This is a genomic window from Erythrobacter sp. SN021 (genome assembly GCF_021864455.1).
On the sequence record NZ_JAKKUW010000002.1, the window covers coordinates 393852 to 509194 of the forward strand.

Consider the following 115343-nt stretch of genomic DNA (forward strand, 5'->3'; position numbering starts at 1 on the left):
ACACCAGATCGCCCAGCGCGGCGAGCGGTCCCTGTGCATACTCCTCCAGACTGCAACATTCGAGGAGGCGGAATCCGGCCGCCAATGCATCTTCACGCATTTCGGCGCGAACATGATCGCGATCCGCCAGCACGGTCACCGAAAGCCGACTGCCGGAAGAATCGCTTACCGGTTCGTAGCTGAAATTGGCCTGCATCGAGTCGCACTCCTTGTTCGAACGAGAAACATAATGAGAACAAATACAGATCACGTCAAGAAGCGAGGCGAAAATCACTCGCCCGATTGAACCATTAGCCGTCTTGCTGCGACTATCGGATCATGAAGGGCCGGAACGCCAAAGCGCCGTCGGCGGAACGGCTCTACGACGAATTGCTCGTCACGCTGGTGCAATCGGGCGACCGGCGCGCCGGGGAGAGGCTGGCCATACGCTGGCAGCCACGATTGGCGCGCACCGCCCGTCGGCTTCTGGCCGATGACGAAGCGGCGCTGGGAGTGGTTCAGGAGACTTGGCTGTCGATCCTGCGCGGGGTCGAGGGCTTGCGCGATCCGACCCGCTTTGCGCCCTGGGCCTTCGGCATCCTGCGCCGACGATGCACGGATCATATCCGGAGGGCGCAGTCGAGCAGATTGCACAGGGCCGAGAGCGGGGAAGAGCCCGATCTGCCCGCCACGGCGGACGATGCATTGGCCATCCGTCAGGCCTTCGCTGCGCTACCCCGCGATCAGCGATTCGCCGCGCAACTGTTCTTCGTCGAAGGGCTCACCCTCGCCGAGATCGCCGAGGTGCAGCAAGTGCCGCTGGGCACCGCCAAGACGCGCCTCTTCCACGCTCGCCGCAAGCTGAAAGTGGCCCTGAGCGAAGACAAACCAGGAGAAGACCTATGACCGATATCGACGACCAGATTCGCACCGCGCTCGACGCGGACGACAGAGCATTTCTCGACCGGCTGGAGGAGGATCGCGGCATGTTCCGACAAATCGGCGATGCCATGGGCGGCGCGCTGGGCGGCTGGGCCAAGCTCATGGCGGTGGTATCCTTCGCCCTCGGTGCGGCAATGATCTACACGCTCTATCAGGCGCTCGTCGCACCTGACGTGCGCGAGACGGTGCTGTGGAGCCTCGCAACGATCGCGGCGCTGATTGCGCAGGGTTTCCTCAAGGAATGGTTTTTCAACCGCATGAACATGCTCACGGTCCTGCGCGAAGTGAAACGGCTGCAGGTGCAGTTGGCGATGCTGGAGGATCGGCGCGGTTAGGGCCTGATCTCTATCGGGGTTCCGTCGGGCACCAGGCTCCACAGCTCGGCGATCTCGGCATTCGAGAGCGCGATGCAGCCATCGGTCCAGTCGCCCGGCACCCGCTCGTCGAAGGGCAGGCCATTGGGCTGGCCGTGGATGAAGATCAGCCCGCCGGGAGAGCGGCCCCGGGCACGCGCATAGGCCCTGTCCCGCGCGTTGGGATAGTCGATATGCAGGCTGAGATAGAAGCTCGACTGCTCGTTGCCATAGGTGATCGTATACCGCCCTTCCGGGGTACGCTCATCCCCCTGAAAGCGTTTGTGGCCCATCGGCCGGTCACCATATTGCAGGCCAGAATAGCTTCGGATCACCCGGCCGCCCTGATACACCCACAATTTACGGTCCGACTTGTCGACGAGAACGAAATCCGCCCGCTCTCCCGCCCGCGCTTGCTGGGCATGGGCCTGCGATGCTGGCAACGCTGCTGCGGCAACTGCGATCGCTGAAGAGAGGGCGAGGCTGCGCATGATGGTTCCACCATAACGCGCAATTCCCATCAATCCATGAACGGATCGCGCATCAGGATCGTGTCGTCGCGCTCGGGGCTGGTGGAAACCAGCGCCACCGGCGTTTCGATCAGTTCCTGCACGCGCTGGATATACTTCACCGCATTGGCCGGAAGATCGGCGAAACTGCGCGCCCCGGCGGTGCTTTCGCTCCACCCCGGCATTGTCTCGTAGATCGGTTCGACTGCGGCTTGGTCGGCGGCATGGCTAGGGAAATAGTCCATGATCTTGCCGTTCAGGCGATAGCCGGTGCAGATCTTCACCTCGTCCATCCCGTCAAGGACGTCGATCTTGGTCAGCGCGATACCGGTTACACCGCTGATCGCGCAGGTCTGGCGCACCAGCACGGCATCGAACCAGCCCACCCTGCGCTGGCGTCCGGTAACGGTGCCGAATTCGTGGCCGCGCTCGCCAATGCCCTCGCCGACCTCGTCGTCGAGCTCGGTCGGGAAAGGCCCGCTGCCGACCCGTGTGGTGTAGGCCTTGACGATGCCGAGCACGAAGCCGGTGGAGTTGGGTCCAAGACCGCTGCCGGCTGCGGCGGTGCCGCTGACCGTGTTCGAGCTGGTGACGAAGGGATAGGTGCCGTGATCGATATCGAGCAGCACGCCCTGCGCGCCTTCGAACAGGATCTTGGCGCCCGCCTTGCGGACCTTTTTCAGGCGTTTCCAAACCGGCTGGGCGAATTGCAGTACGAAGGGCGCGATCTCGCGTAGCTGGGCGAGCAGTTCCTCGCGGTCGATCGGCGGCTGGTCGAAGCCTGCCCGCAGCGCGTCGTGATGCGCGCACAGGCGATCGAGCTGCGGTTCGAGATGGTCGAGATGCGCCAGGTCGCACACCCGGATCGCGCGGCGCCCCACCTTGTCCTCGTAAGCCGGGCCGATACCGCGGCCCGTGGTGCCGATCTTGCCGCTTCCGGCTGCCGTTTCGCGCAGACCGTCGAGGTCACGATGGATCGGCAGGATCAGCGGGCAATTGTCGGCGATGGCGAAGTTGTCAGGATTGATCTCGACGCCCTGGCCCTCGAGCTTCTCGACCTCGGCCTTGAGGTGCCAGGGATCGAGCACGACGCCGTTGCCGACAATACTCAGCGTGCCGGTGACGATCCCGCTGGGCAGCAGGGACAGCTTGTAGGTCTTGTCGCCTACGACGAGCGTGTGACCGGCGTTGTGCCCGCCCTGGAAGCGCACGACCGCGTCTGCCCGGCTGGCGAGCCAGTCGACGATCTTGCCCTTGCCCTCATCGCCCCACTGGGCACCGATTACGGTCACATTTGCCATGAATACGCCTTTTCCCCTGCCCGGGGATCCACAAGGTCCTTCGACAGGACTCGACCAAGGGATGGAATGGAGAAGCGGATAGCCGCTTCAAATGCGGTGCGCGGGTTAGGGGCCTGAAGGTGCCGCGTCAAGCCGCTCGCACAGGTACACCCATACAGGAAAGCGGGGGATCAGCCCGCGCGGGGAATGGTGCAGGCCGAGGCAAGGCCGAGCCCGCGCTTGATCGCGGGAAACAGCCGCCCGCTGGCCGCACCCAGCGCCAGCTCGGTGCGAACCTTGCGGCCGTAAAGCGCCTCGATCCGGTCCCCCAGCTCGGCCGCAGCGGCGACTTCGCCGGAGGATACGGCCATGCCGAAATCATAGGCCAGCGCATCCTCGTCGCAATCCGGCCTGCCCATCAGCGCGTTCTGGATGCGATCGGGATCGAGACCGTCGGCCAGAGCGAACTGACGGACGATCTCGACACAGGGGCCGCAATCCTCCACGCGGGTCGAGCCCAGCCGGGCCATGTGCAGCAGCGGCGCAGGCGCGTGATAGCGATGACCGGACAGCAGCATGGCGTGCTGGAATTTCTCGGTCGCGAAGCCCGCTGCCCGGTCGAGATCGTCCAGATAGGGTTCGGCCTTTCCGGCGACCTTGCGCATGATGGAGAGAAACAGGTGCTTGGGCAGGGGAACGGGCGAGATCCGCTGCCGGGCCACCTGCACTCCCACAGCGAGCAAGACCAGAAGCGGGGGACCGAGCACGCCGGGGGCATCCTGCCAGAAGACGTCCGGGCCGCAAATGCCGGTGGTCACTTCGTAAACATGGAAAGCCCCATGCGCGGCAAGCCAGCTCACGCCGATCAAGGCGGCTCCCCAACGAAGCGCAAGATTGGCCGACGCGAACAGCAACACCGCGCCCGAAACAATATAGGCAAGGCCGATATCGCCGATGAAGTGGCGATTGGCCGGCCCGGTTGTCTGGACGGTCTCCAGCGTGCCGTACCAGACCAGCGGGTCGGCCAGCATGAAGACGCCATTGGCCACCGCGAAAAGCGCGACCAGTGCGATCACCGCTTGCATCAGCCGGTCGAGGCCATCAGGTTTGCCCAGCATCGTACTTCTCCTTATATTTGGACATTGAATATCCATTTATAGGATTGCGCGCAAGAGGGATTGGACAAATGCGGATCAACAAGGGTGTCGAATGGGCTGCGCATGCCTGCGCGCTGCTGGCGCCCCTGTGGCCAGATCGCGGCCTGTCGCTGGCCGCGCTGGCCGAGTTTCACGGCGTTCCGGAACCCTATATGGCCAAACAGATGCAGGCCCTCGCCCGCGCGGGGATAGTCAATGGTGGGCGCGGTCGCAGCGGCTTCTACAGCCTGGCCCAGCCGCCCGCAGACATCTCTTTGCTCGATATTTTGCTGGCGGTCGATGGTGACGAACCGATGTTTCGCTGCACCGAAATCCGCCAGAACGGCCCCTGCGCCAGCAAGCCGGAGGACTGCAAGCTGCCCTGCAACATCGCCGCCGGTTTCGCGCAGGCGGAGGTCGCCTATCGCGAAAGCCTCGCGCGGATCGACCTCGTCACGCTGAACCGCAGCATCGCGGCGCAATTGGGACCTGCCAAGGTCGAACAGGCGGCCGGCTGGATCGCGGACAATCTGCGCTCGCGCGGCTGACCTGCCGGAAACAAGTCTCCGCTGCATGATTGATAAGGCAAAGGAGACACAATGACCGATTATCCCACACTCGCTCTCAACGACGGCCGCCAGATTCCGCAACTCGGCTTCGGCACCTGGCAAATCGAGGACGACCAGGCCGCTCAAGCGGTCGAAACCGCGCTCGACGTCGGGTACTGGCTGGTCGATACGGCCGCCATCTACCGGAACGAACGCGGCGTGGGCGACGGGATAGGCGGCTGGTCCGATATCTTCCTCCAGACCAAGATCTGGAACGAGAGCCAGGGCTACGACCGGACATTGAAGGCGGCCGACAAATGCCTCGAAAGGCTCGGCCGCGATCATGTCGACATGCTGTTGATCCACTGGCCCTGCCCGGACAAGAACCTGTTCGTGGACACATGGAAAGCGCTGATCGAACTGCGCGACCAGGGCAAGGCGAAATCGATCGGCGTATCGAACTTCCGCGAAGAGGATTTGAAACGCATCGTCGATGAAACAGGCGTCACGCCCGCACTCAACCAGATCGAACTGCACCCGAGCTTCCAGCAGCGCGAACTGCGCAAGGTGCACGATGACATGGGCATCGTCACGCAAAGCTGGTCGCCGCTCGGACAGGGCGGCGGCATGGACGCAGGCGCGATCCAGGAAATCGCGAGCGAAACCGGCCAGCCGCCAAGTGCAACGGTGCTGCGCTGGCACATTCAGCACGGGTTGTGCCCAATCCCCAAATCGACCAGCCGCGACCATATCGAGCAGAACTTCGCCGCACTGTCGTTCACATTGTCGGACAATCAGATGGCGCGGATCGACGCCCTCGACGATCCCGAAGGGCGGCTGGGACCTGATCCGGCGTCATTCGAGGGGTGAAGCGAGGGGGATGCAGCGCGCGCAAGGCGGTGCTAGGGGGCGCCGCGTGACCGACGACAAGAACAACCTCCCCATCCGCATTGCCGCGCTCTACCAGTTCGCGCGGTTCGACGATCCTGCCGCGATCAAGCCCGACTTGCTTGGCGCGATGGAAAAAGCAGGGGTGCGCGGCACTCTGTTGCTCGCACGCGAGGGGATCAACGGGACTATTGCAGGGAGGGACGGAGGGATCGAGGCGGTCCTCGACCATGTGCGGACCCTGCCCGGCTGCGCGGAAATCGAGGTCAAGGAATCGCGCGCGGCGGCCATGCCCTTCCACCGCACCAAGGTACGGCTGAAAAAAGAGATCGTGACCATGGGTCAGCCCGATCTCGATCCGCTGGCGGGTGTGGGCACCTATGTCGCGCCCGACGATTGGAACACGCTGATTTCCAATCCTGAAACGATACTGATCGATACGCGGAACGATTACGAAGTGCAGATCGGTACTTTCGAAGGTGCGATCGATCCCGAGACCAAGAGCTTCCGCGAATTTCCCGAGTGGTTCCGTGCCAAGCGCGCCGAGATCGAGGCGCAGGGTGGCTCGCCCAAGATCGCCATGTTCTGCACCGGCGGCATCCGCTGCGAGAAATCGACCGCTTTCGCTCGCGCCGAGGGTGTGAAGGAGGTGTACCACCTCAAGGGCGGCATTCTGAATTACCTCGAACATGTGCCCGAAGACGAAAGCCTGTGGCATGGCGAGTGCTTCGTCTTCGACGAGCGCGTGAGCGTGGGCCACGGCCTCAGGCTCGGCGACCATACACTCTGCCGCGCCTGCCGTCGCCCGCTGAATGCAGAGGACATGGGGCACGAACACTATGAGGAAGGCATAAGCTGCCATCGCTGCTGGGATGAGCGGACGGACGAACAGCGCGCGCGCTATGCCGAACGGCAGCGGCAGGAAATGCTCGCCGAGGCGCGCGGGCTGGAGCATGTCGGGCGGCGCGAGGAAGCGGACACCGATGGCTGACGCGGTGCTCTACAGCTTCCGCCGCTGTCCTTACGCCATGCGCGCCCGGATGGCGCTGAGCGTGAGCGGCGCGCGCTATGAGCACCGCGAAGTGGTGCTCCGCGACAAGCCGCCGCAGATGCTCGAAGTGTCGCCCAAAGGCACCGTTCCGGTGCTGGTGACGGCGGAGGGCGAGGTGCTGGAGGAAAGCCTGGACATCATGCGGTGGGCGCTTGGCCAGGGCGATCCCGAAGGCTGGCTGGACCGCGACGACCCCGCACTGGTCGAGACCAATGACGGCCCTTTCAAGCACCATCTCGACCGCTACAAATATGCCACGCGGTACGAGGATGTGGAGCCGGAGGAGCACCGCGCGGCCGCAATGGAAATTCTTGGACGGCTGGACCGGCGGCTGGATGAAAGCGCTTATCTCTGCGGCGCAAAACGCGGTTTCGCGGATATCGCCATTTTCCCGTTCATCCGCCAGTTCGCGAATGCCGACCGCGCCTGGTTCGACGCACAGGACTGGCCCCGGCTGCAAGCATGGCTGGCAAGGCTGGTCGATTCGGAGCTGTTTGCCGGGGTGATGCACAAGCATCCCCAGTGGAAGACCGCCTAGAGCGCCTTCGGCTCCTTGCCGTCGAGCACGTGCGAACAGCCGAGCGCGCCAGCATCGTCGCCATTGGACACCGCGGCAACCGTGCGCCAGCCGATCGCCCGCAGCCGCGCCGCCGCATCGCGATCGTGGCCCAGCGGCAGGAAGAGCTTTTGCGCTTCCTCCGTCTTCATCGGGGCCAGCGCATCGAGCAACGGGTCCATATAGAGCGAGAAGCCGGTCGCGGCCTCGTCGCTGCCCTTGATCGTATAGGTCCCGCCCCGACCCAGCGCGCCCCGCGCGCCTTCGCCATAGAGCGTAAAACCGAACCAGCTCTGATATTCGAAGCCGTGACGCTCGGTCGGGTCGAGCGTTACGCGGGCGCGGGCGCCGATGGCCTCTGCTACCGCGCGCAGCCCCTCGATGCGGCTGGCCAATACCCCGCCGGCATCCAGCGCGGCGAGCTTGGCAATCGCTTCGTCGAACGCACCGGTCGCGTAAAGCAGCGGCAGATACGCCTCGCCTCCCGCTTCGCGCAGGCCGCCCGCATCCTTGGTGTCGAGCTCTCGCCGAACCGCCTCGCGCTGCTCGGTATTCAGCGGCATCGCATCTTCCGCCAGCGTGTCGACGAGATCGGGTAGCGTGAAATCGACCGAGATAGTGGCAACGCCCGCCGCCTTGAGTGCATCGATAGCGACCGAAACGATCTCGGTTGCCGCCACGACGCTGTCGGCGCCGATCAGCTCCGCCCCCAATTGCAGCCGCTGGCGGGCCGGATCGAGCTGATCCGCGCTCAGGAAAGCGACATCGCCGGCATAGCACAGGCGCAGCGGGCGCGGGGCTGCGGCCATGCCGGTCGCGGCGATGCGACCGACCTGCACGGTCATGTCGCTGCGCAGGGCCAGTGTGCGCAGACTGTCGGGATCGGTGAAGCGCACCATCCGGCGCGTCGCCACACCATCCATCCGCCCGGCCAGAGAGCGTTCGAATTCCACCAATGGCGGCCGCACGCGATCGTAACCATGCCCGTCCATTGCATCGAGCACGGCACGCATGGCCGTGGTGATGGTGCGGGCACGATCGGGAAGAGCGTCTTCGAGGCCGACGGGCAGTAGGTCGTCAGGTGTGGTCATTGTTCCTCATTCGTCATCCCGGCCCATGAGCCGGGATCGCTTTCCTCCATGCGCCTAGCCAAGAGCGATCCCGGGTCAAGCCCGGGATGACGATCTGGGGGCGTCAGAATGCCAGAGGCATCACGACCTTCACGCCTTCGAGCGCGCAGGCCTGCTTGACAACTTCCTGCGGGATCGGCGCGTCGACGCTCAAGAGCAGCACCGCTTCTCCGCCCGCCTGGCGACGCCCGAGGTGGAACGTGCCGATGTTGATGCCGTTTTCGCCGAGCAACGTCCCGATCCGGCCGATGAAGCCCGGCGCGTCCTCGTTGACGATGTAAAGCATGTCGCCCGCCAGTTCCGCCTCGATGCCGACGCCGAACATTTCGACAAGGCGCGGCGCGTCGGTGCCGAACAGTGTGCCCGCGACCGAGCGGTCGCCCTGCTCGGTGCCCACGGTCACACGGATCAGCGTGTTGTAAGCGCCTTCCTTCTCATGCCGGACCGAACGGATATCGAGGCCGCGTTCCTTGGCAAGATAGGGCGCGTTGACCATGTTCACCGTGTCCGAATACTGGCGCATCAGGCCTGCCAGCACTGCGCCCTCGATCGGCTTGCCGGACAGGGCGGCTGCCGCGCCTTCGCGTTCGATCGAGATCTTGGTGAGATTGCCATGCGCCAATTGCCCGACGAGACTGCCGAGGTTTTCGGCCAGCTTCATATAGGGCCGCAGCTTGGGGGCCTCCTCGGCGCTCAGGCTGGGCATGTTGAGCGCATTGGTTACGCCGCCATTGACCAGGTAATCGGCCATCTGCTCGGCCACCTGCAGCGCGACATTGACCTGCGCCTCGGTGGTGCTGGCACCCAGATGCGGGGTCGAGATGAAGCCGGGCGTACCGAATAGCGGGCTTTCCTTGGCCGGTTCGTTCGCGAACACGTCGAGCGCGGCGCCGGCTACGTGGCCGTTTTCGAGCATGTCCTTGAGCGCCTCTTCGTCGATCAACCCGCCTCGCGCGCAATTGACGATACGCACGCCCTGCTTCGTCTTGGCGAGGTTCTCGCGGCTGAGGATATTGCGCGTCTCATCGGTCAGCGGCGTGTGCAACGTGATGAAATCGGCGCGGGCAAGCAGCGTATCGAGATCGACTTTCTCTATGCCCAGTTCGATCGCGCGATCTTCGGTCAGGAAGGGATCGTACGCGATGACCTTCATCCTGAGACCCTGCGCGCGGCTGGCGACGATGCTGCCGATATTGCCCGCACCGATCAGACCGAGCGTCTTGCCGGTGACTTCGACGCCCATGAAGTCGCTTTTGGGCCATTCGCCCTTCTGCGTGCGGGCATCGGCCGCCGGAATCTGGCGAGCCACGGCCATGATGAGCGCGATCGCATGTTCGGCGGTGGTAATCGAATTGCCGAACGGCGTGTTCATTACCACCACGCCCTTGCCGCTGGCATAGGGGATATCGACATTGTCGACACCGATGCCGGCACGGCCGATCACTTTGAGATTTTCGGCGGCATCGAGAATTTCGGGCGTGACCTTGGTCGCGCTGCGAATGGCGAGGCCATCATACTCGCCGATCACCGCCTTGAGTTCGTCCGGCGTCATGCCGGGCTTCACATCTACATCGCAGCCACGCTCTTCGAAAATGCGCGCGGCGTTCGGGTCCATCTTGTCCGAAATAAGGACTTTGGGTTTGGTCATGATTTTTCTCTCGTCATCCCAGCGAAAGCTGGGATCGCCATCAGTAATGTCGGGAAAAAGCGGATAGCGGTCCCAGCTTTCGCCGGGACGACGCCAATTATCCAGCCTTGACCTGCTCGTAGGCCCATTCGATCCAGGGCAGGAGGCGCTTCAAATCCTCCTGCTCGACCGTGCCGCCGCACCAGATGCGCAAGGACGGCGGAGCGTCGCGATAGCCGTTGAAGTCGTAACCGACGTCGCGATCTTCGAGCAGCTTGACGATTTTCTTGGGCACGGCAGCCTTCTCGTCATCGGGAAGGTTGTCGTACCACTCGCCCTGGAAGACCATGCAAATGCCGGTATTGGTCCGCTTTGCCGGGTCGGAAACCATGTTGCGCAACCACGGGGTTGCCTCGATCCAGTCGAGCACGATCTTGGCATTGGCATCCGCGCGTTCGAACATCGCCTTGCGGCCACCCATCGCCTGCGCCCATTCGAGCGCGTCGATGTAATCTTCGGTCGCCAGCATGGACGGCGTGTTGATCGTCGCGCCTTCGAAGATGCCCCTATTGATCTTGCCGCCCTTCTTGAGGCGGAAGAGCTTTGGCAGCGGCCATTCGGGATCGTATTCCTCGATCCGTTCAACCGCCTTGGGGCTGAGGATCAGCATGCCGTGCTGGGCTTCGCTGCCCATCACCTTTTGCCAGCTATAGGTCGTGGCATCGAGCTTGGCCCAGTCCATCTCCATCGCGAACACCGCGCTGGTGGCATCGTTGATCGTCACGCCTTCGCGGCCCTGGGCGAGCCAGTCCGTATTCGGGATCTTCGCGCCCGAAGTGGTCCCGTTCCAGGTAAAGACAACATCGTTGTCCTGCGGGATACTCGCCAGGTCGGGGATCTCGCCATATTCAGCGTCGAGCGTGGTGAGCTTGGGCAGCTTGAGCTGCTTTACCGCATCCTGAATCCACACATTGCCGAAGCTTTCCCATGCGGCGACCGTCGCCGGGCGATCCGGGCCGAGCATGTTCCACATCGCGCATTCGAGCGCGCCCGTATCCGAAGCCGGCATGATGCCGACCAGGTAATCTTGCGGAACGCCGAGCATCTCCTTCGACAGGTCGATGGCATATTTCAGCCGCGACTTGCCAAGGGCGCTGCGATGCGAGCGTCCGAGCGATTCGGTTTTGAGATTGGTGGCGGACCAGCCCTTGTGCTTGGCGGTCGGTCCGGACGAAAAGAAAGGGCGCTCAGGCTTGAGCGTCGGTTCGGCAGTCATGTATTCTCTCCTTACAGAGAGCTCGCGCGGCGTTGGGACCGCGTGGCCCGCCGACCGCACTAATGTTGCGCCGCAACAAGTCAATGCGAAATAGTCATGCAGCGACGAAACGCGGCACGCACGCGACCGGCTCCCCCTCGCCAAACGCCCGCCAGTTCCGTAAAGGGCCGCGATGAACGTTACCGACCTTCGTATCGCGCTGTTCAGCGGAAACTACAATTATACACGGGACGGCGCGAATCAGGCTTTGAACCGGCTGGCCGACTATTTGCTCAGGCAGGGTGCCGCGCTGCGCGTGTATTCGCCGGTGGTCGCCGAACCCGATTTTCCCGCAACCGGCGATCTCGTCGATGTTCCCAACGTCCGCATGCCGGTCAAGGGACGGGGCGAATATCGCCTGCCGCTGTGGATCGACGATCGGGTACGCGACGATCTGGCGAAGTACGCGCCGAACATGCTGCATCTCGCATCGCCGGACCCGGTGGCGCACGGGGCGCTGAAATGGGCGCGCCAGCACGATATTCCCGTTCTCGCCTCTGTTCATACGCGCTTCGAGACCTATCCGCGCTATTACGGCCTCGGTTTTCTCGAACCCGCAGTCGAGGCGATCCTGCGTCGTTTCTATGGCCGCTGCGATGCGCTGGTCGCACCGTCGCAAAGCCAGATCGCCGAATTGAAGGCGCAGCGGATGCATGATGATATCAGCATCTGGTCGCGCGGCGTCGATCGAACCGTGTTCGACCCGTCGAAGCGCGATCTCGAATGGCGGCGCGCGCAGGGCCTGGCCGATGACGATGTCGCGATCGTTTTTCTCGGGCGACTGGTCATGGAAAAGGGCCTCGACGTCTTTGCCGAGACCATCGTTCAACTGCGCAAACGTCAGGTGCCGCACAAGGTTCTGGTGATCGGCGACGGCCCGGCGCGCGGATGGTTCGAAAAGGCACTGCCCGGCGGTATCTTCGCCGGGTTCAAAACCGGCAAGGATCTCGGCATGGCGCTCGCCAGCGGCGACATCTTCTTCAACCCGTCGATCACCGAAACCTTCGGCAACGTCACGCTCGAGGCGATGGCCTGCGGACTGCCCGTAGTGGCCGCGGGCGCGACGGGTGCGGCGAGCCTGGTTGCCGATGGCGAAACCGGGCGACTGGTTCCACCGGGCAAGCCCGATGTCTTCGCACCCGCCTGCGCCGAGGCGCTTGCCCCCTATTGCACCGACGATGCGTTGCGGCTGCAGCACGGCGCGAATGGCGAGAAGGCCGCCCGCGCCTATTCGTGGGATGCGATCAACCAGGCGGTGGTCGAAACCTACCTGCGACTGCACGAAGAGCGCGCCGCCGCCGGATAAGCGATCAGCGCAAGACGCCCGCTGCGGCCATCCTGCGCGCGTACCACACTAGAAAGATGGTGATTGCGAAGATCACGAAGGTGAAGATGATCGGCGTCGTCGGGTCGGTCATCCCCGGCATCGGATTGGTCCATTGATGGATCATGCCGAACACCAGCCCCACCAGCGACAAGAGGAAAGCATGTACGGCGAAACGGTTGCGTAGGAGCAGGAGAAGCGAACCGGCGACAGCACCCCATACGCCCAGGCCCCAGGCAATATTCGCCCACAGGGGCATGGCGTCCATATAGGCGATGGCGGCGTCGACCGTCACGCCCGTCGGCTCCATCATGCCTTCGAGATATTCGCGGTTCTCGGCCTTCGACATCAGATAGTCGTAGGCGCCGAACCCGTTCCACAGCAGCGTGACGAATCCTACTGCCCATAAGTGCCACGGCGTCTTTGCGACAGTATTCATGTTGGATACCTCCCCATCGGCCAACCGGCAGGTAGAAATAGCACTTCTGCCCGCCGATGGCCAATAGGACCCGCTCAGAGCCGCTCGATCTTCTTCGCCAGTTCGTCGACCAGATCGACGATTTCGCGCATCGTCTCCTCGTCGAGTTTGCCCGAGCGCGCGCGGTTCTTGAGTACGCCCGCAAGATTGCCGAGCGCGCGGAACATCTCCGGTGTGGCAAAGGCGCGGCGATGTTCGCCATGGCCCGACAGCCGCTCGAACAGCGCGTCGACCTCGTCCGCGCGTTCTTCGAGTTCGGTGCGTCCCGCATCGGTCGCTTCATAGGCCTTGCGCGTTTCATCGCCCGCAGCCTGCGCGATCGCGCCCTCATCCTCCAGAAGCGAAAGCGTGGGATAGATCGTGCCCGGACTGGGGGCATAGGCGCCTTCGGTCAGCTCCTCGATCGCCTTGATAAGTTCGTAGCCATGACGCGGTTCGTCGGCGACGAGCTTGAGCAGCACCAAACGCAATTCGCCCGACCCGAACATCCGGCGGCGTCTGCGTCCGCCGCCACGCGGCCCAAAGTCGAAGGTCCAGCCGGGGCCGCCGAATCTCGCGGATGCGCCGAGACCTTCCTTGCATTCCGCCTCCGCCATCATGGCTGCCACAAAAGGCCAGCCACCCATCCTGCGCATTTTGCGCCACTTGTGTGCCTTGTGCATGTCACGAGTCCTTGCATTATCTTAGATAGCTCTAAGATATATCTTACTGCTCGAGACGCAATAGTCCGCTGCAATTCCTCTGCGAAGGCCCTATGTGAGCCGACCAATGGCCGACCTGTTTCCCGATGACCTGCCCCAGACGCCAACCGGTGACGCCCCGCGCGAGGATGGCCCGCTGGCCGACCGGCTGCGCCCCGCAAATCTCGGTGAAGTAATCGGGCAGGACCATTTGACCGGGCCGGAAGGCGCGATCGGGCGAATGGTGGCGGCAGGCCGGCTCTCCAGCATGATCCTGTGGGGGCCGCCGGGCACTGGGAAGACCACAATCGCGCGCCTGCTGGCCGACAGCGTGGGCATGCGCTTCGAAAGCGTCAGCGCGGTATTCAGCGGCGTCGCCGACCTCAAGAAGGCCTTCGCCGCCGCCGACAAGGCGGCCGAGGCGGGCCAGCGTACGCTGTTGTTCGTGGACGAGATCCACCGCTTCAATCGGGCGCAGCAGGACGGCTTCCTGCCTTTCGTGGAGCGTGGAACGGTGACGCTGGTCGGCGCGACGACGGAGAACCCCAGCTTCGCATTGAACGCCGCGCTGCTCAGCCGCGCGCAGGTGCTGATCCTCCAGCGGCTCGACCATGACGCGCTCGGCCAGCTACTAGATCGGGCAGAGAAGCTCTACAATGCACAGATCGAGGAGCCGCTCGACCCGGCGGGCCTGGGCAAATTCCTGCAACGGCGTGTGGCGGTTTACGACAAGGACCGTGAGGGCCATTACAATCTCATCTCCGCGCTCCACAAAGCGGTGCGCGGCAGCGACGTTCAGGCCAGCCTCTACTACCTCGCCCGAATGCTCACTGCCGGCGAGGAGCCACGCTTCCTGGCCCGCCGCCTCGTACGCATGGCGGTGGAAGATATCGGCATGGCCGACCCACAGGCGCTGGTCCAATGCATGGCAGCCAAGGACGCCTATGAATTCCTCGGCAGCCCAGAAGGCGAACTCGCGCTGGTGCAGGCCTGTACCTATCTCGCCACTGCACCCAAATCGAATGCGGTTTACAAAGCGCAGAAGGCCTCCTTCAAATCCGCGCGCGAAACCGGCAGCCTGATGCCGCCGCAGAACATCCTCAACGCGCCGACCAAGCTGATGAAGGATATCGGATACGGTTCGGGCTACAGCTACGACCACGATGCCGAAAGCGGCTTTTCGGGCGACAATTACTGGCCCGAGGAGATGGAGCCACAGCGCTATTACGAGCCCGTCGAACGCGGGTTCGAACGCGAGGTGAAAAAGCGGCTCGACTATTGGGACAAGCTGCGGCGCGAGCGCGAGTGAGGTTCAGCCAATTCCTCGCCATCGACTGGTCGGGCGCGAAGGGGCCGGTGCAGAAGGGCATCGCCCTGGCGGTGGCCGATGCCGGTGGCGGGCCGCCAGTGCTGGTCGATCCGGGCCGCGGATGGTCGCGCGAGGATGTGCTGGCGCTGCTGCGCGAGGACCTGCCCAACGATACGCTGGTCGGGCTCGATCTCGGCATTGCGCTGCCCTTCGCAGATTGCGGCGCTTATTTTCCCCGCTGCGGCGGGCTTCTGCCCGATGCACCCGCGCTGTGGGCGCTGATCGACGATATCTGCGCGAGCGACCCCAATCTTGGCGCGCAAGCCTTCGTCGATCATCCCGATTTCGCCCCTTACTTCCGCAATGGCGGCATCACCGGGTCCCACTTCGGCTGTGACGGTGCGGACCATGGGCGCGGCCGCTTCCGCGTGACCGAGACCGCGCAAGCGGCAATGGGTTGCAAGCCCTACTCCAACTTTAACCTCGTCGGCGCGGCGCAGGTCGGAAAATCCAGCCTCACGGGCATGCGCATGCTTCATCGGCTACGCAGCCGTCTGCCCGTCTGGCCGGTCGACCGATTGCCCGGAAAGGGTTCTGCCGTGGTCGAAATCTACACCAGCCTCGCGGCGCTGGAAGCGGGGCGCAGCGCATCGAGGGCAAAGATGCGCACGCATGAGGCGCTGAACGGAGCGCTGAGCGCCCTCGGCTGCCCATCTGTTCGTGGTAACGGGCCGATCGACGATCATTCTTCCGATGCCCTGCTGACAGCCGCCTGGCTGCGCAAGACTGCTCCCGATCCGCGCCGGTGGCAGCCCGCTGGGCTGACGTCCGCTATTGCCCGCACCGAAGGCTGGACCTTCGGAGCCCTCTAGAGGGTGACGATCGCGACGCCGACCTCGACCTGCCCGGCGGCGGATGCGCTGCGGCGCATTCAGCACGGAAGCGCTGGTCGAGCGCGCAAACCTCAAATGTCGGCGGTCGAGGCCGGGAACCGTCCGATCCGGGCGACTGACGCGAAAGGCATGACGGGAAAAAGAACTTTTCCTGGTGGAGCCGAGCGGGATCGAACCGCTGACCTCGTCATTGCGAACGACGCGCTCTCCCAACTGAGCTACGGCCCCGTTCCAGGTTTTCCGCATCGCAGGCTTCCGCAATGCGCGGCGCGCCGTCTAGCGAAAGGCGGCGCGCCTGAAAAGCCTCAATCGGGTTACGCCTGCGGTGTATCGTCGGCTCCCGCATCGTTGGGGATCGGTTGCACGACGGGGATCGAGGCACGGGTCTCGTCGACCGGAACGACCGGGATCGACGCCCCGCTTTCGGGATCGCGGACGGTGCTTTCCTGCAACGGCTGGGCGGTCAGCAGTGTCGGATCCTGACCGGGCTGCGGCAACCGGTCCCGGCGGGCGTTGCGCACGGCGACATAACCCGGCTGCGAAGCGCCGTAACGCTCACCATAACGGGCATCCCAGGCGGCGGATTCCCGCTCATACTCCTCATATGCCTTGAAAAACCGTTCGAACGGGCCTTCGAAAGCCGTGAAATTGGCAAGCGCGAACGCTTCCGGATCGACCTGTTCGGAAGCCAGATATTGCTGGGAAATACCCAAGGCCGTGCGGCAGAAATCGGATCGCGCCGGAGGCAGCGCGAAATAGTTGTAAACCATCGTCATCTGGCTTTCGCGCGCCTGAATGGCCGCCCGCCGGGCACGATATTCACGGCGATAGTCGGCGTCGATGCGATCGTTGACGCGCTTCAGCGGCCGCGCGTAATCCTTGATGTAGCTGCTATAGGCATCGAGGATCGGCTGATACCGCGCGTCGAGGCAGTTGAGCGCCGCGACATTCCAGGCGGACCGAAAATGCCAGATCTTCTCGTCGTCGGAAATCCCGAGGTTGACGGTTTCGCGCATCCCCATGGAATTCACGCGTGGAATGGCCATGGCGTAGGACGCCTGGCCCGGCGGCAACGGACGAACCGGAACGGCTTGCACGGGCGGGGGAGGAGGCGGTGGCGGCGGCGGTGGCGGCGGCGTGGCACACGCCCCAAGCGCTGCCAGACCAGCGGCGACTGCCGCTATGCGAATGGTATGGTTTGAAACACGGCTCATGGCCCGCTGACCCTCCTCGATAAAGCTGGCGTTCATCCTGCGCCGTTCTCCCTTGACGGGGGATGAAGCCGACTGTCTAGCCTGACCTTCGCACAAAGAAAATGCCCGGGACGCTGGTGGCGCCCCGGGCACGGTCAAACGATTCCTGTTTGCGACGAGTGGTTTAGCCCTATTCGCGGTTCCCCATGAACTGCAGCAGGAACATGAACATGTTGATGAAATCGAGATACAGGCTCAACGCGCCCATGATGATCGCCTTCCCGGCGAATTCGGTGCCGCGCAGATACTGATATTCGCGCTTCAGACGCTGCGTATCGTAAGCGGTGAGGCCCGCGAAGATCAGCACCCCGATGAAGCTGATTGCCAACTGCATCGTGCTCGACTGGAGGAAGATATTGATCACCATGGCGATCAAAAGGCCGATGACGCCCATCACGAGGAAGGTGCCGAAGCCCTGGAGATTTTTCTTGGTCGTGTAGCCGAACAGGCTGAGGCCGGCGAAAGCGCCCGCCGTGGCGAAGAAGGTGGCGGCAATCGATTCCCCGGTGAAACGCAGGAAAATCGTCGACATCGACAGGCCCATCACGATCGCGAAAGACCAGAAAAGCACCTGAAGGGTGCCTCTGCTCATCTTGTTGAGGCCGAAGCTCATCGCCAGGACGAAGCCGAGCGGAGCCAAGGCGACAATCCACATCAGCGGACCGCTGGCGAAGGCAAGCGCGAGGCCGCTCCGCGCGGCCAGCAAAGCGACGATGCCGGTCAGCAATACGCCGGAAGTCATGTAATTATAGATCGACAGCATGTGCTTGCGCAGCCCAGCGTCGAAAGTCTCTTGCCTGGCAACGGCGTCGCCAGCGCGCGGCACGGTGCCGAAGCCCTGCCTCTGGTCGGTGTCGTTCCAATTGGCCATCTTGATGCAACTCCTCTTGGCAGCGCGGAAATACGCTCTGCTCCTGAATGAGAATATCGGTGTTTTGCCCCCCGATTTCAAGAGAAACCGGATCGGCTAACCCCAATGGCAATCAACCGCTTGCAAAACGTCGGTCAGGCCTCGCCCGCGGCGTCGACCATGGCCGCTTCCAGCGCTTCGGCAGGCGTGCGTCCTCCCCATAAAACGAACTGGAACGCGGGATAGAACCGGTCGCATTCGTCGACGGCGATCTCCACCAGCGCCTGCGCCTGGCCCAGGCTTAGCAACCCATCGTCGCCCAGCATGGTGGCGTTGCGGTAAAGCAGCACGCCGCCATTCGACCAGATGTCGAAGTGGCCGAGCCACATCTGCTCGTTCACCAGGCTGACCAGTTCATGCGCGGGCGCCAGCTTGTCCTTCGAGATGCGGATGTCGGGCAAACAAAGGATCTGCAGCACCATATCGTCCGAACGCCAGATGCCGCGCACCTGGTATTTGATCCAGCTCCCCTGGATTTCCCCGCTCATTTCGGTCGCAGTCGAATCGCAGGGCCAACCGCGCGCTTCGAACAATGCGACCAGCATGTCGAGCGGCGCTGCGTCCTCCTCGACTTCATAGCGGTCTTCTGATGGTCTCATCGAAGCTGTCCCCTGCGCGTCATATGGTGCGGGATGCAGAAACGCACCGTCGCTTGGCAATGGACGAGGCGGTCGGCGCTGGGGAGAACCGCTAAGGCTTGTGCAAAGCTTGTGAACAAAACTGAGCCGCGCATTAACCCTCGCGGCGGTCAGAGCGTGTCGATCGCCTCGCCCTCGGCACTGGTGAAGGGGAAGGAATCGATATCCAGCTTCCTGAGTTCATTGACCATTTCACGCGCCTTCTCGGCACTGTCATAAGGTCCGGACAGAAGCCGGTTGGCCTCGCCCCACGGGGTCACGAACGGCCCCTTGTCGTCCAGCTTGCCGGCTGCCTTCCGGGAAATCCGGCGCCAATCGAATTTCAGGGCATTCCTGTCCTTTCCGGTCGCCACTTGCACCCAGTGACGCGAGGGATGGACGGGAGGCGGCGGGGGCTTCGGCCGAGCTCGCTCACGCGGAATGTCGATCCTCGTGATGTCCACCGCGCCATTCGACCCAGGCGAGGTCGAGCCCGGTTCGAGAGTAAACCCGCTGAAGGCATCGGCGACAGAACGAGGGCCGGGTTCGAAAGCAGGTTCGGGCTCTGGCGTCGGCTCTGGCACGGATTGTGGCCGCTGCGGTGGGCCGGGCAAGGGCATCGATGCCGAAGACGCTTCAGTCGCCGACCGGGTTGCACCTGCCGGACCGGCCTGCGCGACGACCACCGGTTCTTCGCGAAGGCCGGAAGCGGGCGGGGTTTCCCGATCCGGAACGGGCTGCGCCGCGGCATTTCGCGTGGGAGCGGCAGCGACCGGCTGCGATACCGGCTCCGGCGGCGTTGCGGGCAAGGATGAGCGCTCTTCACCCGCCGGGCCGCCTGCATTGTCCGAAACCCGCCGGTCCCCACGGTCGCCCGGTTCGGACATCGTCTGAGTCGGAGCGGGATTCGGAACGGCCGCCGGCGCCGGCGCGCGGGCAATCCGCGGCGGCGCCGGGGAATATTCGGCGATACCCGCATCGTCGGTGCCGATACTGGCGATACGCGGAAAGACACCCAGATTGCCTGCGGCGGCCTGCTGCGCCTTGGTCAGCCGGGGCATGTAGTCCAAATAGGCAGCCATGCGCGTGCCGAGCCCGGTGGGCAGCATCGTATTCGCGATATCCTTCGCCTCGCGCGCATCGCCAAGAATCGCCAGGCCGAAAGCTCGCGTCCGGAATGCCGCGACATCGCCGCGCTCGAGCAAAGGCAGCAGAGCCGCCTCGAACCCTTCACGATCGCCCGAGATCGCCTGGCTGAGCGCCAGCCGCCGCGTCACCTCGTCGCCGGATCCATTGGCCAGGGCCAGCCTGTACAGCGTTTGCGCGCTCGCCGTATCGCCCACGAGATCGAAGGCTAGCCCGCGTTCTTCCGCCATGCGCGCATCGGCGACCCCGGCCGCTTCCGCTTCCGCGAAAAGCCGCAGGGCTTCCACCGGCCTGCGGGACCGCGTGTAGGCACGCGCCAGGCCGACTTTCGTCCGCGAATTGCCGGGAGAAAGCTCGTTGGCGCGCCCGAAAAAGCCGATCGCCGCATCGATATCGTTCAGTTCGAGCGCCGCCTCGCCCGCATCGAGCAGAGCGCCGACATCGGTCGCATTGCGCGCGAGCCGCGAAAGCGCGTCGCTTAACTGGCGCTCGCCCGGTGCAGGCAGCGGCTGGACGATCTCGCGCTGCGCGGAAACATGCCCGGGCAGAGCCACGAGAGCGAGCAACGCCACCGCCGACCCAATTCGTCGCCCCGAGATCACGGTGCCATTCTCGCAAGGCGGCCGTAAACCCGCACCGACACGCCCCGGTTACTGGTTGTTCTGGCGCCCGAGAAAGCGCGGAATATTAAGTCCGCCGCCGCTTCCACCATTGTCATCGTCGTCATCATCGTCCTCGGCATCGGCGCTGCCGGCCCCGCGAGAGAGATTGGCCATGCGTTCAAACAAGGTATTGCCCGGCAACGCACCGCTGCCGCCACCGCTCTGACCAGCCGACGAACCACCGGCGCCGGTCGAACCGTCACCCGCCGGACCATCTCCTGGAAGCACGGGCTGCTTGCGACCAGGTTTGGTTGCAAGCGGGCTTTCCGTAGCAAGGTGCTCGTCGCCAAGCTCGAACTCATCCTGAGGGCTGTCGCCCCCGGGTTCGTTTCCGCCCGAGCGGCCAGGCGCGGAACGATCCTCGTTCCATCCCTCTGTGGTCGGGGCTCCACCGAATTCCCTGTCGTCGGCAGGTTCCGGAACACCCTCCTCGTCGGTGGCGTCGAAACGCTCGGTATGCTCGTTGCGCAGGCCAGCAAGCGGATCGACGATTTCGTCGACGTCGTCATAATGGTCCTCGCCCTCACCAGCCGAGGAACTCGAGGTCGCCGGGGTCAGGCCGAAGCGCTGCGCGCCGCCCGCAGTGTCCATTTCCTCCGTGAGATCGAGAGCATCCGCCTCCGTCGCGACCCGTTCGGGTTCGGACGGGACTTCAGCCGCATGGCCGGGCTGCTGCGATTCGGGATCGGCGGAAAGCCCCTCGTTCAGCTCGAACGGCTCTTCTTCGGCGAGATCGTCGCTCGGCACATCGAGCACCGGGCGCTTGGGAGCCCTGCTTTCGCGCATGGAAAAGGCGCGCGAGGGCGCAGCCGCGACCGAACCGTCCGGTTCGATCCCCGTGGCGACGACCGAGACGCGAATCTTGCCCTCGAGATCGGGGTTGAACGCGCTGCCCCAGATGATGTTCGCATCCTCGTCGACAAGTTCGCGAATGTGGTTCGCCGCCTCGTCGACCTCGAGCAGTTTCATATCCTCGCCGCCGATGATCGAGATGATTACGCCCTTGGCACCGGCCATGGACACACCGTCGAGCAGGGGGTTGGCGATCGCATGTTCGGCAGCTTCGAGCGCACGATTGTCGCCCTCGCCCTCACCCGTACCCATCATCGCCTTGCCCATTTCGCTCATCACCGAGCGCACGTCGGCGAAATCGAGATTGATCAGGCCCGGCATGACCATCAGGTCGGTGATCGACCGAACGCCCTGCTGCAACACCTCGTCGGCGAGCATGAAGGCTTCCTTGAAGGTCGTTTCCGCCTTGGCCACCAGAAACAGGTTCTGGTTGGGAATGACGATCAGCGTATCGACGTGCTTTTGCAGCTCGTCGATACCGGCTTCCGCCGCGCGCATGCGGCGCGTGCCTTCGAACAGGAACGGCTTGGTCACCACGCCGACGGTCAGCACGCCTTTCTTGCGCGCCGCCTCGGCAATGACCGGCGCGGCGCCGGTCCCGGTGCCGCCGCCCATGCCGGCCGCGATGAACACCATGTTCACGCCGTCGAGCGCATCTTCGATCTCATCGACCGTTTCCTCGGCGGCGGCCTTGCCCACTTCCGGGCGAGCACCCGCGCCGAGACCACCGGTGATATCCGGCCCGAGCTGGATGCGCTTTTCGGATGCGGAGGTGCTCAATGCCTGGGCATCGGTATTGGCAACGATGAAATCGACGCCTTCGATTTCAGCCTGCATCATATTGGCGATGGCATTGCCGCCCGCACCGCCGACGCCAACAACCATGATCTTGGGACGAAGATCGTCGTCAGATGCCGGTCCGATATTGATACTCATCGAGAGTCCCCTGGGTATTCAAAAGTCGCGTTGCCGACTTTATGTCACAACTCTGGCACAAAGCGAATCGCAGGCCGCAGCCTTATGTGCCTTATCCACAAGGGCTAAAGGCGGGATTGCGCCGCGTATCAACCCTCAGAAATACTCGCGCACCGCTTGAAAGACACGGTTGACCAGACCCATGCCTCGATAGCGTTTGGTCGGCTGGAACCGCGGCCCCACCGATCGGATGTCGACAGGGTCGTCTGCCGCATAAAGACACAAGCCCGCCAGCGTCGCGAAACCGGGTGTCGCATGCGCTTCGGGCAACCCCTGCAACGAAGGGGGCTTGCCGATCCGCACCGGCTGTCCCAGCGCGCCCTGCATAAACTCCGCGATGCCGTGCAGTTCGGCGCCGCCGCCGGTGAGCACGACCTGGCCACCCTGCGCGCCCGCAAAGCCCATCGTCTTGAGCGCCTTGCCGATTTCGGCGGTGGCGATGCCGAGCCTGTCGGTAACAATTGAAACGAGTTCGGCCCGGGCTATGCGGTTGTGTTCGTCCGCGCCGCGTGCGAGCGGTCCGCCCGCTTCCTCGCCAGGCCCGTTGACCGGGATCATCTCGCGGTGGTCCGTCGGTGTGGCGATCGCAGACCCGGCTACACATTTGAGCCGTTCAGCCTGGCTGCGCCGGATACCCAGCGACGAAGCAATCGCATCGGTGATGTCGTTCGATCCGATCGGAATCGATTTCAGACCCAGCAGCATACCCGCGGCATGGACCGACACATTGGTCACCTGGGCACCGATTTCGACCAGCGCGACGCCCAGTTCGCGTTCCTCCCGGGTAAGACAGGCGTGCGCCGCCGCCAGGGGGCTTGCGACCACACCTTCCACGTCGAGATGCGCCGTCTGGACGGCCTCGATCAGGTTCCGTACCGGCGCGCCTTCGGCCAGTGTCACGTGCACATCGACGCCCAGCGCTTCCGCATGAAGCCCTTTGGGGTTGGCGACGCCATGCGCACCATCGAGCGTGTAATGCGCAGGCTGCGCGTGCAACACCATGCGCCCGTCGGGATGTAGATGGTCGCGCGCGGCATAGAGGAGATGTTCGATATCGTCCTCTTCGATGCGGCGCCCGCCAATGGCTATCTCCACGCTCGAAATCTTGCTCGACAGGCCCGCGCCCGCGCAGCCTATCCATACGCTCTGGATCGACGTGTTGGCATTTCCTTCGGCTTTTTCGACCGCGGTGCGGATCGCATGGCTGGCGGCGCGCATATCGGTGACGTAGCCGCGCTTGATACCGTCGCTGGCGCGGTGGCTGGAACCGAGCACGATCATCTCCCCCCCTTCCGCCTCCCCCATAATCATGGCGGACACGCGGAACGATCCGATGTTCACGGCACCGAATACGCGGGTGATGCGGGGCTGCGCCGTCGCCATTACTGCCCCCGTCCGTTGAGCGACATCTGCTTCGGGCAGGGTCCGTCTTCGCAGCGCAGATAGGCACGGTCGGGAACACGCATGTCGATCGCCACGGGCTTGCCGCCGATCAGCCGGTGCATGCCGTCGAGCTGGGCGAATTTCACCAGCGCGGGCGGGCCGAGCTCGCCTTCGGGAAGTGCGAGCAGTTGGCCGGTCTTGAAGGTCAGATTCCAACGCCGGTTGCCGACCCATTCGGCCGACGCGATCTGGGGCTTGAGCGCCGGCGCGGCATCGAGCAGCTTGCCCAGTTGCTCGACCTGACGCGCTGCTCCCGGACCCTCGATCAGGAGCTTGTCCTCTGCATTCTTCGCGCTGATCGGCTCCAGTTCGTTACCCTTCGGGTCGATAAGAACCAGGCGATCGGGCTTGCGGAGAACCGCATGCGGAATGCGTTCGACGATATCGACCTTGAGCGTATCGGGAAGCTGGCGCGACACGCGTGCATCCGACACCCATGGCAATTCCAGCAGGCGTTCGCGGACCTCTTCGAGCTCCACGAGCGGCATCGGGCGATCCCGTTCGGCCAATACGCGTTCATATACCAGCCGTTCGTTCATCTGCTCCACACCGGACACGCTGACCCGGCTGACCTCGAAACCGGAGCGCGAGGCCGACTTGGCCAGTTCCGCCCTGACCAGATCCGGAACGCCAGCATAGCTCGCAATGGTCCATGCAATACCGATGCCTGTCGCGACGATCGCGAACAGGAAAAACTTGTGCCACTGCTCTTCGGTGAAGGGCAATGCCCCCATCATCCGATCGAGCAGACCGCTGGTGTGGCGCTTCGCGGCGCGGGCCTTCTGGCTGCGGCTGCGCGCTGCTGCCGAACGGCGCACACCGGCGGGCTTGCGTTTGACCCTAGCCATCGCCGTCACCCGATTTCGCAGCATGATGACGCAGCGCCGCAGCCACCACCAGCTCGCACAGCTCGCCATATTCGATGCTGGCATGTCTGCCCTGTTCCGGCACCAGGCTGAGCGGTGTCATGCCCGGCTGCGTGTTGGTCTCGAGGATAAACAAGCCCTCTTCGCCCTGTTCCTCGTCCCAGCGAAAGTCGGTCCGGCTCGTGCCACGGCACCCGAGCAGCCTATGGGCCTTGAGCGCGTAGTCCAGACACAGCTTCTCGATATTCGCGGGGATTTCGGCGGGGCAGACATGATCGGTCATGCCATCGGTATATTTCGCGTCGAAATCGTAAAAACCGCTTTTGGGTTTCAATTCGGTCACCGCGAGCGCGCGTGGACCGTCCTCGAAATCCACCACCGCGGTGGTCATTTCGCGGCCCTTGATGAAGGGTTCGGCCAGCAATTCCGCGAAGTCCTGCCACGGACCCTTGGCATCGCGCGCGATGGGATTGCCGTAATTGCCTTCGTCGGTGACGATGGCCACCCCGACCGAACTGCCCTCGTTGACGGGCTTGAGCACATAGGGGCGCGGCATCGGATCGCGCTCGAACAGGTCCGCGCTTTTGACGATACGCCCGCCAGGCATCGGGATTCCATGCGGCACCAACGCCTGCTTGGTCAGTTGCTTGTCGATGGCGATGACCGAGGTCGCCAGGCCGGAATGGGTATAGGCAATGCCCATCAGGTCGAGCATGCCCTGCACGCTGCCATCCTCGCCCGGCACGCCATGCAGCGCATTGAACACCACGTCGGGCGCAGCCTCCGCGATGCGCGCGGCTACCTGACGGTCCATGTCGATCCGCGACACCGTGTGGCCGCGCTCTTCCAGCGCTTTGGCAACGCCCTCGCCCGACATGAGGCTTACCGGTCGCTCGTTCGCCCAGCCGCCCATGAGTACGGCGATATGGAGTTTGGGGAGATCGGTCATTCCTGGTCCTTACGGCCGCCCCACGCGCTGGATTTCCCATTCGAGCTCGACGCCCGAATTCGCATAGACCCGGCGTTTCACCTCCTCGCCCAGCCCCTCGATGTCGGCGCTGGTCGCATTGTCGATATTGATAAGGAAATTGGTGTGCTTTTCGCTCACCTGTGCTCCGCCCATCTTCAGGCCGCGGCACCCGGCCGCATCGACCAGTTCCCAGGCCTTCCTGCCCGGCGGGTTCTTGAATGTCGAACCGCCCGTCTTGGTCCGCAGCGGCTGCGAATTTTCGCGCGCTTCGGCGATTTCGTCCATCTTCGCGCCGATAATCTCGGGATCGCCGGGCTCGCCCCGGAAACGGGCGCGAACCACCACCGCACCATCGGGCAGCACGGAGTGGCGATAGCTATAGCGCAGATCCGCTGCCGGAAGCGTAACGAATTGCCCGCCCGGAAGGATCACGTCGCAGTCGATCAGCACATCGCTGACCTCGCGGCCATAGGCCCCGCCATTCATCCGGACAAAACCGCCCACCGTGCCGGGGATGCCGCGCATGAATTCGACCCCGGCAATCCCCGCATCGCGCGCTGTCGACGCCACCAAAATGCCATGCGCCCCCGCACCGCAGGTCAGCGTGTGATCGTCGCCCACCTCGATATCGGCAAAGGGTTTGCCGAGCTTGACGACGACGCCGGGAACACCGCCATCGCGCACGATCAGGTTCGAGCCCAAGCCCAGCGCCATCACCGGAAGGTTGCCGCCTAGCCGTTCGAGAAACAGTCTGAGATCGTCGAGATCGGCCGGCTCGAACAGCCAGTCCGCCCTGCCGCCCGACTTGAACCAGACCAGCTTGGCCAAGGGCGCATCGGGCGTGAGCTTGCCGCGCAGGCCGTGCATGTCGATGGGCGCCGCTATGCTGCCCTCGACCTCGCAATCGGGCGCCATCCCGCTATCCCAGTTCCACGCATCGCCGGGCTGGTCGCGATCGCTCATGCCGTGGTCGCCTTCGCGATGCCATTCTGCAGGCCTGCCGCCCACTGAGTGATGTCCCCCGCCCCGAGACAGACCACGAAATCACCCGCGCGCAAATCACTCGCGAGCTTTTCGGCAAGCTCCGCCTCGTCCTCGACCGTGGCAGCGGCGCGGTGGCCGCGCGCCTTGAGACCGGCAACGAGCGCATCGGCATCGACGCCTTCGATCGGGTCCTCGCCCGCGGCATATACGGGCGTGACATAGACCTCGTCCGCCGCGTTGAAGCAGCTCTGAAAGTCGTCCATCAAATCGCGCAGACGTGTGTAGCGATGCGGCTGGACCACAGCGATCACGCGGCCTTCGCCGGCGCTTTCGCGCGCAGCATCAAGCACGGCCCTGATCTCGACCGGGTGATGGCCATAGTCGTCGATGATCGTCGCCACGCCATCGCCGCTTGGCACCTCACCCACTTTGGTGAAACGCCGCCGGACGCCGCCAAAGGCGGAAAAGCCATTACAAATCACATCGTCGGGGCACCCCATCTCGATCGAAACCGCGATCGCGGCGAGCGCGTTCTGGACGTTGTGCCGCCCCGGCATCGGCAGGCGCACGCCTTCGATCCGCCGGTCTTCCTGGCCCCGGCGGCGCACGATGACATCGAAACAATTGCCACCCGCATCGGGGCGCACGTTCACGCCGCAAATATCGGCCTGCAGGTTGAAGCCATAGGTTACGACATTGCGGTCGCGCACCTTGCCGATCACCGCCTGAACATCCTCGTGATCGATGCACAATATCGCTGCACCGTAAAACGGAACATTGTGGATGAATTCCACGAAGGCGTCCTTCACCCCATCGAAATCCCCATAGTGGTCGAGGTGTTCGGGATCGATATTGGTGACCACGGCGATGGTGCCATCGAGACGCAGGAAGCTGCCATCGCTCTCATCGGCTTCGACCACCATCCATTCGCTGTCGCCGAGGCGTGCGTTCGAACCATATTGTTCGATGATGCCGCCATTGATGACTGTGGGGTCGATTCCGCCCGCATCGAGCAGCGCGGCGATCATGCTGGTGGTGGTCGTCTTGCCATGGGTTCCAGCCACGGCAACGGTCGACTTCAGCCGCATAAGCTCGGCCAGCATTTCGGCCCGACGCACGACCGGGATGCGATTCTCCAGCGCAAAGGCGACTTCCGGATTGGTGCGTTTGACCGCCGTGGACGTAACGACCACAGCCGCGCCTTCGACATTCTCCGGCGCATGACCGATGGCGATCTTCATTCCGCGTTTGCGCAGGCGCTCGACCGTCGGCCCTTCCTTCATGTCGGAACCCTGAACCTGGTAGCCAAGGTTATCCATCACCTCGGCAATGCCCGACATGCCGATGCCGCCAATGCCGACGAAGTGAATGGTGCCGATATCCGTCGGGACCCCCCTCATTTCGTGATCTCCCGGCTTGCGCCCTGGCCCGCGGCCATGCCCTGCGAAGCGCCGCGCGCATTGTTGCCGCCCACGCGGATCACATCCATCATGTCCGCTCCGCCGAAACTTTCGACGAGATCGGCGAGATCCTGGGCCGCCCGGGGCCTGCCGCAATTCCACGCCGCATGCGCCGCTTTGGCGAGCCCCTGCGGATTTTCCGCCAGCGCCTTGATCTGCTTGGCCAGTTCCTTGCCGGAAAAGCGTTCCTGCCGGATCATGCGCGCACCGCCAGACCGGGCCAGCTCGCGCGTATTGGCGGCCTGATGGTCATCGGTCGCGATCGGCAGCGGAATAAGGATTGCAGGGCGGCCGACAGCGGTCAGTTCCGCAATCGTCGAAGCGCCCGCGCGCCCGATGAACAGATGCGCATCGGCAAGCCGTGCGGCCATATCCTCGAAATAGGTCGCCAGTTCCGCCGGAATGCCGTGGTTGCGATAGCGCTCGCGCACTGCGTCCAGATCTTCGGGGCGGCATTGCTGAGTGACCTGCAGCCGCTGGCGCAAGGCGGGCGGCAGCATCGAGAGGCCGTCGGGCACGATTTCGGACAAAACCCGGGCACCCTGACTGCCGCCTGTCACCAACACGCGCAGCAGACCGTCTTCGGTAAAGGCGGGAAACGGCTCTTCGCGCAGCGACAGCACGCCCGCGCGCACCGGATTGCCGACAAGGTGAACCTTCTCCGCATGTTTCGTATCGAGCCGCTCGACCTCCGGATAGGCGGTTGCGATCGCCTGCACCCGGCCTGCGAACAAACGGTTAACGCGGCCCAGAACAGCGTTCTGCTCATGCACAACGGTCGGCACATCCGCGCTGGTGGCGGCAAGGATCGTCGGCAGCGAGGGGTAGCCGCCGAACCCGACGACCGCACTCGGTTCGAAGCTGTCGAACAAACGCAGAGCCATGCGGCGCCCCTCGAGAACCGCCATCAGTCCCTTGAACCAAGTGAGCGGATTGCGGCCGAACCGCCCCGCCGGAATGACATGCGCGGGCAGGAAGTCGGGCTTGCCGGGAATCTCGGCGCCGCGCGCATCGGTAATCAGCGCGACATGGTGTCCGCGCCGTTCCAGCTCGGTAGCCAGCGCAAAGGCGGGCAAAAGGTGCCCGCCCGTGCCGCCAGCGGCGAGGACATAGTGGCGATTTGCACCGGTCATGGATGTATCTCCCGCCGTGCGGAACCCGTCTGGTCTTTCATCGGGGCCGTCTGCCCTAAGCCGAGCCTGTCGCCAAGTCCCCTGGTCTTGCTTTTCAGGAACGGATTGCGCCGCGTGACCGCCAGCATCAGCCCGACATTGAGACAGATCGCGATTGTGGAAGATCCGCCATAGCTCACCAGCGGCAGCGTCATGCCCTTGGAAGGGAAAAGCTGCAGATTGACGAGGATATTGATGAAAGCCTGCCCGCCGAGCAGGGCGATGAGCCCCGCCCCGGCCAGCAGCGCGAAAATATCCTCCTCATCGATCAACCGCATCAGGACCCGCACCACGATCGCAAGGTAAAGCAGGACGATCAGCCCGCAGGCGATCAGGCCGAATTCCTCGCCGATGACGCTGAATATATAGTCGGTATGCGCCTCAGGCAGGCTCATCTTGCGGATGCCGAGGCCATAGCCCGCCCCCGTCCAGCCCCCGGCCAGCAGGGTGCGACTGGCGAGATCGACCTGATCGAAAGCCGTGCCTCCGCCGAGAAAAGCATCGATCCGGTGGCGTGCATTGTCATACAGGAAATAGGTCGCGGTAAGAACGACAATCCCGCCGCCGATCACCGCGCCAAGCCGCTTCACGTCGACGCCAGACAGCACCACCATCACGAACCACACGCCGCCGAACAGGATCGTGCCGCCGAAATTGGGCTGCATCATCATCAGCGCGGCAATCAGCGCCAGATAGGCAGTGGCGATGCCCAGCACCGGCAGGTTGGGATCGCGCATGCGCCAGCTCAGGATCCAGGCCATGGCGATGGCGAAGCCGGGCTTGAGAAACTCGGAAGGCTGGAACTGCATGCCCAGACTGATCCAGCGGCGTGCCCCGTTGATTTCTACCCCGATTATGGGGACGAGGAACAGCAGCACCGTCATCACCGCTGCGAGCAATATGCCGAGACGCCGCGCATTCTCACGCGCCAGCATGGATATTCCGAGCATGGTTCCCAGCGCCAGGACCTGCCAGGCGAGATGCCGGTAGAAGAAATAGAGCGGGTCGAGCGTCTGGCTCGAGGTCGAAAGCCGATCCGCACTCGCCGGGCTGGCGGCGGCCACGGCGATGGTGCCGAAGCTCATCAGCAGCAGGACCAGCAACAGCAGCACCCGGTCGATCTCGCGCCACCAGATCTTGAGTTCGGTCCAGCGAGAGATCTTGCCCTTGGGGATGTGCGCGGGCTGGCGCTTGCCGGGGACGTAGGGCTGCATGGTGTTCATGTCAGCCCCTCCACCAGCGCGCGGAAGTGCTCGCCGCGCTTTTCGAAATCGGCGTATTGGTCGAAGCTGGCACAGGCGGGGGACAGCAGCACGGTGTCGCCCGCCTCGGCCCTGGCGGCAGCAGCAGCTACCGCGCGGTCGAGCGTTTCGCACTGCTCCACCGGTACACGCCCTTCAAGCAATGCGGCGAAGTCCGGCCCGGCCTTGCCGATGGTGTAGGCGGCTTTCACATGGCCCAGCTCGGCCTCGCACTCGCCCAGCCCCGGCTCCTTGGCGAGCCCGCCGACGATCCAGTGGACATTGTCGAATGCCGCCAGCGCGGGCGCGGAGGCGGCGGTGTTGGTGCCCTTGCTGTCGTTGACATAGGCGACGCCGGAGATTTCGGCGACACGCTCCATGCGGTGCGGAAGGCCTCTGTAACTCTCTAGTCCCGCGCGGATTTGCGTTCCGGCGAGGCCCAGTATGTCGCAGACCTCGATGGCCGCGGCAGCGTTCTCCAAATTGTGAGGGCCTTGCAGCGATGGCCAATCGGCCTGCTCGCTGGGCTCCACCCCCCTGTTCTTCAAGACATCCTCGAGGATGCTCGCAATCGTACCTTCGGCAAATTGGCCCAATACCCGCGCATCGGTAAACCGGGCGATGGAATTTTGGCCGCGCCTCTGCATCGCGAGCAGACGCGACTTGCTGGCCGCATATTTTGCGAAATCCCCATCGTACCGGTCGAGATGATCCGGTGTGATATTGAGCAGCACCGCCACATCGCAATCGAGCGAATAGGTAAGATCGATCTGGTAGCTCGACAGCTCCAGCACATAGACCCCACCTTCGGGCAAAGGCTCCTGCTCGAGAATCGGCAGGCCGATATTGCCGCCCATGGTGGTCGGCACGCCTGCCTCTTGCAGAATGTGGTGAACCAGCGCGGTGGTGGTCGATTTGCCGTTGGTGCCGGTGATGCCGACGATCTTGTGCGGCGGCAGTTCCGCCCTCGCCTGCGCAAAAAGCTCCACATCGCCGATCACCGGCGCGCCGAAGCTGTCGGCATGGGGCTTGATCGGGTGGGTGTTGAGCGGGACGCCGGGGCTGACCACCACGCCCGCATAGCCGGTCAGGTCCGCCTCCAGCGGATCGCCGATGGCGCAGCGCCCGCTAAAAGGCGCGCGCGCCTCGGCGCGGTCGTCCCACACGAGCACGTCCGCGCCTGCCGTCAGCAGCGCCTCGACCGTGGCCCGGCCGGACCGCGCGAGGCCGAGCACCGCGTATTTCTTGTCCTTCCAGGCGGTCGAGGTGATCATCGTAGCTTGAGCGTCGCGAGCCCCATGAGTGCGAGCACGATCGACACGATCCAGAAACGGATCACGACCTTGCTCTCCGACCAGCCGAGCTGTTCGAAATGGTGGTGGATCGGGGCCATGCGGAACACCCGCTTGCCGGTGCGCTTGAACCAGAACACCTGGATGATGACGCTGAGCGCCTCGAACACGAACAACCCGCCGACGATGGCCAGGACGATCTCGTGATGCGTCGCCACGGCAATCGCGCCGAGCGCACCGCCCAATGCGAGACTGCCCGTGTCGCCCATGAAGACGGCGGCGGGCGGCGCGTTGAACCACAGGAAGGCGAGCCCCGCGCCCATGATCGCGGCACAGAAGATCGCCAGTTCGCCCGCGCCCGCAACATGCGGGATGCCGAGATATTCGGAATAGTCCACGCGGCCGACGAGATAGGCGATCAGCGCGAAAGTACCGGCCGCGATGATTACCGGCATGGTTGCCAGCCCGTCGAGCCCGTCGGTCAGATTCACTGCATTGCCCGCCCCGACGATCACGACGGCAGCGAAGACATAGTAGAACGCGCCCAGCTCGACGCCGAAATCATTAACGAAGGGGACATAGACGAAAGTGTTGATCTGGCTGACCGTGATATAGGCGGCCACCCCCGCCACCGCGAATTCCAGCAGCAACCGCACACGCGCGGAAACGCCCTTGTGGCTGGCCTTTGAAACCTTGTCGTAATCGTCGAGGAAACCGATCAGGCCGAACCCCAGCGTCACCGCGAGACACGCCCAGATGAACGGGTTGCGCAAATCCATCCATACCAGGACCGACAGCGACAGGCTGATGAGGATCATCAGCCCGCCCATGGTCGGCGTGCCGCGCTTGGCAAGATGGCTCTGCGGGCCGTCTTCGCGGATCGGCTGCCCCTTGCCCTGCCGGACACGCAACATGTCGATGAAACGTGGGCCGATCACCAGGCCGATCACCAGCGCGGTCATCAGCGTCGCCCCGGCGCGGAAGGTCTGATAGCGCACGAGGTTGAAGATGCCTTCGAAATTCAACCATTCGGCGAGGAGATAAAGCAAGCAAGCCTCTCGTCGCGTCAGCCGACGCGGGTGAAATGATCCACGAGCCGACCAAGGCCGACCGAGTTGGAGCCCTTGACCAGAATGGCATCGCCCGCGACGACACCGAAGTCCTCGAGCAGCTCGATCGCCTCGTCGGCACTATCGCAATGCGCGTAGGCAAGCGGCTTGCCAAGCGCGGTGTTCTGCGGTTTCCCCAATTCCCGCGCGAGCACACGCATCTCGTCGCCAACCAGCAACGCGTAATCGACATCGGCTTCGATGATCGGCTCGGCCAGGGCGGCGTGGAATTTAGGAGCGAAATCGCCCAGTTCCTTCATCGCTCCGAGAACGGTAATGCGCCGGGTCGAAGGCGTTTGGGCCAGTTGCGCAAGCGTGGCGCGCATGCTGGCGGGATTGGCATTGTAACTTTCGTCGATCAACAGCGCCTTTCCGCCGGGAGCGTCGATGCCATGGCGCGCGCCGCGCCCCTTGAGGCCGCCCATTTCGGCAAGTGCGAGACCGGCCGCCGCCAGATCGCCGCCCGCCGCGCGCACCGCCGCCATGACCGCCAGCGAGTTCACCACCCAGTGATCGCCGGGTTCGGCAACGGTGTAGCACAGCCGTCCTTCGGGGAATTCGCAGGTCACGAGGCTGCCGCCATTGGCGCTGGGAATCGCGTCGAGCAGGCGCATGTCGGCAAAGCGCGCCCTGCCGAAGCTGACGACCCGCGCCCCCACCCGCAGAGCCGCGAGCTTGAGCTGTTCGTAGTGAGGGGTATCGGCGGGGATCACGGCAACGCCACCCGGCTCCAGCCCGGCGAAGATTTCCGCCTTGGCGTCGGCGATCGCCTCCATGCTGCCGAGGTTCTCGATATGCGCCGGGGCGATGGTGGTGATGACCGCGACATGCGGGCGCACTTGCGTCGTGAGGCCCTCGATCTCGCCCGCATGGTTCATACCCATCTCGAAGACGCCGAAGCGGCTGCGCGCGGGCATGCGGGCCAGGCTCAGCGGCACACCGACATGGTTGTTGTAGCTGCGGGTCGAACGGTGCGCCGCACCGCGGCTGGCGCGTTCGAGGCTGGCGAAAATCGCTTCCTTGACGCCGGTTTTGCCCACCGATCCGGTCACGCCGATGATTGTCGCTTCGGCGCGATTGCGGGCCGCGCGCGCCAGCGCCTCGAGTGCCTCGCTGGTGTCTTCCACGAGAATGTGCGGCCATTCGACCGGGCGGTCGACGATCGCCCCGGCAGCGCCATTGGCGAAAGCCTTATCGAGAAAGCGATGGCCATCCATCGCCTCGCCCTTGAGAGCGACGAACAGATCGCCATTGACCACGTCGCGGCTATCCATTTCGACACCGGCAACCTGGAAATCATGGCTGGCGGCGCCCCCCACGGCTTCGGCGATGCTCTTCGCATCCCACAGCGTCAGCGGCAGGCGGTCGCGCGGATCGGCGGGCCATTCGACATAGGCCGGATGGCGCAGGATCGCCGCGCTCATGCGGCACCTCTGGCTATTTCAGCAGCGCATTCGCGCGCGACATCGACGTCGTCGAAGGGCAACACCCGCATGTTTTCTCCCGATCCGATGATCTGACCCGTTTCATGTCCTTTGCCGGCGACGAGGACGATATCGTCCGCGCCCGCTTCGGCGATGGCTGCGAGGATGGCTTCGCGACGTCCGCCAACTTCGCGCGCCCGCGGCGCTCCGGCAAGCACCTGGCGGCGGATTTCCGCAGGATCTTCGCCGCGCGGATTGTCGTCGGTGACGATGACCACATCGCTGGCCTTGGCGGCTGCCTCGCCCATGGGGGCGCGCTTGCCATGATCGCGGTCGCCGCCGGCACCGAACACTGTGATCAGCCTGCCATCGACGTGCGGACGCAGCGCCGCGATCGCCGCTTCGAGCGCGTCGGGCGTGTGGGCATAATCGACATAGACCGGCGCGCCCGAAGGCGCGATCACAGCGCGTTCGAGCCGTCCGCGCACTGGCTGCAAACGGGCGACCGCATCCCACACCAGCCCTGCATCGATACCCGTCGCCAAGGCAAGACCGGCGGCCGTAAGAGCGTTCGAAACCTGATAGGCGCCGATCAGCGGCAGGTTGATCGTCCGGTTCTTGCCCTCATGTTCGACCGTCAGCGACTGGCCGAGTTGAGTCGGCTCGCGCTTGGTCAGGCGGATCGCCTCGCCCTGCTCGCCCACGGTCATGATGGTCAGTCCGCGCTTTGAAGCATGTTCGACCACGCGCGCGTTCCAGCCGCTTTCGCCCGAGCCCATCCACACAACCGCAGTTGCGCCGTCGGATACGACTTCGTCGAACAGCCGCATCTTGGCCGCGAAATATTCTTCCATGTCGGCATGATAGTCGAGATGGTCGCGGCTGAAATTGGTGAAACCGGCAGCCTCCACCGCCACACCCTCATTGCGATATTGCGAAAGGCCGTGGCTCGAAGCCTCATAGGCCACATGGGTCACGCCTTCGCGCGCCAGCCCGCTGAGGTTCGACAGGAAGGTGACGATGTCGGGCGTCGTCAGCCCGGTCGAAACGCTTTCGTCCGGCGTGGTGACGCCCAGCGTTCCGATACTTGCAGCGCGCTCGCCCGCCATGCGCCAGATCTGCCGCGTCATTTCGACGGTAGAGGTCTTGCCGTTGGTCCCCGTGACGGCGACGATATGATCCGGCACCGGCGTGAAATATTGCGCAGCCAAAGCGGCGAAAGCGCGGCGCGGCGTATCGTCGGCGATATGGATAGCACCTTCGACCTTCGCACCGGGCCGGGCGACCACCGCGACTGCGCCGCTCTCGATAGCGGCGTCGATGAAGTCCTCGCCATTGACCTGCGAGCCCTGAAAGGCTCCGAACACCGTACCGGGCGCAACCTTGCGGTTGTCGATCGCGAAACCGGTCACGTTGATATCGGCATTGCCGGGATACCCCGCTGCGGCGCAGAGCTTGGCAAGCTTCACTTGTTCGCCTCCGGGATCAGCGGTTTGATATCGGAAATATCGACGTCGCGCGTATCGTCGGGGCGCACGCCGATAAGCGGGCCGATGCGCGGAACCAGGCGGCCCACGATGGGCGCCGCGTTCCAGGCGGCGGTACGCTGGTAGGAACTGGCCAGGGTGCCGCGCGGTTCGTCGAGCATGGCTATCACGACATAGCGCGGGCGGTCCATCGGGAAGGCTGCCGCGAAGGTCGAAACCAGTGCCGTTCGCCGATAGCCCGCCTTACCGCCCGGTTTCTCGGCAGATCCGGTCTTGCCGCCTACGCGATAACCCGGCGCATCGGCGTTCTTGCCGGTACCGTAGATCGAGATCGCTCGCAAAATCTGCCGCATCCTGCTCGACGTCGAGGCCTTGAACACCCGGCGCCCCTTGGGGGCCTCGCCCGGGCCGAGTTTCTTGAGGGTCGTCGGACGCCAGATACCGCCATTGACCATCGCCGCATAGGCGCTGGCGAGATGCAGGGGGGTCACGGCGATCCCGTGACCGTAGCCGATCGTCATGGAGCGCAGGCGCCGCCACTTCTCGCCGGGCCAGATCGGAAAACCCTTTGCGGGGAGCTCTATATAGGGGCGCTCGTTCATACCGAGATCGATCATCGTGCGGCGCATGCGTTCGGGACCCAGCTCGTCGACCACGCGCGCGGTAACGGTGTTGGACGAATGGATCAGCGTCTCGACCACATTGAGGTCGGCGCCCATGTCATGGCTGTCCTTGATACTGAAGCGGCCGACCTTGACCGGGCTGGCATCCCAGCGCCGACCCAGATTGCGCACCACGCCAGCATCGATCGCCGCGGCGACCGACAAGGGCTTGAAGGTCGAACCCAATTCATAGACTTGGTTGGTCACCCGGTTGAACATGAGTTTTTCGCCGCGCGCATCGATCTTGTTGGGGTCGAATTCGGGCAGCGAGGCCAGTGCGAGCACCTCGCCCGTATCGACGTCGAGCACGATGCCCGCCCCGCCCTGCGCCTGGACGAGCTTCATGCCACGCCGCAATTCGTCTTCCAGCGCGCCCTGAACGCGGGAATCGATCGACAGCGCGACCGGAGTGCCGCGCGTTGCCGGATTGGAAAGCTGCGCGTCGAGCACCTGCTCCATCCCGACGCGCCCCTTGCCATCGGCGGCGACGTAACCAAGAACATGCGCGGCCATCGAACCCTGCGGATAATGCCGGTCGTTTTCCATCGGCATTTCCAGCGCGAGTTCGCCGATTTCCTGCACGCGGTTGGCCTCTTCCGGCAGAACGCGGCGGCGGATATAGCCCTGCTTGCCCGAAGCGAGCTGCGCGGTCACGGCGTTCTCGTCGAGATCGGGGAAGATCGCTTTCAACTTTGCCGCAACAGTTGCGGGATCGCGCACCAGCGGAGCCCCGCCTTCGCCCAACGCGTTCGGGTTGAACCACAGAGCATAGGCCGGAAACGCACGGGCAAGCGGCACACCATTGCGATCGGTAATTTCCCCACGAGGGGGCAACAAGGCCTCTTCGAGCGACGTCCCGCGCAATCCCTGGTCGGACATGCCGAGATAGGAAATCCGCACCAGCGCCAGCAGGGCGACGAAAACGAAGCCCAGAACGATCCACAATATGCGCCAGCGAGCGAGCGTCAGCGAGCGCTGCCGCACGGTGACCAGTTGGACGCGGCCGGAGGCCACGGCCATGCTCACCGCCCCGTGCCCGCTCTTGCCTGCGGCGATCGCAGGCCCGAAGCCGGAAAAGGCGTTCACTGGCTCACCTCGGCAACCGCGGCCATGGAGACGGCAGGGCTGGCGAGCCGGTCGGCCAGAGCCTCCGTCGCCGCCAATTCATGCTTTGCCGGCCGCGCCTTTTCGCGTCCCGCCGGATCGTCCTCCAGCCAGTCGGCGAACAACCCGTCCTCTTCTGCCGCCGGGCGGTTGAGCGCGACGCGGACCGGGTCGGGCGCATGGAGGCCGCGCGGGGCACCCAGTACGGCGAGCTGCCTTTCGCTCTCGAGATACTGGTCGGCGCGCGGCGCGGAATATCCGAATTCCACTGCATTCCAGTCGGATAATTGTTGCTGGCTGGCGCGCGTCTCGAATTCGGTTTCAAGCATGAGCTTGGCACGCTGCGCGGCAATGATCTGGCGTTCGGCCAGACGCACGTCGCTCTTCACCGCATTGACCTTGAAGGTCAGTGCGAGGAGCAGCGCGAAACACACGCCGAGGACCAGTGCCCAGCCGATCTGCCTGATGCGCGACCCGCCGACCATCACGCTGCCTCCCGCGCAGGCGTCGCCGTGCGCGTTGCATGGCGCAGAACCGAGGAACGCGAACGCGGGTTGCGCTCGATTTCCGCATCTGTCGGCTTTATCGCTTTGGAGATCTTCGAAAAAACCGGATCGTCCTGCGCCACCATAGGGACATGACGCGAGGCGCTCGGGGTTGAGGACGCCTCGCGCAGGTAGCGCTTGACGATCCGGTCTTCGAGGCTGTGGAAGCTGACCACCGCAAGGCGGCCCCCTTCCCGCAGCAGGTGTTCGGCAGCCGACAATCCTTGGGACAGTTCGTCGAGCTCGCCGTTCACGTGAATTCTGATGGCCTGAAAGGTGCGGGTGGCCGGGTCTTTCTTGTCATGCGGCTTGTGACCCAAGGCCTTGCGTACCACGCGGGCCAGCGCCCCGGTGGTTTCCAGCGGACGCGCGGCGACAATCGCCCGCGCGACGCGGCGCGACTGGCGCTCCTCACCATAGGTATAGAGGACATCGGCGATGGCCGCCTCGTCGGCGGTGTTGAGGAAATCCGCCGCGCTTTGGCCGTCCTGGCTCATCCGCATGTCGAGCGGACCGTCGGACGAGAAGGCAAATCCGCGATGCGCCTGGTCGAGTTGCATCGAGGATACGCCGATATCCATCACCACGCCGTCGACCTTCGCGACGCCGTTCGATGTCATGACGTCGAGCATCTCGGAAAAGCGGTGCGGATGAAGAGTGAGGCGCGGCGGATTATCCTCCGTTTCGCGCCAGGTGCGGCCCAGGGCAATTGCGTCGGGATCCCGGTCGAAGGCATGCACGGTCGCGCCGCGATCCAGCAGCGCACGGGTGTAGCCGCCCGCGCCGAAGGTCGCGTCGATCACTACGTCGCCGGGCTGCGGGTCGAGCGCTGTGATCACTTCGTCGAGCAGGACGGGGATGTGCGGGGCGCCGGTCATTTTCTTTTCGCCTTTGCGTCGGCAAGGAAGCTCTCGCAGGCGGCCTTGGCGCCCGCCCAATCGTCGCCCATTTTGCCGAGCTGATCCGGGTTCCACAGGGTGAAGAAGCGGCCGCCGCCCTGAAAATAGAGACCGCCCTCGATCTGGCCGAGCGTGCGCAGATGGTCGGGCATGACGAACCGCCCGCTATCGTCGAAAGGCAATTCCTGAAAGCCGAAGAGCTGGCTGGAGCGGGTATCGCGATCGAAGTCTTTCCCGAGACGAACCGCCATTTCCTCTTCGCGGTCGAGCTGGGCTTCGAGTTCGGGCTTACGGGACAGGCCGAAGCCGACCAGGCAGGTCCAGGTCGGGTGCTTCATCAGGCACAGAACGCGCCCGTCGCTGCTTTCCTTGACCGCTTTGCGGAAGAGGGGCGGAAGCACGAAGCGGCCCTTGTCGCCCGCGGGCGAATAGGCCTGTCCGCTATACCCTCCGAAAGACACTGTACCCAAACCCCGAAATCGGTTTTGCTTACCTCCCCATCTGACAAGACTTCTCCGCACTCGCCCGAGCATGCGGGCGAGCCACCCAGCCTGCGGGCCGGGCGCGCATAGACAGTGCTTGTCCGATGTGGTCCGGGTTTACAGCGGGAGAGGCGGGGATGGAAGGGAAATTTGCGGGATTTTACGGGAAAAGCTGACAAACCTCTGATTTACATTGCTATTTTTCCCACCGTCATTCTTGAACACCCTACCAATTCCTTAACGAAAGGTTTGGAAAAGCGCGTGTTTTCAAGGAATCGGTCAAGCGTTCGGGGCGGGACGCCGGGCTCTGCCCGCGATTTCCCGTCTCAGGCCGCGTCGGCGGTTTCATCCGGCTGCGCGAGGTCGCGCTGCTCGTCCATCAGGGGGCGAAGAAGATGCCAGAGTGCGTCCCTGCGTGCCGAAGGGACCGGGTCGGCTCCCTCCCAATCGAGCACGGCGGCATCGGCGTAAAGGACCGCCGACCCTCGCCCGCGCACGCACCGGGCGAACAGCGCGTCGCCAATGGGCTGGCACGCCCGATCCGCCGCGCCGGTATCCTTGCGGATGAACCGGCCTCGCAAATTCACCGGAAAGTCCCGGCCATCGACTTCGACCATTCGCTCGCCGCCAGGCTGATCCTCGTCGAATTGCAGCTCCACGCCCCAGCGTGACAAGATCGGCGAAAGCAGAACCACATCCTGCGGTCTGCGCCGGTCTCCGATCGGATAGCGCGTGTGCCGGGTCAGCATCGGATCGGCGAGGATCACCGCCTTGCCGCCCTCTGCCACCCATCGGTCGAACGCGACGTTTTCCGACGGCGCAAGCGGTCTGGGCTGCGCCAGGATTACGCGGTCCAGGCCTGCCAGCGCATCTTGCTCGAGCGTATCGAGGGGAACCAGTTCAAAGCGCGTTTCGAGTTCCGCGCGCACCCAGTCGGACTTTCCTTCGCCATCGATGAAAGTACCGATTTCGCCCTCGCCCCAGTAGAGCGGTATGCTCGTGAAAAGGCCCAAGCGGGGTTTGGACAGATCTTCGTGATCGGCCTGCCCTGCCGAACAGGCAGCAGCCAGCAGCGCAAGAAAGGGCAGCAGCGCCCTAGTTCTGAGCCGCTGGAACATCGTCTTCGGTCTGCGGGCCGGGTGTGGGAATGGCGGTGGCGGTTACATCCGGCTCTACCGGCAGATCGGGCACCACCCCTGCCTCGACCAGCGGATCGTTCTGCGGAGCGGCCTGTGTCGGTTCGGTCGTCGGCGCGGCAGCGGGCACGGTGGTCGCATCGGTTTCGGCGGCGCGGTCCTGAACGATGCTGGCCAGCCCGATCAGCAGGATCATCATGACGATGCCGGTGATGCCGATCTGCAGCCGCTGCACCGTCCGCGCACGCCGCGCATCGTTGCCGGGCACGTCGGGCAGGTCGCCAACCAGCGGCTTGCGGCTCATATCGAAGAATTGGTGCACGCGCATGAACCTAGGGAGGCCCGCCCATCAGTCAATCGTCCGTTTGCAACCAGCCGAACACGGGCAAGCCCTTCGCCGCCAGCCATTCCGCATTATAAAGCGTCGAGAGGTAGCGAAAACCCGTGTCGCACAGAATCGTCGCGACACGAGGATTCTCGCGCCCTTCGGCGACCAATTGCTTGCCGAGCGCGATCGCTCCGGCAACATTGATGCCGCTGGACAGGCCAAGGCACAGCCCCTCGTCGCGCAGCAGGCGGGCGACCCAATCCAGACCTTCCTCATCGGAGACGCGGAATTGCGTGTCGATCGGCGCGCCTTCGAGATTGGCGGTGATACGCCCCTGCCCGATACCCTCCGCCACGGACGATCCTTCCGCCTTCAACTCGCCATGGGCAAAATAGTTATACAGCGCCGCGCCATGCGGATCGGTCAGCGCGATGGTGACGTTTTCGTCCAGTTCCTTGAGCCCCATCCCGACTCCGGCGATCGTCCCGCCGGTGCCGGCCGCACAGGTAAAACCGTCGATCCGGCCATCGAGCTGATCCCACAGCTCCTTCGCGGTCGTCTCGATATGCGCCTTGCGGTTGGCCGTATTGTCGAACTGACCCGCCCAGATCGCGCCGTCGATCTCGTCCGCCATGCGGCGCGAGACGTGCTGGAAATGGTTGCAGTCGGCATATTTGGTCGGCGGGACGGTGACCAGCTCCGCGCCCAGCGCGCGGATGGTCTGCATTTTTTCCCTCGACTGGTTGTCGGGCATTACGATGATCGTGCGATAGCCCAGCGCATTGGCCACCAGCGCGATGCCGATACCGGTATTGCCGGCCGTGCCTTCGACCACCGTACCGCCGGGTTTCAATTCGCCCCGCTCTTCCGCATCGCGGATGATGTAAAGTGCTGCGCGGTCCTTCACCGAGGCGCCGGGATTGGCGAATTCGCATTTGCCGAAGATATCGCAACCGGCTTCCGCGCTCGGCCCCTCCAGGCGGACGAGCGGCGTATTGCCGATGAGGTCGAGCGTCTGCTCGCGTACGGGAATTGTAGTCATGAATGCGGAGGTAGTGCGCCCCCGATGCGAGCGCAAACTACAAGCGCTTGCAGGGCGGAAAGGGGGATTGAGTGTTTGTTACGTACGCCCGAACATCCGCCCGGCCCGTGGATGTTCCATCCCGCGCGCCTGCCGGTGTTCTTGTTGGGTGCGGTCAGGACATCCGTCCCGACCTTGCTGTTCCAGCCTGCTCCCCCTCCCGGCCGCCCCCGACCGCCCACAGAATACCATGCCTTGGGTGGCCGGGAGGGAGCGGGATGGGACAGGGCGCAGCGACTGACGCAGTCAGGCGCGAACAGACGCCATTAGTCCTCCGGCGCGATCGTAACCTTCAAGCCGTCCAGTTCCGCCGTAAACGGGATCTGACACGACAGGCGCGACGTAGCTACGCGATGGTCGGTCGATTCGAGCAGATCGTCCTCATCCTCGCTCATTTCGGGAAGCTTGTCGGCAAAACCCGCATCGACATGGACGTGACAGGTCGCGCAGGAACAGCAGCCACCGCATAATGCGAGGAGTTCGTCGAAGCCGTTATCACGGATCGCTTCCATAACGGTCAGGCCGTCGGCGACATCGATCTCGCTTGTTTCGCCTTCGCGGGTGGTCACGATCAGTTTGGGCATTACGTCTATCCTCGGTTGCAAAGGGCCACTGGCCCAACCTATGCGTGGCGCTGCTATTCAATCGCGACGGGGAAGGCAAGTTCACTCGCCATGGGGCTGACCAATGCACAATTGCGCGAGCATCTGGATATTGTCGCTGCGGACGACGCGGCGGTGGCCGCGGCGATCATGCGTTGCGGTTATCCCGAAGAACGCATCCGTCCGATCGGCTACAAAACATTGCTGCGTACGATTGTGGGCCAACAGGTCAGTGTGGCGGCTGCCGCATCGGTCTGGAACAAGCTCGAAGCGGAGCTGGGCGAAGACATGCCCGCGCATGAATTGCTTTCGAGAGATTTCAATACCTTAAGGGCATGCGGGCTGTCGCGGCAGAAACAGGGCTATGCGCGATCGCTATGCGAACTCGTCGCCAATGAGGAAATCTGCCTCGAAGATCTGCCGGCGGACGACGAAGAAGCGATTGCGGAATTGACCCGGATCAAGGGGATCGGGCGCTGGTCGGCAGAGATATATCTGTTGTTCGCCGAAGGCCGTCCGGACATCTGGCCCGCAGGCGATTTGGCCGTTCAGGAAGCGGTCGGCCGGCTTCTCGACCTGCCGGAACGACCGAGCGAGAAGCAAACGCGAGCCCTAGGCGAGCAATGGCGGCCCCATCGCGGCGCGATGGCCATCTTCACCTGGCACACCTATAACAACGCGGCGCTGTAGAGCCGCTGGAGGGAGAGAGAACATGAGCGATCGCAAGGCGATTTTCATCACCGGGGGCGGCTCCGGCATCGGGCGGGCGGTCGCCCTGTATTTCGGCGCGCGCGGATGGTTCGTCGGCCTTGGCGACATCGACAAGGCGGGCATGCGCGAAACCGAAGAGCAGATCGGCAACGGCTTCGTCTATTCGCATGTTCTCGACGTCCGCGACCGCGCGGCCTGGGACGAAGCGCTCGAAGCCTTCTCGGTTGCGGCCGGCGGTCGCATCGACGTGGTGTTCAACAATGCCGGCATCCCGCTCGGCGGATCGCTGCTCGAAAACAGCACCGAAGAAATCGAGCGCTGCCTCGACATCAACTTGAAAGGCGTGCTGTTCGGTGCGCAGGCCGCGTATGCCCACCTCCAGAAGACCGCGCCGAGTTCCTGCCTGCTCAACACGGCCAGCGCGGCGGGCATTTACGGCACGCCCGGGGCCAGCGTCTATTCGGCGACCAAATTCGGGGTTCGCGCGATTACCGAAAGCCTCGATGGCGAATGGGCCGAGGACGGCATCAGGGTGCGCTCGCTAATGCCCAGCTTCATCGACACCCCGCTGCTCGACCATAACCCCAATGCGCGGACCAATGAAGGCATCCGCCAGCGGGTGCGGGACGCGGGGCTGGAGATAACGCCGGTCGAGGAAGTCGCTGCCGCTGCCTGGGCCGCAGTCCATGGCGAAAAGCTGCACACCACCGTGGGCAAGACCGCCAAGACCATGGCCTTCGCCGCGCGCTGGCTGCCTGGCCGCGTCCGCAAGCAGACCCGTTCGTCGTTCCGCCCGCTGGGCCAGTAACGCCTTTCGGAGCCATATACATGCGATTGCTTTCCATTTTCGGTGCTGCCACGGCGCTGGCGTTCGCTCTCCCAGCGTCCGCGCAGCTCACCGGTGGCGAGCCGCTCGCGGTCGCCACGACCTATACGGTCGAAACCGGCGTTCTGGACGGGGAAGGCCGCAAGATAACTGTGCGTCTTCCGACCGGATACGAAAAGGAGCCGGAAAGACGCTATCCCGTGGTCTATCTCCTCGATGGCGGGCCGGACCAGGATTTCGAGCACATTGCCGGTATCGCCCAGAGCCGCGATATGAACTGGTCGTTCGCCCCCTTCATCCTCATCGGCATCGAAAGCGTGAACCGCCGAAAGGAACTGTCCCCACCGGTCGCCGATCCGAAGCCCTATGAAGAATTTCTGCGGGCCACGCCCGGCGGATCGCCCAGCTATCGCCGCTTCCTGCGCGAAGAGCTGAAGCCGCTGGTCGAGGCGAGTTTCCGCACCAATGGGCGCGACGCGATCATCGGAGAATCGCTTGCCGCGCTGTTCGTGGTGGAAACCCTGCTCGAGGAACCGACACTGTTCGACGATTACATCGCCATCTCGCCCAGCATGTGGTGGGAGCAGATGAAATACGGCAAGCAAGCTGCCGCCTATTTCGCGCGGCACCCGGAGGGAGACCGCCGCCTCTATCTCACCACCGCCAATGAAGGCGACTGGCACCGCGAGGGGACCGAACGGCTGGTCGATGCGCTGCGCGCCTCGGCGCCCGACGGGCTTGCCTGGACATTCGTCGACGCGGGCGAGAGCGAAACGCACGGAACGCTTTACCATCCGATGGCGCTCGATGCCTTTCGCCTGCTCTTCGCCGCGCCGCAGCGCGAGTATAAGAGCTATCCGCTGATCGGAGGACCCGAAGTGGGAGAGCGTACGCCAGAAGAACAGGCGCGCGTCGACACCGAATGCACGCTGGAAAACAGCCGCTGGACGACACCCGGCGCGGCCTCACGGGGCCGTGCCCGCCTGTATTACGAATGCCTGCTCTACGACCTCGGACCGCGCCCGCGCGAGGGAACGCTAGGCCAGTAGTGCGTCGATCTTGCGCGCCATCTTGACGTCGCGCCGGCTCAGCCCATCCGCATCATGCGTGGTGAGCGTGATTTCGACGCGGTTGTAGACGTTGAACCATTCGGGATGATGGTCGCGCGTTTCCGCGATCATCGCGACGCGGGTCATGAACCCGAACGCTTCGGAGAAATCGGCGAATTCGAAGGTGCGTTCGATCGCCTTGCCTTCGCGCGTGAGCGTCCAGCCCTTCAGACCGCTCAGCCAGCTGTCGCGTTCCTCGGCGGTCAATTGCTCGACGGTCATGGGCGCGAATCTCCTCTTGCTTGTCGCTGCGGGCGCTTTTGCCTATCGCCCCCGCCCATGCAAGCTCGCCTCGTCGCAAAGGATATAGCCTGCCGCCGCGGCGAGCGGCTGCTGTTTCGTGGACTCACGCTTGAATGCGGTGCGGGCGATGCGTGCCATATCACCGGCGCGAATGGCATAGGCAAATCCAGCCTCATGCGCATCCTTGCCGGACTCTTGCGACCCTATGCCGGCAAAGTGGATCGCAAGGGCGCCATGGGTCTGGTGGACGAACGACTCGCTTTCGATGCGAACCTTCCACTCGGCAAGGCGTTGGCTTTCTGGCAACGGATCGATGGATGCCGAGAACCCGGGCGCGCGCTCGAACTGCTCCAGCTTGGACCGTTGATGGATGTGCCGGTACGCTATCTTTCCACAGGCCAGAAGAAACGCGCCGCGCTGGCCCGCCTGCTCAACCGGGGGTGTCCCATCTGGCTGCTGGACGAACCGCTCAACGGGCTCGACAGCCAGGCGCAGAAAACCTTCGAGACGCTGATCGAACAGCACTGCGCCGGTGGCGGGATTGCCATGGTTGCCTCGCACCAGCATATCGCCCTCCCCTCGCCGACCCGCGTCGAGCTGGCGGAGTTCGCCGCATGATCGGCACGCTTCTGCGACGGGACCTCGGATTGCTGCTGCCCGGCGGGCGTGGCGGCGGCGGCGTTCTGCCGCTGCTTTTCTTTCTTGCCGTTGCGATGCTTTACCCCTTCGCGGTGGGGCCGGACGCGCAATTGCTCGCTCGTACCGGAGGCGGTGTGATCTGGGTGGCCGCCCTTCTGGCAGCGATCCTTCCGCTCGAAAAATTGGTGTCGGGCGATCTCGATGCCGGGGTGTTCGATCAGTTGCACCTACGGGGCATAAGCGAGGAGCTGGTTATGGCGGTACGCTTGCTGGCGCATTGGTTGGCTTTCGCCCCCTTGCTGCTTCTCGCGACGCTTCCCGCAGCCGGATTGCTGGGCCTCGATGGCCCCACGACCCGCACGGTTCTGCTCGGCCTGCTTGCCGGAACACCCGGGCTCGCTGCCGTGGGGCTCGCCGTGGCAGCCCTTACCGCAGCCCTGCGCGGAGGGGCGGCATTGGCCGGTCTGATGGTGATCCCGCTGGCCGTTCCCATTCTGATTTTCGGGGCCGGAGCGCTTTCTACCACCGGCGATGGCGGGATCGCCCTGGCCGCCGCTATCAGCCTGGGCCTGTGCGCCGTGACGCCCTTCGTCGCGGGCGCCGCAATACGTTCCGCGCGCGAAGGGTAGTTGGCGAACGCCCGTCCGCCCGCCCACGCTTCTTCAGTATGGCGGCTTATGCAGCCCTTTGGGGCTTTCGGTAAATATTTCCACGCCGTCTTCGGTAATCCCGATCGAATGCTCGAACTGTGCCGACAGCGACTTGTCGCGGGTCACAGCCGTCCAGCCGTCGCGCAAAATCTTGGCGTGGGGCCGCCCGGCATTGATCATCGGCTCGATGGTGAAGAACATTCCGGCCTTCAGTTCCGGCCCGGTGCCCGCGCGCGCGGCGTGGATCACCTCCGGCGCATCGTGGAACAGGCGGCCGAGCCCGTGGCCGCAGAATTCCTGCACCACGCCATAGCGGAACTGGCGCGCATGCGCTTCGATCGCGGCGCCGATATCGCCCAGCCGCGCGCCGGGCCTGGAAGCCGCCTCGATCCCCAGCATCAGGCATTCATAGGTGACCTCCACCAGCCGCTTGGCCTTGATCGAGGGTTCGCCGGCAAAGAACATGCGGCTGGTATCGCCGTGCCAACCGTCCAATAGCGGGGTCACGTCGATATTGACGATATCGCCTTCCTTCAGTGCCTTGTCCGAAGGGATGCCATGACAGATCACATGGTTGATCGACGTGCAGCAGCTATGCGTGTAACCGCGATAGCCCATGGTTGCGGGCACCGCGCCGGCATCCAGCATCATGGTCCGCGCCTTGTCGTCGATCTCGCCCGTGGTCACGCCCGGCTTCACGAAGCTGGTCAGTTCGTCGAGGATTTCGGCCGCCAGGCGACCTGCCTTGCGCATTCCCTCGAAGCCTTCCGGCCCATGGAGCTTTATCGTGCCGTCGCGATAGACGGTCTCTTCCGCGTCGATTACCTGATATTCGGTCATGCGGCCCACATAGGCGCTTTATCCGCCGATTGCGAGATACCTAACCGCGGACGCTGAAGGCATCCGCATATTCCGGCTTCACCGCGTCGATCACACTGGCTGTCACATCGAAGTCCAGTTCGTAATCGCCCTCGGCATAGGCGCCCGCGACATAGGGTCCGAAATAGACCGAAATGCGATCGAACGTCCTGCCATTGGAAGATCCGATCAAAATGCTGGCTTCGTCGAGCCCGGGGCATTTGTCGAATATGTCGTCGCTGCCCTCCTCGACTTCCATGCCGCGGCGTTTTTCCCGCGCTTTGTTCAGGGTATCGCACAAGCGCTGGCCAATGCCCTGCTCGAGCGCGACGGGCGAAGTGAACAGTTCGATCCCCTTCATGGCTTTTTCCGCCTCGCGGTCCCAGACCAGCGACTGGACACCATACATGCCGTGCGCTCCTCCGGAATAGGTCGCTAGGTGGCGCGACAGGCTGAGATAGCCGGGAATGTCGGCAACCACTTTCCATTCTACCGAGGTACTGTGCTGGCGCGGCGTCCATTCCTGTCCTTGCGCAGCATCCCAGTCCTCATCGGATTCTTCTTTTAATTCTTCGCGCACCCCTTTGGCCTTTGCCTCCAGATAGGCCGAGAGCTTCGGTTCGGCGGCTGCCTCGGCGGGCCAGGAATAGGCGAAATCGTATCGGTCCGTCTCCTCCGCGATGGATCGCGCCTCGGCTGTCGCTATCGCGCCTGCGGATGCGAGAGCCTGAGCGTCGCTGCTCTGGGGATCGGTGCCGTCTGCCGTCTCCGCATACTCCGCACCATCGGAGCAGGCCGCACTCGACAGGGCGAGCGAAATCAGGAACAGGGGCGCACGCATCGCGGTTTCCTTTACGAATACGATTTTTACAGGGACAGTCCGACTATGGCCGACAACCACGCGCTTATCCAGCCCGACCGGGGGCAGGAAGCGATTTCGATCCACCTGGTCAATCGTGAGGGCTTTCCCGAATGGATCAAGCAACTCTCTGCCGGTCAGCGCGCCGCGCTGGAGGCGCAGAAGTTCGACGGTAGCGGATATCAGGTCGGCATTGTTCCGGCGAAAGACAATGGCGAAGACGGCTGGTTCGCGGTGGGCGGCGTGGCCAATCCACAGGACCTTTCGAGCTGGTGCATGGCAAAGCTGGCCGAAAGTCTGCCCGAGGGGACCTATCGCCGCGCCGATGGCGAGCCCGGACCCGCGCTTCATGGCTGGCAGACCGCGCAATATGTTTTCGACCGGTACAAAAAGCCCGAACGACCGGTCGGCCCGCGCGTGCTGTTGACCAAGGATGTAAAGGCGATCGACGGCGCAGTGGCGCAGGCAAGGGCCGTCGGCCTTGTGCGCGACCTCGTGAATACGCCTGCCGAGGACCTGGGGCCGGCTGCGCTGGAGGAGCAATGCGAAAAGCTGGCCAAACAGCATTCGGCCAGCCTGACTGTGACCAGGGGCGATACCCTGGAGCAGGAATACCCCATGGTCCACGCCGTGGGCCGCGCCGCCGCACGTCACCATGCGCCGCGTATTATGCACCTGACTTGGGGCAAGGAAAGCGATCCGGTCCTCGCGATCGTAGGCAAGGGTGTGTGCTTCGACAGTGGCGGGCTGGACGTCAAAAGCTCGTCCGGCATGTTGCTGATGAAAAAGGACATGGGCGGTGCAGCCCATGCGATCGCGTTGGCCGAACTGGTCATGGGTGCGGGGCTGCCCGTGCGGTTGCACCTGCTGGTTCCGGCAGTCGAAAACGCGATCAGTTCCAACAGTTTCCGTCCCGGAGATGTGCTCAGATCCCGCAAGGGCCTGACCGTGGAGATCGGCAATACCGATGCCGAAGGCCGGTTGATCCTGGGCGATGCGCTGCAACGTGCAAGCGAGGAAAAGCCCGACTTCATCATCGATTTCGCCACACTGACCGGAGCGGCACGCGTGGCGCTGGGTCCGGAGTTTCCCGCGCTCATGACCCGTCAGGATTCCACCGCCGCAGCCCTTATAGCGGCTGGCAAGGCACATGATGACGAACCCTGGCGCCTGCCCCTGCCCGATGCCTATCGTGAATGGCTGAATTCCGACATTGCCGATATTCAAAATGCGCATGGGAATTCTTTTGCCGGAGCCAGCGTGGCGGGTCTGTTCCTCGACAGATTCGTCGGCGAAGGGATCGACTGGGCACATTTCGATACCTTTGCCTGGCGCCCAGTCGCCAGGCCCGGTCGCCCCAAGGGCGGGGATGCCTATGGACTGCGTGCCGCCTGGCACATGCTGCGCGATCGTTTCGGGGGAGGCTGAACGGCGTTGCCTTGCTTGAACAGTCCAGCAAGGCTAAGCGCCCGCAACGTTCACAACCGGATTCTTCACACAGCGTGACTGTTCCAGCCAGCTATTCCCTTCCCGAAAAGACTGTCGGACTGAAAGGCCGGGTCGAAAGGCCCGCCCCGGGAACGCTGCCCTTGCGTGGGGATCTGGCGCATATTGCGCTGGCGGAGGATTTTCTGGCCGCCCACTACGTCATTCCGCATGTGCGGCAAATCGGCCCGCAGCCTGTCGCGCTGAAGCTCGCCATGCGCGATGATGCCGATACCGGCGCCACGGTCGACGCAGGCGCGGAAATCGAATTGCTGGATTGCGCTGGTGACTGGGCATGGATCGCCTGCGGCCCCAAAGGGCCGAGCGGGTATGTCCGGCTTGACGCGCTGGCCCCTGCCAGTGACGCATAAGATCTTCATCGACGGCGCGGCCGGCACGACCGGCCTGGAAATCGCCGAAAGGCTCGAGGGCCGCAGTGAATTCGTGCTCCTCCGCCTCGACGATGCGCAGCGCAAGGATACCGGCGCGCGGCGCGAAGCGCTGAACGAAGCCGATATCGCCATTCTGTGTCTGCCCGATGATGCCGCGCGCGAGGCAGTGGAACTGATCGATCCGGCAAATGGCACGCGGGTGATCGACGCCTCGAGCGCCCACCGCACCGCCGAAGGCTGGTGCTACGGTTTTCCCGAACTGGTCGGGCGGGAGCGAGTCTCCGACGCCCGCCGGGTAAGCAATCCCGGCTGTTATCCGACCGGCTTTCTCGCCCTGGTAGCGCCGCTGGTCCGCGAAGGCATTCTTCCCGCCGACTGGCCCTATAGTGTCAATGCCGTGAGCGGCTATTCGGGCGGCGGCAAAGCTCTGATCGAGCGTTTCGAAGCCGACGGAGCGCCCGCTTTTCGCGCCTATGGCTACGATCTGGCTCACAAGCACCTGCCCGAGATGAAGACGCATGCCGGGCTCGAGCATCCGGTCCTGTTCGCGCCCTCGGTCGTCTCGGCATTCCGCGGCATGATCGTGGAAGTACCGCTGCACCTTGGTGCCATGGAAGGCGATCCGCATGCCGACAGCCTGCGCGATACGCTTGCGAGCTTCTACGAAGGCTCGCCGGTAGTGACGGTACACGGCAAGGCCCCGGTCGGCGAACTCCTGCTGGACAGGGATACCTCGCCTTCGGATGGCCTCGAACTGTTCGTTTTCGGCAATGAGGGCGGCTGGAACGCGCGCCTCGTCGCGCGGCTGGACAATCTCGGCAAGGGCGCTAGCGGGGCGGCGGTGCAAAATCTCAATCTGATGTGCGGCTTGCCGGAAACGGCGGGCCTGCGGCTGCCGAGTGCCTAAAAAACAGGCACTGCCTGTCCGCTCTTCGGGCACCATTGCCCATCCGCTCCTATCCGATCCACGCAAATCCGCCCGTTGCGCGTTTGGCACGGTTCTTGGAACACGGGCGAGCGCGATGCGTAAGTCACGTGCGATACGGGTACCTAAACTCTCGGGGGACACCGCCAGGTGAAAAAGATCGAAGCGATCATCAAGCCATTCAAGCTCGACGAGGTGAAGGAGGCGCTGCACGAAATCGGCGTGTCCGGCATCACCGTGACCGAGGCCAAGGGTTTCGGGCGCCAGAAGGGGCATACCGAGCTTTATCGCGGCGCCGAATATGTCGTCGACTTCCTGCCCAAGGTGAAACTGGAGGTCGTGGTCCCCGATGGCACTGCCGACCGCACCGTGGAAGCGATCGCCGCCGCCGCCCAGACCGGGCGTATTGGCGACGGCAAGATCTTCATTTCGCCGATCGAAGGCGCGCTGCGCATTCGCACGGGCGAAAAAGACGACGACGCAATCTGAGTTTTCGCGGGGACGACCCGCAACCGCAATTCCAGTTCAAACGGAGGCAATACCAATGGCAAGTGCAAGCGACGTCCTGAAACGGATCAAGGACGAAGGCATCGAGTGGGTCGATCTGCGCTTTACCGACCCCAAGGGCAAGTGGCAGCACCTGACCATGGTCGCGGGCGTACTCGGCGAAGACGAGCTCGAGGACGGCCTGATGTTCGACGGTTCCTCGATCGCCGGCTGGAAGGTTATCAATGAAAGCGACATGATCCTGAAGCCGGATCTCGACCGCGTCTATGTCGATCCCTTCAGCGCCGAACCGATGCTGATCGTCTTCTGCGACATCGTCGAACCCTCCACCGGCGAATGGTATGCCCGCGACCCGCGCTCGACCGCGAAGCGCGCCGAAGCCTACCTCAAGTCGACCGGCATCGGCGACACCATCTATGTCGGTCCGGAAGCCGAATTTTTCATGTTCGACGATGTCCGTTTCGAAGACGGCTATGCCGGATCGGGCTACGCCATCGACGATATCGAGCTACCGACCAATTCGGGCAAGGAATATGAAAGCGGCAACCTCGCCCACCGTCCGCGCGCCAAGGGCGGCTATTTCCCGGTGGCGCCCGTGGACAGCGCGGTCGACATACGCGGTGAAATGGTCTCGACCATGATCGAAATGGGCCTGCCCTGCGACAAGCATCACCACGAGGTGGCGGCCGCGCAGCATGAACTCGGCGTAACCTTCGGCACGCTCGTCGAGACCGCCGACAATATGCAGATCTACAAATATGTCGTGCATCAGGTCGCGCATATTTATGGCAAGACCGCGACCTTTATGCCGAAGCCGATCAAGGACGATAACGGTTCGGGCATGCACACCCATATGTCGATCTGGGACGGCGGCAAGCCGACCTTCGCCGGCAATCAGTATGGCGGCCTGAGCGAAAACTGCCTCTACTATATCGGCGGTGTCATCAAGCATGCCAAAGCACTGAACGCCTTCACCAACCCGACGACCAACAGCTATAAGCGCCTGGTTCCGGGTTTCGAGGCGCCCGTGCTGCTCGCCTATTCGGCGCGCAACCGTTCGGCTTCGTGCCGCATCCCCTATGGCGCGGGCGACAAGGCCAAGCGTGTCGAATTCCGCTTCCCCGACGCGATGGCCAACCCCTATCTCGCCTATGCCGCGCTGCTGATGGCGGGCCTCGACGGGATCACCAACAAGATCCATCCGGGCGAAGCGATGGACAAGAACCTGTACGACCTGCCCCCGGCAGAGCTCGCCGACGTTCCGACCGTCTGCGGCAGCTTGCGCGAAGCGCTCGAAAGCCTCGAGGCAGACCACGACTTCCTGCTTAAGGGTGACGTCTTCACCAAGGATCAGATCGAAGCCTATTGCGAACTCAAATGGGAAGAGGTCCTGCGTGTCGAAACCACGCCATGCCCGGCCGAGTTCGACATGTATTACAGCGCCTGATCCATCTCCGCCGATCAGGCGGATTTGATATCGAGAAGGCGGCTGGAGCGATCCGGCCGCCTTATTCGTTGGAAACCATGAAAAAGTGCGTCCTCACTGCAACATAACCCCGCAAAAAGGGTTCCTTGCTCCACCCAAAGCCCTTCCATTTTCGCCTATCTTGGGCCTAGAACATTCCCATGCGCGGTTCAGGGCCGCGCTTGCGAACCATTCCTGGAGGGGCTTTCGTAATGAAATCGAGTTTCAACCGTACGGGCGGTCGTCTGCTGGCGGGCGCCGCCACCATCGCTCTATCGACCGTCGCAATGAGCACGCCTGCTCACGCCATCGTGCCTAACGACAACTACACGCCAGACGATATCGTCGATGAAGATGAAGAATTTCGCGGCGTTGGTATGTTTTTCAGAAATGACGGTTTCGTCTGCACAGGTACTTTGATCAATCCGCGTACCGTGCTTTTCGCCGCGCACTGTGTGAACGGGGATGCAGACGATAATGTTGTCGATGCGACACGTTATCGCGAAGATGGCATACGCTCTGCCTTTTCGTTCAACTTCAATGCCCTGCCTGGCTTTCAAAACTGGTTCGCGAACGGTTTTGCCAGCAATCCGGATATCGCGGTCTTCAACGTCAATCGGATTTATTACGATTCGCGCTCACTGGAGGATCCTGCCGCGCAGGGTTTCTTGGAGGCCGATGTCGCAATTGCGAGTCTCGACACGCCGGCTGCGAATATCCCGACTTGGTCGCTGCTGTTCTCGCCGCTCCCCGCGCCGGGCGAAATCACCGACGAAGACGGCACCGGCTATCACGTGAACATTACCGGTTACGGTCGCACGGGCAATGGTACAGCTGGCGACATTCAGGCGATCGATTGGCGGCGTCGCGCGGCCGAGAACATGATCGGCGCCCTGACTTCGTTCGACTCGCGCAACGCCTTCCTTTTCGGCAATCCCGACAGCGGTTTGCCCCAAGTTCTCTATACGTTCGATTTCGACGATCCGAACAAGACCAACCCGTTCGACTTCAACCTTTTTAAGGATGAACCGCGTGAACGCGAGGCCACGACTGCTGGCGGCGACTCGGGTGGCCCGCTGATCCTCGACGCAGCGAACAATCCAATAACCAACGAAGATCTGGTGATCGGGGTCCTCTCTGGCGGTTCGCGCTTTTTCGGCCCACAGGTCTTTTCCAGCTATGGTACCCAGACCTACTATCAGCCCCTTTTCCTTTATTGGGACTGGATCTCTGCCAACAATCCCTATCGCTATGTCACCGCCAAGGCGGGTGACGGCAATTGGGAAGATGCCAGCCATTGGGAGACCACACTCGACCCCAATTATCGCATTATCAATGCTGACGGCGATATCGTAAACGGGGTCCCCACGTCGCCGGGTGCGGGGACGGAAGGCGATGCTCCGCAATGGGGTGAAATCTGTTTCGACCGCGAGGGCGATAATCCAGGTGAGGGCTGCCAGGACCTATCCGACGGAGAAGAAACACCCCCGGCCCGCAATGGCGATGATACGACGACTTCGGCGATCGGCGAAGTCGATAGCGAGGTGCTCAACGCGCTGGGTGGCGGCAAAACCAAGGCATCGCCTGAAGCTGTCGCTGCTGCAGATGGCACCACTGCCGGTGGCCGCGGTGCATTGGCTCGTGATGGTCTGATCATGGCCAACGAGCCGCACAATGGTGGACCGGAATTCGCGGAAGAGGTCGCGCATGGTAACGGAGGTGTCGAGTTTGCGGAAGACGCTCCGCACGCGAGCGATGGCGGCGAGCCCGAATTCTCGGGCGATCCGCTTCCGGATCCTACGCTTGACAACGGCCTGCCCAGTGCGACCGACTTCGTGCCAAACAATATCGACCCGGTTGTCAGCGACGATGCGGACGTTAATGTCGATCCACGCTATTTCGATGTGACCCTCGCCAATGCGGGCACCACAACACTTAGCAGCGATGTTACTATCGACCGTCTCACCGTGCGCAGCAGCGCTGGCCTCAACATCACCGCAGATGGCAGTCTGACGTCGCTGATCGACATCAGCCAGTTCGGCGGAACGATCACGGTGAATGGCGGGCTGACTTCGGTCGGCGACTACACGATCTTTGGCGGCGCCCTGCAGGGTGGCGGCACGATCACCGCGCCGTTCGTCACCAACATCACTGGTGCGATATCGCCGGGCACGATTGGCGGCATCGACACGCTGACCATCGATGGTTCGGCCGTCCTCTCCTCCGGCTCCACCCTGATGATCGACATCGGTCCCGACAATACGTCGGACCTGCTGGCAGTCACTGGTGAAGCATCGATCGGCGGCGTTGTAGCCGTGGGCGCGGGTATCACGCAGCAGGTCAATGGCCTTGGTCAGGAATATACCATCCTGACTGCCGCTGGCGGTGTTACCGGAACCTTCGAGCAAGGTGAACTGTCGGCCATCCTGCGCCAGAATTTCAGCTATACCGATACCGCAGTGCTGATGGAGATCATCGCCCTCAGCTACACCACGGCGATCGACCGGAACGATCCGGTTCAGCTCGGCTATGCACGTCTGTTCGACCAGAACCGTGGCAATGCCGCCCTGGCCGAGCTTTACGGGCTCGACTTCGCCGATGCGGCCACCATCCAGGCGACCTTCACCGGCCTGGCTCCGGTTGCGGAATCGGCAGCCCTGCAGTTGACCGCCCAGTCGTACAACAACCTGCAGTCGTTCAATGCTTCGCGGCTGCGTGAGTCGACCCTGGAGAGCTCGGGTGGCACCATCGCCACGCTCGGCAATCCGATCCAGACGGCGCAGATGCAGGTTTCGCGTGGCAGCCAGCCGGTCACGGCTGGTGCCCTCGGCCTCGACCAGGCAAGCGAGCCCACCCGGGTCCGTGATGGCGCCATCCGCGAGGACGTCGCCATCTACCTCGCGGGCGGCCTGCTCAACGGCGAGGGCGAGTCGATGCCGGGCTACACCACGGCGGACACCGACGTCGACGGCTACTTCTTCGGCGGCGGTATCGAGTATTTCCCGAACGAAAGCTCGATGGTCGGCCTTTCGGTCTATTACTCGGACCTCGACGCGGATGTCGTGCTCGATCAGGAAGCCGAAGCCAAGATGATGGCGGTCTCGCTCTACGGTAGCGCGAAGACAGTGGACGGCTTCGTCATCGACGGCCAGGTCAGCCTGACCGATCTCGATGTCGACACGCGGCGGACGGTGGCGTTCCTGGGTGGAACGCAGACGCTGACCAGCGAGAGCAGCGATGGCGGCCTCACCGCAGCGCTTGGCCTCTCCTACGATCTCGAAGGCCCGCTCGGCACGATCTCGCCGGGGATCGAGCTGCGCTACGCGGATCAATCCTTCGACGTCGTTACGGAAACCGGAGGGCCGCTCGCCTTGCAGATCACCCGCGAGGACTTCGAAAGCCTCCAGGGCCGGATCGGTCTGGACTATCAGAAGGTCAGCAGCGGCTTCCAGCTCGATGCCAATTTCGACTTCGTGCACGAGTACAAGGACGGCCCGTACTGGTTCGCCGCTAACTTCGCGAACGGAACCGGCCCGGGCGCGATCTTCCCGATCGCCAGCCCCGACAAGAACTGGGCCGAAGCAGGGCTTTCGGCGCAGGTCCGCAGCGGAGCGGCAAGCTTCGGCCTCGGCGTCGACACGACAATCGGACGCAAGAATGCCAACGCGCAGACTTATCGCGCCACGGCTACTTTCAAGTTCTGATTTAAAGACGCTTTTTGCTCGAAAGGAATGGGCCGTCCGGGAAACCGGGCGGCCCTTCTTTTGTTCGGTCGGACAATAGCTTCGCGCGGCTTGTCCGTAGTGATCGATGGCTCTCGCGTGTTCAGGCGGCACGACGACGGGAGGCGATCCATCCGCAGTTTGGCCCGGAGCACGCCGGGCGAGCGGAGACCTCATTCGGAACCGGAACGCGCCCGCTCCCGTTACAGGCAAAAGGAGTTAACAAATGAGACTTTTGCTTGCTGGCGCGGCAGCCCTCGCGCTCGCCGCAGGTAGCGCCCATGCCGATCCCGGCAAGGGCAATGGAAATCCGAAGGCCGCCGAACAACGCGGCCCTTCCAAGGCGGATCGCGGCAAGGCCGACCGCTCCGACAGAAGAGTCGATGTCCACGATAATCGCGGCTGGGCCGATGCCGTCGACAGACCGACAGGTCCCGGCGTTACAAAAGATCGCGCCCCGCGTGAGAACCGACGCGCCAAAGACAAAAACGCTGAACGGCATGTCGGCGCCGTGATCGAAAAGCGTATCGACCGCAACGCCCTTGCACGCGAGACGACCGGGCCACGGCTCCGCAATATCGAGCGCGTGCGTTTCGACCGTGATCGCGCATTTCTGACGCGGGATCGCAATCGCAGCGCTATCGCCGGATGCCCGCCGGGTCTGGCGAAGAAGCGTAATGGCTGCCAGCCCCCGGGGCAGGCCAAGAAATCCACCTATCGAAATGATCGCTGGAATGGCTACGAATATCGGCCCGGCTTGTTCGGCCTGACCAATTACGCTCCCGGCTCCTATTTTTACCGCGATGGGTACCTCTTGCAGCGCGGCGGAAGCGGCAATATCGCCGGCTACATTCCGCTGCTCGGCGGAGCGCTGGCGATCGGGAATGCGTGGCCTTCGACCTACGAGAGCTATGCCCTGCCAGACTATTATGTCGACTATTACGATCTCGGGCCGGTTTCGTCATACCGTTACGCGGACAATGTCATTTATCGGGTCGACCCGGAAGACGCCGCGATAACGTCTGTGGCGGCCTTGCTGACCGGCGATGAATTCACCATCGGGCGTCCGATGCCGTCGGGATACGATGTTTACAACGTGCCCTATTCCTACCGGGATCGGTATTACGATACTCCGGAAGCCTGGTATCGGTATTCGGACGGTTACGTGTACCGGATCGACCCCAAAACACAGCTTGTGGCAGCTGCCATCGATCTGCTGGTTTGAGGAGGGCACGACATGATAAAGACATGCAAAACCGCCCTTACCGCATTCGCATTGGCCTCGTTACCGCTGATCGCGGCATGTGGTGAGCAAGACGAGACGCCTGCCGAAACCGCGACACGCGACGACGGCACGCTCACGCTCGCTGCTGGCCTCGGCGCGGACGAGCAATTGGATACACTGCGCAGGGCCATTGAACAGTCCGAGCTATCAGGCGTATTCGAGGGGGCGGCAAGCTATACCATGCTCGCGCCGCGCGACGCAGCATTCGAAGCCTTGGGCGAAGAGGGCGCCGATCTCCTCCGGGAAGAGCAACGCCCGCTCCTCGTCGCAATTCTGCGCGATCATTTGCTGCCCGGTCATCTCACTCCGGAAGCGATTGGCGAGGCGATCGATCAGGCCGGAGGCCCCGTCACGATGACCACACTCGGCCAGACAACGGTTACGTTCGACAGAGACGGAGAGCAACTGAGCGTCGCAACGGGCGACACATCTCGCGCTGCTTTTGCAGGAGCTGCCATTGCCGCGAACAATGGCGTCGTGATCCCCATCGATGCCGTTCTGCTCCCGCCTAAAGGCTGAGGGGTGCTCAATAATCGCGGCTGATCTCGGCGACAACGCTCTCGCGTCCGACGGTCGAGACAGCCGCCAGCAATGACAACCAACTGGTGACGCGGAACTCCACCTCGGTCGCGCTGTAACCACGCCCATCGGTGATGATTTCCGCATAGAACCGGCGGCCGAAATTCTTGCCGAGAGCGACCCCCGTACCGCGGCCGAGTGCCGGGTCCGCACTGACGATCCGCAGACGGTCCAGGCCGATCGCACTGCGAAGCTGGTTGATCGGGTCCATGCCACCGCCACCGCGCAGACTTGCCACCGCCGCGCCGAGTTGCACGGCATCAGTGGCGGAGAGGCTGGTGACAGACCCGCCGAACAGCAAGCGGGCGAGCAGTTCCTCTTCGGGCAGGGCCGGGTTGGAGCTGAAGGCGATTTCCGGCTGCGTGGCGCTGCCCCTCACTGTCGCTTCCACGGTCAGCCCGTCGCGCTGTGTCTCCGCTCGGATATCCAGTCGGGGATCGACCGGCACATTCTCGTCGAATTCGATCTCGCCGCGGGTAAGCTCGAACCGTGTTCCCGCGAAGGTATAGTCGCCGCGGACCACTTCGGCTCTGCCGCCGATCCGGGGATCGTCGGTTGTCCCGCGCAAGATGACGTCCGCCGACCATTCGCTATCGAGCCCCATGCCGTCGACATCGATACGGCTGGCAGCCCGCGCATCGATAAGATAGCGCCACGGCCTCCCGGGGGCAGCTCGCGGAGCCCGGCCCACCGGTGCATTAACCTCGCGCGTGACGATTTGCGGCAGTCTCAGGTCGTCGGCGGCGGTGCCGAGCCGCCAACTCGCCCGGTCGATTCGAACACGGCCGGCGATGGTCCCCCCCAGGCCGTTGGATACGATCCTCAAGGGACCAGTAACCGTGGCGCTCAATCCGCCGGTATCGATCAGTTGCGCGTTTTTCGCCGAAGCGCGCAGATCGATGATCGGGCCGCGAATTTCCAGCACGCGGCCCTCCACCGATTCCCCCAGAGTGCGCAGGTCCACAATGCCGCTGCCGCTGACACTGCCGCCCGTGGCTGGGCTGCCGGCAAAGCGCGTCAGTTGAAGCCGCGAGCCGCGGAAGCTGCCGCGCATGGCTATGTCGCGAATATCGGTACCCGAGAGCGAGCTGCGCAATTGCAGATCCTCGCCCGAGATCGAACCACGCACCGTGGGATCCTCGAGGCTGCCCGAAGCGTCCGCAGCGATATCGATCGGTCCGGTGATGTCGAAAGTGTCGAGAGCGGCAAGGCGCCACAGGCTTTCCGCCGCACCGCTATAGCGCAACTGGCCGAAAAGGCGTCCGGCTCGCAACCGGTCGATGAGCATTCCCTTGGACGGTAGACCCGTAATCCGCGCTTGTACGCGGCCGCGGCGGATGTCGTCATTGCGCAGCAGCGCGCGCGCTTCGAGTTCGCTCTCGCTGAGGCGCGCCATGAGCGCCACATCGACCGGCCGCGATGTGAGGACGAGGCCGGACCGGGTGAGGCCGTCAATCCGGACCTTGGCATCCCCCACCGGTAGCCCGTCGGCCCCGGTCCGATAAGCCACAGTGCCGGAGATTGTGCCGCCCAATCCGGTATCGGCCCGCACGATATCGATGAGGGAGAGCGGCATACGCGCGAGCTTGAAATCGAAATCGAGGTCGCCGCCGCCAAAGAGACCCGAAGCGATCAGACCGCCGTCGCCATAGGATAGCTGAGTGGGCGAAAGGCGCCATCCGCCTCCCTCCATACTGGTCAGGACAGCTCGGCGCGGCATGGAGATGCGCCTACCCCCGAACTCGCCCTGTGCCGCCAGCGCGATCTGCTCGGGACGGATGCGAGCATTGAGGTCGAGCACGAAACGTCCGCTGCGCCTGCCCGCCAGCGAAGCATCCACGCGTCCGACCCCGTTTTCGATCTCGCCCTGTGCCGCGAGCCGGGAGATGAACAGCGTACCATAGGACAGTCCGGCGGCAGTGCCCGAACCCGAAAAGGTCGTATCGCCCTCGCGAATGAGGCCCGCGGCTTCGAGATTTCCCCGTGCTATGCGCAGGGGCGTGTCACCACCGAAGCGCGCATTGCGCGCCTGCAGCGCGATGTCGAGCCCCTGTCCGCCATTGCGCGGCGCGAGTGCGACCGTCCCGTCAAGCCCGCCGCCGCCGAAAGCCAAGGTGCCATCCACACCGCCATCGACCAGCGTGACTGCGCCGGTAACAGCGGTGTCGGATACGCGCATGCGTTCGATCGCAATGCGCGTTGGGCCATCTTCCGGTGCGATCAGCCCCAGTTCGCCGACAAAGGGGCCGAGGACGGAACTGCCCTCGGTCTCGATGGCAAATCCCTGATCGCTGGGCGCTATCGCCACGCGGACGTTTTCCAATCCGGTCGCCGGTCGTGCGAACACCAGCGCCGCGCTGGGGCCAGCGTCGGCGACGCTGGCTTCGATAGTAAAGTCTCCGAAATCGACATGCGTGCCTGCCCCGGCGACGCGGGTCGTGCCCTGCGCGACACTCCCGTCCAGAGCAAGCCGCACCTTGCTTGCATCGACACGCAATCGATTGAAATCGAGTGGTGCCGAACCGCCCACCGCGATGCCCCCCCGAACGCGTATCGGCGCACCGGCCAGATTGGCGAGAGTGGCATTGGTAACGGGCGCAATCCGCGCATCGACATCCGCCGCGAGGCGCCAGGGCGATCCCGGTGCCAGGACGAGATCGATCATGGCCGTACCGCCTGCGGTGCCGATATTTTCGAGCGTGAGCCCGCGCGCCTGTACGGGGCCGCGCACCTGATAGCGCCCGCGGGACAAATCGCCGCGCAGGGCCAGATTGGCCGAGGTCCCCCGAAAGGCAATTTGCACATCGTCGGACAGCAGAGTCGACCCGCTCAGCACCAGCGTGCCCCGCCCCCTGCCATCGACCAAGCGAGGATCGAGCAGAGTATTGCCGCTCGTCACCCTTGCCAGCGACAGGTCGAGCGGGAGCGTCCAGCGCGTGCCGTCATAGCGGGCGGTTCCCTGCTGCCGCAGGTCGGTGAGCAGCGTACCGCCAAGGTCCAGCTCTTCCACGCGGAGATCGTGGACAATCGCAAGGTCGCGGAAAGGCCCGTCGAGCGTGGCCGTCAGGCTAGTACCGCGTAAAGCAAGACCGTCGCCCAGCAGATCGGGATCGCGCACGAATGCCTCGACCTGGAGCTCTTCGGCACGGTTCTCGCCCAAATCGACGAGACCGGCTGCATCGAGACCGATACCACGCCCGATCATCCTGGCCTGGCCATCGAAGATACGGCTGTCGATCGCCAGTTCGGCCTTGAAGGCTACATCGTCCCCTAAGGCCTTGGCCGGGGTTCCGGACAGGAAACCGGAAGGATCGAATTTGCCGAGCAACCCAAAGACGCCTGCCCGGTTGGTGATGCGCATGGCGGCGACACGCTCGCCCTCGTTGCGGACAAGCAGTCCGCCGGACCACCGCGACCATGTACCGTCGCCGCGAATGGAGGCGGTGTGCGGTGTATCGACACCGGCCAGAGCGGCCAGCGGTCCATCCGCTGCCGCAACGACATCGAGCGACAGGTCGAAATCATCGCCATCGGGTTCCGCGTCAACCAGCAAGGCGACCCGGTCGCGCCGTCCGAGCCGCCCGTCGACATCGACCAACAGCCGACGGTCGGCGACCTGCGCACTGCCCGCAAGATCGACGCGCTGCGCATTCTCGCCAGCTATCCCCGGAGCCAGGGTGAGCTGGTCGATCTCCAGCTCTTCGATCGAGATGTCGAAGCCGGGCAGGATCGGCCCGTCCTCTTCGCTTGGGAGAAACTCCGGAATACGCGCCATGACCGCGCGCCGCGCGGCGAATGTGTCGATTTCAAGCCGGTTCGAAAGCCATGCACCTGGGTTCCAATCGATTTCCGCCCGTGGAATCGTAAGAAACACGCCTTTGGGATCGGACAGGCGAACATCGTGCAAGGTGGCTGCGCCGTACAAATTGCCTTCGATCCGGCCGATCTGGATGTTCAAGCCATTGGGAAACGTCCGCTCGGCAATGCGACTGGCCAGGAAGCGTTCGCCCAAAGGCGTGTTGAGCAATACGAGTGCTCCGGCAAGGAGCAAGACCAGTGCCGCTACCGCCCCCAGCAGCCATTTGCCTGGCCGTCCGGACCGGCTGCGGCGCGCGGGTGCCATATCCTCTGCCGCCGGATCGCGTATATCCTCGGTCATCAGAAGGCCTGCCCCAAGGAGATATAGACCCCGACAGCGGAATCCTCCGGTTCGGGATTGAGCGGGATGCCAACGTCGAACCGGATCGGTCCGAAGCCGGTTGTATAGCGTAGGCCGAGACCCGCACCCATCTTGATTTCGCCGAAATCGGGCGTGGCTGAGGTCGATACACTGCCGAGATCGAAGAACGGCACGACCGAAACCGCGCCGTCCAGAAACCCGGTCCCTATTCTCGCCTCGATCGAGGCTTCGACGAGGCTGCGCCCGCCAATCGGTTCCATGAACTCGTTCTTGGGGCCGATCGCCTGATAGCCATAGCCGCGGACCGAGCCACCGCCTCCGGCATAAAGCCTGCGCGACGGCGCAACCCCGATCAGATCGGCACCCTGAATGCTGGCGAAAGCGGCGCGTGCGGCAAGTATCGTCCGGTCCCCGATCGACTGGTAATAGGACGCATCGACCCGGTTGCGGAGGTAATAATATTGTTGCCCCCGCGTGCGCGAGGTTTCCGGAGCGAGGAAGCCGGTCACGCGATAGCCACGCGTGGGATCGAGCAGGGAATCGCTTGTATCCAGCGTGGCGCGGCCGAACAGCGCTCCGACGAAATAGGTCTGGCGCGGGCGGGCAATTCCGTCGACGATCCGGTTGCGCTCATCGGTGGCGAGCACTTCCGCTCCGACGCCCCAGGCCAGCGGCTTCTGGAACAGCAGCGTCGATGTGCGTTCATACGTGCCCGTCAACGCCACCGTGCGCGCGTCATAGGCCACCGTATCGATACTGGAAGCATAGGCATCGACAGTGAGGACCTTGTCGCGCCCGCCGAAATTGTTCTTGCGGAAGGTGATCCCGGCAAGCTGTTCGCGCGTGCCCAGGATGCTGCGCAGTCGCAGCGCGCCTTCGGGCGGAAACAGGTTGCGATGCTCCCAGCTCGCCTGGATGCGAACACCCTCTTCCGAACCATACCCGATTGCGCCCGAGATAGTGCGCAGCTTCGCCCGCTCCATCGTAACATCAATCGCAACCACGCCGGGTTCGTCACCCTGCGGTGGCTCTACTTCGCGCACTTCGACCCCGGCGGTGGACACCAGGCCAGTGGCGGTCACTGCACGGCGAAGATCGAATTCCAGGCTGCGTTGATAGACGTCGCCGGGATCGAACCGGGCGATGCTCGCCAAGTGGCGGCTGGAAAGAAACGCCTCGTCGCTGCTGATCACTTCGCCGAAAACATATTTGCCGTTCGGTCGTACCGGCATGGTCAGGTCGCCCTCGACCCGCTCGTGATCGATCAGCAGTTCGGGCTCGTCGATTTCGGCAAAGGCGTACCCGCTTTCGCCCAATGCCCGATCGAGGTCGAAGCGCTCGGCGATGATGGTATCCGATTGCAAATAGTCCCCGGTCTCGATCCCGAAGGACCTGCGCAGCGAAACGGCGTCGGATGCCGTGCCGAGCTCGCCCAGATCGACCACGCCGACCTTGTAGCGAGGCCCCGGCACGATATCGAACCGCACACGGGGTCTCTGCACGGCCGCATCTTCACCCGCATCGCGTGTGCCGATAGTACGAATGATCTCGCCATCGTAATAGCCGTAGACGCGCAGCAGATTGCCGAGCAGTTCTTCGTCCTCGCGCGCCCGGGCGGCGAGCTGGGCGACGTTTTCGTCGCCACCGCCGAGCTCCTCGATAGTCGAAAGCGCTTCGAAGCGATCGACGAAATCACCCCTCTGGCTGAACGGCGGCTCCTTCTGCGGAAAGCCGAGGACCAGTGTCGAGGACAGTTCCTCGAGCTCGGCCTCGTCGACCGCGATCTGCGGCGCGCCTTCGAGCAATTGCGCAAACTCGATATCCTGCTCGGGCTCGAGCGACTGAAGCGGCTCGAGCTCGATATCCTCAGGCCAAGCCACCGACATGCCGGGCAGTTCGGCGATCGGCGCCTCCAAGTCCGGGCCGGCAGGTACATCCGTTTCGGAAGCGCCCGGATCGTCGGTCCCTCGCCGAGCCCAGTCGTCGGAATTCTCGACTGCTTCGTCGGGTATCAGATCCTCGAGCGATGGCGGCGCAACACTGTCCTGCGCGGCGAGCGGCGAAGCAGTCGAAAGCGCGATGGCGGCAGCGCAGGCGCCAAAGGCCAGCCCTATCCGGTCACTCCGCGATCTTGTATTCCGCAGCGAGGCCATCTTTGGCCGGAAGAGCGTCATCCCGCCGCTTGGCGCGGGGAGCCGTAGCGACGGCGATGAGTCGTTTCTGCTCATGCTCGGGCATGCGTTCCCATCCACTGCGGCCGAGCCGTTCGAGCGGGCGGTAGCGAATTTTGTACTGCATCCGCTCTGCCCCTTCGACCCAATAGCCGAGATAGACGTAAGGCAGTCCGTTTTCGGCGGCACGGCGGATATGGTCGAGGATGATGTAGTTTCCAAGCCCTGCGCGATCCTTATGATCAGGGTCGTAGAAGCTGTAGATCATCGACAGCCCATCGCCCTGGTAGTCGGTGAGACAGGCTCCGACCAGACGACCCGGTTCGGCGCCGATCCCCGGCTCCCGATATTCAATGACATAGCTGGATACGCTGGTGTGTTCCACCATATCCGCAAAGTCGGTCTCTTCCATCTGCGTCATTCCGCCACCCGGATGACGCGCAGCGAGATATTTCCGCAACAGATCGAACTGTTCCGAGGTTGCCCAGGGTCGACATTCGGTGGCGATCAGATCGTCATGGGCCTTCAGCGCGCGCTTCTGGCTGGAGGATGGCCTGAATTCATCGGCCACCACACGAACCGATACACAGGCCTGACAATCGAGACAGGACGGGCGGTAGGCAACCGTCTGGCTGCGGCGGAAGCCGATCCGGCCCAGAGCTTCGTTCAGTTCGTCGGCATTGTCGCCGCGCAATTCGGTGAAGACCTTTCGCTCGCTCTTGCCCGGCAGATACGGGCACGGTGCGGGGCTGGTTACGAAAAACCGGGGGAAGCGGATCGGGGCGGTCACTTGGCGCTGCGTCCTCTCGAAGGCTAAGAAATCCTTACCTGTTGGACGTATCAATGCCAGAGCCGGACCCGCGTTAAAACCCTCTTAACCATGAAAAACGGGCCTTGCCCGCCGACTAGCTCGAAAAGCGCGCCGAACCCGAGGATTTTCGGCGATGTCCGGGCGTGCCATTCAGGCCAGCTCTGCAAGCTCCACGCTGTAGCCTTTTTCGCGAAGCGCACCCACCAACCGGTCGATCTGCTCCCCGTCGCGGGCTTCGCATTCGATCTCCGCCGTCAGCCCTTTCGCCGGCAAAGTGGTGAAAATGCGCTGGTGGTAGATCTCGATGATATTGACGTTATGCGCGTTGAATTCGCGCATCACCTTGAACAAGGCCCCCGGGCGATCCTGCAACACGATCTGCAACCGCGCCAGGCGGCCCGAACGGGCCAGATCGCGCAGCAGGACGTTGGCGAGCAGGCGCGTGTCGATATTGCCGCCACACAGGACCAGCCCGACGGTCTTGCCCGCGAATTTTTCTGGATTGGACAGCACGGCCGCGAGCCCCGCCGCCCCTGCGCCCTCGACCACGGTCTTCTCGATCTGGAGCAGCAGCGACACCGAATGCTCAAGCTTCGGTTCCTTCACCAGCAGCACCTCGTCGACCAGTTCGGCGATGATCTGACGGGTGAATTGGCCCGGCGCCTTCACGGCGATCCCTTCTGCCAGCGTATCGCCACCGCAGGGGCGATCGTCTCCGGTCACGGCGGAATACATCGACGGGTAGAGTTCGGCCTGCACCCCGACCATTTCGATTTCGGGCTTCACCGCCTTGGCGACCGTCGCCATGCCGCTCATCAAACCGCCGCCGCCGATCGGCACGACGAGACAATCGAAATCATCCTTGTCCGCGAGCATTTCGAGCGCGACCGTACCCTGCCCCGCCGCCACCAGCGGATCGTCGAAGGGATGGATGAAGGTGAGCCCGCGCTCTTTCTCCAGCTCGCGCGCATGAGCATAGGCTTCGTCGAAAGTCTCGCCATGCAAAACCACATTGCCGCCCACGCTTTCGGTCTGCATCACTTTCACGCTGGGCGTGGTTTGCGGCATGACAATCGTGACCGGCACGCCAAGGCGGCGACCGTGATAGCTAAGCCCCTGGCTGTGATTGCCGGCCGAGGCAGCGATCACGCCGCGCGCCTTCTGTTCATCGTCGAGATGCAGTAGCGCATTCAATGCGCCGCGCTCCTTATAGGCGGCGGTGAACTGGTGGTTTTCGAATTTGAGCCAGATGTCGGCTCCGCAAATCTCCGACAGTGTTTGCGAGTGAAGCATGGGCGTGCGGACCACCGCGCCTTCGATCCGGGCCGCAGCGGCGCGGACATCGTCGAGAGTCAAAAGCTCGGTCGCCTTGGAGGCGCGCACGGGAGATGCTTCGGTCATGGATCGCCCCTACGGCCCGCTCCGCTCCGACGCAATCGCCGAAAGGGTTTGCCTCGCGCAAGCTATGCCTTATCGCGGGCGCTCTAATCCGGAGGGGCCGCCTCAGATGAAGTTCAAATATCTCGCCAGTGCCATGGCGCTGGCAATCGCCGGGCCGACACAGGCTGACGTACTGATCGACAATGTCGAAGGGATCACCATCGGTGCGGATGGCAAAATCCAGCGCTTTACCGCGCTGGTGATCGACGATGACGGCAAGGTCGCGCAAATCCTCGAATCGGGCGAGAAGAAGCCACAGACCGATTACCGCGAGAATGGCCAGGGTGCGGTGATGATCCCAGGCCTGATCGATGCCCATGCACATGTCATGGGGATCGGCATCGGCGCGCTGACGCTCGACCTGTCGGATACCAATTCGCTTGCCGAAGCGCTGGACAAAATCCGCCGGTTCGCTGCGGAAAACGAAGCCCGCCCCTGGATTCTGGGACGCGGCTGGAACCAGGAAAAATGGGGGCTGGGCCGCTTTCCCACCGCTGCCGAACTCGACAGCGCGGTCGCCGACCGCCCGGTCTATCTGGCGCGCGTCGACGGACATGCCGGCTGGGCCAATACGCTCGCCATGCAGGCGGCGGGAATTACGGCGGCGAGCGAAAGCCCCGCCGGTGGCCGGATCGAGCGCCTGCCCGGTTCGCGGCAGCCCTCGGGCGTCTTCGTGGATGCCGCCGAAGAGTTGATGCGGGCGGCCATCCCGGCCCCGCGACCTAACGAGCGCGACCTCGCCTTTGCCGAGGCACAGAAAGTCCTGCACCGCCATGGCATAACCGCCGTCGCCGATATGGGCACCACGATCGAGGACTGGCAGGCCTTCCGCCGGGCGGGTGACAAAGGGGCGCTGACGCTGAGGATCATGGCCTACGCGGCAGGGCCTGAACAGATGGAACTGATCGCAGGCGCGCGCCCCTCGCCCTGGCTCTACGATGATAGGCTGCGGATGAATGGGGTTAAGCTTTACCTCGATGGCGCCCTGGGCAGCCGCGGGGCATGGCTCAAGCGCCCCTATGCCGACGATCCGGGCAATACCGGTCTGCCGATTACCGGCCCGGCCAAGCTGCGCAACATCCTCGTGCGCGCCGCCCAAGGCAATTTCCAACCCGCGATCCACGCAATCGGCACGGCGGCGAACGCGGACGCGCTCAATGCCATTGCGGAAATCGCCGAGAGTTTTCCCGGCGACCGCCGCTGGCGGATCGAGCATGTCCAGATCGTCGATCCGGTCGACCTGCCCAAGCTCGGCCGGAATGGTATCATCGCCTCGATGCAGCCGGTGCACCAGACCGGCGACAGGCTGATGGCGGAGGCGCGGCTCGGTCCGGACCGTCTCGAGGGCGCCTATGCCTGGAACAGCATCCTGCAATTGGGCGGGCGGCTGGCCTTCGGGTCGGATGCACCGGTGGAATCGCCCGATCCCTTCGCCGGCCTCGCCGCCGCCACCACGCGCATGGACGCCAATGGCGAGCCTTTCGGCGGCTGGCGCCCGCAGGATCGGGTCAATCGCGAGCAGGCGCTGGCCGGCTTCACCAGCGAAGCCGCCTATGCCGGTTTTGCGGAAGGACGATTCGGCAGGCTGCTACCGGGCGAACGGGCCGACTTCGTCCTGATCGACCGCGATCCGCTACTGGCGACGCCCAGCGAACTGCGCGCGACGAAAGTGCTCGAAACCTGGGTCGGCGGACGCAAGGTCTACGACGCGGACTGAGGTTCCTCGGGCTTTCCCGCTTCCGCCTTGCGCCGCTTCTCGGTCAGTCGCATCAGCACGAGCGAGCCTTCGAACAACAGCAGCAGCGGGATCGCCAGCAATAGCTGCGAGCCCGGATCGGGCGGCGTGATAATGGCGGCCAGCGCGACCACCCCAACGATGACGTAGCGGCGTGCGGAAACGAGCTGGTCGCGCGTCACGATACCTGCCCGGTGCAGGAGCAGCAGCAACACAGGCAACAGGAAGCTCATCCCGAAAGCGAGAATGAACTGCATCACCAGGCCGAGATATTCATTCGCGGTCGGCAGCGCCTGGATCTCGAGCCCGCCCGCCGTGCCTTCGAAGCCGAGGAACCAGCGGAACGCCGTTGGCATCACCACGTAATAGGCCAGGGCCGCGCCCATGGTGAACAGGATCGGCGTCGCCAGCAGAAAAGGCAGGAAAGCCTTCTTCTCTTTCGCATAGAGCCCGGGCGCAATGAAGGCCCAAAGCTGGTTGGCAATGATCGGGAAGCTGAGACAGAACCCCGCGAACAGCGCCACCTTCAGCTCGACGAAGAACACCTCGTACAGCTTGGTGAAGATCAGCTGCCCCTCGCCTTCCGCGAAGGAGTTCTTCAGCGGCTGGATGAGAAAGCCGAGGATCGGATCGGCGAAATAGAGGCTGATGCCGAAGGCGATCGCCAGCGCGAGCACGCAGCGCACCAGCCGCGCGCGCAATTCGATCAGGTGATCGAGCAGCGGCGCCTGTGTCTCGTCGATATCCTTGATGACGGCCATGTCAGGCGTCCTTGCCCGCGTGGGGCGGGTCGAGCGGCAATGGCGGTTCGTTCGAATGCTCGGGCGCTTTCACCGGCGCCGCGCGCTCGATCGCCGCCTCGGCCGCTGCGTCCGCGTCTGGGACCTCGCCCGCCGATGACAGCGGCTCCATTTCGTTGGGCAGCAGGTTCTCGGGCGCCCCGGCCTCGGGCGTCGAACCGTCGGGATATTTGGCCATGATGTCCTTGTTCCGCGCGGCCCACTTCTCTTCCATTTCCTCGATTTCCGCCTGGCGGACGACCTCGTCGAGTCCGGCGCGGAAATGGTTCGACATGCGACGCAGCTTGCCGATCCAGCGGCCTGCGTGACGCAGTGCCTTGGGCATGTCCTTCGGGCCGATCACGAGAATCGCCACGATGACGATCACCAGCAGCTCGCTGGCGCCGATATCGAACATGGCCTGCCTCGCCTTCTCGCGAACTTACTTGGTGTCGGTGGTTTGCTGCTTGACCTGGTCCGGCGTCAGCCCTTCGTCGGCGGGCTTCGCCTCGTGGCCAATCTGCTTCGCAGGCGCCTCGTCTTCATTCATGCCTTGCTTGAAGCTTTTTATGCCCTTGCCGAAATCCCCCATCATTTCGGAGATGCGACCCCGACCGAAGAGGACGAGGACGACGATGGCGATAATGGCGATCTGCCAGACACTGAGACCCATGGGACCTTCTCTTTCGAATTGCTTGGATACGAATATAGGCGCTGGCGCAGCTTAGCGCCAGTCAAGCTTTGTCGGTGGCCTGTTCGGCGCTCTCGGGACCCTCGTCCGTTTCCTCCGCCGCAGTGTCCGCGATGAGATCTTCATAGGCATCTTCTACAGGATCGAGCAGGCCGGTCGCCCGCAATTCCGCGATTCCGGGCAGGTCGCGGCGGCTCGACAGGCCGAAATGATCGAGGAATTCGGGCGTCGTCGCATAAATCGTCGGGCGCCCAGGCACTTCGCGCCGTCCGGCGATCTTCACCCAGCCCGCCTCCATCAGCACGTCGAGCGTGCCACCCGATGTCTGCACGCCGCGAACCGATTCGATCTCGGCGCGGCTGACCGGCTCGTGATAGGCGATGATCGCCAGCACTTCGGTCGCCGCGCGGCTCAGACGGCGGAGCTGCTCTTTCTCGCGGCGCAGAAGATGCGCGAGATCGGGTGCGGTCTCGAAATGCCAGCGCTTGCCGCGCTCGACGAGGTGGATGCCGCGTTTTTCGTAGTCTTCGGCGACGCGGCGCAACGCCGCGCGGACATCGCCCACCGCTGCATCGCCGAGAAAGCCCGCCAGTGCTTCTGCCGTCATCGGTTCTTCCGCAGCGAACAAGGCGGCTTCGACGGCGCGGACGAGGTCGTCCATCAGCCGGGCATCCGGCGCAGGCGCAGGGGTCCGAAAGTATCCTCCTGCTGCAATTCCGCCTTGCCCAGCCGCGCCAGTTCGAGCGCCGCAACGAAGCTGGAAGCCAGCGCGGAACGCTTGAGCCTCGGTTCGGCATGGGGCGGAAGAAAATCGCGCAGTTCCATCCAGTCCAGCGTCACGCCAAGCATGTTGGATACCCGGTCGAGAGCGGATTCGAGCGTCATGACAGGCCTTTCGCGGACCATATGGATGGCCGGCGCGGTGCGTGCCTTTACCCTTCCATATGCCTCGATCAGCGCGAACTGATCGCAGCGCCATTTCGTTTTGCGCACGATGTCGAGACCTTCGGGGTTGCCGCGCAGGAACACGTCGCGCCCAATCCGGTCGCCCCCCATCAACCGCGCTGCCGCATCGCGCATCGCGCCAAGGCGCTGGAGGCGCAGCTGCAGCTTGAGCGCAAGCTCTTCTGGACTGGGGTCTTCCTGCTCTTCCTTGGGCAGGAGCATCGCCGATTTGAGATAGGCAAGCCACGCCGCCATCACGAGATAGTCGGCTGCCAGTTCGAGCTTCAGCGCTTCGGCGCGGTCGATATAGCCCAGATACTGGTCGACCAGCGCCAGGATCGAGATCGACCGCAAATCCACCTTTTGCCGCCGCGCGAGGTCGAGCAACAGGTCGAGCGGGCCTTCCCACCCGTCGAGTTCGAGATAAAGCGCATTTCCGTCGTCCGGCCCGTCCCGCGCGATGCCATCCCATTCCTCCTGTGTGCTCGGATCGGGATCGGCGAACAGGAGGCCGTCGCTGGTCATGCGGCGCGGCCCTCGGCGATTGCCAGCAAGGCATCGCGCTTCGCGAGCAGTGCTTCGGTATCGGTGCCGTCTTGCGCGTCGCACATGGCCGCATGCACGCGTTCGAGCCGCTCGCGGGTCTTTGCATTCATGCTTCCGCAGCGCTCGGCAATGGCGATCTGATCGTCCATTTTAGCCCAGCAATTCAGCACGATGTCGCAACCCGCCGCCAGCGCGCGGACCGAACGCTCGGCAATCGTCCCGTCCAGCGCCTCCATGTCGATATCATCGGACAGCAGCAGACCGTCGAAACCGATCTTACCGCGGATGATCTCGCTGATAACGGTTTTCGAGAGCGTTGCCGGGTTTTCCGCATCCCACGCCTCGAACACGATATGCGCGCTCATCCCCAACGGATGAGCGGCCAATGTGCGGAACGGCTCTATGTCGATCGCGAGTTCCACATCGCTGGCGGCGACATGCGGCAGCTCCTTGTGCGAATCGCAGGTTGCACGGCCATGCCCGGGCATGTGCTTGAGGCACCCCACGATGCCCGCACGGCCCATCCCGTCGAGCACTGCGCGCCCCAGCGCCGCGACCTGCATCGGTTGGCTGCCCAGCGCCCGATCGCCAATCACATCGTCGGTTTCCGGGCGCCGGACATCGAAGGGTGCATGATAATCGACCGTGATGCCCATTTCGGCAAGCTCGCGCCCCATGGCCTCGGCATTGACCCGCGCCGCTTCGATCGCGGACGCCGGGGCGATCTCCCACAGCCTGGCGAATGCCTCGCCCGCCGGATAGCGCTGCCACTCGGGCGGTTTCATCCGGACGACACGGCCGCCTTCCTGATCGATCGAAATAATGAGTCGGTCGCGGCCATGGATCGCGCGCAGATCGTCGGTCAGCTTGCGCAATTGATCGCGGTTATCGCAATTGCGCGCGAACAGGATGTAGCCCGCCGGATCGGCGTCCTTGAAGAAGGCGTGTTCCTCGGCTGTCAGGTCGAGGCCGGAAATGCCGAAAATGGCGGGTGTCATGCACGGTACGGTGACGCTAACACCCCAGCCGCGCAAGCGCGCGCTGTGTGCCAAGTGTGGAAATTCGGCAGCTACTTGACGAAACAGGCGAGCCCATCGGCTTTGAGCGCAGCGCATAGCCGGTTGGCGGAGGCGCGATCCCCGGCCAGCGCCTGCAGGCGATAGACGCGGCCGATATCGACCTGAGCCTCGACCACACGGTGCTTCACGCCATTGAGCGCTTCGGTCTGGCGGATCAGGTTCGACCACGCAGCCTGGGCATCGGCGCGGCGTGGATAAGCACCAACCTGAACCGCCGTGCCGGGCAGAGGCGCGCTGCGGCTTTCCGTATTGACCGTCGAGGCAATGGTTGGGCTGGCAGACTCGCCCGAACCCGCTGCGGGAGCGGCAGCCGGTTCGGCCAACTTTCCTTCGCGCGTCTGCCCTTCGCCCACGGCAAAGCTCGTGTCGCCCGTCCCGGCAAAGGTTTTGCCGCCCGGGTTTTCGGGCTTGGTCTTATAGGGGGCATCCGGCGCGGCGATTACACTGCCATCGGCCGGGGGCTCGTCGGAGGCCTGGTTGGAGAAGAACCAGATGCCACCTATGACCACGGCGAGCAGAGCCAGCGCGAGCACGCCCATGAGCCACAGGCGCGACGTGTCGAAGCCCGCCGCTTCCTCCTCGTCCTCACCAGCTTCGAGCCACGGCAGGCTTTCGTCATCGGCAAGGTCCAGCTGGCCCTCACCCTCCCAATCCTCGTCCGTATCGTAGGGCGTCGACGCCGCCATGCTCACATCTCCTCGACCGCTTCGACCCCCAGGATCGCAAGCCCGTTGCGGATCACCTGCCCGATCTGCGTAGCCAAGAACAGCCGCGCAGCGGTCAGTTCGGGATCGCCTTCCTGAATGATCCGTTTCGACGGATCGTCATTACCCGCATTCCAGAAACTGTGGAAGGCGGCGGCGAGATCGCCGAGGAAAAAGGCAATGCGATGCGGTTCGCGCGCCTTGGCGGCGGATTCGACCACGCGCGGGAATTGCGAAGCCTCGCGCACCAACGCGAGCTCTTCCTCGCCGAGACGGTCGAGGTGCGCATCGCTCGGCTCGACGCCTGCCTTGCGCAGGGTCGAATGGATGCGCGCATGCGCATATTGCAGGTAGAAGACCGGGTTGTCTTTCGAGGCCTCGACCACTTTGGCGAAGTCGAATTCCATCTGTGCGTCGGGCTTGCGGGTCAGCATGGTGAAGCGCACCACGTCCTTGCCCACCTCGTTCACGACATCCGCCAGCGTAACGAAAGTGCCCGAACGCTTGGACATCTTGACCGGCTCGCCGTCGCGCAGCAACTTGACCATCTGCACCAGCTTGACGTCGAACGGCACGTCGCGCCCCGCGCCCTTGGTCAGCGCGGCGACTGCGGCCTTGATCCGCTTGACCGTACCTGCGTGGTCGGCGCCCCAGATGTCGATCAGCGCGTCGGCCTTTTCGGCCTTCTGGAAGTGATAGGCGAGATCGGCACCGAAATAAGTCCAGGCGCCGTTCGACTTCTTGATCGGGCGGTCCTGATCGTCGCCGAATTCGGTAGAGCGGAACAGCGGCAGCTCGACCGGCTCCCAATCCTCGGGCGGAGCCTTGCCCTTGGGCGCTTCGAGCACGCCGTCATAGACGAAGCCGTGTTCGCGCAGCCAGGCTTCCGCCGCCTCGGGCTTCTTGGCCGCCTGCAATTCTGCTTCGGAAGAAAACAGGTCGTGATGGATGCCGAGCAGCGACAGATCCTCGCGGATCATTTCCATCATCGCGGCGACCGAGCGCTGACGGAACAGTTCCAGCCATTCACCTTCGGGCGCGTCCTTATAGGCCGGGCCGAACTCCTGCGCGAGCCGTTCCCCCACCGGCTTCAGATAGTCGCCGGGGTAGAGACCTTCGGGAATCTCGCCGATGTCCTCGCCCAGCGCCTCGCGATAGCGAAGGTGCGCGGAACGGGCGAGCACATCCACCTGACCGCCCGCATCGTTTACGTAATATTCGCGCGTGACACGATAGCCGGCCCATTCGAGCAGGCCCGACAGCGCATCACCCACCACCGCGCCGCGGCAATGGCCCATATGCATCGGGCCGGTCGGATTGGCCGAGACATACTCGACATTGACCGTCGCGCCCTTGCCCATGTCGGAACGGCCGTAATCCTCGCCCAGCTTTGAAATGGCGAGCAATTCGCGGCGCCATGCCTCGGGCGACAAACGCAAATTGATGAAGCCCGGACCGGCGATGGTCGCCTCGGTAATGTCGGGTTCGCGCTGGAGATGCTCGACGATCTTCTCGGCCAGCGCGCGCGGATTGGTCTTCGCCTGCTTGGCGAGGACCATCGCCGCATTGGTCGCCAGATCGCCATGCGCGGGGTCGCGCGGGGGCTCGACCGTCACATTGGCGCGCGATGTGTCGGCGGGCAGGACGCCCTCCATTTCGAGAGCGTTCAATACCGCGTCGATGCGAGCCACGAAGGCCGCGTGAAGTGTCTGCATGTCAGCCATGGCGCGCGCCTAGACTATCGGCGCGAAATGGCAAGATGCGAGCGCGCTTAGCGCGTGGCGTTGTAGCGGAGCTGGTCTTCGGTCAGTTGAAACCCGATCAGCAACTCGAAGGTGGCCCGCTGCACCGCTGCGCGCACGGCCGGATCGGCCAGCGGATCGAGTGCGGCGTCGGGATCGCCGGCCTTGCGCTTGCGGGTGATCTGTTCGCGAATGTCGGCCGGAAGCGTCGCGGCGCCGCGATCGACATAGGCCCCGGCAGTGCCCCGCGCCTGAGTGCGTTCCTGCCCGTCGGCGAATTGCAGGGTGACGCTTCCGACACGCTTCGTCACCACGGCCGATCCGCCGCGGACCACGGTCGAAAAATACGGCAACATAACTGACCGGGCGCCCCGCGTATCGGCACGGCGCGCGACCACATCGAATGTCGCTTCGGTATACACCCGGTCGCCCGTTTCTTCATTGCAGCTCGAACGAAGATTGGTGATCGCCGCCGTCACGTCGAGATCCGCCATCGTGGTCGAACCCGGGGTGCGAAAAGTGGTGATATCGCCGGTGTAATCGGGAATTCCCACGGCAGGACACGTCGTCCGAACTGCGGAAATGCCGACGCCCTGATCGACGACCAGTTCACCTTCCCTTGCGCAACCGGCCAACGCCAGGCCAAGGGCAAGCGCGGGAAGAAGGCGAGTACGGATGGTCATGCGGCTAATTTCCCTTTTGCGGTCATTCGAATTCATAGCCCCTGGAGGCTGTGGCTTGCCCTAGCTTGGCCCGCGCGAAAGCGCTAGAGGGCGACACATGAATGCCCCCTTTCCATCCACGCCTGCCGTTTCCGATGGCGACCCGCGCCTCCCGCTCAAACTGCTGATCGCTGCGCCCCGCGGCTTTTGCGCCGGTGTCGATCGGGCGATCGAAATTGTCGAGCGGGCGCTGCAAAAATATGGTGCCCCGGTCTATGTCCGGCACGAGATCGTGCATAATCGCTATGTCGTCGACAGCCTGAAAGCCAAGGGCGCAATCTTCGTCGATGAACTGGACGAGGTGCCCGACGATGCGCCGGTCGTGTTCAGCGCGCATGGTGTTCCCAAGACCGTCCCGGCGGAGGCCGAGCGGCGCAAGATGCTCTATGTCGATGCCACCTGCCCATTGGTGAGCAAGGTCCACCGCCAGGCCGAGCGTCAGATCGAAAAGGGGCAGCACATCCTGTTCATCGGCCATGCCGGCCATCCGGAAGTCATCGGAACGATGGGGCAGGTTCCCGAGGGCCGGATCACTCTGGTCGAAACCGTCGAGGATGTCGCGAAACTGGATTTCTCGCCCGACGATGCGCTTTCCTATCTCTCGCAAACCACGCTTTCGGTGGACGATACGCGCGATATCATCCGCGCCCTGGAAGAACGTTTCCCGCAGATTGTCGCGCCCAAGGCGGAGGACATCTGCTACGCCACCAGCAACCGGCAAGCCGCCGTCAAGCAGATCGCGGCGAGCTGCGATCTGGTGCTGGTCATCGGTGCGCCCAATTCCTCGAACTCGCTCCGGCTTGTCGAAGTCGCGGATCGGATGGGCACCGAGGCGAGACTCATCCAGCGCGCCGACGAAATCGATCCGAGCTGGCTCGAAGGCGTCGGCACCGTGGGCCTTACCGCCGGGGCATCGGCTCCGGAGAAGCTGGTACGCGAGGTCGTCGATCGTTTGTCCGACTGGCGGCTGGTCGACGAGGAAATCGTCACCTCGGCCGAAGAGAACATGATCTTCAAGCTCCCTCGCCAACTCACCGAATAACGTGGCCGTCTATACCCACCTCGGCGCGGAGGAGCTGGCGCGCCTCATCGCGCATTACGATGTCGGCGATCTGGTTTCCGCCAAGGGCATCGCGGAAGGCGTGTCGAATTCGAACTGGCTGGTGGAAACGAGCGAGGGGCGTTTCATCCTCACCATGTACGAGCGGCGGATCGACACGGCGGATCTGCCTTTCTTCCTGGGTCTGCTCGATCATCTTTCGGAAGCCGGCTGCCCGGTGCCGCGTACGATTCACGATAGTGCGGGCGATGCCTGGCGCATGGTCGATGGCAAGGCCGTAGCCCTCATCGAGTTTCTGCCAGGCGTTTCGCCGACCAGTCCGGAACCTGGGCAAGCCCGCGCGGTAGGAAGCGCGCTGGCACGGGCGCATCTGGCAGCCCATGATTTTCCCAGGGCAAGACCCAACGATCTGGCCCCCGCCGATACGCTGGCCATCTTACGACAATGCGGAACAGCCGCCCTGCACGGTATCGATACGGAGCTTCCCGCCATTCTTGAGATCGGCGCGGGCATTTTGCGTAAGTGGCCCGAGGAATTGCCGCAATCGATCATCCATTCAGATCTTTTCCCGGACAATGTGCTGATGCTCGGCGAGCGGGTTACGGGAATGATCGACTTCTATTTCGCTTGCACCGGCGCCATGGCCTACGATCTGGCAGTGACCCATGCGGCCTGGTGCTTCGACGCCTGCGGAGAGCAGTTCGACGAGCGGCTCGGCCGCGCGCTTGTCGAAGGCTATGAAGAAACCCGTCCGCTGAACGAAATCGAACGGTCGGCCTTGCCCTTATTGGCCGAAGGAGCCTGTCTGCGGTTCATCGCCAGCCGTGCGCAAGATTGGCTCGACACGCCCGAGGATGCCTTGGTCCAGCGAAAGAACCCGATGGATTTCATGCGGCGGCTGGAATTCTATCGTGCAGCAGGTCAAAGCGCCTTCGCATGAAAAAGGTCGAAATTTTTACCGATGGTGCCTGCAAGGGAAATCCTGGTCCGGGTGGCTGGGGGGCGCTGCTGCGAATGGGGCCGCATGAGAAGGAAATCAGCGGCGGCGAAGCCGAGACCACCAACAACCGGATGGAGATGACCGCTGCCATCAAGGCCTTGGGCGCATTGATCGAGCCCTGCCAAGTCGATCTCTACACCGATAGCAAATATCTGATCGACGGGATCACCAAGTGGGTCCACGGCTGGAAGAAACGCGGTTGGGTGAATGCCAGCCGCAAACCGGTCCGCAATGCGGAACTGTGGCACGACCTGATCGAATTGACCGAACGGCACAATGTCGAATGGCACTGGGTCAAAGGCCATTCAGGCCATGAAGAAAACGACCGCGTGGACCGCCTCGCCAGCGACGAGGCAGACCGTATCGCGCGCCAGGGCTAGCCCTGACTAGCTGTTGTCGACGACTTCGGCCCCCGGGCCGTTCTTCTTGATCGAATCGATGGCATTCTGCGCACTCGCCTTCGACGAATATCCTTCGGTCGAGAACATCACTTCGGCGTTATATTTGAAGCGCACGCGGAATTCTCCCGCCTTGTCCTTGTAGATTTCGAAATGGTGGCCCATCGGTCGTCGCTCCTACTCTACGGGGGGTTCACCACCCTAGCGCGTATCGCGCCCTTGGCTAGGCTAAGCGGGCGGGCGAGTAGAGGTCCGCATCGAGGTGCCCGGTCATCGCATCGCGCTCTTCGTCCAGCAAAAGCTGCCGGGCGAGCCGCGCCGCAGCGGGAGCCGTCTGGATCCCGAACCCGCCCTGCCCGGCGAACCAGGCGAAACCGGCGGCCTCAGGATCGTAGCCATAGACCGGGCGCCGATCCGCGGTGAAGCTGCGCAGTCCCGCCCATTTGTGCTCTACCGCCATCACCTTCCAGTCGACGACTTCCTCGAGCCGCGCGATCGCTTCGGCAACTGCCAGTTCCTCCGGCGCCGCGTCGCAGGGCTCGCTCGGCTCCTCATCGTGCGGGCTGAGCCACAGGCGGCCCGATTCGGGCTTGAAATAGAAGCGCCCGCGAATGTCGAGCACCAGGGGAAGGTCTTCGTCGACGGGCGGGTCTACCCGTACCTGCGCGACCGTCCTGCGGTAGGGAACGATGCCGGCAGGCTTTGCGCCGGCAATCCTTGCCAATTCGTCGGCCCATGCGCCTGCCGCATTCACTACGACTGCGGCGCGGAAGGTTTCCCCACCTGCGACAGCGATAGTCCATTCCCCCTGGCCGCGATCGAGATCGACGACACGTGCTCTGCATTCGAGCCGGGTACCGCCCTCGCGCGCCAAGGCCAGATAGTGCGAGTGCAACGCAGCCACATCGATATCCGCGCATACCGGTTCCCAAATCGCATCGGACCAGACGCGCCGGACTCCGGGCAATTTCTTCTGGATATCCGCGCGGCCCATGTGCTGGATCGAGGCTCCGGTCGGAACGAACCGTCGCATGAATTGCGTCACCAGCTCCTCGTCGCCCTCCCTGGCGATATACAGGGCACCGCGCTGGCGCAGAAAGCCGTTGTCACGCAAAAAAGGCCCCGAAGCGAGCGTCAGCGGCACGATTTCAGGCCCGCCGTAACATTCTTCCCAGAACGCCGCCGAGCGCCCCGTTGCATGATAGCCCGGGCGCTCTTCCCCCTCCAGCAGAAGCACACGGGCACCGCCCGCGGACAATTCAGCGGCGAGGCTGGCCCCCGCGATCCCGGCACCAACGATGGCAAAATCGTAAACGGTCATGGTCATTTCCGCGGGGCCACGCGATCGAGGAATTCGTCGATACCCGCCAGCGCGCGCTCACGCACGGGATCGACTTCGCGAAGGATTTCGTGATGCGCCTCTTCCCCGAACTCGATCAGTTCGCCGCGGGGCAGGCGCCGCGCCGCGCGGACGGCCGCCGCATGATCGACCAGCCTGTCCGCCGAGGTGCTGACTATAAGGACGGGAACCCGGACGGCTTCCATCGCCCCCGCCTCGCCCAATCGGCGGGCCGAAGCGTAGGCGCGCTCTACCCAGCCCCAGCTTCCCGGCCCCATCACCAGCTCGGGCCGTTTTTCGCGCCACCACAGCTCGTCCGCATAGCGGTCGGCATCATGAGTGAGTAGGTCGCGGCGGCGGGCGGGCATTTCACCGGGCTTTTCACTCCACTTCCACGCCGGCCGTGTCGGCTTGCCGATCCGGGTCATCACTCGCGCGACACCATGAAGCACAGCCAGGGGTAGGGGCGGCCCCGCCATGCCGATCATCGGCGCGCTCAGAACCACTGCTTCGGGATCGACGAGACCATCGACCAGTGCGCGCATCACCACATGCGCACCCATCGAATGGGCAACGAGGATATGCGGCCCAGGTGTTTTCGCTTTCCACGCCTTCCACAGACAGGCGAGGTCTTCGCTCCAGGTCGCGAAATCGTCGATATGGCCGGTAACAGCATCGCCGCCCAGCCTGCCGGAGCCCGCCTGACCTCGCCAGTCGGCCGCCGTGACACGCCAACCTGCGCGATGCCAGTGATCGAGCGTTTCGAGGTATTTTTCGTAAAAATCACCCCGTCCCGGGAGGAACAGCAGCGAACCGCGCCCGCCTTCGTCTACCCCCGGCCAGTCGATCCGCCTGATGGCGTGCCCATCGGCCAGCGTGAAAGTCGATTCTTTTGCCGGAGGGGGAATAACGCGGCGGTCGATTGTCTGGTGTGACGCTGACATGCCGGTGATCTCGACCTCCTCAATGGTTACTTTTTGGTAAGCACGCTCGTGTAGCACCTCCCGTCAAGGAAGCGTCGGGGGCGTCATGCAAAGCCAGATTTTCACCTACGTATTGCTTGCCGGGTTGGCAATCGCACTCCTCTGGGTAATCGTCACCGACCTCAAGAGCCGGACGATCAGCAACAGGCTGACGATGACGGTGGCACTCGGCGCGCCGCTATACTGGCTGTCGATCGGGCTGCCGCTATGGCCCGGGATTGCGTTTCAACTGGGTTTGGCAGCCGTCGTTTTCGCGGTCTGCTGCGTACTCTTCGCCATCCGCCAGATGGGGGGTGGAGACGTAAAGCTGCTCACGGCCCTTTCCTTGTGGATACCGCCTTCGCAATTCACCTTTTTGCTGGTGGCCATGGCGATGCTGGGGTGGGTGCTGACCATGGCCGTCGGTGCCTGGCGGGTGGCCCATTCCAATGCCTTCAAGACCAGCCCTGCGCGCGATTCCGCGCTGTTGGTTCTGGGCACCTTGATTGCCGTGCTTTTCGCCAGCGCCGTGCTCGGCGGGCCGACGCTGCCCGTGCCGGAGGGTTTGGTCGAAACGACTTCTTCCAGCCCCCTTGCGGCCATCGCTGTGATACTCGCTCCATTCGCCATCTTGCTCGTGGTCACCCTTGGGTCGATCCGCATCATTCGGCGGCACGAGCGCGATCTCTGGGTTCCCTATGGCCCAGCTATTTCGCTCGCCGGTATCTGGATCGTCGCCAGCGGGCAGTTGCTGGCCGCCCACCCGGCCATGACCGGCGGCTGAGAACGCGATTTTAACCAATTCGACCCTACAGCACGAACCCATACTTGCCCGCACCGGGATTCCGCGGGCCGAACGAGAGAGGCTAGACAGCCATGGATAGGAAGAAACTGGTTCTGCTGGTCGCCGCACTGATCGTTGCAGTGGGTACGGCGCTCATCGCGCGGAGCATGTTTGCCGGTGCGAGCGCGCCTCAGGCCGAAGCCGCCCAGGTCGAAGCGCGCGGTCCCAAAGTCCTCGTCGCGCAGCGGGCGCTGCCTGTAGGCACAATCATAACGGCCGACGCGATCGGGTACCAGCTCTGGCCCGAAGAACTGGTTCAGGACGCTTACTTCCTCGACGGCGAAGCCGATATGAACAAGCTTCTCGGTACGGTTGTTCGTCACCCGATAACCGCCGGCGAACCGGTCACGCAGGGTTCGCTCGTCGCGCCGGGCGATCGCGGCTTCCTCGCCGCCGCCCTCGCCCCGGGCATGCGGGCCATTACCGTTCCCGTCACCGCTCAGTCGGGTGTGGCCGGATTCGTCTTTCCCGGCGACCGTGTCGACATGGTGCTGACCCAGGAAGTGGGGGGCAATGACGGCGCAAGCCTGAACGCGTCGGAAACCATTCTACGTAACCTTCGCGTCCTGGCTACGGACCAGTCGACCGTTTCGGAACAGGCCGAAGACGGTTCGACGGTGGTGAAGGAATTTCGCACCGTCACACTCGAGGTCACGCCCGTCATAGCCGAGAAGATCGCCGTGGCGCAGACGATCGGTACGCTTAGCCTTTCGTTGCGCTCGCTGGCCGACAACCAGACCGAGCTCGAGCGCGCGATCGCCGCAGGCGACATCGCCATTCCCGACGACGCGACTCCCGAAGAGGAGGAACGCATCTTGCGTCAGGCCATGGCGCGCCCCGACGACGGGAAAAGCACTTATGTGACCGGCGGCGACGTCTCGCGTTTTCAGCGTCGCACGGTACCGCCGCAGGGCGCGGTAGCGGGTCCGCCGCCGCCCCAATCAGCCGGGGAACCGAGCATGCCCGTCCGCCAGGGGCCGAGCGTGCGCGTCACCCGTGGCAAGGAAACGGAACGCGTCCCGGTCGGCGCCGCCAAGATCAGCGCCGTGACCGGCGTCATCAAGGGCGGGCAGGCCGATGGAACCTCGCTACCAGCCACGATCGGGCCGGTCGCGCAGCCGGTTGCCGTCGCATGAGCCGGAAAGAAAAAACGGGTAGCCAATCAGGGGGCACATCCATGAAACGTCGACTTAACACGAAATTGCTGGTCGCCAGTCTGGCCATCGCGCCACTGGCCAGCGCGCCGACGAGCGTCGCGACAGCCCAGTCGATCGTGAGCCCGAGCTCGGAAATCGTGCTTTCGATCGGTCGCGGCGAATTGGTCAACGTCCCCGGCGCCATGGCCGATGTCTTCATCGCCAACGACCAGATTGCCGACGTTCAGGTGAAATCCCAGCGTCAGCTCTACGTCTTCGGCAAGGCGGGCGGCGAAACCACGATCTACGCCAGCAACCGGGCCGGAGACATCATCTGGTCGGCCAATATCCGCGTCGGTTCCAACATCGGCAGCATCGATCAGCTTCTCGCGCTGGCCATGCCCCAGGCGAAGATATCGGTCGCGACCATGGGATCCAATGTCATTCTCCTCACCGGAACCGTTGCCGGTCCCGAGGATGCGGAAGAAGCACAGCGCCTGGTGGAAGCCTTTGTCGGGGAAGATGCGAATGTCATCAGCCGGCTGCGCATGGCCACCCCGCTGCAAGTGAACCTGCAGGTTCGCATCGCCGAGGTAAGCCGCAGCTTCGTGCGGGCGCTCGGCGTCAACCTGACCAGCATCGACAGCAGCAGCGGGTTCAAGTTCGGCATCGGCCAGGGAAGGCAAGGCGCAATTCCCGAATTCACCCCCGGAAGGGCGCTGGGAACCGGTTCGAAGATCATCGAAAGATTCTTGAATCCCGTGACCGGAGAGATCGAGGAATTGCCCGGCTCCACCGTCAACCCGATTTCGCCGGGCACTACCTTGGGGGCATTCGGCAAGTTTCTCGGTCTCGACATCGGCGCCGCGCTCGACCTGGCAGAAACCGAAGGGCTCGTGACCACGCTTTCGCAGCCCAATCTCACCGCGCTTTCGGGCGAAACGGCCGAATTCCTGGCCGGTGGCGAATTCCCGATTCCGCTGAGTCAGGGCCTTGGCACAACCTCGATCGAATATAAGAAATATGGCGTAAGTCTGGCCTATTCGCCGACCGTGCTTTCGAACGGTCGTATCTCGATGCGCGTACGTCCGGAAGTATCGGAATTGTCCAGCCAGGGCGCGATCACGCTGGAAGGTTTCCAGGTGCCCGCATTGGTGACCCGCCGCGCGGAAACCACTGTCGAGCTGGGCTCGGGCCAGAGCTTCATGATCGCCGGCCTGTTGTCGAACAACGCGACCAATACGATCGACAAGGCTCCGGGCCTCGGCGATGTTCCGATCCTCGGCAACCTGTTCCGATCGACCACTTACCGCAAGGGCGAAACCGAACTGGTGATCGTCGTGACTCCTTATCTGGTGAAACCGATCGACGGAAACGACATCAAGCTGCCGACCGACGGTTTCCGCAAGCCGACCGAATTCCAGCGCCTGCTCGGCTTCCAGCAAAGCGACGGCGTGACCGGCGGCGACCGTCCGAAACCACGAGCCGTTCAGTCGCAGCCTGCCGCACCTGCTATTTCGCAAGGAACGCCGGTTGACGGTGGCGATCAGCAAGCATCAGACGGGAAAACCGAAGCGCGTCGCAACGAGCGGACCGCCTCGGCCAAGCCCGGTTTCAGTTTCGAATAAGGGGACGCGTAACATGGCTATCGCATTCAATCGCAAGCTCGCCGGTACGCTGGCCGCCTCGCTCGGCCTCGCACTGAGCGCCTGCGGCGGTTTCCCGACCGAAAACCGTTCGCTTTACAGCGCTCGTCAGCCCGTTGTCGAACGGACCAACTTCACGCTCGACATACGCACTGCGGGCGATGGCCTGCCGCTCGGCGAGCAGCGCCGTGTCGCGGGCTGGTTCGACGCCATGGAACTTGGCTATGGCGATCGCATCTCGCTCGACGATCCGACCGCCAATCCGGCCGTGAGAGAGGATCTCGCCGCTCTCGCCGGGCGGCATGGCCTGCTGGTCAGCGAGAATTCCCCGGTCACTCCCGACTACATCGATCCGGGTGAGGCGCGCATCGTCATAACCCGTTCGACGGCAAGTGTTCCCGGGTGTCCCGACTGGTCGGCCAACAACGAAGCAAACGAATATAACGCAACCTACCCTGGTTACGGCTGCGCGGTGAACGGCAATCTCGCTGCGATGATCGCAAACCCGGAAGATCTCATTTCGGGACAGAAGGGCTCGGGCGAGACCGTGGTCACCACTTCGACCAAGGCGATCGAAGCCTATCGCGAAAAGGCTCCGACCGGCGCGGGCGGTCTGTCGCAAGTCAGCAGCAAGGGAGATTAAGCAGCCATGAGCGCTTCACTCAAATCCGGCATGGCGGGCAACCGCGACGCCTTTGCGGCCTATATCTGCGACGATAATGCTCTCGATGTACTGCGCCCGGTGGTGATTGAGCTCGGCTGGCAGCCCGAGAAATGCAATAAGGGCGGATTACGCAACGCGATTCAGTCTCTATCGGTTTCGGCCAGCCCCAACATCTTGATGGTGGACCTTTCCGAAAGCGGCGACCCGCTGAACGACATCAACGCGCTGGCCGAAGTCTGCGAACCGGGCACGGTGGTGATCGCCATCGGCCAGGTCAACGATGTGCGCCTGTATCGCGACCTGCTCGCAAGCGGCATCCACGATTACCTGCTCAAGCCGTTATCGGCCAATATGCTGCGCGATTCGCTCAATCAGGCGCAGGCTGTTTTTCTCGCTCCCCGCACCGGCGAAGCCGAGGGCGTCAAACGCCATATGTCGACTGCCGTTATTGGCACGCGGGGCGGCGTTGGCGCATCCACGCTCGCGACGTCACTCGCCTGGCTCTTCGCCACCGAGAAACACATGCCGACCGCCCTGCTCGATCTCGATGTGCATTTCGGCACTGGCGCTCTGGCGCTCGATCTCGAACCCGGTCGCGGGCTGACCGACGCGATCGACAATCCGAGCCGGATCGACGGGCTGTTCATCGAACGCGCGATGATCCGCGCGAGCGACAATCTCGCGATCCTTTCGGCAGAGGCGCCGATCAATCATCCGCTGATGACCGACGGTTCGGCTTTCGTGCAGTTGCAGGAAGAGTTCAGGCATTCATTCGAAATGACCGTGCTCGACATGCCGCGCAATATGATGATCAATTTCCCTCACCTGCTCAACGATATAAACGTCGTCGTGCTCGCCACCGAAATGTCGCTGGCCTCGGCCCGCGATACGATCCGCATCCTTTCGTGGCTCAAGACGAATGCACCGCATTCGCATGTCGTGATCGCGGCCAACAAGGTTCAACCGGGGGCTGCCGAAATCAGCAAGGCCGATTTCGAAGCCTCGATCGAGCGCAAGATCGATGTGACGATCCCCTACGATCAGAAGGCTGCGGCCAATGCCGCCAAGCTCGGCAAGACTTTCGTCGATGCCAATAGCGGAGCCAAGGCGACGGGAGTGATCAAGCAGCTTTGCGCCCGCGTCATCGGTATCGGCACCGAAGAGGCCGATGCGGCCGAGGAGACCGGCGCGAAGAAATCGCTGCTCGGCGGTTTCGATTTCAAGAATCTGCTCGCGAAGAAAAAGGACGCACCGGCCGCCCAGCCTGTGGAATGACCGCACCCAGGACGCGCTTCGGGTAGCTTGCAAATGGACGGAGACTACGCATGAATATCATCCAGCCGGTGCTTGTGGCCGTCGGGGTCCTCGCCTTGCTGGCGATAGGATACGCCATGCTCTCCGGCCCGAATGCGGCCAAGGCGAGCCAGCGGCGGCTGGAGCAGCTTCGCTATCGCCATTCGGAAAGCACCGACGCCAAGGTCGAATCCCAGCTCAAAAAGGCCATTGCCGCGCGCAAGCCGAAAATGCAGCGAGTCGCCGGATCGACCTCGCGGATCGAGGCGCTGGCCAATCGGCTCGACCGAACCGGAAAGGGATGGACGCTCAGCCAATATGCCTATGCATCGCTCGGACTGGGCATCGTCGTGACGCTGCTCATGTTCCTGCGCAGCGGATCGCCGGGCCTGTCCCTTGCCATCGGCGTACTGGTGGGGGCGGGATTACCGCATTTCATCGTCGGGCGTACGATCAAGAAGCGCACCAACAATTTCAACGCGAAGTTCCCCGATGCCATCGAACTGCTCGTGCGTGGCCTGCGCTCGGGCCTTCCGGTGACCGAGACCCTGGCGGTCGTCGCGCAGGAGGTCCCCGGCCCCGTCGGCGAGGAATTCAAGGGCGTCGTGGAGCGTATCAAGATCGGTCGCACGATGGAGGATGCCCTTCAGGAAACGGCGGACAGGCTCGGTATTCCGGAATTCAACTTCTTCTGCATCACCCTCGCCATCCAGCGCGAAACCGGCGGTAACCTCGCCGAAACCCTGTCCAATCTTTCGGACGTGCTGCGCAAGCGGGCGCAGATGAAACTCAAGATCAGGGCCATGAGCTCGGAATCGAAGGCTTCGGCCTATATTGTCGGCGCCCTGCCCTTCATCGTGTTCGGGCTGATCTGGTGGATCAACCCGACATATATCGGCGGCTTCTTCGAGGATGACCGTCTGATCGTAACCGGCCTCGGCGGCCTCGTGTGGATGAGCATTGGCGCCTTCATCATGGCCAAGATGGTCAGCTTCGAGATCTGAGCTGGGGAAGGACTAGACTTATGGACGCTGCAACCGGCCCCACCCTTCTCGGCTTCGATGTCTATCTGGTCGGCTCGATCCTCATCGGGATCGCGGCCGCCGCCATGGTGTTCGCGATCTACACCGCGGTCACCATCAAGGACCCGATGAGCAAGCGCGTAAAAGCGCTCGAAGGTCGCCGGGAAGAGCTCAAGATGGGCCTTGTTACCTCGTCCGCCAAGAAGCGGCAGAGCTTGGTTCGCAAGACCGACACGACCGAGAAGATCAAAGACACGCTCGGCAAGATGAAAGTGTTGCAGGAGAGCCAAGTAGAGGGCGTTCAGCAAAAGCTGGCCCATGCAGGCATCCGCAACAAGGAACTGGCGATCGTTATCATCGGCCTGCGCGCCGTTCTGCCGGTGCTGCTGGGCGGCCTCGTATTCGTATCCGTCTTCTTGCTCGATACCTTTCCCGAATGGGGTCCGATGAAGCGCAACGGTGCGCTGATGCTGGCCGTGTTTCTCGGATACAAGGGTCCGGAAATCTACCTCAGCAATCTGGCGTCCAAACGTTCGGACGCGATCCGGAAGGGCCTTCCGGATGCGCTCGACCTACTGGTCATCTGCGCGGAAGCGGGCCTGACCGTCGATGCTGCCTTCAACCGGGTGGCGAAGGAACTGGGCCGCGCCTATCCGGAACTGGGCGAAGAGTTCGCGCTCACCGCTATCGAATTGTCCTTCCTCAACGAACGGAAGAAAGCCTTCGACAACCTCGCCTACCGCGTCGATCTGGAGGCGGTGAAGGGCGTCGTCACCACCATGGTCCAGACCGAACGCTATGGTACCCCGCTAGCTTCCGCTTTGCGCGTCCTTTCGGCCGAATTCCGCAACGAGCGTATGATGCGCGCCGAGGAAAAGGCCGCGCGCCTGCCGGCCATCATGACCGTGCCGCTGATCATGTTCATCCTGCCGGTCCTGTTCATCGTCATTCTCGGACCGGCGGCCTGTTCGATCGCCGACGCCTTCAGCGGCGGTATCGGGTAACCCGCTTCTCCTGCGCCAGTCGCACAGGAAGCCTGGCCGATTTTCAGTCGGCCAGGCTTTCCGCGTCGAAGTCGCCCGCCTGATCGCGTACACGCACGAGCATGTCGAGCAGGCTGGCGCATTCTTCCTCGCTTAGCACCGAGAACAGCTCGCTCTCGATCTTCAGGGCCAACGGCATGATCCCCGCATGGACCGCGCGCCCTTCGCTCGTCAGTTCCAGCAGATGCGAACGCCCGTCGCTGGCATTCGGCGAGCGCTGGACCAGACCGCGATCCTCCAGCCGTTTACACGCGCGGTTGACCGGCACCTTGTCCATCAAGGTCTGCTGCGAAAGATCGCGCTGGGTCAGCGAGCCGTGATCGCCCAGCACCGCCATTATACGCCATTCGGTGGTCTTGAGCGCGAAACGCTTGCGGTACTGTTCGGCTATCCGGGTCGATACAGCATTCGATGCGATCGACAGTTGGTAAGGCAGGAACTCGGCAAGGCGTTGGGCGGGCTGACGTCTGGACATGCCCATACCTTTAAACCGCGCCTCCGGCTTGGCAAGGCCGTTGCGATTGTAACCTTATCGCCCGGACTCACTCATAAGTCGGCTCTTTCCACCACGGGTAGAAATCGGGCATGTTCGCGCTCACCGTGTCGGGATAGGCTGGTGGCCGTTTCTCGAGGAAACTGGCGATCCCCTCTTTCGCATCCTCGCTACGGCTGAGGCGGTAGATCGCCCGGCTGTCGATCCGGTGCGCATCCATCGGATGGCCCCCGGCACCCAGCCGCCACAGCATGGCGCGAGTCATCGCAACCGAAACGGCCGATGTGTTGTCCGCGATCTCGCGAGCGATGCCCATCGCCGCATCCATCAATTCGCCCTGCGGATGGACCGAGCGGACCAGGCCGCGATCGAGCGCTTCGTCGGCATCGAAGATGCGCCCGGTCATGCACCATTCGAGCGCGGTTTGCATGCCGACCAGCCGGGGCAGAAACCAGCTCGAAGCCGCTTCGGGAACGATGCCGCGCCGCGCGAATACGAAACCGAATCGCGCATTTTCCGAGCACAGGCGAATGTCGAAGGGAAGCTGCATGGTCGCCCCCACTCCGACCGCCACGCCATTGCACGCCCCGATCAGCGGTTTCCTGGAACTGAACAGGCGCAGGGTCAGACGCCCTCCGCCGTCCCGAACCCGTTCGTCGGCAAGATCGTCTACCGCCGAAGGGTCGGAGAAAACACTGCCCCCATCTTCCGGTGTAAGATCGGCCCCGGCGCAGAAGGCGCGCTCGCCCCGTCCGGTCACGATCACGGCGCGCACTTCGTCGTCGGCATCGGTATCGTCGATCGCCGCGGCGATTTCGGCGCCCATCCTGCCGGTGAAAGCATTCATCTTTTCAGGTCGGTCGAGGGTGATCGTGGCAACGCCGTCGATCTTATCCAATACAATCTGGGTGAAAGCCGTCATCGCGTAGTCTCTCCTTGGTAGCCCTTCGTGCTTTTCAGGCATGGTGTGAAAGCGGGGTCGGGGAGATCGTGGCACGCCTTGGTCGGGGCGGCAATCGATGGCGTTTTCTGACGGCGCCGAAACAGTATCGCCCGTATGGTGCGGGGGCATATTCCGACTGGCGAGAGCAGACCCGCCGCGTACACCCCGGCACCCTACAACGTAAGAAACAAATGAGGTGTGGCAAGCAACCCCTTCCCCAAAGGTCCTTTTTTACTCGCACGGGATTCGAAAAGGTGTACTTACTTTGAAGATGACCATGATGAACCTCACAGGCTGCGATCGCGAGCCGATCCACATCATCGGCCATGTTCAGAGCTTCGCGGTCCTGCTGGAATTCTCCGAAACCGGCGAGTTGCTGACCTATTCGGCAAACGCACCCGAGCTTCTTCAAATCGATGCGAGCGAACTGCCGAAATGCGAGGCCCAGACCCTCTTCGCCGACGCGGCATGGAAAGCCGTGGTCGCAGCGGCGGGTACAATATCGAGTGCGGACCAGATCGAATGCATCTTCCACACTGACGGTTTCCTCCCCGACCGTCCGGCGGATGTCAACGTGACTCGTTCCAGGCGGGGCATCGTTGTCGAGATAGAGGAGTGCCTTGGCGGGACAGAGACCGACTTCTTGCCGCAGGTCCGCCACGCTGCCACGCGTTTCGATTCCAGGAGCGGTGTGACCGCCGTTGCCCAGGATGGCGCGGAATATATGCGCGAGCTGACCGGGTTCGATCGCGTGATGGTTTACAAATTCCATGCCGATGGCAGCGGCGAAGTCATCGCCGAAGCGCGAGGCCCCGGGATCGAGTCCTTTCTTGGCCTGCGATATCCGGCAACCGACATTCCCCAGCAGGCCCGCGCCCTTTATCGGCGCAACCCCATCCGCTCGATTGCCGATGTCGATGCCGAAACGGCGGAACTGCTGAGCACCGGAAATCGGAGCCAAGCCGCGCCTCTCGACCTGAGCATGTGTGCCAGCCGGGCCATTTCGCCGGTCCACATCCAATATCTCAAGAATATGGGCGTTCGTGCATCCATGTCGATTTCCCTGATGGATATCGATGGGCTGTGGGGCCTTGTAGCGTGCCACCATGTCCAGGGTCCGCTGCGGATTTCGCAACTTAAGCGGTCCGCTGCCGAGCTTTTCGGCCAGATCTTATCCTCCAAGATCAGCGAGAGCCGTGCTCTCGAGCGACGCCAGCTCACCGCACGCACGCGAATGGTGCACTCGCGGATCACAGCGTGCTTCGCGTCGACGAACAGGATTTCGGCGCGCTTCGACGAAATCGGCGATCTCATCACCAGCGTTATCCCATGTGATGGCGTGATCGCGAAGATCGGTGGCGAATTTCTCAGATATGGTAAGGCTCCCGACGAGCTTCTGTCCGGAGCGATCCTCGATTTCGTGAAGGAGCGCGACCGGACCGAAGTGTTCGCGATCGATCGGTTGTCCGATCATCTGGCGAATGCGGATGAACTCAAGGATGTTGCCGCAGGTATTTTGGTTATCCCAATTTCCCGTCTGCCCGACGCGTATCTGATTCTGTGCCGTGCGGAAGTGGCCAAGAGCGTCAGATGGGCTGGCAATCCCGAGAAACCCGCCATCGCCGCCAAGGGAAGTTTCAAACTGACCCCGCGCGATGGTTTCGCTGAATGGAAGGAAACGGTGCGCGGCTATTCGGATGAATGGACACAGCGCGAAATCGCCGCTGGCGAAGCCTTGCGCGCCACGTTCGTCGAAGTGCTCCTCAAGCTGACCGAACAGAACGCGCGTGAAAAGGACCGTGCCAACAAAAAACAGCAATTGCTGATCGACGAGCTCAACCATCGGGTTCGCAATATCATCACACTGATTGCCAGCCTCATCGAACAATCATCGAAAAATCAAACCGAGATCGATCAATACAAGACCATGCTGGAGGGCCGGATTTCCGCGCTTTCGACCGCGCACGACCTGATGACTTCGGGAGAGGTGTCGGCAATCTCGCTGAAGGATCTGATAGCATCCGAATTGGCACCCTATGAAGGGCCGGAACCGGAAAAGCGGCGCTCGAGGTTTGAAGGTCCGGACATTTTCGTCGCTTTCGATTCGATACCGATTCTCGCACTGGTCATCCACGAACTCGCGACCAACGCCGTGAAATACGGTTCGCTGAGCAACGATGCGGGTTGCGTCACCATTTCGACCACCTTGTTGGACGACGGCGGTTTCACCGTCGACTGGGTGGAAACCGGCGGACCACCTCTGTCTGATGTCAGCAAACCCGGCACGGGCACCGCACTGATCGAAGAAGCGGTTCCCTTTCAGCTTTCCGGCAGTGTCGACATCCGCCCTCGCACATCGGGAATGGAGATTAGCTTGCACCTGCCCCCAAAGACCGCCCGCTCGACCGAGCGCGCGCAGCCGCAAACCTCGGACCGCAGCCAAACACCCGAAAGCACCTCGACGGGCGAACGGCATTTCCTCATCCTGGAAGATGAATTCCTGATCGCCAATACCGAGAAGAGAATGCTGCTCAACCTCGGCGCCGACCGGGTGACGATGGCAGGGAATTGCGCCGATGCGTTGACCGCGCTGAAGACCTCTTCGGTCGATTTCGCCCTGCTCGATATCAATCTTAGGGACGAGACCTCGATCACGGCGGCAAATTGGTTGCTCGACGCGGGCGTGCCATTCGTTTTTGCCAGCGGCTATGGCCGCGAACCGATGCTGGACTCGAAATTCGCGCAAGTCCCGACGATCACCAAGCCATTCACCATGGCCCAGCTCAAGGAAGTCATCCCCCGTCACCTGCTGTCGACGGACTGATCGGGTATTCCAGAGGCGGCAGGCCGGCCCGCTCCTTGCACGATCCGCAAAAAAGAAGGAGCCCGCACAGGACTGCGCGGGCTCCATGCTTTCGGGGAACAGGTCCGCCGTATTCCGAAAAAGTTCCGTTTATCGCGGTGCCATGCGAATAGCACCATCGAGGCGGACGTCCTCGCCGTTGAAATAGCCGGTCTCGATCATGCACATGGCGAGCTTGGCATATTCTTCCGGGTTGCCGAGGCGCTTGGGGAACGGGACGCTGGCGGCCAGCGCTTCCTTTACCTGAGGCGGGGCCGCGTTCATCAGCGGCGTTTCGAAGATACCCGGCAGGATGGTATTCACGCGGATGCCTTCGTTCATGAGGTCGCGCGCGATGGGCAAGGTCATGCCGATCACGCCGCCCTTCGATGCGGAGTAGGCCGCCTGGCCGATCTGGCCGTCTTCACCGGCAACCGATGCGGTGTTGACGATTGCGCCGCGATCGCCGTCCTCGCTCAGCGGGTCGAGCGTCATCATTCCGGCCGCCGACTTGGCGATGCAGCGGAACGTGCCGACGAGGTTGACCTGGATCACGAAATCGAAGGCCGACAGCGGGAAGTGGCTGATCTCGCCGCTCTGCTTGTCGCGCTTGGCGGTCTTGATCGCATTGCCAATGCCCGCGCAATTGACGAGGATGCGCTCCTGACCATGCGCCTCGCGTGCCTTGGCGAAACCGGCGTCGACCTCTTCATCGCTGGTCACGTTCACCTTGCAGAAAACGCCGCCGATATCCTTGGCGACCGCTTCGCCCTTTTCTTCGTTCATGTCGAAGATGGCGACCTTGGCGCCCTTGGCGGCAAGTGCGCGGGCGGTGGCTTCACCGAGCCCCGACGCGCCACCGGTGACGACTGCGGGGGTATTGCTGCTGACTTCCATTATCTCTTCCTCTTCCTGATCCCCCGCGAAGGCAGGGGTATCGTGTCAATCCGATCGCGGTTTCCCGCCTACGCGGGAACTCGCATTGAATCAAAGCGCCTCGACGATGGTCACGTTCGCGACGCCGCCGCCTTCGCACATCGTCTGGAGGCCGTATTTCTTGCCGCGCGCCTTCAGCGCGTGGACAAGCGTGGCCATCAGCTTGGTCCCGCTCGCGCCGAGCGGGTGTCCAAGCGCGATCGCGCCGCCATTGACGTTGAGCTTTTCGGGATCCGCGCCCGTGTGCTTGAGCCAGGCGAGCGGGACCGGTGCAAAGGCCTCGTTGACCTCGTACAAGTCGATGTCGCCAATGTTCATCCCTGCACGCTGCAGCGCGCGATCGGTCGCAAAGAGCGGTTCTTCGAGCATGATCACCGGATCACCGGCAGTCACGGTCAAATTGTGTATGCGCGCCATCGGCGTAAGACCGTATTCCTTCAGAGCCTTCTCGCTGACCACCAGCACCGCGCTGGAACCGTCGCAGATCTGGCTGCTGCTTGCAGCGGTGATCTTGCCTTCGGGGCTCAACAGCTTGACGCTGGCGATACCTTCGAGCGTCGCGTCGAAGCGGATGCCCTCGTCCACCGCATGCATCTCTGTTCCCTCGGCGGTCTCGATCTCGACCGGCACGATCTCGGCAGCGAACGCGCCCGACTTGGTCGCCTCGATCGCCTTTTCGTGGCTCGACAGCGCAAACCGGTCGAGGTCGTCCTTTGAGAAACCGTGCTTCTGGGCGATCATCTCGGCGCCCATGAACTGCGACCACTGGATGCCGGGATATTTCTCCTCGAGACCGGGCGACTTATAATTGCCCAGCCCCTCTTTCATATGAAACATCGCGGTCGACCCCATGGGCACGCGGCTCATGCTTTCCACACCGGCGGCGATGACGACATCCTGCGTCCCGCTCATCACGGCCTGCGCGGCGAACTGAATCGCCTGTTGCGAGGACCCACATTGCCGGTCGATCGTCACTGCGGGAACGCCCTCGCCAAGGTGTTTCGCGGCCAGCACCGCATTGCGCCCCACCTGCATCGCCTGTTCGCCGCCCTGGCTGACACAGCCCATGACGACATCGTCGATCGCCTTCGCCTCCAACCCGCTGCGTTCCATGATGGCATCGAGCGACTTGGCGGCAAGATCCACGGGATGCACGCCCGCGAGGCGACCGCCCCGCTTACCACCGGCGGTGCGAACGGCTTCGACTAAATAGGCTTCAGGCATCATCATCCTCTTCTTGCACAGGAAAGTAGGTAGGTTTTGAATAGGGACTGGCTGCCTAGGCCCGCCTTACGTAAACGTCAAGCGAGGCCGAATTCTGAAGCTTCACGTTCATCGAATCGTCCCGTGAGGCCCAGTTTAGGGTAGATCGCGAGGTGTGACATAGGCGTCACACCCGTTACGCCAAACCGTGCACAATGTAACAAAAGCTTTGCATTGACCGGGTCCGTAAAGGCACATGCGGCCTTCCACTGGAGGGATTTGCGTACACGTATTCAGCGTTCAGCGCTTGCGGGCCACCATCCTTGTCCAGAGGTTCCTTGGAGATCCGACCTCAGGGGTCGGTCGATCAATAGAGGGATTATCAAGTGAAACTCCACACCTACTTCAAAGCCAGCGCGGCGCCTGCCGTTCTCGGCATTGCGCTTCTGGCGCAGCCGGCGATGGCCCAGGTTGCGACGGAAGACGATGAAAGCGTCGATTCCTCCGCACCTGCGGGCGCAATCGTCGTCACAGGTTCGCGCATCAAGCAGCCGAACCTTGAGTCGGCCACTCCGGTCACCGTGATCAGCAATGAAGAGTTCAAAGTCACGGGTACGACCCGCGTCGAAGACCTCGTCAACTCGCTGCCGCAGGTTTTTGCCGCAGAAGGCGGGAACTATGCCAATGGCGCGACCGGCGCCTCGAACCTCAACTTGCGCGGCCTCGGTACCGAACGTACACTGGTTCTGGTCAACGGTCGTCGCCTCGTCCCGGGTGACCCTACCACTTCGGCTGCCGACATCAACGTCATTCCGGCGGTGATGCTGGAACGCGTCGACGTCCTGACCGGCGGTGCGTCGTCAGTCTACGGTGCCGACGCTGTGGCCGGCGTTGTCAACTTCGTAATGGATACCGATTTCGAAGGCTTCAAGCTCGATACCCAGTATTCGGTCTACAACCACAACAATCGTGGCAATTCGGTCTACACCGATGCGCTCGATGCACGTGGCTTCGGCTACCCGCGTGGTATGTCGACCAATGGCGGAACCTTCGACACCACACTCGCTTTCGGCACCAGCTTCGACGATGGTCGTGGCCGCGCGATGGGTTATGTCGGCTATCGCAAGGTCAACGCTGTTCTTCAGGCTTCGCGTGACTACTCTGCCTGTTCGCTCTCTGCGACAACTTCGGGTACTCCTCCTTACACCTGCGGTGGTTCAGCAACGTCGCCCCAGGGTACGCTCTTCATCTACGATGACTTCGATGATCCAACGGATCTCGTCGGCGGTGGACCAAACGGCGATCAGCCGGACGGAATCGCCGATGCGTTTACCTCGACGATCAATCAGTTCGGCCCGAATCGTACTCTGCTTCCGGGCTTCACCCCTTTCAACTTCGCGCCGCTGAATTATTTCCAGCGTCCCGATGAACGGTACACCGCCGGTGTCTTCGCCGATTACGAGATCAGCCCCGCACTGCATCCGTATATGGAGTTCATGTTCATGGACGACCGTACAGTCGCTCAGATCGCTCCGTCGGGTGACTTCGGCAATACGCTGTCGATCAATTGTGATAACCCGCTCCTGTCGCCCGATCAGCTTGCTCAGATCTGCGACGACGAGAATCTTCTCGTCAGCCCCGATCCGAACGAAGCGTTCTCAGTTGTTGGCAATCAGCCGGCCATTTTGCAGGACGGGACACCGAATCCGCTGGGGTCCGACACGAACGGTGACGGTTTTGTCGATGCATTCAACTTCATCGATCCGACCACGGGTGCCACCTACAACCGCGGCTTCGCGCAGATTCTGCGCCGTAACGTGGAAGGCGGCCCACGCCGGGACGACCTTCAGCACACCAGCTACCGCGCCGTTCTCGGCATGCGTGGCGATCTAAGCCCGGTCTGGTCGTATGACGCGTATTATCAGTACGGTCGCACCAACTTCAGCCAGACCTACACGAACGACCTCTCGATCGTTAAACTCAACCGTGCAATCGACGTCGTTACCGGTCCGGACGGTACGCCGGTCTGCCGCTCGGCTCTCGACGGCACCGATCCGAATTGTGTTCCCTGGGATATCTTCTCGCCGGGTACGACCTCACCTTCGCAAGAGGCGACCGATTATCTCTCGACCGTGGGTCTGGCCCGCGGTGTCGTTTCGACCCAGGTCGCTTCGGCATATGTCTCGGGTTCGCTTGGTGACTACGGCATGCAGTCGCCTTGGGCTTCGGAAGGTATCGGCCTCGTTCTGGGCGCCGAATATCGCAAGGAAAAGCTGGAGTTCTTCTCGGACGATTCGTTCCAGAGGGGTGACCTGTCCGGTCAGGGTGCGGCAACGTTGCCCGTTTCCGGTTCCTTCGACGTCAAGGAATTCTTCACCGAAGTTCGCCTGCCGATCGTGCAGGATTCGTTCTTCACCGAATTCTCCATCACCGGTGGTTACCGTTATTCGGACTACTCGACTGGCGCGACGACCGATACCTACAAGATCGAGGCGGAACTGTCGCCGATCCCGGACATCATGATCCGTGGTGGTTACAACCGTGCGGTGCGTGCACCCACGATCCAGGATCTGTTCGCTCCGAACCGTGTTGCTCTGAACGGCTCGACCGATCCGTGCTCAGGTCGCGTGATTACTGCAGCTGACGTTGGCTGTCTTGCTCAGGGTCTCAGTGTCGGCCAGGTGGTCGGCCCCAACCCAGCTCAGCAGTATAACGGCTTCATTGGTGGCAATCCCGATCTGCAGCCGGAGAAGGCCGACACCTACACCGTTGGCGTCGTTCTGACCCCGACGTTCCTGCCTGGCTTCAGCGCCAGCGTGGACTGGTTCAAGATCGATCTTGTCGACGCAATTCAGGGCTATGGTCAGGATACCATCCTGGCGGTCTGCACCGAAACGGCCGATCCGTTCTTCTGCGGATTGATCAATCGTGACGGCTCGGGTTCGCTCTGGCGTACTCCGCAGGGCTTCGTGAATGATATCCAGTACAATATCGGTGGTATCGGTACCGAAGGCATCGACTTTCAGGCTGGTTACAACAGACAGATCGGCAATGCCGGCCGTCTGAACATCAGCTTCGTCGGCACCTGGCTGGACAGCCTCTACACCAATCCGGGCTTCGACGAGGCGCCGCAGTACGACTGTGCCGGCCTATTCGGCAACACCTGCTCGGCCGGTGTTTTGAGCTACGGTCCGAACCCCGAATGGCGCCACCAGCTGCGCGTTGGCTTCGACTTCGCCAGCGGCATCGGAACCTCGGTTCGTTGGCGCCACTTCAGCAGCGTCGATAATGAAGACGGCGTTGCCGGTGGCCCGAACCCGAACGGCGATCCGCCGCGTCCGGGCAATGCCGGGTTCCCGGCGGTCAACTACTTCGATCTGGCGTTTACCTACGAAGCCGGTGACCACTTCGACTTTCGTATTGGTGCGAACAACATCTTCGACAAGGAACCGCCATTGGTTGGCTCACAGGCCTGCCCGTCGGGTCCGTGTAACGGTAACGTCTATGCGCAGGTGTATGACGCGATCGGTCGCTACATCTACGCTGGTGTGACGCTTGAATTCTAAGCCTCACGCAGACTAGAAAGGGAATGGCGGGCCTTCGGGTCCGCCATTTTCGTTTGTGGCATTGCCACGTTATCCGACACAGGTGCCAACCCCGTGAACCGTACCGAAGCACGCCAGGCAATTGCGGCGATTCCGCAGACCGATGCGGCAGCCGCTTTCAATGTCGGCCTCGACCTGCTCAGGAACGATCATGCGGAGATCCTGCTGCCAATCGCACGTAAGCTGGCGCGCAAATTTCCCCGCGACCCTCGCATGCAGCAGCTCCTCGGCCTTGCAGCACGCACAGCGCAGGACAGCACACTGGCACTGGAAGCCTTCGAACAGGCCGCGAAACTTGCCCCTTCCGATCCGCTGATCGCCCATTCCCACGCACGTTGCGCACTGGAGGCGGGAGCGCCTGCTGTCGCTCTATTTCAGCGCGCGGTCGAAATGGCTCCCACGGATGGCCACGCCCTGCTCGGCATGGGAGCCGCACTCCTCCACGAAGGCCGAGCCCACGACGCGGTCGACCATCTTGACATACTGCTCGCCGCCAATCCTCTGTGGATCGATGGCCACCGCGATGCCGCGCACATTCGGGGCCAGATGGGGCTCGACCCTTATGCCACCATTACGAAGGCATTGGCTGGCCAGCCCCGTTCACTCGAACTGACGACCTTGCTCGCCGGTACCCATCTCGAAGCGCTCGACTTCGAAGGCGCGCTCGCCGGTTTGCAGGACGCCCGGGGCAAGCTGGGCGATCCCGCCAGTCTCCGGGTTTTGGCAGCACATGCGATGTCTGAATTGGGGAATCTCTCCGAGGCCGACACCACCTTCGGCACTCTCGCTCCAGGCTCTAGTGTCAACGACACCTCTCTGCACGCCCGCCATCACCTTCGCGCCGGACGAGCCGCCAAGGCGGCAGCGCTGATTGAACCGGTGATCGCCCGCGACTATGATCATCTGCTCTGGCCTTATTTATCGCTGGCTTGGCGTTTGACGGAGAACCCTCGCTATCGCTGGCTCGAAGCAGACGAGCGGCTCATAAGCGTCTATGATCTCGGTAACATTCTCGGCGATCTGGACGTGCTCGCATCGCATCTGCGCCACTTGCATTTCGCTAGCGCACAGCCGTTGGATCAATCCGTTCGCGGAGGCACCCAGACCGACGGCAATCTATTGCTGCGCACTTCCGCCCCAATCCGGAAACTCCGCAAGGCGATCCTTGCCAAGGTCGCTGATCATGTAGCGCAACTGCCGCCGTTCGAAGCGGGACACCCGACGCTTTTGAAGGATCGCGATCCGCTACGCGTCGCTGGATCGTGGTCGGTTCGGCTCAAGGACGAGGGCTTCCATTCGGACCACGTCCATAGCAAGGGCTGGATCAGCTCCGCGCTGTATATCGCACTGCCCGACACAATCGGGCAGGCCCAGGATCGGGGTGACGGTAAAACAGACCATTCCGGCTGGCTGACGCTGGGTGAATCCCGCGATATCCTGCCTGGCCTCGAACCCGTGAGGCTCGTCGAGCCGAAACAAGGTAGGCTAGTGCTGTTTCCAAGTACCATGTGGCATGGTACGCGCCCGTTCTCCGCAGGCGAACGCATGACCGTGGCGTTCGACATCGCCCGCCCCCAACAGAGCTGAATTGGTTGAACCGGATGAATGCTGCTCCCCCTCCCGCGGAATTGATGCAAGCCATGCAACGGCTGCGGTCCAGCGATCCGGCCGGTGCGCTGGCAATCGTCGAAGATTGCCTGACGAAGACTTCCGAGCGCGCCCCTTTTCTCGCCGTGGGCAGCCTGGCGGCCCTGCGTCTGGACAATACCGACAAAGCCATTCCCTTTCTTCGCGAACTGCTGGTCATCAACCCTGGCGATACGGCCAGTCGAAACAATCTCGCGGCTGCTCTGGTTCGCGCCGGCCAGCTCGATGAAGCTCTGGCGATGGCCGAAGGTTCGACCGAGCCCTCTCTCGCCCGGATCGAAGGTTTCGTGCGCCAGCAGCGAGGCGAATTGGAGGCGGCGGTTGATGCCTATCGCAGAGCGATAGCGGCAGAACCCGCGGACCTCGCCAGCCTCAACAATCTCGGCAACGTGCTGATGGAGCAGAGACAGTGGGACGAGGCGATTGCGGCATTTGAGCAAGCGATCACCCTCGCCCCTGCGGATATCCAGATTTATCTCAATCTGGCCGAATTGCTGCGATTGGCCGATCGTGGGGGGCCACGACTAAAGGTTCTCAAAGACGCGCATGGCATCGCACCCGACAATCTCCGCGTGCTGATCGATCTCGGCATGGCCTATGCTCAGGTCGACGATCTGGACAATGCCATGGCCACATTTCGTAAAGCGATCGAGCTGACCGACGGTTTCGGGGAGGCGCATGTCGAATACGGCATGATCCTGGAAAAGCTCAACCGCACCGACGAGCTTGCCGAACTCGTCGCGTCTTTCGACAAGGCCAGCGCGCCACCCGAGGCCAATTTCCTGCTCGCTTGGGAAGCGCGCCGGGCAGGCAATTTCGAGGAAGCGGCACGACTGGCCGATGCGATTCCGGAAACCGTCCTGCCAATGCGCCGCTGGCAACTTGTCGGGGGTATCGAAGACCGGCTGGAAAATGCTGACAAGGCCTTTGCCGCCTTCGAGCGAATGAACCAGTCCGCCGTTGCCGAGGCGCATCCCGCGCGTGGTGCAAACTATCGCGAACGGGTGGAGGCCGAGTTGGAAAAGTGCACTGCGGACTGGGCTGGCACCTTCTCTGATGCGAAAGTCACAGACGGACGCCGTGACCCCATATTCCTGGTCGGCTTCCCGCGTTCTGGGACCACCTTGCTCGATACCATGCTGATGGGGTTGGACGATCTTAGCGTTCTGGAAGAACGCCCTATGATGGCCAGCATCATCAAGCGCATCGAGGGTGAGGACATCGCACTCTTCGACGAAACGCGGATCGGGGAACTACGCGATGAGTACTTCGCTCGGGCCGCCGAGGAGGGCTGGGACGATCAACGCTGGCTGGTAGACAAGCACCCGCTCCACATGCAGCGCGTGCCGTTTATCCACCGGCTGTTCCCCGAAGCGAAAATCATCCTCGCCGAGCGACATCCGTATGATGTGGTGCTGAGCTGCTTCATGGCGAATTTTTCGCTTAATTTCGCCATGCGCAGCTTCACCTCGCTCGACGAGGCCGCAAGAACCTATGACGCCGTCTGGCGGGCGTGGCATCGCGCCGTGGACCTGTTCGATGTAGACTGGCGGGCCGTTCGATACGAGAAGCTCGTGATCGATCCGAAGGCCGAACTGCAGCCGATTGTCGAATGGCTTGGCCTTGAATGGAGCGACGGCCTGCTCGATCATACCCAAACTGCGCGGAAACGAGGTCCGGTCAGAACGGCGAGCTATTCGCAAATTGGCGAGGAACTATATACCCGCGCTAGCTATCGCTGGCGGCGTTATGCCGATCATCTTGAGCCCGTAATGAAAACGCTCCGCCCGTGGGCGGAGCGAATGGATTATGCGACCGAGTAGCTGTTTGTCATAGCTCGCTTGCGGGGCTGAGCTAGTCGCTGGTACCGCGAGACGTCTGCGCGCGATCTATATCGCGCCGATTCTGCGCCTGCTCCACAGTCCACTGGCGTCGGGTCAGGCACCGCTTCGAAGTACGCACACGCGACCCGGTCGCCTTCGACGTCCGACAAATCACCTCGTCGAGATTCGACTTTTCGCCCGTTGTCTCAACGGCCTCTTCGCTCTTGTCGCCCTCCGATGGCTGCTGCGCGCTCGCCGGTGCGCAAGCGATTGCGATGAAGGCAATTGCGCTCCAAAGGGTTCGCGATTTCATACTGATACTCCCTGTCAATTCTACATTCCCTCGTTCCCTAACACGGTCGGTCCATCAGGGTCGAACACAATTGGACGAAAAAGGTAGCTTTCATTTTCTGCTCCGATAGACTTCTAGCGGACTCAAAGGATGACCCGGGAGAGATTGGTGCGACGCCTTGGCTATTTTCAGATCGGTGCCTCTTGCGCTCTCGCTGTCATATTCAGCGCCTCTGCTGCGGCCGCAATGGACGATGACCAGGGACCTTCAAACGCCTATCTGGAAGCACTGAAGGCCTGTCAGGCAGAGAGCGACCCGGCAACGCGGCTCGCCTGTTTCGATACCGCCGCCGAGTCCATGGTTGGAGCGAGCGAGGCGGGCGAACTGAAGCTTGTCGATCGCGAGGAGGTTCGCAAGACCCGCAGAAAACTCTTCGGCTTCTCGCTTCCCGATTTCGGCATCTTCGGCAAGGGCGATGACGACCGCGAAGACGAGGATGAGTTTTCACAAATGGAAACCACCATCGCTTCGGTCAGTGGATCGCACTCGACGGGCTATATCCTCAGGACCGCGGAAGGCGCGGTCTGGCGGGTCGACGACGTACCAGGGCGCCTGCTCGAACCGCGCAAGGGCGACACGCTGCTAATAAAGAGCGGTGCGCTCAGTTCCTATTTCCTGCGCATCAACAATCAACGCGGGATCAAGGGCAGTCGCATCCGGTAGAGTCCAGGGCCACTAATGGATTTGCCAAAGGGCGAGGATCGCGATCCTCGCCCTTTTTCTTACGCCTTTTCGCAGTGAGAAGAGGCTACGCTTGCGGTCTGCCGGCGGCGCGGCCAGTGCGCTTCGCGCAAAAAGAAAGGGGCAGATCACTCCGCCCCTTTCCTCAATTCAATCTCTCGGAAACCGTCAGAACGAGCGGGTCACGTTGAGGAACACCGAACGACCCAGGAAGTCGTAGGTGCCGTAGTTGAAGTAATTGCCGATGGTAGGACGGCGGTCGCTACCACCCGTGCCATAGCTGCCGATAACCGGCATTCCTCAAGCGCCGGGCTGGCGGTCGGAACTTCCTGTGCAGAAGCGGGGAGCGCAGCGAGGACAAGATCAGCATTCGGTTCATCAAAGTTTCCGGTGAATTTGCACAACAGGCATTCGCGGTAGCAAAAGTGCGTTGGCCAACCGACCACGCCCGATGCTCTTGTCGGCAGACCACAGCAGGTATCAGCATACGTCGAGAGCAGGACGAGCCGCGCCGCGCCCGCCCCGTTGTCACAAACCGTCCATACAACCGTCCCGCCCGGCCAAAAGTGTGGCAATTTGGTGACTCTCCATCATGGATAGTAAGATGCAGGACCCATTTATGCGACGCATTGCTTGCGTCTGCGCTTACGGCTTGCTATTATCGGCACACTAGCCGGACCAATCCGGCTCGAGTTTAGGGGACTGCAAATCATGAAAAAGACCTTTGCCACCTTGGGTGGTCGGGCCGCGCTGCTTACCGGTGCTGGCCTCGCTGCCATGGCGATCTCCACGCCGGCGCTCGCGCAGGATGTTGACGAAGACGAGACCGTTGAAGACGCCTCTGCTCCGCCGAGCAACGCGATCGTGGTGACCGGCTCGCGTATTGTGCGCCCGGAAATCGAAAGCGCGGCACCGATGGTCGCGGCCATCGGCGAAGAAGAGCTCGAAGAGCGTGCCTTCACCAACGTCGCGCAGGCGCTTAACGAAGTGCCGGGCTTCGGCACTCCGGTTTCGAGCGCGGGCGGTCAGTCCGGCTACTCGGTCGGTCAGAACTTCGTCAACCTGTTCGGCATCGGCACCCAGCGCACACTGACGCTGGTCAACGGTCGCCGTTTCGTGTCCTCGAACACGGCATCGAACTTCGGCGGCGCGGCCGCCGGGCTCCAGGTCGACCTTAACGTTATTCCGATTTCGCTGGTTGAGCGCGTCGACGTTCTCGCGGTCAAGGGCGCGACAACTTACGGTTCGGACGCTGTTGCCGGTACCGTCAACCTCATCCTCAAGGAAGATTTCGAAGGTCTCGAAGTCACCGGCCAGTACGGCATCTTCGAAGAAGGGTACGGCGCTTCCTATCTCGCCAACGCTACCGTCGGTGGTAACTTCGCCGATGGCCGCGGTAACATCGCGGTCAACTTCGAGTACCAGAATCAGAACGGTGTGCTTCTTCTTGACACGCCGTATGGGCAAAATGACTTTTTCCGCCAAAGTGCAACAAACGTCTACTTCAATCGCCGCATCTCCATCCTGACCGCCGGGGGGCTTCCTTCGCGCACGGGTGGGCTTTCTTGGCTTACCAACAATGACGGAGACCGCGTGCAGTTCGATAGCAGCGGTAATCTGGTGAGTTACGATCCGGGAGATCCGCAGGACATCGTTAGTTCGTCGGGTGGGGACGGCCTCAATCTGAACCGGTCGAGCCAAGTGCTCTCCGACCTTGAGCGTTACTCCGTTTTCGCTCTTGGTCATTACGATGTTACAGACAACATCCGCATGTTCTTCGAAGCGAACTATGCACATACACAGGCCGAGGAGTTGGCCAATCAGCCGGTCTACCAGTCTGCACTCTTTGGCGGCGACAGCCGCGCTCTGGGTTTAGTGATTTCAAACCCGTTCCTTAGCGATCAGGCGCGAGGTGTTATTGCCGGCAATTTCGATGCCGACGATGACGGAGTAACCGATCTTAATTTCGATCGGGATGGAGATGGAGTGAATGACGACACCCGTTTCTTCATCCAGCGGGCTGGTTTCGACCTCCTTGGCGGTTCGAACCCGAACTTCCAGCAGCTCGAGCTGTTCCGCATCGTCGGTGGCCTTGAGGGCGATCTGCAGCTGGGCAATCGCGACTTCTTCTGGAACGTCTCTTACGCTTACGGTAAGTCTCAGGCGGTTTCGTCGTCGACGGCGCTCGTCCAGGCGAACTTCCTGAATGCTATCGACGCGGTTACCGATCCCGACACGGGTGAGATCGTGTGCCGTGTGACGCTTGATCCGCCTACGGCACAAGGTTCTGGGCAGCCGAACACGCCCGAGCAGACACGTGCTGTGACGGATTGCGTGCCGCTCAACCTGTTCGGCGAGGGCGTTGCCTCGCCCGAGGCCATCGACTTCGTGACGGCGGAAACGCTGGCGGAATCGACGAACACGCAGAACATTTTCAACGTCAACTTCGGCGGTGGGCTGTTCGATCTGTTCGACAACGAGGTCGCCTTCAACGTCGGTTACGAAAACCGCCGCGAAGAACAGACGTTCACACCTGATGGTTTCCTTCAGGAGGGCCTCGGCCGTTCGGTCGCAATCGCGCCGGTTGCCGGTTCGTTCAGCACCAATGAGTTCTTCGGCGAAGTGCTGATCCCGGTGATCCAGCCGAGTAACGACTTTTTCATCGATCGTCTCGAGTTCGACGCCTCGATCCGTTACATCGATAACAGCCGGGCCGGCTCGGCCGAAGTGTGGTCGGTTGGCGGTGTGCTGGCTCCGGTCCCCGATGTGACGTTCCGTGGCAGCTACACCGAATCGGTGCGCGCTCCGGCCATTACCGAGCTGTTCCTGCCTGGCGTGTCGGTTTTCTCATTTGCAGACGACCCATGCGATTTAGAATTCCGCGATCAAGGTGCGCAACCGGCAACCCGGCAGGCAAATTGTACAGCGGACGGCTTGGGAGATGATTTCGACTCGATTATCAACGAAGCGTCTCAGGAAATCACGGAGTCGGGTAACCCCGATCTGCTCAACGAGGAATCGAAGGCCTGGACCGCAGGTGTCATCCTGCAGCCGTCCTTTATTCCGGGTCTTACGATCACGGCCGACTGGGTAAACATCGAGCTGGCCAACGCGATTGTCACTCTCGACCTCACCGACGTGCTGCGGTCATGCTACGACAACCCGAACTTCCCGAACGTTCCGACTTGTGATCAGTTTACTCGCGGTCCGGACGGTCAGATTACAGGCGCGCAGGTGGGCCAGTCAAACGCCGGTCTGTTCGAGTTCGCCGGTCTGCAGGCTTCGGCCCGCTACGGCTTCGGTTTGAGCGACGTGTTCGGTGGTGACGGCGACCTGGGCGATATCGACCTCCTCGCGCGTTACTTCTACCTCGACAAGTCGCAGTTCACAGTCGTCGGAGTTCTTGATGACGACCGTGGCGAGATTGGTGATTTCAAGCACGAGTTCAATGCCACCATTCGTTACTCGACTGGTCCGTTCTCGATCTCGTTCACCGGTAACTACCTGTCAGGCGCCTCATTCGACCTTGAAGAAGACCAGAGTGAACCCTTTGCCAAGGTCGGCGACTACGTTGTCTTCGACACGACGATCGGGTGGGAGATCGACGACAATTTCCGAGCCGCATTCACAGTCAACAACCTGTTAGGGGAAAAGCCACCGTTCCCGAGCTTCAGCACGACCCAGTACACCGATGGTTTCTTGGGACGTGAGTTCCTCTTCCGAGTCACCACCAACTTCTAAGTTCAGGTATCCACAACGAAAACGAGAAGGGGGGCCGCGAGGCCCCCCTTTTTTGTTGGCCTCATGGGCGGCATCAGCGCGCGGCTCTATTTGATCCGCTCAACCGAAAGAAAGCCGGAACGCTCGTTGAACTTCATCCGATAGCCACCCGACCAGCTCCGCGAGAGTTCTGCGGTCCAGCCAGCGCGAATTCCGCCCCGCAAACTGCGGTTCGACTTCGCCCTCCATATCTGGCCATTTTCGAGGAGGATGATCTCACGCCGGGCATCATCAGTGAAAACCTCGCGTACCCGGCTGCTTAGTGCAGCACCTTCCTGCGTAGCCTCGGCGCCAGAGGCAGGAGCAGGCGCTGGCATGGCGACACTCTCGGCCTCCCGCCGCGCACGGCGTTGTTCGCCCGACAGACCGAATTCCTCGACGCGCGTTTCCTCTGCCTTCTCAACAGCGGTCGCAGTCAAAGTCGTTTCACGTGCATAGGTCTCATCGAAGCATGCGAGTCGCGCGGCATCGTCCTCAATTTGGCTGCAAAGCGCATATGCGCTTTGCGTTTGGGCATAAGCCGCGCTGCCAGCCATCATTACTCCGATCACCCCGAGTGCGGCGGCGCCGTGCAACTGTCTCATCGAAATCGATCCTCCCTCTCAAACCGCGTCATTGCGGGTACAGGGGTTGCAGACTAGCGAGGCACGACGCCCAAGCCTAGCGGGCAAGAAAAAAGAGACGGCGGGCGTGAGGGCATCATCCCACCACCATCTCCAATTCCCCATCGCCCTCGTCGATGCTCACTTTCGATCCGTCGGGCACTTTGCCCGCCAGGATCATGTCCGCCAGAGGGTCCTGCACGTAGCGCTGCACCGCGCGTTTGAGCGGGCGCGCGCCATAGACGGGATCGTAGCCAACCCGCCCCAGCCACTTCTTCGCGGCGTCTGTCAGGTCGAGCACGATCTTGCGATCCTTGAGCAGCTTCTGCACCCGCGCGACCTGGATCTCGACGATCGGGGCCATGTGCTCCTGCGCCAGGCGGTGGAACAGGATGATCTCGTCCAGCCGGTTGAGGAATTCGGGGCGAAAATGCCCGCGCACCACATCCATCACCTGCGGTTCGACATCCTCGACCTTCTGATCGTCATCCATATTGGCGAGATACTGGCTGCCGAGATTGCTGGTCAGGATGATCAGCGTGTTGCTGAAATCGACCACGCGGCCCTGCCCGTCGGTTAGGCGGCCATCGTCGAGCACCTGCAGCAGCACGTTGAACACGTCGCTATGCGCCTTCTCGACCTCGTCGAAGAGCACCACCTGATAGGGCCTGCGCCGCACGGCCTCGGTCAGCACGCCGCCTTCCTCGTAACCGACATAGCCCGGAGGCGCGCCGATCAGGCGAGCGACCGCGTGCTTCTCCATGAACTCGCTCATGTCGATGCGGACCATGGCCGTATCGTCATCGAACAGGAAGCCGGCCAGCGCCTTGGTCAGTTCGGTCTTGCCGACACCGGTCGGGCCGAGGAAGAGGAAGCTGCCCAGCGGTCGGTTCGGGTCCTGCAGGCCCGCACGCGCGCGGCGCACGGCCTTGGAAACGGCGTCGATCGCCTGCGATTGCCCGATCACCCGCTTCGACAGGATATTCTCCATGTCGAGCAGCTTCTCGCGCTCGCCTTCCATCATCTTGTCGACCGGGATGCCGGTCCAGCGAGAGACGACACCGGCGATGTCGTCTTCGGTCACTTCTTCCTTGAGTAGGGCATTGTCGGTCTGGCCCGAGGCTTCCTCGAGCTTCTTCTCCAGCTCGGGAATGCGGCCGTATTGCAGCTCGCCCGCCTTGGCGAGGTCGCCGGCGCGCTGCGCCTGTTCCAGTTCGAGCCTGGCCTGATCGAGCTGTTCCTTGATCCGGCCTTCGGCGTGGATCTTGTCGCGCTCGTTCTGCCAGCGGGTGGTCAGTTCGGACGATTGCTGTTCCAGCTCGGCCAGTTCCTTGCGGAGCGACTCCAGACGATCCTTCGAAGCGCTGTCGGTTTCCTTTTGCAGCGCCTGCTCTTCGATCCGCAATTGGATGATGCGGCGGTCGAGGCCTTCGATCTCCTCGGGCTTGCTTTCCACCTCCATGCGGATGCGGCTGGCGGCTTCGTCCATCAGGTCGATCGCCTTGTCGGGCAGGAAGCGGTTCTGGATGTAGCGATTGCTGAGCTGCGCCGCGGCGACGATCGCGCCATCGGTGATGCGCACACCGTGATGCAGCTCGTATTTGTCCTTGATGCCGCGCAGGATGCTGACGGTGTCCTCGACGCTCGGCTCGTCGATATAGACGGGCTGAAAGCGCCGCTGGAGCGCGGGATCCTTCTCGATATACTTCTGGTATTCGTCGAGCGTGGTCGCGCCGATACAGTGCAGCTCACCGCGCGACAGGGCAGGCTTCAGCAGGTTGGAGGCATCCATGCTGCCTTCGCTCGCGCCTGCGCCGATCAGCGTGTGCATCTCGTCGATAAACAGGATAATCTGCCCCTCGGCGCCCTTCACCTCGTCGAGCACGGCCTTGAGGCGCTCTTCGAACTCACCCCGATATTTCGCGCCCGCGATCAGTGCGCCCATATCGAGCGCCATCAGCGTGCGGCCCTTGAGGCTGTCGGGCACGTCGCCATTGGCGATGCGCAGCGCCAGGCCTTCGGCGATCGCGGTCTTGCCGGTTCCGGGCTCGCCGATGAGGGCGGGATTGTTCTTTGTCCGGCGAGCGAGGATCTGCACCGTGCGGCGGATTTCCTCATCGCGGCCGATCACAGGATCGAGCTTGCCGTCGCGCGCTGCCTGCGTGAGGTCGCGCGCATATTTCTTCATCGCATCGTAGCTTTCTTCGGCACCGGCGCTGTCCGCGGTGCGACCGCCGGTCACTTCCTGGATTGCGGCTTCGAGCGACTTCGCGTCGACACCTGCCGATTTCAGCGCCTTGCCCGCATCATTACCCGCCAGCGCCAGCGCTTGCAGCAGCCGCTGGACGGGAACGAAGCTGTCGCCTGCCTTCTCGGCGAGCTGTTCGGCCCGATCCAGCGCGCGCACGGCATCATTGTCGAGGCCGGGCGTCTGCTGCGCCCCCCCACCCGACACCGCCGGCACCTTGGCCAGCGTATTGTCCACCTCGGTAATCGCCACGCCAGGATTGCCCCCGGCTCGCTGGATAAGCTGCGCGGCCATGCCCTCTTCGTCATCGAGCAGCGCCTTCAGCAAATGCGCCGACGAAATTCGCTGATGGTTCATGCGAATGGCGACGGTCTGCGCCGCCTGCAGGAAGCCCTTGGCGCGATCGGTGAACTTTTCGAGATTCATGCAAACACCCCAGTCAAGAATTGCCGTACGGATATAGTGTGGCGATTATGCAACACAAGCCCTCGCCGCAGAAAGTCCGGCGGGCGTATGAAAAGCATAGGTAAACCGCGTGGCACCCACCGCAAGGGGCGCGCGCCACGTCGACCGCGTCTGGCAAAGCTCGCCGGATTTATCGGGGGCGCCAGCTACGCGCCAGCTCGTCGAGCAGCATCACACCGTATCCGCTCGATCCGGCAGGCACCAGCGGCGAGCTGGTCGACGCATCGTCGACCGAGGCCATGTCGATGTGAATCCACGGCAGGTCTTCGGGCACGAAATACTCGATGAAATGCGCGCCGGAGCTGGCACCGGGCGACACGCCGCCATTGACCACATCCGCAATCTCGGAATCGCGAACGGCCTTGCGATAGGTTTCGTGCAGCGGCAACTGCCACACCGGCTCGTCTACCCGCTCGCCTGCGGCGATCGCCGCTTCGGCGAAAGCCTTGTCCCGCGCAAAGACGCCCGCATATTCCGGCCCCAGCGCCCTTCCGACGGAGCCCGTCAGCGTGGCGATATCGACCAGGGCATAGGGATCGGCTTCGCGCACGACATATTCGATGGCATCGGACAGGACGAGGCGGCCTTCGGCATCGGTGCTGACGATCTCGATGGTCTTGCCCGACATGGTCCGCACCACATCGCCCGGCCGCTGGGCGTTGTCGCCCGGCATGTTTTCGGCAAGCGCCGCCACCGCGACCGCATGGACCGGCGCCCCCGATTTGGCGAGGCTGTAGATCGCCCCGGTCACAGCCGCCGCGCCCGACATATCGCGTTTCATCGCGCCCATTCCGCTGCTCGGCTTGATCGAAATGCCGCCGGTATCGAAAGTGATGCCCTTGCCGGCCAGCGCAATCGGAGCGCCCGACGCCCCGCGATAAGCGATCATCATCAGCCGTGGCGGGCGGCGACTGCCCTGCCCGACACCGGCGATAGCTCCCATGTTCATCCGCCGCATGTCCGCCTGATCGAGAACGCTGATCGAGACATTCGGCACGCCTGCGAAAAGGGCCTGCGTACGGGCGACAAAGCTTTCCGGGTAGATCACACTGGCCGGTTCGTTGACGAGATCGCGGGCGAAGCGCACGCCGTCTGCCAGTGCCGATTGGCGGCGGGTCCACGATGCGGCCGCCTCTGCGCCCTGCGCCCCGACAAAGGTGATCGGCTGCGAAGGCTTGGCCGACCGGTCGCTCTTGTAGCGGTCGAACCGGTATTGTCCGAGCGTTGCGCCGAGCCCGGCCATCGCCATGGCATCGCTGCCCGGCAAGCCTACCACGGCAATCGGTGCATCCTCTTCGGCCAGTTCCTGAGCGATCCGCCCCCCGACGACGCGCCAATCGATCGGCTGCCCGTCCTCACCCGCAGCGCCGAACAGGGCGATGCGCGGCGATCCGGCGGCCGAAGGCAGGTCGAGCAATTCGCCTGCCTTCCCCGCGAATTCGGCAGCGGCGATTCGCGCCTGCGCATCGACGGGCAGGCCGTCCACGCCTTCGGGCAAGCCCGCATCGGTCATCACCACCGCCAGCGCCGCATCGGCTGGAACGGACCGGGCAAAGGCAATCGGGCGCTCTTCGCTGTTGCCGATGGCTGCCGGAACGATCCCCGATCCCGGGACGTCCTGCGCAGCGAGCAGCGCGGGGCTGGCAGCGGTGGCGGCAAGGGCAAGGGTCAAGGCGGCGAAAGTATGGCGTTGCATGGGCAGTCCCCCGAACAGTCTGATTGGCAGAAAATACGCGCGGATAACGCTGGCCCAATCCGCCATCGCGGGAAAGTTCGGCCTCGGCGACCGACACACTGGTATCGACGAGCGGTTTATCCCGCTTCTATACCTTCGAGGCCGGGTACCATCACCGTGCGATCGCCGCCGAAATCCTCGCGCACGACGACCAGGCCCTGCCGCTCCAGATGGTCGAGCAGTCGGCGGATACGCCCTGGCGAACTCGTGCCGTAAGCCCGCGCCAGTTCGTTCTCGTCTACCTGCGTCTCGCCCGCATGGGCGGCTTTGGCGATGACGAGGAAAGGCCCCAGCAGGTCTTCTTCGACCGCCTTTGCAAGGTCCATGATCCGCGCCTGCAGCGTCTCGTCGAGTTCGGCCAGCCCGGCCCCGGCGATCGCGAAACGGCGTCGGAAAGCGCGCATGTCGGGCATGGGTCCGATCAGCCGTTCGCGGCGGCACCGCGTGAGGAAGGTCTGGTATTGCGCGCTGGCCGACTGGAAGGCGATCCCCTCCTCCTGCGCCAGGTCGCCGATGATTTCCGCTATCCGAGCGGCAACGGCGGAGGTGTCGACCGGCTCGGCAGGTGTGTCCACCTGGCGTTCCTCAGCCCCGGCGATGCTGTAGGCCACTTCCTCGACCCGTGGCGCGGGCGGCGGGGCGGGCGGCGGCGGCGGCGCCTTGGCGACTTCGCTAGCCAGATCGGTGGTAAGCAACGCGGCCATATCTTCGGGCGCCGTATCGGGCAGCGCCATCAGCCCTTCGCTCCGGACGGCGTGGCCGGTCTTCACCGGGCCGATCTTCACCGCCAGCGGCACACGCGTGATCGCCGGCCCGAGCGCGAGGAAATGCCCGCGTTCGAGCTCGCGAATACGCTCCGCCTGCCGCCGCTCCATCCCGAGCAGGTCGGCGGCGCGGACCATGTCGATATCGAGGAAGGTCCGCCCCATCAGAAAGTTCGAGGCCTCGGCGGCCACATTCTTGGCGAGCTTGGCCAGCCGCTGGGTGGCGACAATCCCGGCAAGGCCGCGCTTGCGTCCGCGACACATCAGGTTGGTCATCGCCGACAGCGTCATGCGCCGCGTGTCCTCGGCCATTTCGCCAGCCGCCGCAGGAGCGAACATCTGCGCCTCATCGACCACCACCAGCGCCGGATACCAGTGTTCGCGCGGGGCATCGAACAGCGCGGTCAGAAACTGGGCGGCGCAGCGGATCTGTTGCTCGACCTCCAGCCCGTCGAGATCGAGCACAACGCTCGCGCGGTGTTCGCGGATGCGCCGGGCCAGCGCTTCGATCTCGCCCGGCGAATAGGCCGATCCGTCGATCACCACATGGCCGAATTCCTCGGCCAGCGAGGGGAAGTCGCCTTCCGGATCGATCACCACCTGCTGGACCATCCCGGCGCTTTCTTCGAGCAGCCTACGGATAAGGTGCGACTTACCGCTGCCCGAATTGCCCTGAACGAGCAATCGGGTGGCGAGGAGTTCCTCGATATCGAACTCGACCGGCTTGCCGGAAGATTCGTGGCCAATGGTGATCTGCGCTGTCACTCGCATGTGGTTAGCCAGCCGAATCCCCGCTGGGGAACATGCCCGGCGCGGTTTTGCCCAATCGCGTTGCGTCTCGACCGCCTCCTCGCTAGGCCGGTTGCAACAGAGGACGGATTTTTATGACAAAATTGCTGGGCCGCATCGGCCTTGTGCTGCTCCTACTCGTGCTGGTGGCATTCGTCGGACTGGCCACCTGGGAGCCGTTCTTCGCCAAGCGGGGCGATGTCGCGCAGTCGAACGATAGCTATACGGCGGAAATCATCCGCGACGAGTTCGGTGTTCCGCACATTTACGGCGAACGGGATGCCGACGTGGCCTATGGTGTCGCCATTGCCCATTCCGAAGACGATTTCTTCACGCTGCAAGACGTCATCGCCATGGCGCGCGGGCGGTATGGCGCCATTGCCGGACCCGATGGCGCGGCGGTGGACTATGTCTACCACCTGCTCGATGCGCGCGGGACTGCGGAACGAAACTACCCCGACCTGCCGGAAGACACGCGCGCGCTGTTCGAAGCCTACGCCACGGGCCTCAACGACTATGCGGAGGCGCACCCGCAAGAGATCAAGCTCGCAAATCTGTTTCCAGTTGACGGCATGGACGTTGCCGTCGGCTTTGCCTTGCGCCAGCCCTTCTTCTTCGGGTTGAACAACACCATCGAACCGCTGGTTGCGGGCGAGGACCTCTGGCCCGAATTCGGGCCATCCATCGGAGCGGAAGAAATCCCCGCCCAGGCCCGCGCCTACCCATTGCCCTGGGGCGAAGACGGTGCTCTGGCGGGATCGAACGCCTTTGCGATCGCGCCGGAAAAATCGGGCGACGGCGTGACTCGTCTCGTCTCCAACAGTCACCAGCCATGGCGCGGGGGCGTGGCGTGGTACGAACTCGTGGTCCAAAGCGGCGAAGGCTGGCATTATGCCGGCGCCAATTTCCCCGGCAGTCCGTTTCCCTTCCTTGGACATAACGAACATCTGGGCTGGACCAATACAGTCAATCGGCCCGACATGACCGACGTGTACAAGCTGGTGCTCGACGACAGCGGCAGGAAATACCGCATGGGGGATCGCTGGCTCGACCTGGAGGAAGAGACGGTCACGCTTCCGGTGCGCTTCGGGCCGGTGGTCCTCCCCGTCCGGCGAACGGTATATCGCAGCGTCCACGGCCCGGTCATCAAGAACGACAGGGGTGCTTTCGCCATCCGTTATGGCGGGATCGACAATCTGGGACAGCTCGACGCCTATTACCGGCTCAACAAGGCGGAAACGCTTGAGGAATGGCAGGCTATCCTGGCGCGGATGGATATCCCCTCCACCAACTTCATCTACGCCGATGAGGGGGGCAATATCGCCTATGTCTATAATGCCGCCCTGCCCGATCGGGCCAAGGGATATGACTGGCGCGGCGTCCTGCCGGGCGACGATCCCAAGGCATTGTGGAACGCGCCGGTATCTTACGAAGCCCTGCCGAAATATATCAATCCGGCTTCGGGCTGGCTCTACAATGCCAACAACACGCCCTTCACGGCCGCAGGCGAAGGCAGCGATCTGGCGCC

At 63.0% G+C, this 115343-nt stretch carries 102 protein-coding genes and 1 tRNA gene (2 of these 103 cut by a window edge); 40 read left to right on the forward strand and 63 right to left on the reverse strand.

What is annotated here, in order from left to right:
* Window positions 1-196: the 5' end (the start) of a MarR family transcriptional regulator gene (locus tag L5849_RS06565; protein ID WP_115417826.1), read on the reverse strand. 776 nt of this gene lie to the left of the window's left edge; the window shows 196 of its 972 coding nt (coding positions 1-196); it begins with the start codon at window positions 194-196; the stop codon falls past the left edge of the window.
* 122 nt (window positions 197-318) lie between these two features.
* Here L5849_RS06565 and L5849_RS06570 point away from each other — a divergent pair, with 122 nt between their 5' ends.
* On the forward strand, window positions 319-885 hold the full coding sequence (locus L5849_RS06570; protein WP_236924910.1) for an RNA polymerase sigma factor: 567 nt from the start codon (window positions 319-321) through the stop codon (window positions 883-885).
* On the forward strand, window positions 882-1256 hold the full coding sequence (locus tag L5849_RS06575) for a DUF6768 family protein (protein ID WP_115416220.1): 375 nt from the start codon (window positions 882-884) through the stop codon (window positions 1254-1256). Before L5849_RS06570 ends, L5849_RS06575 begins: the two co-directional genes overlap by 4 nt.
* Here the strand turns inward: L5849_RS06575 and L5849_RS06580 are convergent.
* The 3 genes from L5849_RS06580 to L5849_RS06590 all read right to left on the reverse strand — a co-directional run bounded on the left by L5849_RS06580 (window position 1253) and on the right by L5849_RS06590 (window position 4181).
* A complete protein-coding gene (locus L5849_RS06580) occupies window positions 1253-1765 on the reverse strand; it encodes a murein L,D-transpeptidase family protein (protein WP_115417825.1) in 513 nt (170 codons plus the stop codon). The two genes, L5849_RS06575 and L5849_RS06580, sit on opposite strands and share 4 nt — an antisense overlap.
* A gap of 29 nt (window positions 1766-1794) precedes the next feature.
* Entirely contained in the window at window positions 1795-3084 is a 1290-nt protein-coding gene (locus tag L5849_RS06585) for an adenylosuccinate synthase (protein WP_115416219.1), read from the reverse strand.
* A 170-nt stretch (window positions 3085-3254) separates the two neighbouring features.
* A complete protein-coding gene (locus L5849_RS06590; protein ID WP_236924911.1) occupies window positions 3255-4181 on the reverse strand; it encodes a hypothetical protein in 927 nt (308 codons plus the stop codon).
* 68 nt (window positions 4182-4249) lie between these two features.
* Here L5849_RS06590 and L5849_RS06595 point away from each other — a divergent pair, with 68 nt between their 5' ends.
* Genes L5849_RS06595 through L5849_RS06610 form a run of 4 tightly spaced genes read left to right on the forward strand, consistent with a single transcriptional unit; the run spans window position 4250 to window position 7224 of the window.
* On the forward strand, window positions 4250-4747 hold the full coding sequence (locus L5849_RS06595; protein WP_236924912.1) for an Rrf2 family transcriptional regulator: 498 nt from the start codon (window positions 4250-4252) through the stop codon (window positions 4745-4747).
* Window positions 4748-4798: 51 nt separating this feature from the next.
* Entirely contained in the window at window positions 4799-5617 is an 819-nt protein-coding gene (locus L5849_RS06600) for an aldo/keto reductase (RefSeq protein ID WP_236924913.1), read from the forward strand.
* Between the two features lie 46 nt (window positions 5618-5663).
* Window positions 5664-6626 carry a rhodanese-related sulfurtransferase gene (locus L5849_RS06605; RefSeq protein ID WP_236924914.1) on the forward strand — a complete coding sequence of 321 codons (963 nt, stop codon included), beginning with the start codon at window positions 5664-5666 and terminating at the stop codon, window positions 6624-6626.
* Entirely contained in the window at window positions 6619-7224 is a 606-nt protein-coding gene (locus tag L5849_RS06610; protein WP_236924915.1) for a glutathione S-transferase, read from the forward strand. The genes L5849_RS06605 and L5849_RS06610 overlap by 8 nt, the downstream gene beginning before the upstream one ends.
* Here L5849_RS06610 and L5849_RS06615 read toward each other — a convergent pair.
* From L5849_RS06615 to L5849_RS06625, 3 genes are all read right to left on the reverse strand, one after another.
* Window positions 7221-8333 (reverse strand): ATP phosphoribosyltransferase regulatory subunit, encoded by a 1113-nt coding sequence (locus tag L5849_RS06615; protein WP_236924916.1) that lies wholly within the window; start codon window positions 8331-8333, stop codon window positions 7221-7223. The genes L5849_RS06610 and L5849_RS06615 overlap by 4 nt on opposite strands.
* A gap of 103 nt (window positions 8334-8436) precedes the next feature.
* Window positions 8437-10020 carry a phosphoglycerate dehydrogenase gene (gene serA / locus L5849_RS06620; RefSeq protein WP_236924917.1) on the reverse strand — a complete coding sequence of 528 codons (1584 nt, stop codon included), beginning with the start codon at window positions 10018-10020 and terminating at the stop codon, window positions 8437-8439.
* Between the two features lie 97 nt (window positions 10021-10117).
* On the reverse strand, window positions 10118-11275 hold the full coding sequence (locus tag L5849_RS06625) for a phosphoserine transaminase (RefSeq protein WP_115416212.1): 1158 nt from the start codon (window positions 11273-11275) through the stop codon (window positions 10118-10120).
* Window positions 11276-11447: 172 nt separating this feature from the next.
* On the opposite strand from L5849_RS06625, the gene L5849_RS06630 reads away from it, so the two are divergent.
* Window positions 11448-12620: a glycosyltransferase family 1 protein gene (locus tag L5849_RS06630; protein ID WP_115416211.1), complete on the forward strand. Its 1173-nt coding sequence runs from the start codon at window positions 11448-11450 to the stop codon at window positions 12618-12620.
* Between the two features lie 4 nt (window positions 12621-12624).
* On the opposite strand, the gene L5849_RS06635 is transcribed toward L5849_RS06630, so the two are convergent.
* Window positions 12625-13077, reverse strand: a complete 453-nt coding sequence (locus tag L5849_RS06635; RefSeq protein WP_236924918.1) for a hypothetical protein — start codon at window positions 13075-13077, stop codon at window positions 12625-12627.
* Between the two features lie 74 nt (window positions 13078-13151).
* Window positions 13152-13778 carry a PadR family transcriptional regulator gene (locus L5849_RS06640; RefSeq protein WP_236924919.1) on the reverse strand — a complete coding sequence of 209 codons (627 nt, stop codon included), beginning with the start codon at window positions 13776-13778 and terminating at the stop codon, window positions 13152-13154.
* Window positions 13779-13884: 106 nt separating this feature from the next.
* Here L5849_RS06640 and L5849_RS06645 point away from each other — a divergent pair, with 106 nt between their 5' ends.
* Together L5849_RS06645 and L5849_RS06650 are read left to right on the forward strand one after the other, a co-directional pair.
* Window positions 13885-15105 (forward strand): replication-associated recombination protein A, encoded by a 1221-nt coding sequence (locus L5849_RS06645; RefSeq protein ID WP_236924920.1) that lies wholly within the window; start codon window positions 13885-13887, stop codon window positions 15103-15105.
* A complete protein-coding gene (locus L5849_RS06650) occupies window positions 15102-15977 on the forward strand; it encodes a hypothetical protein (protein ID WP_236924921.1) in 876 nt (291 codons plus the stop codon). The genes L5849_RS06645 and L5849_RS06650 overlap by 4 nt, the downstream gene beginning before the upstream one ends.
* Window positions 15978-16150: 173 nt before the next feature.
* On the opposite strand, the gene L5849_RS06655 is transcribed toward L5849_RS06650, so the two are convergent.
* The 25 genes from L5849_RS06655 to L5849_RS06775 form a co-directional block, all read right to left on the reverse strand.
* Window positions 16151-16226 (reverse strand) — tRNA-Ala (locus L5849_RS06655).
* A gap of 86 nt (window positions 16227-16312) precedes the next feature.
* Window positions 16313-17248 (reverse strand): hypothetical protein, encoded by a 936-nt coding sequence (locus L5849_RS06660; protein ID WP_234041570.1) that lies wholly within the window; start codon window positions 17246-17248, stop codon window positions 16313-16315.
* 133 nt (window positions 17249-17381) lie between these two features.
* Complete coding sequence (locus L5849_RS06665) at window positions 17382-18122, reverse strand: Bax inhibitor-1/YccA family protein (protein WP_236924922.1); 741 nt, start codon at window positions 18120-18122, stop codon at window positions 17382-17384.
* Between the two features lie 134 nt (window positions 18123-18256).
* On the reverse strand, window positions 18257-18760 hold the full coding sequence (locus tag L5849_RS06670; RefSeq protein WP_115416205.1) for a YbjN domain-containing protein: 504 nt from the start codon (window positions 18758-18760) through the stop codon (window positions 18257-18259).
* 149 nt (window positions 18761-18909) lie between these two features.
* The gene (locus L5849_RS06675; RefSeq protein WP_236924923.1) at window positions 18910-20496 is read right to left on the reverse strand and encodes an SPOR domain-containing protein; all 1587 of its coding nucleotides are present in this window, start codon (window positions 20494-20496) and stop codon (window positions 18910-18912) included.
* A gap of 78 nt (window positions 20497-20574) precedes the next feature.
* Entirely contained in the window at window positions 20575-22374 is a 1800-nt protein-coding gene (ftsZ, locus tag L5849_RS06680) for a cell division protein FtsZ (RefSeq protein ID WP_236924924.1), read from the reverse strand.
* A gap of 135 nt (window positions 22375-22509) precedes the next feature.
* Window positions 22510-23796: a cell division protein FtsA gene (ftsA, locus tag L5849_RS06685; RefSeq protein ID WP_115416201.1), complete on the reverse strand. Its 1287-nt coding sequence runs from the start codon at window positions 23794-23796 to the stop codon at window positions 22510-22512.
* Window positions 23796-24704 carry a cell division protein FtsQ/DivIB gene (locus tag L5849_RS06690; protein WP_236924925.1) on the reverse strand — a complete coding sequence of 303 codons (909 nt, stop codon included), beginning with the start codon at window positions 24702-24704 and terminating at the stop codon, window positions 23796-23798. Before L5849_RS06690 ends, ftsA begins: the two co-directional genes overlap by 1 nt.
* The gene (locus tag L5849_RS06695; protein ID WP_236924926.1) at window positions 24697-25671 is read right to left on the reverse strand and encodes a D-alanine--D-alanine ligase; all 975 of its coding nucleotides are present in this window, start codon (window positions 25669-25671) and stop codon (window positions 24697-24699) included. The genes L5849_RS06690 and L5849_RS06695 overlap by 8 nt, the downstream gene beginning before the upstream one ends.
* Before the next feature lie 9 nt (window positions 25672-25680).
* On the reverse strand, window positions 25681-26607 hold the full coding sequence (murB, locus tag L5849_RS06700) for a UDP-N-acetylmuramate dehydrogenase (protein ID WP_236925079.1): 927 nt from the start codon (window positions 26605-26607) through the stop codon (window positions 25681-25683).
* Between the two features lie 44 nt (window positions 26608-26651).
* Entirely contained in the window at window positions 26652-28076 is a 1425-nt protein-coding gene (murC, locus tag L5849_RS06705; RefSeq protein WP_236924927.1) for a UDP-N-acetylmuramate--L-alanine ligase, read from the reverse strand.
* On the reverse strand, window positions 28073-29269 hold the full coding sequence (gene murG, locus L5849_RS06710) for an undecaprenyldiphospho-muramoylpentapeptide beta-N-acetylglucosaminyltransferase (protein ID WP_236924928.1): 1197 nt from the start codon (window positions 29267-29269) through the stop codon (window positions 28073-28075). Before murG ends, murC begins: the two co-directional genes overlap by 4 nt.
* Complete coding sequence (locus L5849_RS06715; RefSeq protein WP_370459171.1) at window positions 29266-30522, reverse strand: FtsW/RodA/SpoVE family cell cycle protein; 1257 nt, start codon at window positions 30520-30522, stop codon at window positions 29266-29268. Before L5849_RS06715 ends, murG begins: the two co-directional genes overlap by 4 nt.
* A 5-nt stretch (window positions 30523-30527) precedes the next feature.
* Entirely contained in the window at window positions 30528-31823 is a 1296-nt protein-coding gene (murD, locus tag L5849_RS06720; RefSeq protein ID WP_236924929.1) for a UDP-N-acetylmuramoyl-L-alanine--D-glutamate ligase, read from the reverse strand.
* Entirely contained in the window at window positions 31820-32890 is a 1071-nt protein-coding gene (gene mraY, locus L5849_RS06725; protein WP_115416194.1) for a phospho-N-acetylmuramoyl-pentapeptide-transferase, read from the reverse strand. Before mraY ends, murD begins: the two co-directional genes overlap by 4 nt.
* 17 nt (window positions 32891-32907) lie before the next feature.
* Window positions 32908-34374, reverse strand: coding sequence for a UDP-N-acetylmuramoyl-tripeptide--D-alanyl-D-alanine ligase (gene murF, locus L5849_RS06730; RefSeq protein ID WP_236924930.1), 1467 nt, complete (start codon window positions 34372-34374; stop codon window positions 32908-32910).
* Window positions 34371-35843 (reverse strand): UDP-N-acetylmuramoyl-L-alanyl-D-glutamate--2,6-diaminopimelate ligase, encoded by a 1473-nt coding sequence (locus tag L5849_RS06735; protein ID WP_236924931.1) that lies wholly within the window; start codon window positions 35841-35843, stop codon window positions 34371-34373. The genes murF and L5849_RS06735 overlap by 4 nt, the downstream gene beginning before the upstream one ends.
* Window positions 35840-37543: a penicillin-binding protein 2 gene (locus L5849_RS06740; protein ID WP_236925080.1), complete on the reverse strand. Its 1704-nt coding sequence runs from the start codon at window positions 37541-37543 to the stop codon at window positions 35840-35842. Before L5849_RS06740 ends, L5849_RS06735 begins: the two co-directional genes overlap by 4 nt.
* Before the next feature lie 62 nt (window positions 37544-37605).
* Window positions 37606-38112 carry a hypothetical protein gene (locus L5849_RS06745; RefSeq protein ID WP_115416191.1) on the reverse strand — a complete coding sequence of 169 codons (507 nt, stop codon included), beginning with the start codon at window positions 38110-38112 and terminating at the stop codon, window positions 37606-37608.
* Window positions 38112-39050 (reverse strand): 16S rRNA (cytosine(1402)-N(4))-methyltransferase RsmH, encoded by a 939-nt coding sequence (gene rsmH, locus L5849_RS06750; RefSeq protein ID WP_236924932.1) that lies wholly within the window; start codon window positions 39048-39050, stop codon window positions 38112-38114. The genes L5849_RS06745 and rsmH overlap by 1 nt, the downstream gene beginning before the upstream one ends.
* The gene (locus L5849_RS06755; protein ID WP_368735726.1) at window positions 39047-39532 is read right to left on the reverse strand and encodes a division/cell wall cluster transcriptional repressor MraZ; all 486 of its coding nucleotides are present in this window, start codon (window positions 39530-39532) and stop codon (window positions 39047-39049) included. The genes rsmH and L5849_RS06755 overlap by 4 nt, the downstream gene beginning before the upstream one ends.
* Window positions 39533-39879: 347 nt before the next feature.
* Window positions 39880-40671, reverse strand: coding sequence for a GldG family protein (locus L5849_RS06760; RefSeq protein ID WP_236924934.1), 792 nt, complete (start codon window positions 40669-40671; stop codon window positions 39880-39882).
* Window positions 40649-41011, reverse strand: coding sequence for a hypothetical protein (locus L5849_RS06765; protein ID WP_236924935.1), 363 nt, complete (start codon window positions 41009-41011; stop codon window positions 40649-40651). The genes L5849_RS06760 and L5849_RS06765 overlap by 23 nt, the downstream gene beginning before the upstream one ends.
* A 31-nt stretch (window positions 41012-41042) precedes the next feature.
* Window positions 41043-42059 (reverse strand): cysteine synthase A, encoded by a 1017-nt coding sequence (locus L5849_RS06770; RefSeq protein ID WP_236924936.1) that lies wholly within the window; start codon window positions 42057-42059, stop codon window positions 41043-41045.
* Between the two features lie 305 nt (window positions 42060-42364).
* The gene (locus tag L5849_RS06775; RefSeq protein WP_115416185.1) at window positions 42365-42682 is read right to left on the reverse strand and encodes a 2Fe-2S iron-sulfur cluster-binding protein; all 318 of its coding nucleotides are present in this window, start codon (window positions 42680-42682) and stop codon (window positions 42365-42367) included.
* A gap of 90 nt (window positions 42683-42772) precedes the next feature.
* Here L5849_RS06775 and L5849_RS06780 point away from each other — a divergent pair, with 90 nt between their 5' ends.
* From L5849_RS06780 to L5849_RS06790, 3 genes are read left to right on the forward strand one after another with little or no spacing between them, the layout of a single operon-like run.
* Window positions 42773-43390, forward strand: coding sequence for a DNA-3-methyladenine glycosylase (locus tag L5849_RS06780; RefSeq protein WP_236924937.1), 618 nt, complete (start codon window positions 42773-42775; stop codon window positions 43388-43390).
* A 22-nt stretch (window positions 43391-43412) separates the two neighbouring features.
* Window positions 43413-44219, forward strand: a complete 807-nt coding sequence (locus tag L5849_RS06785) for an SDR family oxidoreductase (protein ID WP_115416183.1) — start codon at window positions 43413-43415, stop codon at window positions 44217-44219.
* A 20-nt stretch (window positions 44220-44239) separates the two neighbouring features.
* Complete coding sequence (locus tag L5849_RS06790) at window positions 44240-45286, forward strand: alpha/beta hydrolase (protein WP_236924938.1); 1047 nt, start codon at window positions 44240-44242, stop codon at window positions 45284-45286.
* Here L5849_RS06790 and L5849_RS06795 read toward each other — a convergent pair.
* The gene (locus tag L5849_RS06795; RefSeq protein ID WP_236924939.1) at window positions 45275-45568 is read right to left on the reverse strand and encodes a 4a-hydroxytetrahydrobiopterin dehydratase; all 294 of its coding nucleotides are present in this window, start codon (window positions 45566-45568) and stop codon (window positions 45275-45277) included. The genes L5849_RS06790 and L5849_RS06795 overlap by 12 nt on opposite strands.
* 57 nt (window positions 45569-45625) lie before the next feature.
* On the opposite strand from L5849_RS06795, the gene ccmA reads away from it, so the two are divergent.
* Both ccmA and L5849_RS06805 read left to right on the forward strand, forming a co-directional pair.
* Window positions 45626-46207 carry a heme ABC exporter ATP-binding protein CcmA gene (ccmA, locus tag L5849_RS06800; RefSeq protein ID WP_236924940.1) on the forward strand — a complete coding sequence of 194 codons (582 nt, stop codon included), beginning with the start codon at window positions 45626-45628 and terminating at the stop codon, window positions 46205-46207.
* Window positions 46204-46857: a heme exporter protein CcmB gene (locus L5849_RS06805; RefSeq protein WP_115416179.1), complete on the forward strand. Its 654-nt coding sequence runs from the start codon at window positions 46204-46206 to the stop codon at window positions 46855-46857. Before ccmA ends, L5849_RS06805 begins: the two co-directional genes overlap by 4 nt.
* A 33-nt stretch (window positions 46858-46890) precedes the next feature.
* On the opposite strand, the gene map is transcribed toward L5849_RS06805, so the two are convergent.
* Window positions 46891-47718, reverse strand: coding sequence for a type I methionyl aminopeptidase (gene map, locus L5849_RS06810; protein WP_236924941.1), 828 nt, complete (start codon window positions 47716-47718; stop codon window positions 46891-46893).
* A gap of 40 nt (window positions 47719-47758) precedes the next feature.
* Window positions 47759-48577 (reverse strand): DUF4163 domain-containing protein, encoded by an 819-nt coding sequence (locus tag L5849_RS06815; RefSeq protein WP_236924942.1) that lies wholly within the window; start codon window positions 48575-48577, stop codon window positions 47759-47761.
* 45 nt (window positions 48578-48622) lie between these two features.
* Between L5849_RS06815 and L5849_RS06820 the strand changes: the two genes are divergently transcribed.
* The 8 genes from L5849_RS06820 (at window position 48623) to L5849_RS06855 (ending at window position 58895) form a co-directional block, all read left to right on the forward strand.
* Window positions 48623-50023 (forward strand): M17 family metallopeptidase, encoded by a 1401-nt coding sequence (locus tag L5849_RS06820; protein ID WP_236924943.1) that lies wholly within the window; start codon window positions 48623-48625, stop codon window positions 50021-50023.
* 74 nt (window positions 50024-50097) lie between these two features.
* Complete coding sequence (locus L5849_RS06825) at window positions 50098-50451, forward strand: hypothetical protein (protein ID WP_115416175.1); 354 nt, start codon at window positions 50098-50100, stop codon at window positions 50449-50451.
* The gene (gene argC, locus L5849_RS06830) at window positions 50441-51379 is read left to right on the forward strand and encodes an N-acetyl-gamma-glutamyl-phosphate reductase (RefSeq protein ID WP_115416174.1); all 939 of its coding nucleotides are present in this window, start codon (window positions 50441-50443) and stop codon (window positions 51377-51379) included. The genes L5849_RS06825 and argC overlap by 11 nt, the downstream gene beginning before the upstream one ends.
* 168 nt (window positions 51380-51547) lie before the next feature.
* Complete coding sequence (locus tag L5849_RS06835; protein WP_115416173.1) at window positions 51548-51886, forward strand: P-II family nitrogen regulator; 339 nt, start codon at window positions 51548-51550, stop codon at window positions 51884-51886.
* A 55-nt stretch (window positions 51887-51941) separates the two neighbouring features.
* The gene (glnA, locus tag L5849_RS06840; protein ID WP_115416172.1) at window positions 51942-53351 is read left to right on the forward strand and encodes a type I glutamate--ammonia ligase; all 1410 of its coding nucleotides are present in this window, start codon (window positions 51942-51944) and stop codon (window positions 53349-53351) included.
* A 230-nt stretch (window positions 53352-53581) separates the two neighbouring features.
* Window positions 53582-57073, forward strand: a complete 3492-nt coding sequence (locus L5849_RS06845; RefSeq protein WP_236924944.1) for an autotransporter domain-containing protein — start codon at window positions 53582-53584, stop codon at window positions 57071-57073.
* Between the two features lie 244 nt (window positions 57074-57317).
* On the forward strand, window positions 57318-58316 hold the full coding sequence (locus L5849_RS06850; protein ID WP_236924945.1) for a hypothetical protein: 999 nt from the start codon (window positions 57318-57320) through the stop codon (window positions 58314-58316).
* A 12-nt stretch (window positions 58317-58328) separates the two neighbouring features.
* Complete coding sequence (locus L5849_RS06855; protein WP_236924946.1) at window positions 58329-58895, forward strand: fasciclin domain-containing protein; 567 nt, start codon at window positions 58329-58331, stop codon at window positions 58893-58895.
* Between the two features lie 7 nt (window positions 58896-58902).
* Here the strand turns inward: L5849_RS06855 and L5849_RS06860 are convergent, their stop codons facing one another.
* The 4 genes from L5849_RS06860 to L5849_RS06875 all read right to left on the reverse strand — a co-directional run bounded on the left by L5849_RS06860 (window position 58903) and on the right by L5849_RS06875 (window position 67518).
* Complete coding sequence (locus L5849_RS06860; RefSeq protein WP_236924947.1) at window positions 58903-63114, reverse strand: translocation/assembly module TamB domain-containing protein; 4212 nt, start codon at window positions 63112-63114, stop codon at window positions 58903-58905.
* Window positions 63114-65288, reverse strand: a complete 2175-nt coding sequence (locus L5849_RS06865; RefSeq protein ID WP_236924948.1) for an autotransporter assembly complex family protein — start codon at window positions 65286-65288, stop codon at window positions 63114-63116. Before L5849_RS06865 ends, L5849_RS06860 begins: the two co-directional genes overlap by 1 nt.
* Entirely contained in the window at window positions 65254-66096 is an 843-nt protein-coding gene (locus L5849_RS06870; protein ID WP_115416166.1) for an arginyltransferase, read from the reverse strand. Before L5849_RS06870 ends, L5849_RS06865 begins: the two co-directional genes overlap by 35 nt.
* A gap of 171 nt (window positions 66097-66267) precedes the next feature.
* Complete coding sequence (locus L5849_RS06875) at window positions 66268-67518, reverse strand: threonine ammonia-lyase (RefSeq protein WP_236924949.1); 1251 nt, start codon at window positions 67516-67518, stop codon at window positions 66268-66270.
* Window positions 67519-67624: 106 nt separating this feature from the next.
* On the opposite strand from L5849_RS06875, the gene L5849_RS06880 reads away from it, so the two are divergent.
* The gene (locus L5849_RS06880) at window positions 67625-69274 is read left to right on the forward strand and encodes an amidohydrolase (RefSeq protein ID WP_236924950.1); all 1650 of its coding nucleotides are present in this window, start codon (window positions 67625-67627) and stop codon (window positions 69272-69274) included.
* Here the strand turns inward: L5849_RS06880 and tatC are convergent.
* The 9 genes from tatC to L5849_RS06925 form a co-directional block, all read right to left on the reverse strand.
* Complete coding sequence (gene tatC, locus L5849_RS06885) at window positions 69259-70053, reverse strand: twin-arginine translocase subunit TatC (RefSeq protein WP_115416164.1); 795 nt, start codon at window positions 70051-70053, stop codon at window positions 69259-69261. The genes L5849_RS06880 and tatC overlap by 16 nt on opposite strands.
* A gap of 1 nt (window position 70054) precedes the next feature.
* Window positions 70055-70489: a Sec-independent protein translocase protein TatB gene (gene tatB, locus L5849_RS06890; protein ID WP_115416163.1), complete on the reverse strand. Its 435-nt coding sequence runs from the start codon at window positions 70487-70489 to the stop codon at window positions 70055-70057.
* A 24-nt stretch (window positions 70490-70513) separates the two neighbouring features.
* Complete coding sequence (gene tatA, locus L5849_RS06895; protein ID WP_115416162.1) at window positions 70514-70744, reverse strand: twin-arginine translocase TatA/TatE family subunit; 231 nt, start codon at window positions 70742-70744, stop codon at window positions 70514-70516.
* A gap of 61 nt (window positions 70745-70805) precedes the next feature.
* Window positions 70806-71423, reverse strand: a complete 618-nt coding sequence (gene scpB, locus L5849_RS06900) for an SMC-Scp complex subunit ScpB (RefSeq protein ID WP_236924951.1) — start codon at window positions 71421-71423, stop codon at window positions 70806-70808.
* Complete coding sequence (locus tag L5849_RS06905) at window positions 71423-72232, reverse strand: ScpA family protein (protein WP_236924952.1); 810 nt, start codon at window positions 72230-72232, stop codon at window positions 71423-71425. Before L5849_RS06905 ends, scpB begins: the two co-directional genes overlap by 1 nt.
* Complete coding sequence (gene nagZ, locus L5849_RS06910; protein ID WP_236924953.1) at window positions 72229-73251, reverse strand: beta-N-acetylhexosaminidase; 1023 nt, start codon at window positions 73249-73251, stop codon at window positions 72229-72231. Before nagZ ends, L5849_RS06905 begins: the two co-directional genes overlap by 4 nt.
* Window positions 73252-73322: 71 nt before the next feature.
* Window positions 73323-74018 (reverse strand): SPOR domain-containing protein, encoded by a 696-nt coding sequence (locus L5849_RS06915; RefSeq protein ID WP_236924954.1) that lies wholly within the window; start codon window positions 74016-74018, stop codon window positions 73323-73325.
* A gap of 2 nt (window positions 74019-74020) precedes the next feature.
* Window positions 74021-75760 carry an arginine--tRNA ligase gene (argS, locus tag L5849_RS06920; RefSeq protein WP_236924955.1) on the reverse strand — a complete coding sequence of 580 codons (1740 nt, stop codon included), beginning with the start codon at window positions 75758-75760 and terminating at the stop codon, window positions 74021-74023.
* A 47-nt stretch (window positions 75761-75807) separates the two neighbouring features.
* Window positions 75808-76461 carry a hypothetical protein gene (locus L5849_RS06925; protein ID WP_236924956.1) on the reverse strand — a complete coding sequence of 218 codons (654 nt, stop codon included), beginning with the start codon at window positions 76459-76461 and terminating at the stop codon, window positions 75808-75810.
* Between the two features lie 97 nt (window positions 76462-76558).
* On the opposite strand from L5849_RS06925, the gene ispH reads away from it, so the two are divergent.
* The 3 genes from ispH to rnhA are packed head-to-tail and all read left to right on the forward strand — an operon-like array spanning window position 76559 to window position 78940.
* Window positions 76559-77542 carry a 4-hydroxy-3-methylbut-2-enyl diphosphate reductase gene (gene ispH, locus L5849_RS06930; RefSeq protein ID WP_236924957.1) on the forward strand — a complete coding sequence of 328 codons (984 nt, stop codon included), beginning with the start codon at window positions 76559-76561 and terminating at the stop codon, window positions 77540-77542.
* A 1-nt stretch (window position 77543) separates the two neighbouring features.
* Window positions 77544-78500 (forward strand): homoserine kinase, encoded by a 957-nt coding sequence (gene thrB / locus L5849_RS06935; RefSeq protein WP_236924958.1) that lies wholly within the window; start codon window positions 77544-77546, stop codon window positions 78498-78500.
* Complete coding sequence (rnhA, locus tag L5849_RS06940) at window positions 78497-78940, forward strand: ribonuclease HI (protein ID WP_236924959.1); 444 nt, start codon at window positions 78497-78499, stop codon at window positions 78938-78940. The genes thrB and rnhA overlap by 4 nt, the downstream gene beginning before the upstream one ends.
* Before the next feature lie 6 nt (window positions 78941-78946).
* On the opposite strand, the gene L5849_RS06945 is transcribed toward rnhA, so the two are convergent.
* Genes L5849_RS06945 through L5849_RS06955 form a run of 3 tightly spaced genes read right to left on the reverse strand, consistent with a single transcriptional unit; the run spans window position 78947 to window position 81241 of the window.
* A complete protein-coding gene (locus L5849_RS06945) occupies window positions 78947-79123 on the reverse strand; it encodes a YegP family protein (protein ID WP_236924960.1) in 177 nt (58 codons plus the stop codon).
* Between the two features lie 58 nt (window positions 79124-79181).
* On the reverse strand, window positions 79182-80279 hold the full coding sequence (locus L5849_RS06950) for an FAD-binding oxidoreductase (RefSeq protein ID WP_236924961.1): 1098 nt from the start codon (window positions 80277-80279) through the stop codon (window positions 79182-79184).
* 2 nt (window positions 80280-80281) lie between these two features.
* Entirely contained in the window at window positions 80282-81241 is a 960-nt protein-coding gene (locus L5849_RS06955; protein WP_236924962.1) for an alpha/beta hydrolase, read from the reverse strand.
* Window positions 81242-81326: 85 nt separating this feature from the next.
* Here L5849_RS06955 and L5849_RS06960 point away from each other — a divergent pair, with 85 nt between their 5' ends.
* The 7 genes from L5849_RS06960 to L5849_RS06990 all read left to right on the forward strand — a co-directional run bounded on the left by L5849_RS06960 (window position 81327) and on the right by L5849_RS06990 (window position 88868).
* Complete coding sequence (locus L5849_RS06960) at window positions 81327-82043, forward strand: prepilin peptidase (RefSeq protein ID WP_236924963.1); 717 nt, start codon at window positions 81327-81329, stop codon at window positions 82041-82043.
* Window positions 82044-82135: 92 nt separating this feature from the next.
* Window positions 82136-83239, forward strand: a complete 1104-nt coding sequence (gene cpaB / locus L5849_RS06965) for a Flp pilus assembly protein CpaB (RefSeq protein WP_115416148.1) — start codon at window positions 82136-82138, stop codon at window positions 83237-83239.
* Between the two features lie 41 nt (window positions 83240-83280).
* Complete coding sequence (locus L5849_RS06970; RefSeq protein WP_236924964.1) at window positions 83281-84867, forward strand: type II and III secretion system protein family protein; 1587 nt, start codon at window positions 83281-83283, stop codon at window positions 84865-84867.
* A 13-nt stretch (window positions 84868-84880) separates the two neighbouring features.
* On the forward strand, window positions 84881-85528 hold the full coding sequence (locus L5849_RS06975; RefSeq protein WP_236924965.1) for a CpaD family pilus assembly protein: 648 nt from the start codon (window positions 84881-84883) through the stop codon (window positions 85526-85528).
* Between the two features lie 6 nt (window positions 85529-85534).
* Window positions 85535-86824, forward strand: a complete 1290-nt coding sequence (locus L5849_RS06980) for a pilus assembly protein CpaE (protein WP_236924966.1) — start codon at window positions 85535-85537, stop codon at window positions 86822-86824.
* A gap of 50 nt (window positions 86825-86874) precedes the next feature.
* Window positions 86875-87846 carry a type II secretion system F family protein gene (locus L5849_RS06985; protein ID WP_115416144.1) on the forward strand — a complete coding sequence of 324 codons (972 nt, stop codon included), beginning with the start codon at window positions 86875-86877 and terminating at the stop codon, window positions 87844-87846.
* 20 nt (window positions 87847-87866) lie between these two features.
* A complete protein-coding gene (locus L5849_RS06990; protein WP_236924967.1) occupies window positions 87867-88868 on the forward strand; it encodes a type II secretion system F family protein in 1002 nt (333 codons plus the stop codon).
* A 43-nt stretch (window positions 88869-88911) separates the two neighbouring features.
* On the opposite strand, the gene L5849_RS06995 is transcribed toward L5849_RS06990, so the two are convergent.
* A complete protein-coding gene (locus L5849_RS06995; protein ID WP_115416142.1) occupies window positions 88912-89382 on the reverse strand; it encodes a MarR family winged helix-turn-helix transcriptional regulator in 471 nt (156 codons plus the stop codon).
* Between the two features lie 67 nt (window positions 89383-89449).
* Complete coding sequence (locus L5849_RS07000; RefSeq protein ID WP_236924968.1) at window positions 89450-90322, reverse strand: crotonase/enoyl-CoA hydratase family protein; 873 nt, start codon at window positions 90320-90322, stop codon at window positions 89450-89452.
* 301 nt (window positions 90323-90623) lie between these two features.
* Between L5849_RS07000 and L5849_RS07005 the strand changes: the two genes are divergently transcribed.
* Window positions 90624-93167: an HWE histidine kinase domain-containing protein gene (locus L5849_RS07005; RefSeq protein WP_236924969.1), complete on the forward strand. Its 2544-nt coding sequence runs from the start codon at window positions 90624-90626 to the stop codon at window positions 93165-93167.
* Between the two features lie 129 nt (window positions 93168-93296).
* Here L5849_RS07005 and L5849_RS07010 read toward each other — a convergent pair whose 3' ends face one another.
* Window positions 93297-94082, reverse strand: coding sequence for an SDR family NAD(P)-dependent oxidoreductase (locus L5849_RS07010; RefSeq protein WP_236924970.1), 786 nt, complete (start codon window positions 94080-94082; stop codon window positions 93297-93299).
* A gap of 90 nt (window positions 94083-94172) precedes the next feature.
* The gene (locus L5849_RS07015) at window positions 94173-95345 is read right to left on the reverse strand and encodes an acetyl-CoA C-acetyltransferase (RefSeq protein ID WP_236924971.1); all 1173 of its coding nucleotides are present in this window, start codon (window positions 95343-95345) and stop codon (window positions 94173-94175) included.
* A gap of 365 nt (window positions 95346-95710) precedes the next feature.
* On the opposite strand from L5849_RS07015, the gene L5849_RS07020 reads away from it, so the two are divergent.
* The 3 genes from L5849_RS07020 to L5849_RS07030 all read left to right on the forward strand — a co-directional run bounded on the left by L5849_RS07020 (window position 95711) and on the right by L5849_RS07030 (window position 102399).
* The gene (locus L5849_RS07020; protein WP_236924972.1) at window positions 95711-98890 is read left to right on the forward strand and encodes a TonB-dependent receptor domain-containing protein; all 3180 of its coding nucleotides are present in this window, start codon (window positions 95711-95713) and stop codon (window positions 98888-98890) included.
* A gap of 93 nt (window positions 98891-98983) precedes the next feature.
* Window positions 98984-100516, forward strand: coding sequence for a putative 2OG-Fe(II) oxygenase (locus L5849_RS16125; protein WP_236924973.1), 1533 nt, complete (start codon window positions 98984-98986; stop codon window positions 100514-100516).
* Window positions 100517-100569: 53 nt separating this feature from the next.
* Window positions 100570-102399, forward strand: coding sequence for a tetratricopeptide repeat-containing sulfotransferase family protein (locus L5849_RS07030; RefSeq protein WP_236924974.1), 1830 nt, complete (start codon window positions 100570-100572; stop codon window positions 102397-102399).
* Between the two features lie 31 nt (window positions 102400-102430).
* On the opposite strand, the gene L5849_RS07035 is transcribed toward L5849_RS07030, so the two are convergent.
* Window positions 102431-102712, reverse strand: coding sequence for a hypothetical protein (locus L5849_RS07035; protein WP_115416136.1), 282 nt, complete (start codon window positions 102710-102712; stop codon window positions 102431-102433).
* 225 nt (window positions 102713-102937) lie between these two features.
* Between L5849_RS07035 and L5849_RS07040 the strand changes: the two genes are divergently transcribed.
* Window positions 102938-103414, forward strand: coding sequence for a hypothetical protein (locus L5849_RS07040; protein ID WP_236924975.1), 477 nt, complete (start codon window positions 102938-102940; stop codon window positions 103412-103414).
* A gap of 186 nt (window positions 103415-103600) precedes the next feature.
* Here the strand turns inward: L5849_RS07040 and L5849_RS15925 are convergent, their stop codons facing one another.
* Window positions 103601-103729, reverse strand: a complete 129-nt coding sequence (locus L5849_RS15925; protein ID WP_255704012.1) for a hypothetical protein — start codon at window positions 103727-103729, stop codon at window positions 103601-103603.
* 414 nt (window positions 103730-104143) lie between these two features.
* On the opposite strand from L5849_RS15925, the gene L5849_RS07045 reads away from it, so the two are divergent.
* The gene (locus L5849_RS07045) at window positions 104144-107173 is read left to right on the forward strand and encodes a TonB-dependent receptor domain-containing protein (protein ID WP_236924976.1); all 3030 of its coding nucleotides are present in this window, start codon (window positions 104144-104146) and stop codon (window positions 107171-107173) included.
* Window positions 107174-107259: 86 nt separating this feature from the next.
* On the opposite strand, the gene L5849_RS07050 is transcribed toward L5849_RS07045, so the two are convergent.
* The 4 genes from L5849_RS07050 to L5849_RS07065 form a co-directional block, all read right to left on the reverse strand.
* On the reverse strand, window positions 107260-107796 hold the full coding sequence (locus tag L5849_RS07050; RefSeq protein ID WP_236924977.1) for a hypothetical protein: 537 nt from the start codon (window positions 107794-107796) through the stop codon (window positions 107260-107262).
* A gap of 115 nt (window positions 107797-107911) precedes the next feature.
* Complete coding sequence (gene clpB / locus L5849_RS07055; RefSeq protein ID WP_236924978.1) at window positions 107912-110488, reverse strand: ATP-dependent chaperone ClpB; 2577 nt, start codon at window positions 110486-110488, stop codon at window positions 107912-107914.
* Between the two features lie 169 nt (window positions 110489-110657).
* On the reverse strand, window positions 110658-112223 hold the full coding sequence (locus L5849_RS07060) for a M17 family metallopeptidase (RefSeq protein ID WP_236924979.1): 1566 nt from the start codon (window positions 112221-112223) through the stop codon (window positions 110658-110660).
* 116 nt (window positions 112224-112339) lie between these two features.
* Window positions 112340-113791, reverse strand: coding sequence for an ATP-binding protein (locus L5849_RS07065; protein WP_236925081.1), 1452 nt, complete (start codon window positions 113789-113791; stop codon window positions 112340-112342).
* A 119-nt stretch (window positions 113792-113910) separates the two neighbouring features.
* Between L5849_RS07065 and L5849_RS07070 the strand changes: the two genes are divergently transcribed.
* On the forward strand, window positions 113911-115343 hold the 5' portion of the coding sequence (locus tag L5849_RS07070; protein ID WP_236924980.1) for an acylase. The gene runs 766 nt beyond the window's last position; only the first 1433 of its 2199 coding nucleotides appear in the window; the start codon lies at window positions 113911-113913; its stop codon lies beyond the right edge, outside the window.

Excerpts from the sequence above, each read along its gene's own strand:
- L5849_RS06760 (WP_236924934.1), bottom strand. The coding sequence starts at position 40,671 with ATGTTCCAGCGGCTCAGAACTAGGGCGCTGCTGCCCTTTCTTGCGCTG.
- L5849_RS06690 (WP_236924925.1), bottom strand. The coding sequence starts at position 24,704 with ATGGCTAGGGTCAAACGCAAGCCCGCCGGTGTGCGCCGTTCGGCAGCA.
- L5849_RS06740 (WP_236925080.1), bottom strand. The coding sequence starts at position 37,543 with ATGGCCGTGGCCTCCGGCCGCGTCCAACTGGTCACCGTGCGGCAGCGC.
- L5849_RS06915 (WP_236924954.1), bottom strand. The coding sequence starts at position 74,018 with ATGGCGGCGTCGACGCCCTACGATACGGACGAGGATTGGGAGGGTGAG.
- murB (WP_236925079.1), bottom strand. The coding sequence starts at position 26,607 with ATGGCGCCCGATTGCGAGGTCGAGGGCAGCATAGCGGCGCCCATCGAC.
- L5849_RS06575 (WP_115416220.1), top strand. The coding sequence starts at position 882 with ATGACCGATATCGACGACCAGATTCGCACCGCGCTCGACGCGGACGAC.
- L5849_RS06850 (WP_236924945.1), top strand. The coding sequence starts at position 57,318 with ATGAGACTTTTGCTTGCTGGCGCGGCAGCCCTCGCGCTCGCCGCAGGT.
- L5849_RS06985 (WP_115416144.1), top strand. The coding sequence starts at position 86,875 with ATGAATATCATCCAGCCGGTGCTTGTGGCCGTCGGGGTCCTCGCCTTG.
- cpaB (WP_115416148.1), top strand. The coding sequence starts at position 82,136 with ATGGATAGGAAGAAACTGGTTCTGCTGGTCGCCGCACTGATCGTTGCA.
- L5849_RS15925 (WP_255704012.1), bottom strand. The coding sequence starts at position 103,729 with ATGCCGGTTATCGGCAGCTATGGCACGGGTGGTAGCGACCGCCGTCCT.
- L5849_RS06945 (WP_236924960.1), bottom strand. The coding sequence starts at position 79,123 with ATGGGCCACCATTTCGAAATCTACAAGGACAAGGCGGGAGAATTCCGC.
- L5849_RS06645 (WP_236924920.1), top strand. The coding sequence starts at position 13,885 with ATGGCCGACCTGTTTCCCGATGACCTGCCCCAGACGCCAACCGGTGAC.
- L5849_RS07050 (WP_236924977.1), bottom strand. The coding sequence starts at position 107,796 with ATGAGACAGTTGCACGGCGCCGCCGCACTCGGGGTGATCGGAGTAATG.
- L5849_RS06875 (WP_236924949.1), bottom strand. The coding sequence starts at position 67,518 with ATGACCGAAGCATCTCCCGTGCGCGCCTCCAAGGCGACCGAGCTTTTG.
- L5849_RS06630 (WP_115416211.1), top strand. The coding sequence starts at position 11,448 with ATGAACGTTACCGACCTTCGTATCGCGCTGTTCAGCGGAAACTACAAT.
- clpB (WP_236924978.1), bottom strand. The coding sequence starts at position 110,488 with ATGAATCTCGAAAAGTTCACCGATCGCGCCAAGGGCTTCCTGCAGGCG.
- L5849_RS06590 (WP_236924911.1), bottom strand. The coding sequence starts at position 4,181 with ATGCTGGGCAAACCTGATGGCCTCGACCGGCTGATGCAAGCGGTGATC.
- L5849_RS06975 (WP_236924965.1), top strand. The coding sequence starts at position 84,881 with ATGGCTATCGCATTCAATCGCAAGCTCGCCGGTACGCTGGCCGCCTCG.
- L5849_RS06775 (WP_115416185.1), bottom strand. The coding sequence starts at position 42,682 with ATGCCCAAACTGATCGTGACCACCCGCGAAGGCGAAACAAGCGAGATC.
- L5849_RS06670 (WP_115416205.1), bottom strand. The coding sequence starts at position 18,760 with ATGAGACCATCAGAAGACCGCTATGAAGTCGAGGAGGACGCAGCGCCG.
- map (WP_236924941.1), bottom strand. The coding sequence starts at position 47,718 with ATGACCGAATATCAGGTAATCGACGCGGAAGAGACCGTCTATCGCGAC.
- rnhA (WP_236924959.1), top strand. The coding sequence starts at position 78,497 with ATGAAAAAGGTCGAAATTTTTACCGATGGTGCCTGCAAGGGAAATCCT.
- L5849_RS06990 (WP_236924967.1), top strand. The coding sequence starts at position 87,867 with ATGGACGCTGCAACCGGCCCCACCCTTCTCGGCTTCGATGTCTATCTG.
- L5849_RS06770 (WP_236924936.1), bottom strand. The coding sequence starts at position 42,059 with ATGACTACAATTCCCGTACGCGAGCAGACGCTCGACCTCATCGGCAAT.
- L5849_RS06570 (WP_236924910.1), top strand. The coding sequence starts at position 319 with ATGAAGGGCCGGAACGCCAAAGCGCCGTCGGCGGAACGGCTCTACGAC.
- L5849_RS06795 (WP_236924939.1), bottom strand. The coding sequence starts at position 45,568 with ATGACCGTCGAGCAATTGACCGCCGAGGAACGCGACAGCTGGCTGAGC.
- ftsA (WP_115416201.1), bottom strand. The coding sequence starts at position 23,796 with ATGGCGACGGCGCAGCCCCGCATCACCCGCGTATTCGGTGCCGTGAAC.
- L5849_RS06845 (WP_236924944.1), top strand. The coding sequence starts at position 53,582 with ATGAAATCGAGTTTCAACCGTACGGGCGGTCGTCTGCTGGCGGGCGCC.
- tatB (WP_115416163.1), bottom strand. The coding sequence starts at position 70,489 with ATGTTCGATATCGGCGCCAGCGAGCTGCTGGTGATCGTCATCGTGGCG.
- L5849_RS07045 (WP_236924976.1), top strand. The coding sequence starts at position 104,144 with ATGAAAAAGACCTTTGCCACCTTGGGTGGTCGGGCCGCGCTGCTTACC.
- L5849_RS07035 (WP_115416136.1), bottom strand. The coding sequence starts at position 102,712 with ATGAAATCGCGAACCCTTTGGAGCGCAATTGCCTTCATCGCAATCGCT.
- L5849_RS07030 (WP_236924974.1), top strand. The coding sequence starts at position 100,570 with ATGCAACGGCTGCGGTCCAGCGATCCGGCCGGTGCGCTGGCAATCGTC.
- glnA (WP_115416172.1), top strand. The coding sequence starts at position 51,942 with ATGGCAAGTGCAAGCGACGTCCTGAAACGGATCAAGGACGAAGGCATC.
- murF (WP_236924930.1), bottom strand. The coding sequence starts at position 34,374 with ATGAGCGCGGCGATCCTGCGCCATCCGGCCTATGTCGAATGGCCCGCC.
- L5849_RS07040 (WP_236924975.1), top strand. The coding sequence starts at position 102,938 with ATGGACGATGACCAGGGACCTTCAAACGCCTATCTGGAAGCACTGAAG.
- ccmA (WP_236924940.1), top strand. The coding sequence starts at position 45,626 with ATGCAAGCTCGCCTCGTCGCAAAGGATATAGCCTGCCGCCGCGGCGAG.
- L5849_RS06855 (WP_236924946.1), top strand. The coding sequence starts at position 58,329 with ATGATAAAGACATGCAAAACCGCCCTTACCGCATTCGCATTGGCCTCG.
- L5849_RS06995 (WP_115416142.1), bottom strand. The coding sequence starts at position 89,382 with ATGTCCAGACGTCAGCCCGCCCAACGCCTTGCCGAGTTCCTGCCTTAC.
- scpB (WP_236924951.1), bottom strand. The coding sequence starts at position 71,423 with ATGGACGACCTCGTCCGCGCCGTCGAAGCCGCCTTGTTCGCTGCGGAA.
- L5849_RS06960 (WP_236924963.1), top strand. The coding sequence starts at position 81,327 with ATGCAAAGCCAGATTTTCACCTACGTATTGCTTGCCGGGTTGGCAATC.
- L5849_RS06585 (WP_115416219.1), bottom strand. The coding sequence starts at position 3,084 with ATGGCAAATGTGACCGTAATCGGTGCCCAGTGGGGCGATGAGGGCAAG.
- L5849_RS07010 (WP_236924970.1), bottom strand. The coding sequence starts at position 94,082 with ATGGAAGTCAGCAGCAATACCCCCGCAGTCGTCACCGGTGGCGCGTCG.
- L5849_RS06790 (WP_236924938.1), top strand. The coding sequence starts at position 44,240 with ATGCGATTGCTTTCCATTTTCGGTGCTGCCACGGCGCTGGCGTTCGCT.
- L5849_RS06610 (WP_236924915.1), top strand. The coding sequence starts at position 6,619 with ATGGCTGACGCGGTGCTCTACAGCTTCCGCCGCTGTCCTTACGCCATG.
- L5849_RS06805 (WP_115416179.1), top strand. The coding sequence starts at position 46,204 with ATGATCGGCACGCTTCTGCGACGGGACCTCGGATTGCTGCTGCCCGGC.
- nagZ (WP_236924953.1), bottom strand. The coding sequence starts at position 73,251 with ATGACACCCGCCATTTTCGGCATTTCCGGCCTCGACCTGACAGCCGAG.
- L5849_RS06820 (WP_236924943.1), top strand. The coding sequence starts at position 48,623 with ATGGCCGACAACCACGCGCTTATCCAGCCCGACCGGGGGCAGGAAGCG.
- tatA (WP_115416162.1), bottom strand. The coding sequence starts at position 70,744 with ATGGGTCTCAGTGTCTGGCAGATCGCCATTATCGCCATCGTCGTCCTC.
- L5849_RS06695 (WP_236924926.1), bottom strand. The coding sequence starts at position 25,671 with ATGACCGATCTCCCCAAACTCCATATCGCCGTACTCATGGGCGGCTGG.
- L5849_RS06865 (WP_236924948.1), bottom strand. The coding sequence starts at position 65,288 with ATGGCCTCGCTGCGGAATACAAGATCGCGGAGTGACCGGATAGGGCTG.
- ispH (WP_236924957.1), top strand. The coding sequence starts at position 76,559 with ATGAATGCCCCCTTTCCATCCACGCCTGCCGTTTCCGATGGCGACCCG.
- ftsZ (WP_236924924.1), bottom strand. The coding sequence starts at position 22,374 with ATGAGTATCAATATCGGACCGGCATCTGACGACGATCTTCGTCCCAAG.
- rsmH (WP_236924932.1), bottom strand. The coding sequence starts at position 39,050 with ATGACCGGCGCCCCGCACATCCCCGTCCTGCTCGACGAAGTGATCACA.
- L5849_RS07060 (WP_236924979.1), bottom strand. The coding sequence starts at position 112,223 with ATGCAACGCCATACTTTCGCCGCCTTGACCCTTGCCCTTGCCGCCACC.
- L5849_RS06860 (WP_236924947.1), bottom strand. The coding sequence starts at position 63,114 with ATGACCGAGGATATACGCGATCCGGCGGCAGAGGATATGGCACCCGCG.
- L5849_RS06785 (WP_115416183.1), top strand. The coding sequence starts at position 43,413 with ATGAGCGATCGCAAGGCGATTTTCATCACCGGGGGCGGCTCCGGCATC.
- L5849_RS06780 (WP_236924937.1), top strand. The coding sequence starts at position 42,773 with ATGGGGCTGACCAATGCACAATTGCGCGAGCATCTGGATATTGTCGCT.
- murC (WP_236924927.1), bottom strand. The coding sequence starts at position 28,076 with ATGAGGGGGGTCCCGACGGATATCGGCACCATTCACTTCGTCGGCATT.
- tatC (WP_115416164.1), bottom strand. The coding sequence starts at position 70,053 with ATGGCCGTCATCAAGGATATCGACGAGACACAGGCGCCGCTGCTCGAT.
- L5849_RS07005 (WP_236924969.1), top strand. The coding sequence starts at position 90,624 with ATGAACCTCACAGGCTGCGATCGCGAGCCGATCCACATCATCGGCCAT.
- L5849_RS06715 (WP_370459171.1), bottom strand. The coding sequence starts at position 30,522 with ATGCAGCCCTACGTCCCCGGCAAGCGCCAGCCCGCGCACATCCCCAAG.
- L5849_RS06880 (WP_236924950.1), top strand. The coding sequence starts at position 67,625 with ATGAAGTTCAAATATCTCGCCAGTGCCATGGCGCTGGCAATCGCCGGG.
- L5849_RS06665 (WP_236924922.1), bottom strand. The coding sequence starts at position 18,122 with ATGGCCAATTGGAACGACACCGACCAGAGGCAGGGCTTCGGCACCGTG.
- L5849_RS06625 (WP_115416212.1), bottom strand. The coding sequence starts at position 11,275 with ATGACTGCCGAACCGACGCTCAAGCCTGAGCGCCCTTTCTTTTCGTCC.
- L5849_RS06970 (WP_236924964.1), top strand. The coding sequence starts at position 83,281 with ATGAAACGTCGACTTAACACGAAATTGCTGGTCGCCAGTCTGGCCATC.
- L5849_RS06815 (WP_236924942.1), bottom strand. The coding sequence starts at position 48,577 with ATGCGTGCGCCCCTGTTCCTGATTTCGCTCGCCCTGTCGAGTGCGGCC.
- serA (WP_236924917.1), bottom strand. The coding sequence starts at position 10,020 with ATGACCAAACCCAAAGTCCTTATTTCGGACAAGATGGACCCGAACGCC.
- murG (WP_236924928.1), bottom strand. The coding sequence starts at position 29,269 with ATGACCGGTGCAAATCGCCACTATGTCCTCGCCGCTGGCGGCACGGGC.
- L5849_RS06950 (WP_236924961.1), bottom strand. The coding sequence starts at position 80,279 with ATGACCGTTTACGATTTTGCCATCGTTGGTGCCGGGATCGCGGGGGCC.
- L5849_RS06635 (WP_236924918.1), bottom strand. The coding sequence starts at position 13,077 with ATGAATACTGTCGCAAAGACGCCGTGGCACTTATGGGCAGTAGGATTC.
- L5849_RS06955 (WP_236924962.1), bottom strand. The coding sequence starts at position 81,241 with ATGTCAGCGTCACACCAGACAATCGACCGCCGCGTTATTCCCCCTCCG.
- L5849_RS06745 (WP_115416191.1), bottom strand. The coding sequence starts at position 38,112 with ATGGTCGGCGGGTCGCGCATCAGGCAGATCGGCTGGGCACTGGTCCTC.
- L5849_RS06660 (WP_234041570.1), bottom strand. The coding sequence starts at position 17,248 with ATGAACGCCAGCTTTATCGAGGAGGGTCAGCGGGCCATGAGCCGTGTT.
- L5849_RS07015 (WP_236924971.1), bottom strand. The coding sequence starts at position 95,345 with ATGCCTGAAGCCTATTTAGTCGAAGCCGTTCGCACCGCCGGTGGTAAG.
- L5849_RS06580 (WP_115417825.1), bottom strand. The coding sequence starts at position 1,765 with ATGCGCAGCCTCGCCCTCTCTTCAGCGATCGCAGTTGCCGCAGCAGCG.
- L5849_RS06925 (WP_236924956.1), bottom strand. The coding sequence starts at position 76,461 with ATGACCATCCGTACTCGCCTTCTTCCCGCGCTTGCCCTTGGCCTGGCG.
- murD (WP_236924929.1), bottom strand. The coding sequence starts at position 31,823 with ATGATCACCTCGACCGCCTGGAAGGACAAGAAATACGCGGTGCTCGGC.
- L5849_RS06600 (WP_236924913.1), top strand. The coding sequence starts at position 4,799 with ATGACCGATTATCCCACACTCGCTCTCAACGACGGCCGCCAGATTCCG.
- L5849_RS06905 (WP_236924952.1), bottom strand. The coding sequence starts at position 72,232 with ATGACCAGCGACGGCCTCCTGTTCGCCGATCCCGATCCGAGCACACAG.
- L5849_RS06595 (WP_236924912.1), top strand. The coding sequence starts at position 4,250 with ATGCGGATCAACAAGGGTGTCGAATGGGCTGCGCATGCCTGCGCGCTG.
- L5849_RS06640 (WP_236924919.1), bottom strand. The coding sequence starts at position 13,778 with ATGCACAAGGCACACAAGTGGCGCAAAATGCGCAGGATGGGTGGCTGG.
- L5849_RS07000 (WP_236924968.1), bottom strand. The coding sequence starts at position 90,322 with ATGACGGCTTTCACCCAGATTGTATTGGATAAGATCGACGGCGTTGCC.
- argS (WP_236924955.1), bottom strand. The coding sequence starts at position 75,760 with ATGGCTGACATGCAGACACTTCACGCGGCCTTCGTGGCTCGCATCGAC.
- L5849_RS06980 (WP_236924966.1), top strand. The coding sequence starts at position 85,535 with ATGAGCGCTTCACTCAAATCCGGCATGGCGGGCAACCGCGACGCCTTT.
- L5849_RS06615 (WP_236924916.1), bottom strand. The coding sequence starts at position 8,333 with ATGACCACACCTGACGACCTACTGCCCGTCGGCCTCGAAGACGCTCTT.